The sequence below is a fragment of the Saccharomonospora sp. CUA-673 genome, from assembly GCF_001942305.1.
Classification (GTDB): Bacteria; Actinomycetota; Actinomycetes; order Mycobacteriales; family Pseudonocardiaceae; genus Prauserella.
Genome location: NZ_MKKE01000055.1, coordinates 1 through 115,343 on the forward strand (window position 1 = coordinate 1; position 115,343 = coordinate 115,343).

The window sequence follows — 115,343 nt, forward strand, 5'->3', positions numbered from 1 at the left end:
CGCTCGGCGGCCAACCCCCGACCACCTTCCGCGAGCAGTGGATCACCAACCAACCCGCACTCTCATAACCACTGGACCACCAAACGGGGCCCAGTCAGGCGGTCTTGACCTGCGGCGACCGGTTACTCGCCGAGCGCATAGCCAGCCTGCTCAGCCAGGCCACGAACGGAGGATCCGGGGATTGGATGACTGCTGAGGTCGAGCGCGTAGCCGCCGAGCTACCGGACGCGCCCGCAGCCTCACTCCGCCAAGCACTACAGCACATCAACGACGATGCGTGGCCAATTGACGATCCCCAACCCCTACCGACCCACGACGATGTGCATAACGCCTACGGCTACGAACTCACCGATGACCAACCGGTCACTCCACAGCTACGTGACTCCGTGACGAGAACTCCGTCCGACGCACGTCTCGAAGACCTCTCCGGTCCAGTTTTTCGAGTCATCAACATGTGGGAACTCCACGTACACGACCCGGACAGACTGCTCAAGGCAGCCGAACGATCCGGTTGGCCCCCGCTCGGCGAAGACCAAGACGGCGAACCAGCAGATGAACTAGACGAGCTCCTCGACGCTGCCATGGCGCTCGTTGGACTGGATGCAGACGTTCCCGGGACAGACATCGTGACCGAAGCAGGACACGGTGAACACCTGGAGGCAGCACGAGGAGATCAAGTTGCCGACTGGTCTGAGGAACCGGTCACGGTGTCCTTCGGTGCAGGCTGGCGCCTGCGAATCTCAGACGACGCTAGGTAATTACCAACCCACCCATGAAGGGAGGACCGCCCCCAGTGGAGGCGGTCCTCCCGCCAATCCACAGGCAACCGACACGAGCTCAACCCGCGCAGAGGAGCGCCGCGCCGACCACGTCACTCAGCTATTCCACGCCCAGCCCCACCGGACACGACACCCCGGTGCCACCCAACCCGCAGTAACCGTTCGGGTTTTTATTGTCCGAAAGGTACTGCTGGTGGCAAATATCCGCACATCAACTGCGCGACCTGGAGCCACATCGGCGTATCCCCGCGCACGCGGGGCGCACGGTCTGGGCCCGCGGTGGATCCGGGACTACGACGGAGTATCCCCGCATGCGCGGGGCGGACGGAGCCCTTCACGAACACCCGCGAGGCAGGTTGGGAGCATCCCCGCGTACGCGGGTCGGACAATCAGCTGGACTTGAGCTATGTCGGGTGGATCGGAGCATCCCCGCGTACGCGGGTCGGACGCGCGGAGTCGCCGCAGCGATAGCTCGCCCATGGGAGCATCCCCGCGTACGCGGGGCGGACACTTCCTGACCAGCACAAACAGTCCACGGCCAGCCAGCCTTCATTCAGTTTCAAAGCTGCAGCCCAACACCAAGGGCCCACCGGAAACCAGACCTACTTCTCCACGCCCAGCCCCACCGGGCACGACACCCCGGTGCCGCCCAACCCGCAGTAGCCGTTCGGGTTTTTACTGTCCGAAAGGTACTGCTGGTGGCGGATGCCAACCGGGCAGCTATCGCGGGTCGTCGACCCGGATCACCACGTCGGGCAACTAGACCCGGGCGGTCAGCCTCACCATCAATGTCGGAATCCTGCGAAGATCCTCGCTGTGCGGGGCCGACCGTGGCCTCCACCCTAGCGCCGACGGCCAATTGTCGGCGCCGTGTCACGCCGCTCGTTACGGTGTGACACATGACTCAAGTATGGCTGAAAACGACATCCGCGCTTGTCCGAGCAGACACCATCGTGGAAGCAGCCGTAACCGGCAATCAACTGGTGGTGCGCCTCGGCATCACCAGCGGCGGCGCCGACCCGATCGCTGGCTGGGCCGTCGGCCTACAGGAACGCACCGTGTGCGAAGTAAGTCCGAACGACAAGCGACCGTCGGCGCGCGATCTCGTCGAATACATCGCATGGATCCGAAGCCGCGGCGAAGCCGGCGTCGTCGTCATCAGCGAGCACGGGGACCTCGGACTCGACACGTTCAACGACCTGCCGATATAGACAACGATCGCCAGCCTATTGACTAGCCGAGAACCAGCGACGTCCAAACCTCGCGCCCAGACTCGGCCAAGCGTCGTCCGGCGAGCGAGTGTCGTGGCGTGCACCGTCTGCCGCGGAATCTGGTTTATGGCTGTCGTCGCGATTTCGGGCAGGCAGGATGAGGGCCATGGCAGGGGCTCGGGTCGAGGATGAGCGGCTTCGGATTCTGACGTTCTGGTGGATGCTGGAGTTGTTCAGCCCTCAGCAGGTTTCAAAGCTGACGCAGAAGGCAACGCGCCCGCCGGATCGTCAGGTGATCGCATGGCGGGCCGGCGATTCTCTGCCCTGGGATGTACTGGGTGCGCCTGCGCCGCTCAACGGCACCCGGAGGGTCTGGCGCCACACGGTCTATCTGGGCGTCTACAAGCTTGAGGCGATGTATGAGTCGTTGGATCGTGTGTTCGGCGAAGATCCCAACGCTACGACAAACGGTCCGACGGCGAGAGCGCCTGTGCCGGGCTGCTCATCGACCACGACGGTCGGCTGGTCGCCGGCTCCTCGGTGTTGTCGTCGGCGTTGTGGGCTGCCGGACGGGCCCGAGACCCCGGACCTGGGAATCCGCGCTGGATGGAAGGGTTCGAAGAGGCGCTGGAGGAGTTCGGTGAGGCCGTTGATGCCTTTGAAGGTGCCCGGCGCGACTCGGTTGGAAGCGAGCAGCCTCCTGCTCATGATCCTGGGTCACTGGCAGAGTTGCTGAATATCGCCCACGTCGCTGCCGGCGTGGCTGGATTCGACGATCTGGCGAGCGACCGCGTGGTGATCGATAGCGTGGCGGTTTCCGCACGCCGGACCGAGGACGGCACGGACACCGATTTCTTGAACAGCTTCTACCTCGACGATCTCGCAGCGGTGCGCTCCCACGTCGCGCGCGGCGACCTGGGAGCTGGACTTGCCGCATATCTGACCAGCGACACAACGCTCCCGGTGTCCGGTCGGATCGATATCGTCACCCATCCTGAGGCCGTCGAGGCGGGAACCGCGATCGAACGGCTCCCGAAGGGACGTTGGCCGGCCAACCCAAAGCATGCGCTGGCGCTGAGTCAGCAGTTCGCCGTCAACCGGGCTTTGAACGATCTCGGCCCCGACGCCGGCCTCATGGGCGTGAACGGCCCGCCGGGCACGGGCAAGACCACCATGTTGCGTGACATCCTCGCCGGCAACGTCGTCGAACGCGCTCGGAGACTCGCGGCACTCTCCGACCCGTCGGATGCATTCACCAAGGTCACACACCGCTGGTCCGACGGCGAGGGACACCCACGGATCGTTCGCCAGCTCCGCCCCGAACTGACTGGCTTTGAGATGGTCGTCGCGTCGGCGAACAACGCCGCAGTCGAGAACATCACCACCGAGATCCCCGACGAGAAGGCGATCGAAGCACCGTGGCGCGGGGAAGCCGACTACTTCGGCGACATCGCGACCAAGATCCTCCAAGACGTCGCAGCCGACGACGCCACCAACAGCAGCACGGAACCGCCGACAGCGTGGGGCCTGGTGGCTGCCCGGCTCGGTAAGAAGAAGAACCGAGCCGCCTTCCACTCCGCCTTCTGGTTCGACGAAAAGGACCCCAAGACCAACAAACCCGTTGAGGACAGCGTCCCGCGGATGCAAACCAGGCTGACCAGATGGCGCGACCACGACGCCCCCTACACGCCGTGGGCGCAAGCACGCGAAACCTTCAACACTGCCGAACAGCGAGTCGACACGCTCATCCGGCAACGCGCGCAGGCCCAGGACCAGCTCCGACAACTGCCGCAACTCGCTGACCGGGCGCGTGCTCTTGAAGCAGCGATCAACCACGAGCGCCGAAACCTCGCCCAGATCCAGCACGACTTGACCCGGCACCACCCCCTCGAGCAGCAAACTCAAGCCGAACGCGCCCACGCCACCGAGCGCTACGGCCGCCACCTGGCGACGAAGCCCGGCACGCTGGAGACACTGTTCTCGCTCGGGCGCGGCATGCAGGAGTGGCGCACACGCCACGACGCAGTCACCCAAGCGCTGGACATCGCGGAGCAACGCCATCGGGACGTGTTCGGTCACGGTCAGCGACTGCGGGAAGCACTTCAAGAGTCCCAGTCGCGCTTGTCATCCGCCCAGCAGGAGCTCACGAGCGTTCAAGATCGGCGGGCCCGATTCCAAGCACAGTGCGCACAGGACGAGGAGAGGTTCGGGAAGGCATACCCCGGGCCGGCGTGGACTGGCGATCAGCGCGAGCTGCACGCCCCCTGGCTCGACGAAGAGCTCGACACGGCCCGCGCAGACCTGTTCATCGCCGCACTCCAGCTGCACCAGGACTTCCTGGCCAACACCGCCAAGGACATGCTCAACGGACTGCGCGCCGCCGGCGAGGTCGTCGCCGGGAACTATCCGCGGGACCTCGAGCCGGAGAAGATCCGCGCGGCCTGGCAATTGTTCTTCCTGACTGTTCCGTTGATCTCCACGACATTCGCTTCAGCCAGCCGCATGTTCGGCGGCCTCGGTCCCGAGGCAATCGGTTGGCTCCTCATCGACGAAGCCGGACAGGCATCGCCCCAGCACGCCACCGGCGCCATCTGGCGAGCACGCCGCATCGTGGCCGTCGGTGACCCGCTCCAACTCGAACCCGTGGTCACACTCCCCGAGAAGGCACAGCGCAACATCGCCAGCCGCTACGACCTCAGCCCGACCTGGATTCCACCCCGGGCTTCCGTACAAACCCTGGCCGACCGCGTCACACAGTTCGGAACAAGCTTGGACCAGGGCGAAGACAACGTGTGGGTCAGCGCACCGCTGCGCGTCCACCGCCGCTGCGACGACCCCATGTTCACCCTGTGCAACCAAATCGCCTACAACAACCTCATGGTCAACGGCGTCTACCGCGACCTCGACAACCCCGACAAACCAAATCCGTTCAGCAGCCCCGCCGGGCCGATCGTCGCCGCAAGCCACTGGGCCGACGAACCAGCCGGCAGCCCCGGCAGTCATCTCCAACTGAACCAGGTCAAGCGGCTGGTGAAGGCCCTCGACTACTTGGAGGGCAACGGGATTCCACCGTCCGACGTCATCGCCATCTCACCGTTCCGAGCCGTCGCCGACCAACTCGAGAGGCTCATCCCGCAGTATCCGGGACTCCGGGCAGGGACCATCCACAAGTCGCAAGGACGAGAAGCCCCCGTCGTGATCCTCGTCCTCGGCGGCGACCCCAACAAGCCAGGCGCACCAGCCAACTGGGCAAATACACCGAACCTCGTCAACGTCGCAGCCAGCCGCGCGAAACGCCGCCTCTACGTCATCGGCGACCGCGCATTCTGGGCGCGACACAACTATTTCAGAGACCTCTCCAATGCGCTCCGTCAATAGTTGCCGCGCAGGACAAGGCCGACGAACGTCGGCTTTCCAAGTCCGGGGCGGAAACGCTTGTCGCCCTGGTCAACCGCCGGGACTCCGAGTACGAGGCGCTGAAACACGCCTGCGACGAGTTCTTTGCTGCCAACGGCGTCAACCCCGACAATCTCACCCCCAGCTGACCCGCTTGGCACCACCAGACTCCTCCGCACCATCCACGCGAAACGGCATGTCCCCAGCCGGACCGCCGCTGGACGATCTACACCGAGAGGCATTCGCCAATGACACATCAGAACAGCGACGACTACGACCTCGCTACCGACACTGTGCGGGTACAGCGCCACGACTTGGCCCGCCTTCTCCTGGAGTTCCGTACCTCGCAGGCCAAACAGGAATCTGGCCGCTGGCTCCACATGCACGACTACGATCGCTCATTTGAACGGCTGGCCGATGCTGTCGATGCTGGTGACCAGACGCGGCGGGGCAGTCGTTGGACTGGACCGGACTACCGCATGCGTTGCACCACTGACCCTGTCTACGTCTGGCCCGAAGGATCGCCGCACGAGGGCCCGGTCACTACCGTGCACGTTCCTGGGCATGGCTCGCACTACGTCCTGGACCCCACGCACGTCAAAGCACTGTGCGGGTTCGGGTGGGCGCCAGAAGAAGACACGCCGACCAATGACGAAGCGACCTGCACAGCGTGCCGCCGGGAACATCAACTGGCGCGCCACCTGCGATCGACAGAGCAGTAGCCGGACGGACCGCGGCTCGTCGCTACGCGATATCGCGCGCCGATGTCGTTGCAGATCCGTCAGGCCTCGTCTTCCCGGGGATTCAGGTACAGGGTGAGCAGGTACCCATCGTCACTGGCACCCAGCGGAGACTAGTGATGGTTGGTGGCTGATCGTTATCTTCGCACTCGGCCAGAAAGCGTCCTGCCGCTAGCAATGGGTCGGGCGGGGACGCCACGTGGTCAGCGCAAGCGTGACGGGAGGGAGCGGAGGACAAGGACGGCCGGGTTGCTGGTCCGATCGAGGTGCGGGCGGGTGCAACTCGCCGATCTTGTCGGCGTTGCACGGCACGATGGGCTTATGTGTGCCGACGAGCCCGACCCGCGAGCCGACAGTGGCGCGTCTACCGACACTGGCGACGAGAACCTGACGCCGACGCTGGTGAAGGGCCGACGCGGGCGGGTGCACCTGTGGCTTGAGGGCACGGCGACCGTGTGCGGCGCGGCCGTGGACCCGCAGGCCCAAGACACGTGGGTTGCGGACGACTGGGCCGAGCAGGTGCGTTGCTACAACTGCGCCTACCGCCACACCCCGCCCGGCTATCTACGCCCGCGCTCGGCCTCAGACTTTCCGTTGCGCCAGGCATGTCCGCAGCATCCCCACGCTCCGGCCGGGGGCTGCCACCTGTGCGACGTCGACGCCGCACCGGCCGCCGGGCGCCGGTCCGGCGAGTACTGGAGCGACCCGGAAATCGAGACCCTGCTCAAGCTGCTGGCCGCCGGACACACCGCCGACGACATCGCCGCCCGGGTGGGCCGAACCGCCACCGGCATTCGCAGCCGCTGCCGCATGCTCCTGCCCGGACCCGACGCCCGCGCGCGCACCGCCGATCTAGACCTGCACGCACTGCTCGTCAACGACCCGAACTACGACTGGCGCGGCGCGCTGCGCGAGACCTACGCCCGCCAGGGCCAGTTCTACTGGGACGCGCCAGCCGACGAGCAGCTGCGCACCGCCTGGCAATCCCGCCGGCCGATGCACGAGCTCGTCGCGCCCTCGGTGCCTCCGAACCCGAGATCGCCGCCCGATTGGTCGCGCTCGACCTTGCCGCCGACACCGCCGACGTGGTCGCCACGCTCGGGGCCCGCCCGGGCGGCACGCTGCACCAACGAGCACGGCTGGCTGCAGACCGCCGCGCGGCCGCTGTGTGGGTCCTGATCGCCGACGGGCTCCGCGGCACACCGCGCGCCCGCGACCTCGAACGCGCCACCACTTCAAAGGTCCACCGGCACGTGTCCGTGCACGCCACCCGCGCTGAGGCCGACACCACCCTCGCCCAGCTGCTGGCCGAACACGACCGGCGCGGTGGACACCGCCACGATGTGACCATCACCGTCGCCGAGCGCACCGTCGGCACGCTCGACGACGGCACCACCCACCACGAGCATTCCCCCAGCACACCCCTGCCGCGCCGCCGGGACACCGACATCGCGCCCTGACAACGCAGCACCAGCTCGCCGAAGACCGCCAACAACATCAGAACGCAGCGCCTGTCGACGTTCTCGGCGAGCATCGGGTCGTGACCACCTCCCGAAAGGGTTGGCAGTCGGTGGGTTCAACGCCCCGGACGACGCCGCCCGCACCACGACTTACCGAACAGGTTGGAGTCAACAACCGCGCTAGGCCGGCCGGTAACCGGCCTACTTCTCCACACCCAGCCCCACCGGACAGCTCACACCCGTGCCACCCAACCCACAGTAGCCGTTCGGGTTTTTATTGTCCGAAAGGTACTGCTGGTGGTGGTAGTCGTAGGCACATTCACCTGCCTCACAGCCGGTGCCAGATGGTAGGTCGTCGAAGCCCGACCCGCTGGCGACCAGGCAGGCTGTGGGAATGGACTCTGGCCCCGACCGCAGCCGGAACCGACCGACGCGCTGGCTGCGACAACGCCGAGATCACCGTGCGCTTCGGCCGCTGTGGAACTTCCTGCTACCCGTCATCGCAGCGCGCCACACCGTCACCGTGATGCGCGCCGAGGCAAACGATCGCTTCGAACGACGACTGATGGAGATCCGCGACGCACTCCGTGTCCTCGACGGATACCGACTGGAACCACCAGCCGCAGTGACCCACGCAGGCGATGACGCAGCCCGCGAAGCCGCGATCCTCGCGATCAGCCTGCAGCTCTGGTACGACCACACCCCCTCCGCTCCGCCCCGACACACGGTGGCACCTCAGCGCACCTCGACGACCTCGACTGACTCCGAGACCTGGCCGCCGAAGTCGCATTCCTGCCACCCGAGATGGGCCAACCACGCCAGTAATCAGCCGACTCCACTCCAACCAGCCACCATGCAGTGAGCACAGCATGGCCGTCAGGGGGCAACCACAATGACCGACAAGAGCGCCCAAACGAACCCGTCGCCGGACTCCGGCGACAGTCAGGACAAAGGCGCCCACCATCTCGGGTCATGCCTACTGTTCGGCGTGCTGGTCGTGGTCGGCCTCGTCGTGTCGTACGCACTCAGCTTCGCCTTCACCATGTCCAGCGACGCCTGTACAGGAGGAACCACCGGCTGGATCTGCGAAGCACCCGGCCAGCAACTCGCGTTCTGGCTGCCCTGGATCGCCCTGGTCCTCGCCATCGCCTGCGCACTCACCGGCTTCGCCTTCAGCAGCCGCTCCGACTACGCGCCCATGGCCGGCATCGGCGTCGGCATTCTCGTCTACATCATCGTCAACGCACTCGTATACGGAGCGATCAACGCCGTCATCAGCAGATAAACGAGCCTACTTCTCCACCCCGAGCCCCACCGGACACGACACCCCAGTACCACCCAAACCGCAGTAGCCGTTCGGGTTTTTATTGTCCGAAAGGTACTGCTGGTGGTAGTCCTCGGCGTAGTAGAACTCGCCGAGCGGGGCGAACTCGGTGGTGATCTCGCCGTGGCCGGCGGTGCGCAGCGCCTGCTGGAACGTCGCGCGCGAGGCCTCCGCCTCGGCCTGCTGGTCGGCACCGTCGTAATAGACGGCCGAGCGGTACTGGGTGCCGACATCGTTGCCCTGGCGCATGCCCTGCGTCGGGTCGTGACCCTCCCAGAACACCTTCAGCAGCTGTTCGTAGCCGACCTGCTCCGGGTCATAGACGACGAGCACCGCCTCGGTGTGTCCGGTCAGCGCCGTGCACACCTCCTCATAGGTCGGGTTGGGCGTGTGCCCGCCTGCGTAGCCGACGGCGGTCGAGTACACGCCGTCGGTCATCCAGAACAGCCGCTCGGCGCCCCAGAAGCACCCGAGCCCGAACACGGCCGTCCGCATTCCGTCCGGGAACGGCGGCTTGATGCGGCGGTCGGGGTGGACGGCGTGCAGTTCCGGCGTCACGAGTGGGTCGGGGCGGCCCGGCAGGGCCTCCTCGGCGGACACGAGGCGCGTCTTGTCTCGACCGAAAAACGACATACATCGATGGTATGTCCTTCGAACTGGTGAGACCGTGCCGTGACGGCCCAGTACTGTTCATCCATATACGTGACACGCGCTGTCACTCAGGTCCGAGATTCGCAGGAGTCCGCACATGTCATGGCAGGAAGAGTTGAGACGTCTCGACGCCCAGCTCGCGGCCGGCGTCATCACGCCGGATCAGCACAGCCGACAGCGTGACGACCTGCTGGCCGAGGCCTCCAGCGGTGCGTCCGCGAGCGGCGAGGCCAGCAGCTCGAGCGACTCCGAGAACGCCGCCGACGCGTCCGCCCCGACCCGTTCCGAGGGCGAGTCGGACGGTGGGACGAAAAACGACCCCGACTCCGGACCCAGGTGGTCGGCCGCGAATCCGGCCGCCGCCGCACAGCCCCCGACCACCCCGCCGAGCAGCTCGACGGCGCCCCGGCGGACACATCGACGGCCGAGTCGACACCGCCTGCTTCGACGAAACCGGCCCCGACCTCGCTGAACTATGCGCCGTCGACGCGCCCAAACAGCCCGCGCCACTTTTCGTCCCGCAGACGCCGCGTCCGCGGGCGTCCGGGTGCGGCGCACAATCCGACCTTCGCGCCCGCTCCACAACAGCAGCAGGGTTTCGGTGCGCAGACCGCCGACCAGCCCTACGGGGGATATCCCGACTTCACCCCGCCACCGAATCGTGGCCGCACCGGCACATGGCTGGCGGTCTCGCTGGCCGTGCTGCTCGCGTTGGGTGCCGTCATCGGCGGTGCGTGGTGGCTCGGCCAGGACAACGGCGACGCAGCCGCCCAGCCGCCGGCGTCGGAACCGGCGGCGGGTGGCACGGACAGCGACGCGGACGACTCGGGCGGGGCCGGTGGCTCCGACGACTCCGCCCTCGAGGACCGCCTGCCCGAACTTCCCGGCACCCCGAGCCCCGACAACTCGACGATGTCGATCAGCCGCGGGCTCGACCTGGGCTTCATCACCTCGACCGACGCCGACTCGATGCGCAGGTTCGGCGTCTCCGACCTCATCTACCGGGCCTCGGCCGAGGGCAACGACGGCTACAGCATGGTCGTCGCCCGCACCACCAGCGACCAGAAAGCCGACCAACTGGCCGAGTCGTTGAACGGATCGCTGGCCGACGAGGGATTCTCCGACAGCCGGTTCGGCGCAGGCGACCGGTTCACCGCCTACACCGGCGAGCAGGAGGCGGGCCGGGTCAGCATCGTCTGGTACTCGTCCGGCAACGCCGCGGTCGGTATCGGCGTGTCACAGCCGTCCGACGGCGACACGTCCGAACTGACCCAACGCCTGGAAACGACCCTCGACTCGCTCGACGACGTACTGCCCGCCAGCTGAGTGACACACCAGGTGACTGGCGGGAATCGGCGAGGTCACAAAACGACCCACACCACCTCACAGCCTGCACACCGTGCAGAATGAGCACGTTCGAACACATCGCAGGAGCGGCCGCCGGCACTCGGCGGCGCGGATCGAGCAGGGGGTCGCAGCGTGTCCTGGCAGGAAGAGTTGCGCAAGCTGGACGAAGAGCTTGCGGCGGGCAGACTCTCCGCAGACGACTACCGCGTCCGTCGTGACCAGGTCCTGTCGTCGGCCGTCACCCACGGCGAGGACGCCGCGGGCGCCCAGCCGCCGGCCCCGCCCGGACAGCCGGCGCAGGATCCGCAGGCCCAGCAGCCGCCCCAGGGCCAGCCCCAACAGGGCCAACAGCAGCCGCCGCAGCAGGGGCAGCAACAGGGGCAGTCTCAGCAGCCGCAGCCCCCTGCCCCGCAGCAGCCGAACCAGGACAGCAACTCCACGCAGGTCATCGCCCCGGTGACCCCGCCTCCCGGTGGTGCCGCCCAGCCGCCGCAGGCCGGTGGTCCGCACAACGACCCCGAGCGCACGCAGGCCGTGCAGCCGGCCGACGCGGAGGCCACTCAGGCGGTACAGCCGGTCCAGCCCGTCCAGCCGCCGTACCAGCAGCCGCACGCCTCGCCGGCAGCCGGTTTCCAGCAGCCGCACGCCTCCCCCGCGGCCGGTTTCCAGCAACCGCAGCAACCGCACCAGCCGTGGAACGCCCCCGAGGCCGACCAGAGCCCGCCCTGGGGCGGCGAGTTCCCGCCCGTCTCGCCCGGCAACTCGGCCGAGTGGGGACAGAGCGACGACGACCCGTTCGAGAGCGAATCGAAGGGCGGCAAGGGCAAGATCGTCGCGATCGTCGCGGCGGTCGTGCTCCTGGCCGGAATCGCGACCGGCGCGTTCTTCCTGTTCGGCGGCTCCGACGAGGAACCGCAGGCCGACGACCGCGGCAACAACCAGCAGCAGGGCGGTTCCGGCGATCAGGGCGGCAACGGCGGTAACGGCCAGGCCGAGGAACCCGCCGACGACATGCCGCTCGAGGGCCAGGAAGGCACCCCGGAGAACAGCTCCGAGCTCGACTCGTGGGACCGGATCGCCGACATCAACCTGCTCAACGACGACGAACTGCAGGCCTACCAGGCGCCGCTCCCGGTGAGGCCAAGTACGGGGTGTTCAGCCACGGCGACGGCAACAACACGCTCGTCCTGATGATCAAGGTGGCCGACAGCGGCGCCGCCTCCAGCGCCGTCGGCGAACTGCGCGACATCCAGCTGAAGAACGGCCAGGAGTCGACTTCCGTCAACGGCGTGCCGAGCTCGGTGCAGGTGACGGAGGTCGACAAGAAGCAGGGCCAGGCCGCGACGATGCGCGCCCACTACCTGTCCGGCGACGTACTGGTGCGGGTCGAGGGCGTGTCGAGCGAGGGCGAACTGGACGACATCCGCGACGAGTTCGCGGCCGCCCTGACCACGCAGCTCGAGAACCTGCCCGCCGATGAGTGAACCGACGCAGGCCAGTGGTGACCTGACCGTGGTCACCGCGTGCACGATCGTCGCCCGCAACTACCTGCCCGCGGCGCGCGTGCTCGCTGCTTCGTACCTCGAGCACCACCCGGGGCATCAGTTCGTCGTCGGTGTCATCGACAGCGACCACGGCGCCGCGGACGACGTGGCCGGCGACGACACCATGGTCGACGGCCTGCGCATCGTCGGCCCGTCCGCGTTCGGTATCGACACCGAGACCTACCTGCGCATGGCGACGGCCTACTCGGTCACCGAACTGGCCACGGCCGTCAAGCCGTACCTGCTGCGCAGCCTGCGCGCCGAATCGCCCGTGGTCATCTATTTGGACCCGGACATCCAGGTGTTCGCCCCGATGCCCGAGGTCGCCGAACTGGCCCTCGAGCACAGCATCGTGCTCACCCCGCACTTCACGGCGCCGCTGCCGCGTGACGGCAAGGAACCGGACGACGCGGTGATCATGGGCACCGGCATCTTCAACCTCGGGTTCGTCGGCGTCGGCCCCGGCTCCGAGGAGTTCCTCGAGTTCTGGGCCGGCCGGCTGCGGCAGGACGCGATCGTCGCGCCCGAACAGCAGCTGTTCACCGACCAGCGGTGGGTCGACCAGGTACCCGCGTTGTTCCGGCACGTCGTGCTGACCGACCCGGGGTTCAACGTCGCCTACTGGAACCTGCACGAACGGCCCGTCGACCATGACGACGCGGGCACCATCACCGCGGGTGGACGTCCAGTGCGGTTCTTCCACTTCTCCGGCTACCGACCCGAGAAGCCGTGGCTGCTGACGTTCCACTGCGCCCGCAAACCGCGGGTGCTGCTGTCGGACAACCCCGAGCTGCGCGAACTGTGCGACGCCTACGGCGCGGCGTTGAAGGCCTCCGGCTACGCCGAGACGCTCGACGCCATCCCGTACGGTTTCGCGACCTTCGGCGACGGCACGCGGCTGCCCGCCGGGTGCCGACGGCTGTTCCGCGACGGCTGGATCGCCGCCGAAACCCCGGACGCCTCGGGACGCACCGAACCGATGCCGCCGCACGCCTACGAGGAGGATGGCGGCGCGGCGCTGCGCGCGTGGCTCTCCGCACCGGCCGACCACTCCCAGACCGCGGCCGGCCTGAACCGGCTCGCGATGTCGGTGTGGCGGGCGCGAACCGACCTGCAGTTGACGTTCCCGCACCCGACCGGTTCCGACGCCGACGGGTTCCGCGAATGGTGCCGCACCTCCGGTGTGTCGGAAAACGTACTTCCCGAGTGGGCGCTGCCCGACCAGCGGCCCGAGCCGGCCGAACCGTCCGAGGACTTCGGCGTCAACCTGCTCGGCTACCTCACCGCCGAACTCGGCCTCGGCGAGATGGGCCGCGTCATCCACGACGCGATGATCGACGCCGGCGTCGAGGTGGCGTCCGTGGTCGAGGAGAAGGCCGTCTCCAACCGCACCGGCATCGAACGACCCGAGACGACGGGCGACCCGCGGTTCCCGGTGAGCCTCATCGCCGTCAACGCCGACCAGACCCGGCTGGCCGTGTCCACACATCCGGACGTCATGCACGACCGGTACCGCATCGGACTGTGGGCGTGGGAGCTCGAGGACTTCCCCGATTGGCAGCACGAGGCGTTCGACATGGTCGACGAGGTGTGGACCGTCAGCGACTTCTGCCGTGCCGCGTTCGCCTCCCATTCGCCCGTACCCGTGAAGACCATCCCGGTGCCGGTCCGCGACCCCGGGTACACCGCGCGGACCCGCAAGGTCGGCGACCCGACCCGATTCCTGTTCGCGTTCGACTTCAACAGCGTCGGCCAGCGCAAGAACCCGTGGGGCGCGGTCGAGGCGTTCCGCCTGGCGTTCGACGGGCGGACCGACGCGCGGCTCGTGCTCAAGACCATCAACGGTGACCTGCACCCGCAGGCGGCCGAGCGGCTGCGCACGATGGTCGCCGACGACGCCCGCATCGAACTGATCGAGGGTTACCTCAGCGCCGCCGACCTGGCCGAGCTGTACGCCACGGCCGACTGCTACGTGTCGCTGCACCGCAGCGAGGGCTTCGGCCTCACGGTCGCCGAGGCGATGGCGCGCGGCATGCCGGTGATCAGCACCGCCTACTCGAGCACCACCGAGTTCCTCGACGGCGACACCGGCTGGCCGGTGCCCTACCGGATGGTGCCCGTCGGCGAGGGCTGCGAGCCGTACCACCCGGACGCGTTGTGGGCCGAGCCCGACGTCGAGGCCGCCGCCGACGCGATGCGGCAGATCGCCGACGTCCCCGCGGAGGCCGCGCGCCGGGGCCGCGCCGCACGGGAGCACATCCTGCGGACCCGGTCCATGGAGGGCGCGTCGACGTGGCTGCGTACCCAGCTGGAACGCGCACACAACACGTGGCTCCAACGCCGTAGGGCGGCCGAGGAGCCCGGCCCTCAGCCCGAACACCCGCTCACGCCCATGCGCAGCGCGCGCGAGGCGCTGCGGTGGCAGCCCGAAACCGGCGCCGCCTCGCGTACGCCGATCGCGCCCGCGCTGCGTAAGGCAGTGCTGCGGCTGCTCGACCACTACGACGTACACCAGCGCAAGGTGCTCAGCACGCTGCACGAGGGCTCGGAAACGACCATGCAGCGGCTGCTGGAACGGATCGAGTCGCTCGAGCGGTCCGTCGAGGCGAACGCACGGGCGGCGGCGCAGGCCGAACAGGTCGCCCGCCGGCAGGACACGCGCGCGGAGGCGTTGCGCAAGTCCGTCGACGAGTTGCGCCGCGCCGACCACATCAGCGCCGAGGAGTTCCGCAGCAACAAGGCCGACGTCCGCAAGGTCGCCGACCGCGTGGCCAGGCTCTCGACCGACGTCGAACGCGGCCAGGAAACGGTCCACAACCTCATCCAGGCCCGTGACCAGCGGCTCGACAACGACGAGCACGCCATCCAGCGGCTCGGCCGTGACCTCGAGGCCGTCCTGGAAGCGGCTCGGCTGATGCACGCGCCGATCCCCGACGGTGGCGACGTCGTCGTGTGCGACGCCGGGATCCTGCTGCTGCCGTTCGACGACGTGATGCTGCCGTGGATCCGCCACCACCGTTCGTGGGAACGGGACGAGGCGGAGCTCATGACCCAACTGGCGGCCCGCAGGCCGGGTGCGTTCCTCGACATCGGTGCGCACGTCGGTTACCACACGCTGAGCCTGCTGCGCGCCTCGTCGGCGGTCACCAACGTCGTGGCCGTCGAGGCCGACCCGACGAACGCCGAGTACCTGCGCCGCAACATCGGCGTGAACCTGCCGAAGGACCGGTCCGGGCTGGTCAGCGTCCTCGAAGTGGCCGCATGGGACACCGACGGCAACCTGGTGCTCGCGCATCCGGACGAGCGCAACAGCGGTGACCACCGCGTGCGCGAACCCGACGGCACGGCCGGGCTGATGGTGCAGGCCACGCGGCTGGACGGAAATACGGACGTGCTGAGCCAGCCCGTCAGCCTGATCAAGACCGACCTGCAGGGGCGCGATCACCGGGCCCTCGCCGGGTTGCAGGAGACGCTCGAGCGGGACCGGCCGAACGTGCTGTGCGAGTTCTCCCCCGAGGCGATCGAGGAGTTCGGCGACGACCCGTACGCCGTGCTGACCGCCTACCGCAAGTGGGGTTACCAGCCGATCGAGCTGGCACTCGACGGAACCCTCGCCGAGGACGAGCCCGACGACTCCCTGGTCCACCACGCACGCCACGACCAGCGGGGCTTCACGACGCTCTGGCTCCGCCCGCAGTAGCAGCCCGGCGGCCGGTAACTGGCCGGTGGCGGGGTGGCCGGTCGGTCGCGGTCGTTTTTCGACCGCTACGGGTTGAGCTCCGCGTACGCCATGAGGTGACCGCCCCACCAGGCACCCGCCACGGCCGCGATCGCCACGGCGATCGCCGACACCCAGCGCGGCGCGCGGGCCAACAGGAGCGCGATCGGCACGGCGAGCGTGATCGCGGGCAGCAGGAACCGGGCACGGCTGTTCCAGAACGCACCCGTGCTCAGGGCCGACGCGACCATCAGGGTGGTGTACACCTGCGCGGGCAGCGGGATCGAGCGGATGAACCAGGACGCCACGAGCAGTCCGACGCTGGCCACGACCACGACGGCGAGGATCACCGACCACATCGGCTCCTGCCCGGTGAACGCCTTGACCAGCATCTCCCAGGTGAGCGCGCCGCCGTCGAAACCCATCTGCCAGGCGTCGTTCTGGATCCACACCCAGGCATCGAGTCGGCCGGCCCGCCAGCTGACGTACAGCAGGAACGACAGCAGCCCGAGCGGGGCGAGCGCCGCGGCCGCCCACGGACGCCATCCGTCACGCCGGCGGACGACGGCGATCAGGGCCGCAATTCCGACCGCGGCGATCAACGCGATGGCCGTACTCCGCGACAGGCCCGCGACCAGGGCCAATCCGCCCGCGGCGAGCCATTGGCGCCGTTCGAGGGCCACGAGGGTCCAGACCGCGAGGGCGATCAGCAATGCTTCGGAGTAGCCCATCCGCAGCACGACGCCGCCCGGCGCGACCGCCCACAGCACGGCCAGGAGGTTGCCCACGCGAGGACCCCAGAGACGGGTGCCGAAGGTGTGCAACCCCCATGCCGCGACCCCGCCCGCGATGAGCGACACGAGCAGCAATGCGGCGTGGGCCGGAATTCCGACCAGGACGAAGATCGATGCCAGTCCCGGCAGCAACGGGAAGAACGCGAGGCTGATCGGGGTCGGGTCACCGTTGGCGTCGACCTGGACGTCCTGGCGATAGCCGTACTCGGCGATCTCGGCGTACCAGTTGACGTCGTAGGCGCCCAGTACGTCGGGCAGCGACATCCCGGCCCGGTCGGCGACCAGGGCGATGACGAGGAACGAGACAACCTGGATGGCGTAGAACGCGACGAGCGCCGGCAGCACCGGCTGCAGGCTGCGCCACACCCGTTGGCGGAGCGGTTCGTACGACGCCGGACGGTCGCCGGCGGTCGTTTGGGTCATGCGCAACGCCACAGGTCATCAGGTCGGACAGGGATTCCGCACTAATGCTAACTGCCGATACGCTGCCATTTGCCCGGTTCTCCGATGGAGTGAACCAACACACGCACGGTCTGCGACGGCCGCCTGACGAGGGCCGGCGCGATTTCGCAGGCCGTGGCCGTGCTCGAGCACCTGGAGGGGGTGGGGACGCTGGCCGGTTCGTGGCGTTCCCAGCCGCTCGAAGGTGCGGACAAGACGCGCATCTCGTTCGTCGACATGGGCCGGGCGATCGCCGCGTTGCTCGTCGTCTACTCGCACGTCGCGCACCCGTGGGTCGAGGACAAGAACGAGAACGCGCCCGTCATCGGCTTCGTCGAGGCCTTCACCAGCGAGCCGATGCTCATGGCGACGCAGGGCATCGGGCAGATCGCCGTGCCGTTCTTCTTCCTGGTCAGCGGGTTCATCGTGACGCCGATCGCGATCCGGCAGGGCTACCGGAAGTTCGCGGTCAACCGGTTCATCCGCGTCTACGCGCCGTTGCTGTTCGTGCTGCTGTTGACGTCGGCCGCGCTGTGGGCGGGGTTGGAGCCGCAGTCGACCGGCCAGTCGCAGGAGGTCACGCTGTGGACGATGTTCACCAACTGGACGTTGGTGAACTACATCCTGTATCCGCAGGTCGTCCTCATGCCGGTGGCCTGGACCATGATCATCGAGGTCCTCTTCTACCTGATGCTGCTGGCGTTGCTGCCGGTGTTGCGGCGCGCGGTGTGGCTGGCGATCTGCATCGAGTTGACGTTCGTGTTCGTCGTCCTGTCGAGCCGCAGCGAGCTCAACGAGTCGTGGTCGCTGTTCGCGGTCAACGTGTCGTACCTGCCGATCCTGCTCATCGGCCAGATCGCGTGGGCGACGACGGCGAAGAAGATCCCGCTGTGGGCGGGTTCGATTTTCGGCGTGCTCGCGTGGATGCTCTACGTCTACGGCGACATCCTCGACGTCGGTCGGATCGACGACTCGTACAACCTCGCGATGTCGATCGCCGTGATGTTCTTCTTCATGGCTACTTCGCCGAGCCGAAGCTGCGCCAGTTCCGTTTCTGGACGGCGTTGTCCGAACGGTCGTACTCCATCTACCTGCTTCACGGGCTGGGCATTTTCGTGACTCTCGGGTTGCTGCGGCCGACGGTGCCGTTTGCGATCGCCCTGCCGATATCGCTGCTGGTCACGGCCGCACTGGTCGAGATCAGCTACCGCTGCGTGGAACGGCCGAGCCATGAGTGGGCGCGGAGTATGTCCAGGCGGGTCGGAACCCCGCAGCAGCCGCCGTCCGAAAAACGCCCCCCGGCCGATCCGCCGGCCGAGTCGGTCACCCCCGACGATCCACCCGATCCGCCCGACGGCACCGGAGCAGCCGAGCCGCCTGAGGTCGGGCCCGAATCGGAGGCCGAGAAGACGACCCGCATCACTCCGATCGACGTCGAACGCGCGCGGCCACCCCAACAGCCGCGCCCTCCGCACCCGCAGCAGCCACCGCCGCCGGCGACCTCACCGCAGCGCGCCCGACACGGTCGCAGCCCATGCCGCCGCCGCGACACCGCGCCGAACCGCGGCCGGAACAGCGACCCGAACGTGAGCGACGCCCGGAACGCGAACGGCCGTCGGACCCCGAACGCGACCGACCGTCGGACCCCGAGCGCGACCGCCGTCCGGACCGACGTCCGCAGCCGGACCGGCGCGCCGCCCCCGACGACCGACCGGAGCGCAATGGCCGGCCGGAGCCCAACGGCCGCCCTGCCCCGGAACCGGTCGCCCGGCCACAGCGCGACCCGCGCCGGGACGTCGACCCGCGCCGCCGCCGCGCGCCCGGCCGCACGCCACCCCCGGCTCAACCGCCCCAGCCGCCACCCACATCGCAGCCGCCGCGGGACGAGCCCGGTCGCGGACCACGCCACGCCCGCTGACCCGGCGACGACCTCGACCCCGACGCGATCACTCGACGCTGGCGCATGGCGCATGGCGCAACGGCAGGACGATCTCTGGAGATCGCGGTCCGGTCGGTGAGCGGGACACGGCCGGCCTTACCGGCAGGAGCGTGACCAGCGACGAAGCCGGAAGGCGCCGGCGTGGTCGCGGTCGCAACCAGATCGGCACCCGACACCTCCCCTCATGGAGCCGGAGACTGCCGGTCTACCTCACCCGTTGCGCGTCTGCGGACGACGCGGTCGAGCCATGCCAGCGCCACGATCATGATGACGATCATGGCGGGGCCGAGGGTGTACGCGAGGATGTTCGTCAGTTGGTCGGCCGGGTGCAGGATCATGGCGACGACGATGAACGCGGTGTGCCCGACGAGCGCGCCACCGATCAGCCAGATCCGATGCGTGTCAGACCAGTCGGGCAGTCCGTGCCAGTGGCGGATGGCCAGCAACGCGCCGATCGCGATGGACGCAGCGACGACCATGGCCAGCCAGACCCATTCGTGCGCACCGACGGCCGGTCGCTGATCCTGCGTATTCAAGGGCATCAGCAGGCCGATGAACGCCAGCGTCGCCGCGAACGCGCCGAGTCCGGCGACCGCTGGACTCGGCACTCGCCCGACCTGCAGGCCTGATGCCACCGGCCGCGTCGTGGCGGAACGTCGACGCGGGAGGAGACGCAGCCCGATGAAGCTCAGCACGGCGATGAGCGCGATCACGGTGACGACGAACGGCCACGGGGCGACGTGTCCGGGATCCTCGGTCTCCGCAATGAGAACCCGAACGAGCGCGACGCCGACCACCGCGGTGACGGCGGTGATGATCACCCCGCTCGTCTTGAGGTACGGCCGTGATCGCAGGTCGGAGAAGATCAGGTCGGTGATCGCAATGGGGATCAGCACGCTGAACACGACGTGGTAGCCGATCTGAACCTCCCAGTACGTCGTGTTGACGCCGAACAGGCGCGGACCCCAATGGATCGCGTTGTACATCACCTCGCTGGTGAGGGCCTGCAGACCGAAGCCGTCCTCGACCAGCTCGTAGACCACGCCCATGACGATCAGACTCGGCCAGCCGCCGCCAGTACGGACGACGAGCTCGCGGATGAGCAGGACGCCGGCCCCGTACATCGGGAACAGCATCGGGAAAATGACCCACATCGCCGGCACCGCCACCGCCAGAAAGGTCATCTCTGCGCTGATCAGGGTCAGGAGCATGAGCGTCCACGCGGCACGACGGTTGCGCCGGCGGGACGGCTGCACGTGTTTCGTCGGATGCACCATGGCACTACCCCTTGCTGTAACTTACTCAGCCGAGTAAGTTACCCAGCCAAGTAAGATCGTAGAGGGAGCGACCAGTGACAGCAACCGAGCCGCACGAACCGGACCGAGCGGCCACTGCCACCGGAAGCACGTCGCGGGGGGAGTCCCGGCAGAAGCAGATCATCGAGGCGACCATCGAGACCATCTCGGAACTCGGCTTCGCCCGGACGACTTACACGCGCATCGCCGAGCGCGGCGGACTGAGCAGCACGCGACTGATCTCCTACCACTTCGCCGACAAGGCCGACCTGATGCAGGCGGTGATCTCAGACGTCTACGCCTCCATCAACGAGTTCCTGCTCGAACGCATGGCGATCGACCCGGCCACCCGCCCGATCCAGCCACCGACGGATCGACCACTCCCCCAGCCGGAGTCCGCGGCGGCGGAGCTGAGCGCCTACATCACGGCCGTCGTCGACTACGTCGGCACCCACCAGGCGCGGCTCAGTGCCCTACGGTCGATCTTCGCTGCCGTTCACGACGACCCCGACAATCCCGAGGCCGCCCAGGCCGACCCTCGCGGCGGAGTCATGAGCTACCTGATCGGGGTGCTCGAGCGCGGCCAAGCCACCGGCGAGTTCCGCCGGTTCGACCCGCTGGTGGTCGCCGGCATGATCCAGCGCCCTCTCGAGGCGCTCCCGCTGCTGCTGCGCAGCCGGCCCGACCTCGACATGGCCCACTACGCCGCCGAACTAGCCACCGCCATCGATTGCGCCACCCGTCAGGACGGACGGCAATGAAGCGACCGGCGCCCTCCGTGCGGAACACGATCGCGACGACCCTGCGTGTAGGCGCCGTCCGAAAATCGGCCGTTCAGCGGCCGACGGCGTAGCCCTGCATACCGCGGGCGTTGGCGGCGGCGCGCAGGATGCCCCCGCGGGGATCGCGCGAGACGGCCGACATCCGGCCGAGTGCCCACGGCCCGGCGTCCACGACGTCATGACCACGTTCGGACAGCGCCGCGCGCGCCCGTTCGCCGATGCGTGACTCGACGACGAGTTCGTTCGGTGTCCACGACCGCGGGTAGAACGAACTCGGGAACGCGGTCGTGTGCCACGCCGGCGCGTCGATGGCCTCCTGAAGGTTCATGCCGGCACCGACGTGGGCAAGCCAGAAGCACAGCTGCCACTGGTCCTGCTGGTCGCCGCCCGGTGTGCCGAACGCCAACGTCGGCTCGCCGCCTCGCAACGCCATCGACGGCGACAGCGTGATGCGCGGTCGTTTTCCGGGCGCGAGCGAGTTCGGCAGTCCGTCCTCGAGCCAGAACATCTGGGCCCTCGAGTCGAGGCAGAACCCGAGTTCCGGAATGGTCGGCGAGGACTGCAGCCACCCGCCGGACGGCGTCGCCGAGACGATGTTGCCCTCGGCGTCCACGACGTCGATGTGCACGGTGTCCCCGCGCGTCGCACCCTGCCGGTCCACGGTCGGTTCGCCGATCGCACCGGAGCCGGCCGCCGTCCCGCGGGTGCGTTCGATCATCGCCGGCAGTCGGGGATCGACCCCGCCGGGCCGCAAACGGTCGCTCGCCTGGTCGCCGATCAACGTGCGACGTTCCGCCGCGTACTCCCGGGACAGCAACCAGTCGAGCGGAACGTCGCCGGTGTCGCCGTACCAACCTCACGGTCGGCGAACGCCAACTTGGCCGCCTCCGTCGCGAGGTGAATCGTGCGCGCGGTCGGAATGCCGTCCACGTAGGACAGCTCGAGCTCCTCCAGGATGCGCAACTGTTGCGCCAGGACCGGCCCTTGTGTCCAGCCGCCGCATTTCACCAGGCTCCAGTCGCCGAAGTCGGTGACGACGGCGTCCTCGTAGGACGCTTCCCACGAGGCGAGGTCGTCGCCGGTCAGCAACCCCGCGTGGTCTCGGCCGGAGTCGTCGCGGAACGCCTGCCTGCCGAACCTGTCGATCGCGTCGGCGACGAAGCCGTGCGACCACGCGCGCCGAGCCGCGTCGATCTGTTCCTCGCGTCCGGTCACTGTTTCGGCCTCGGCTAGGAGTCGCTGCCAGGTGCGCGCGAGAACCCGGTTGGCATGCAGGGAACCGGCCGTCGGCGCGTATCCGCCGGGTAGCCACAGCTGCGCCGACGACGGCCAGTGGGTAGCGAAGAGTTCGGCGACGGCGTCGATGGTGCCGGCGATCCGGTCGAGCACCGGAATGCCGTTCCACGCGTACGAAATTGCGTACCCCAGCACGTCGCGCAACGACTTGGTTCCGTAGTCGCGCAGCAGCAACAGCCACGCGTCCCACGCGCCCGGCACGGTCGCCGACAGCAGACCGCTGCCCGGGACCAACGTCAGTCCGAGGTCGTCGAAGTGTCCGATCGTCGCCGACGCGGGGGCCACGCCCTGCCCGGCGAGCACGCGGGGAGACTCCCCGGCCGGGGCGAAGATCGCCGGCACCTGGCCGGCCGGGCCGTTCAGGTGCGGTTCGGCGACCTGTAGGACGAACCCGGCAGCGACCGCGGCGTCGAAGGCATTGCCCCCGCCCTCGAGTACCGCCATACCCGCAGCGGAACCCAACCAGTGGGTCGAGGCGACCATGCCGTGGGTGCCGGCCAGTTCCGGTCTGGTGGTGAATGCGGACGACTTCGCTACAGACACTCCACGACCCTACGGCCGGTTATGTTGTTATCTCAACTAACGATCGGCGTGGCCCGCTGCACAGCACGCGGCCGCCCGATTCCCTGCCAGCTCAGGCCGGCGTCGAGGACCGTGTCCGGGTCGAGCAGGTTGCGCGTGTCGAGCACGGTGTCGCCGTGCATCGACTCGGCCATGTAGTGCCAGTCCAGGCGGCGGAACTCCGGCCACTCGGTGAGCACGACGACGGCATCCGCACCCTTGGCCGCCCGGTAGGCGCTGTCGACGACCAGGATGCCGGGCTGCTCCTCGGCGACGGCCGGGTCGTAGGCCGTCACCTCGGCGCCGTGCGCGCACAGCACCGACGCGACACCCAACGCGGGTGAGTCACGCAGGTCGTTCGTCCCCGCCTTGAAAGCCAGGCCCAGCACGCCGATGCGGGCGTCGGTGAGGTTTCCGCCCACCGCCCTGGCGATCTTCGCGATGATCCGGTCCCGCTGGGCCAGGTTCTCGGCGATCGCGGCGTTCAGCAGCTCGAAACCGAACCCGGTCGACTCCGACATCTGCAGCAACGCGCTCGTGTCCTTCGGCAGGCACGACCCGCCCCAGCCGGGCCCCGGCTTGAGGAAGGAACGTCCGATCCGGCGGTCGTAACCCATGCCCTCGGTGACCGACTCGATGTCGGCCCCGAACCGTTCGCACAGCTCGGCAACCGAGTTGACGTACGAGAGCTTCATGGCCAGGAAGCAGTTCGCGGCGTACTTGACGAGCTCGGCACTGGCAGCGTCGGTCACCACCGACGGCGCGCCCAGCGACTCGTACAGGTCGGCGATCCGCTGCGCGCGCCCGGGGTGTCCGAGCCGACCACGATCCGGTCCGGGCCGAGGAAGTCGTCGACGGCCGTGCCTTCCCGCAGGAATTCCGGGTTCGAAACCACGGCGATGTCGGGCCGACCCAGCAACGCGGAGATCCGTCGGGTCGTGCCGACGGGCACGGTCGATTTGGTGACCACCACACAGTCGGAGGGCAAGTGGTCCGCGACCTCGGCCACGACCTCCTCGACGGCCCGCAGGTCGGCCGCCCCGCCGGCACCCATGGGTGTCGGCACGCACAGGAAGACGGCCTCAGCGTCACGAACGGCGTCCGCGGCGCCCACGACGAATGACAGGTTGCCGCCGGTGAGTCCCCGTGCGACCAGCTCCGCCAGTCCCGGCTCGAGGATGTCGACTCTTCCCGCTGACAACCGTGCGACCTTGACCTTGTCCACGTCCACACAGGTCACCGTGTGACCCATGCTCGCCAAACAGGCTCCGGTGGTGAGGCCGACGTATCCGGTTCCGACCACGACGATCCGCGCAGCGTTCATGAAGGCACGGTCACAGCCGACGGTGACCTGCGAGCGAACGTCAGGGGAACCATCAGGCGGACATTCGTCGACGAATCGACCGCGTGACCACGTACGCTCGCCCTGCTCGAAGACGTGCAAGAAGGGACGACCATGCAGATCAACGACACCGCGGCCATCGTGACGGGCGGAGCCTCCGGACTGGGCGGTGCCACCGCAAAGGCACTCGCGGCCAAGGGTGCCCGCGTGTTCGCTTTCGACCTCGCGGCCTCCATCGACCAGGCCGACACGGTCGACGGCGTGACCTACGTCGAAGCCGATGTCACCGACGGGGCGGCGCTGCGGCCGGCGGTCGAGCAGGCCTCTTCCAGTGATGTGCCGCTGCGCACCGTCGTCAACTGTGCCGGTATCGGCCCGTCGTCGCGCATCCTGTCCAAGAAGGGCACGCACGACCTCGACCTGTTCCACAAGGTCGTGAACATCAATCTCGTCGGCACCTTCAACGTCATGACCCTCGCGGCCGAGGCCATCGCCCAGACCGAGCCGCTCGAGAACGACCAGCGGGGCGTCGTGATCAACACCGCGTCGGTGGCCGCGATCGAAGGTCAGATCGGGCAGATCGCGTACGCGGCATCGAAGGGCGGGGTCGTCGGCATGACCGTTCCGGCGGCTCGTGACCTTGCGTCCCATGGCATTCGGGTTATGACGATCGCGCCCGGCATCATCGACACTCCGATGCTCGCCACCGTGAGCGACGAGTTCCGCGCGAGCCTGGCAGCCGGCGTGCCGTTCCCCAAGCGGCTGGGCCGGCCCGACGAGTACGCACAGCTCGCCGTCGACATCGTCGAGCACGACTACCTCAACGGCGATGTCATCCGCATGGACGGAGCGCTCCGCATGGCACCGCGCTGACGCACGACTGTCACATCTCGCCCCCGAAGTTCACCCGCCAACTTCGGGGGCGTCACTCTTTCGGGGACTAAAGTCTGATCAAATACAGAATCTTTTTCACTACTGCATCACCATTGCAGAACTGAATTTCCAAGCGTGACAAACGTCCTCGAACAGAGGTTTGACGACTTGGATAACCTTCGCTACGTTGGCGTGACCGACCGACGAGGGGGATTCATGACGATCGACGACGTTGTCCGAGCCAAGCGGGCGATCAGTCACGCACAAGCGACCTATGTCCACGCCCTGGCCAAATTCGCCGCAGAGCGCCCGAAAACCGCCGACATCAGCGCGGAACTGGCGGTGGTCCTGGCCGAGTCGGAACACACGGTACGCAAGGAACTCGACTGGGCCGAGCAGCTGACCACACGATTACCGGCCACGATGAACGCACTCACCGAGGGCGTCGTCGACCTACGCAAGGCAGCAAAAGTCGCCAATCAAACCGCAGTTCTCCGCAACGAACTGGCCGCGGCGGTCGACCGCGAGATCGCCGACAAACTTCCGCACCGCGACGCCGAGGGAATCAGACGCGTCGCCTACCGCTCCGTCCAACGCGTGGACCCGGACGGCGCCGAGACCCGTGCAGAGCAGCGGCGCAGCGACCGCAAGGTCACGCTCAAACACCAGGAAGACGCGATGGCGTTGTTATCGGCCTACCTTCCTGCCGAACAGGCCTCCGCGGCTTACGCCCGGATCGACCGCGCAGCACAACGTCTGCGCACCGAGGACGACCCGCGCACCCTCGACCAGTTGCGCGCCGACGTGGTGGCGGACTGGTTGGTGAACGACAGCGCCGACACCGCGGCCGCTGCGTCACCGAAGGCCGACATCTACCTCCACATCGACTTCGAGACACTGGCCAAGCTCGCCGACCGACCGGCTCGACTGTCCGGCCACGGGCCGATACCGGCCGCGATCGCCCGGCAGATCGCCCACAACCCGAAGTCGACGTGGCGCCGCGTCATCATGGACCGAGCCAACGGCACGCCGATCACCGTGAGCAGATCGCGCTACCGACCACCGACCGCCGTTGCCGACTACGTGCGCGTCCGCGATTACGAATGCCGCTTCCCCGGCTGCCACCGGCCGACCGAGTTCTCGGACCTCGACCACGTGCAGCCGTACAGCTGTGGGGGCAAGACGTGCACGGCGAACATGATCGGATTGTGCCGCCGACACCACCTGGTCAAGCACACCGAGGGCTGGACGTTCACCCTCAACCCGGACGGAACGCTGCTGATCAGCACCCCCAGCGGCACGACCTACACCGGAAAACCTCCGCACGGCGACGACATCGGCAACCAGCAGAAGCTCCGCGCGAACAAACGCCGGCGCAAGCGCAAGAAGTCGGCGCGCAACCGGCACGGCGGAGGCGACGACGACCAGACGGGCGGCGTGCCCGCTACAGATCCTCGGTGAACGGCACGTCGGTCATCGCCCTGTCGCTGATCCATTCGCGCAGCGCCTTCGTGGCGAGGACATCGTCCTCGTTGTAGGTCAACAGGCGGGTGCGCTGGGCCAAGACCGGTTCACCGCCGTGCATCCCGACCGCATCCCGATACCACCGCATCGACGCCTCACCGCCGGCTTCGGCGTCCCGCCACGCGAAACCGGCCACCGGCGCGACCACCTTGAGGCCCTTGCCATGCGAACACAGGAACTGGTCCGACACGCTGCGGAACAGATCGACCCACTCGTCCGAAGTCACGAACTCGCGCACCTCGTTCATCGACGGCACGCCAGGGAAACCCGCGAACCGCTCCGCCGACGCGAACAGCCACCTGTTCTCAGCGAGAGCGTTGTAGCAGTACGCACGGAACGACAAACCCCGTTCGGCCGTGCGGGTGCGGACGTCCGACAACCACGTCCAGAACTCCGCGAACGACCGAGCCTCGTCGTCCGTCGGCAACGGTTCCCACGTGGCGAAGGCGTGATAGCCGTGCTCCACGCCGATATCGACGCCGCTCATGAGACAGCCCCACAGGTAGGCCCCGGAGTCGCCGAAACTCTCCATGTCGATGTCGACCTCGACGTCACCGCGCGACACATCCACGTCCCGCACCCGGCGGACCATGGTGAGGTCCGCGAGCCACGCCCGCGCCAACGACACCGCGTCCTGGAACGTCACGCCCGTCCATTGGATCGGTGGATCGTCATGGATATCGAGTGCGGCGAGCTTGTCCACGGTCGCGATCCCCGCGCGGCGCAGCTCCATCGCGTCCTCGCCGCGCACCACGAGGCTCACGTCACGAACCCGGGTCAGCTCGGCTTCGCACGTCGGCCACCACGGGCAGCCCTTGCACTCCAGGACGCGCGAGGGTTCGGCAAGCGGCTCGTCGCCCGCCGCGGCCGCACGTGCGACGGCGAGGCGGTCGGCGAACCGGCTGTCGTACTCCTCCAGTGCGGTCCGGCCCCCGGGCCAGGTCCCGGCCTCGAGGTCATGCCACAGCACGCAGTCGACGTCGAGGCCGATCACGCCGCCGACCGCGCGGCCCGGCTCCGCGAAGCCGGCGGCCTGCAACAGGCGATAGGTGTGCGCGAGTCGCATCTGGTCGCGCGGATGCGACCGCACCTTCCTGGTCGCGTCGACGGCGGCGTTCGTGGGGTCGAGGTCGGTCACATCGGTCGTGCGGGCGCCCTCGCCGGGGTCGGTGATCCGGTGGCGAACCACCAGGACCGGCACGTAGCCGTGGGCGGTGCGCACGAGCAGTTGCATCCCGCCGCGACGACCCGACTGGCGATCACGCGGCAACAACCCGCCCCAGATGTAGCGGGCGCCGTGTTCGAGCGCGTCCAACGTCGTGCGAGCCCGCTCGGCCGGCGGCAGGTCGGGGGGCACGATCACCCAGGAACTGGACGGCGACACAACGTCGGCCTCGGCGGAAGCCGGGGAAAGCGCGGAAGCCGCAACGGTGTCGGCGGGGCCCGTAGTGGCGGCGCGGAGGCGTTCGCGGACGTCGACTCGGTGTGCCTCGCGTCGGCGATGCGCTGCTCAGAGGACGGATCGGGCAGCGCCAGAGGGGTGCCCACCATCGTGGGGTCGTTGTCGAGATGCACCCGTCGGCGACACCGCGTCACCACATTCGCGTCGAGTAACACCTCGTCAGCCATGGTGTCACTTTAAGAGAAGGGACCGACACTCCCGGAGGCGACGTGCTCCCGAGCAGCAAAGACCAGTAAGTTCTGGGTCGGCCGCGATCACGGATCCAAGGCGACCCAGCACGACCCGACGGAGGCGAGGAACGGCGATGGCCCGCAAATCTCGTAAGAAAGGCCACGACGACACGGCGGCCGAGTCCTCGACGGCGAAAGGTGCCGAGGAGCACGAGTCGGGCCTGACACCGAAGCGCGCCAAGAACGCCGTGCGGGTCGCGAAGGTCGTCATTCCGGCCGTGGGGCCCGCGCTCATCCCGCTGGCCGTCAGCGCAGCCAGCGCCGTCCGCGATGCGTACGACCGGTATCAGGCACGGAAGATCGGTGTCCCGGTCGACCAGCTCGGCGAGTACAGCGGACACGGCGGCGCCCTGCTCGCCCGGATCGCGGGTGCGGCGGAGGGCCTGGCCGAGCTGCGCCGCACCCCGCAGGTGACCAAGGACGACGTCTCGTTCGCCGACCACGCGCAGGGCACGCTCGAGCAGCTCACGGCGTCCATTCGCGCGGCCGAGCACATGCCCTCGACGCGGCGCAAGGCCGCGCACAAGGCCGTCTCGTCGGAGCTGGACAACCTCGAATCGGAGCTGCTCCGCCGCCTCGGCGTCGGCTGAGTAGCCGGACGGCTGAGCGTGGGCCGGCTGAGCGTTCCGGTGGGTCGAGCACCGCTCCGGCACCCACCGACACCGCCCCGCGGCCGCCCGCTCACGTGGCAGCCTCGGGGCCGTGCAGGCCACAGGCCGGGCTGCCGCGTGAGCGGATGGGCCGGACGTGGGACGTGTGGTCAGTACGGGCGGTCGCCGGCGATGGCGACGCGCTCGGCCACCCGCGGATGTGGCGAGTAGTCGTTCACGGCGTAGTGCTGGGTCGCGCGGTTGTCCCAGAACGCGACGGTGTTCGTGGTCCAGCGGAACCGCACCTGGTATTCGGGCACGTGCGCCTGCATGAACAGGTAGTGCAACAGCTGGTCGCTCTCGTCGCGGTCCATCCCGACGATGTGCGTGGTGAAGGCCTGGTTGACGAACAGCGTCTTGCGGCCGGTCTCGGGATGGGTGCGCACGACGGGGTGCTCGACGGGCGGGAACGTCTCCTGCCACCGCGCGAGGTACTCGTGGTCGGAGAACCGGTCGAACCCGGGCACGTAGTCGTGCACGGCGGTCAGCCCGTCGATCCGTTCCTTCACGTCGTCGGGCAGGTTGTCGTAGGCCGCGGCCATGTCGGCCCACATGGTGTCGCCGCCGACCGGCGGCACCTCGACCAGGCGCAGCACCGAACCCAACGCCGGGTTGGGTCGGAACGTGACGTCGACGTGCCAGATGTTCTCGAACGCGGGCATCGCCTCGGTGCGTTCGAACCGCGTCACCTCGTCGGAATCGCCGGTCGGGATGAACGGGTTCGTCTCGAGCGTGCCCCAATGACGGGCGAAGTCCCGCTGCTGCGCGGGCGTGATGTCCTGGTCGCGGAAGAACACGACCTTCCACTCGAGCAGGGCACGGTTCAGCTCGTCCCGCAGTTCCGGCGTCAGCGGCCGGGACAGGTCGACGCCCTCGATCTCGGCGCCGATGATCCGCCCGAGCGGACGCACGGTGAACAGTTCGTACGGCGCCGACTCGTCAACCCCGCCGGGCAGCCGGTGCAGCGTGCGCGGGCCCTCGACGATTCCGCCCGCAGGCGCACACGACTCGCGCAGCGCTGCACGGGAACCGGCCGAACCGGCACCGGCGCGCCGGCGAAGCCCGGCTCGGCACCGGCACCAGCCGACTCGGCACCAGCCGAACCGGCCGACTCGGATGTGGACAGGGTTGATCCAGGGGACATGTCGATGGTCATCGAGAAGTTTCCTCCGCGTGTGGGATCGGGTGTCGTGGCACGAAGGCCTGGTCAGCGACCCGCGCGTGGCGGCGAGCCGAGGCGGCCGCGCCGCAGCAGCAGGACAGCGACACCGAAGCGATCCCACAAAGGAGCCATGTCTCGATTATCTCCGCTCGAGCCCGTCGGACAACCCCGCCCACCCAACGAGACGAGGGAACCGGGAACAGCGATCAGGTGACGAAGCCCTGCTCCCGCATCCAGTCGTAGGCGACCTGCGACGCATCGCGGCCGTCGACGTCGACCCGCTTGTTCAGCTCGATGATCTCCTCGTTGTCGAGGGCCTCCGCGACGGGCGCGAGCACCTGCTCGATCTCGGGGTGCTGCTCGTAGAAGTCCTTGCGCAGCGTCACCGACGCGTTGTACTCGGGGAAGAAGCTTCGGTCGTCCTCGAGCACGCGCAGGTTCAGGCCGGAGATCCGGCCGTCGGTGGTGAACACCTCGCCGAAGGTGCACGTGCCGCCGGCGATGGCCGCGTAGACGGCGCCGGTGCCGAACGTCTTCGACTCGGTCACGGGGAAGCCGTACTCCTTCGTGACCCCGGGCATGCCGTCGGGCCGGCTGGCGAACTCGGTCTCGACGCAGAACACCGCTTCCTCGGGGTTCTCCTTGAGGTAGTTCGTCATGTCGGTGGTGGTGCGCAGGTCGTGCTGCTCGGCGAACTCCTCGGTGGTCGCGAACGCGTACGTGTTGTTGACCTGCGAGTACGGCAGCCAGACGACGTCGTTGCGTTCGAGGTCGGCCTCGCGCACGGCCTCGAACTGCTCCTGCTCGCCGGCCACCGGGCTGTCGTTCCCGAGGTAGGACAGCCACCCGGTACCCGTGTACTCCCACTGCAGCGCGAGCTGGCCGTCCTCCAACGCGTAGCGCGCGCTGTTCGACCCGGCGATGTTGGTCATGTCGACCGTGTCGGCACCGGCGGCCTCGAGCGCGATCTGCGCGATGTAGCCGAGCACGATCTGCTCGGTGAAGTCCTTCGACCCGACGGTGACCTCGACCCCCTCGAGTTCGGGGACGGGTTGGATCGACCCGGGCTGGACGTCGTAGGGCAGCGCCGCGTTGACGCTGAGCCCGCACGCCGACGTCGTCGCCAGCAGGACGGTGGCGCCCAGTACCGACCGCACCTTCGTCCCGAATCGCCCCGTGCTGCGCATGCCGGCGCCCTTCATGACGACAGTCCCTTCGGTCCCAGGTATTCCTCGGCGACGGCGCCGAGCCAGTCGACGAGCAGCGCGAGGCCGACGGCCAGCACCGCGCCCACGACGAGCACCGAGGGACGGTTCAGTTTGTAGCCGGTGTCGACGAGTTCGCCGAGTCCGCCGCCGTTGACGAAGAACGCCAACGTCGCGGTACCGACGGCCAGCACGAGCGACGTGCGTAGGCCGGCGAGGATCAGCGGCAGCGCCAGCGGCATCTCGATGCGCAGCAGCACGGCGCGCGGCGACATGCCGATGCCCTTGGCGGCGTCGACGAGCGACGGGTCGACGGCCTGGATGCCGACGATCGTGTTCCGCAGCACCGGCAGCAGTGAGTAGAACGCGATGGGCAGCGCCGCGGCCCACAGGCCTTCCCACCCGGTCCACAGGAAGAACAGCACGAGCACACCGAGCGAGGGCGCGGCCTGGCCGATGTTGGCGATGCCGATGAACACCGGCGCCACCGGCTTGGCCCAGCGGCGGGTGAGGATCGCGCCGAGCGGTACGGCGATGCCGACGACGATGGCCGTCACGACGAGCGTGATCTGCAGGTGTTCCCACGTCTTGGTCAGCAGCACACCGGCCTGGATGGACTCGGACTCGATCTCGTCGTTGGTCCTGGTGAACGCCCAGATCAGTACGGCGCCGACCACGACGAGCACGGTCAGCGGCTGCGCGAGCAGCCGGATCCGGTCGGCCCTGCGGGAACCGGACTCGGTGGAGAACCCGGTGACGTCGACGCTGCTCATGACACGTCCGCCCCGGCGTCGTGTTCCTCGCGGAGCTGGGCGAGCACGTCGGTGACCGTCGTGATGTCGATCATGCCGACGTATTCGCCGCGGGTTCCGGTGACGACGGCGTGGCCACCCTCGGCGAGGATCGCCTCGAGCGCGTCCTGCAGCGTCGACTGGGTGCTCACCGTGTCGCCGACCGGCCTGCCGAGGACGGCCAGCGACGACGCGGTGCCCAGGCTGCGCACGTGGACCCAGCGCTGCGGCCGGCGTCGCCCGTCGACGAGCAGCGCGTACGTCTTGCCCTTGTCGGTCATGCGCTTGCGCAGGTCGGCGGGCGATTCGTCGACCTCGGTGGTGAGGGCGATGTCCTGGTAGGCGACGTCGCGCACGCGCAGCAGCGTGAGCTGTTTGAGCGATGCGCCCGCGCCGACGAAGCCGGCGACCATGTCGTTGGCGGGGTTGGCGAGGATCGCCTCGGGGGTGTCGTACTGCTGGATGGACGACTGGTCGCCGAGGACGGCGATCCGGTCGCCCAGCTTCACGGCCTCGTCGAAGTCGTGCGTGACGAACACGATCGTCTTGCCGAGGTCGGCCTGCAGGCGCAGCAGTTCGTCCTGCAGGTTGCCGCGGGTGATCGGGTCGACCGCGCCGAACGGTTCGTCCATCAACAGCACGGGCGGGTCGGCCGCGAGGGCCCTGGCGACGCCGACGCGCTGCTGCTGACCGCCGGAGAGCTGCCGGGGGTAGCGGTCGCGGAACTGCACCGGGTCGAGCCCGACGAGGTCCATCAGCTCCTCGACGCGGTCGGTGATGCGCTTCTTGTTCCAGCCGAGCATGCCCGGCACGACGCCGATGTTCTGCGCGACGGTGAAGTGCGGGAACAGGCCTGCCTGCTGGATGGCGTAGCCGATCTTGCGGCGCAGCTGGACGTCGTCGAGTTTCAGCGCGTCCTCACCACCGATCGTGATGCGCCCCGACGTCGGCTCGATCAGGCGGTTGATCATCCGCATCGTGGTCGTCTTGCCGCAGCCGGACGGGCCCACGAAGATGACGATCTTCCCGGCGGGGATCGTCATCGTGAAGTCCTTCACCGCCGGTTCGGCCGACCCCGAGTAGCGCTTGGTGACGCCCTCCAACTGGATCTCGACGCCCGAGACCCCGGAGTCGGCGGCGTCGCCGGGCCCCGAGGCACCGGGAGCGGCGTCGGTGGGCTCGGTCTTGTCGTTGGTGTCAGCCACGGATACCTCTCGAAACGGTGAAGCGGGCGATCAGGAAGTAGATGCCCTCGAGCAGCAGGGCGAGGATGACGACGCCGAGGGTGCCCGCGAGCGCCTCGTTGGTGGCGTTGGCGCTGCCCGCCCTGGTCAGGCCTGCGAACACCTCCCCGCCGAGGCCGGGCCCCTTCGCGTAGGCGGCGATGACGGCGATACCCATCAGCATCTGGGTCGCCACGCGCATGCCCGCGAGGATCGCCGGCCACGCGAGGCGCAGTTCGACCCTGGTGAGCACGGCGGCACGGTTCATCCCGATGCCTTTCGCGGCATCCGTCACGGCCGGGTCGACGCCCGCGAGGCCGACGATCGTGTTGCGCGTGATCGGCAGCAGCGCGTACAGCACGAGCGCGATGATCGCCGGCGTCGGCCCGAGGCCGAACACCGGAATCAGCAGTCCGAGCAGCGCGAACGACGGGATGGTCAGGATGGTGCTGGCCAGGGCGGTGGCGACGGCGGAGCCGATCGGGCTGCGGTACACCGCGATCCCGATCAGCACGCCCGCCACCGCCGCCAGCAGGGTCGCCTGCACGACCGCGCTCACGTGCAGCCACGACTGCAGGGCCAGTCGATCCCAGCGGTCGACGACGTATTCGAGCAGGTTCACCGGCGCCGCGCCCTCAGCCCTCGCCTGCGTGCGTGCCGCTCCTCACTCCGCTCGTCGTGGATCTCCTCGAGAGATCGACGCATCTCGTCCTCCTTCAGAATGAGCGGGTCACTGCGCAGATCCATCCACACCGCGACGCACAAACCGACCATGACGAAGACGAATGGTACTGCGATCAGAATCGTCAAATTCTGCAATCCCGACAAAGCGTCCTCACCACCGACGATGAGCATCACGGCGGCGACCGCGCCCATGAGGACGCCCCAGAAGATCACGATTCCCTTCTTGGGTTCGACCGACCCCCGCTGGGACAGCGTCCCCATCACCACGGACGCCGCGTCGGCCCCCGAGACGAAGAAGATCGACACGAGGATCATCACGATGATCGCGGCGGGCAGGAACCACGGCAGGTTCTCGAGCATGGTGAATGTCGCGGCCTCGCTCGAACCCGTTCCCGCGATGTCGATCCCGTCGTTGGCCTGCATATCCATGGCCGCGCCGCCGAAGATCGCGAACCAGATGAGGCTCACCACACTGGGCACCGCGATGACGCCGACGATGAACTGACGGATCGTCCGGCCGCGCGAAATGCGCGCGATGAACATGCCGACGAAGGGCGTCCACGAGATCCACCACGCCCAGTAGAAGATCGTCCAGCTCGACAGCCAGTCCTGCATCGCCTGGCCGCCGGTGGCTCCGGTGCGGCCCGCCATCTCGGGCAATTCGCGGACGTAGTCGCCGATCGCGCCGGGCACGAGGTTGAGGATCATCACGGTCGGGCCGACCACCAGGATGAACACCGCCAACACGGCGGCCAGCACCATGTTGATGTTGGACAACCACTGGATGCCCTTCGCGACGCCGGACACCGCCGAGGCGATGAAGCACACCGTCAGGAACGCGATGAGCCCGACGAGCAGCCCCGCCCCGGGGGTGTCGATCCAGCCGACGGCGCTGAGCCCGCCGCCGACCTGCAGTGCGCCGAGGCCGAGCGAGGCGGCCGAGCCGAACAGCGTCGCGAAGACCGCCATCACGTCGATGGCCTTGCCGAGCGGGCCCTCGGTGTGCCGCCGGCCGAGCAGCGGCCAGAACACGGAGCTGATCAGCTGGCTGCGCCCGCGGCGGAACGCGCTGTAGGCGATGGCGAGGCCGACGACGGCGTAGATCGCCCACGGGTGCACGGTCCAGTGGAACAGCGTCGTGGCCATGGCCATGTGAATCGCCTGGTCGGAATTGGGTGGAATTCCCGTTTCCGGCGGCGGTTCGGCCAGGAACGACACCGGTTCGAACACGCCGAAGAACATCAGACCGATGCCCATTCCGGCACTGAACATCATCGCAACCCACGACGAGGTGCGAAATTCCGGCTTCTCGGCGTCCTGCCCGAGTTTGATCTGACCGTAGCGACTGATGGCCAGTCCGATCGCGAACACGACGAATCCGCTGGCCGTGAGGACGAAGATCCACCCGCCGAACGGGATGACCGCGTCGAACAGGAGCGTCTCCGACACCTCGAGCAGGTGCGCGGGGCGCAGCACGCCCCACAGGATGATCGCCACCGCGAGCAGCGCGGCCACACCGAACACCGGCTTGTCGGTGACGGCTTCCCGGTCGCGGCGGATGTTTCGGGCACGTCGGTCCGGACACCGACCCCGCTTCCGCCGGCCGGGAAGCCGTCACTGTTGCCACCGGTGACCTCGGAGTCACCGCCCGCACCGGTGACCTCGTTCTCGACCTTCTCGGCCTTCTCAGAATCGGAATTTGTGGACATAACCACGCGCCACGAACTCGGCGCGTCTCCTTTCCCTGTCGCCTTTTCGGCGCATACGCCCGTTCGGGGTAACACCATAGGGCTTCGGCGAAAAATCGCGGTTTGATTTCGGACACGCTGGAGGGCGGCCCGACCACCCGGGCAACCGTTCCCCATGGCGTCTCGAACATCAACTGTTTCCGGCTTTCGCGCCGAAATTTTCGACCACGGTTCCGGCATCCGGGACCAAACTGGACAGAATGTGGCGTCTCATAAACTGGTCGCGTGCGCACGCCAAGGTCCTCCGCCCGGGTGAGGCAGCAGTCTGCTCACCGCCGGGTGGGCGGCCGCGCTCTGCCGCTCTGTCGTGGCGTGCTGTTGGCGGGCCTGTCGGCCGCGTTGTCGGTGACGGCGCACGGCCTGGCCGGGGGCGGACTGCCGCATCCGTTGACGACCCTGCTGCTGGCCACGCTGGTCGGCTGGGTCGCGACGGCGACCGCGCACCGCACCCACGGCACCCTCGGCATCCTGGCCGTGCTGGGCACCGGCCAACTCGCGACCCACACGCTGTTGACCCTGATCTCCGGCCACGGCCTCGAGGGAGGGGAGGGTCCGGCGATGCTGGCCGGGCACGTCCTGGCGACCGCGGCGACGGCCGGGCTGCTCGCCCACGCCGAGACGATGCTCGCGGCAGCGGCGTCGGCGGCCCGGTGGCTGCTGCGGCCGGTGACGTCGCCGGTGCAGGCCCCGCCTGCCACGCCCGCCCCGACTCGGCTCCCGCGCGCACTGCCGGACGACGCCCCCCGCGTCGTCGTCGACATCCTGCTGCGCCGCGTGCACGGCAGACGCGGTCCGCCCGTCCTCTCCTGATCCCCGCACACCACCGAGCCGCTCGCCGTTCGACGAGCGGCCGTCCCCTGCTCGCGCGGGTGCGTCCGCGCGAGCCCACCCACCTCAGGAGAATCACGACATGTCGACCTATCCCTCCCGCCGCCGGGCGTACCTCGTGCGCGGCGCCGCTGTGACGGCTGCCCTCGGCCTCACCCTGTCCGCGGGCGCGGGCCTGGCATCCGCGCACGTCACGGCCAACGTCTACGGCGACCAGCCGGAACAGGGCGGTTTCGGCGCGGTCAGCCTCCGCGTCCCGAACGAGGAACAGCAGGCCGGGACCACCGAGATCGAGGTGACCGTGCCGGCCGAGTACGAGATCAGCACCGTGCGGGCCAAGCCGGTGCCCGGCTGGGACGCCGAGGTCCGCAAGAACGACCAGGGCATCGTCGAGACGGTCACCTGGACCGCGTCCGACGGCAACGAGATCCCCGCCGGCCTCGACTCCTACCAGGAGTTCGACCTGGTGCTCGGCGGGCTGCCCGAGACCGACTCGATCCTGCTGCCCACGAAGCAGACCTACTCCGACGGCACCGTGTCCAACTGGAGCGAGGAGCAGCACGGCGCCGAGGAACCCGACCACCCGGCGCCGGTCGTCGAACTGGCCCCCGCGTCGGGCGGCGGCCACGGGCACAGTCACGGCGGCGGCGAGTCCGACGCCGCCGGCGGTGACCACCACGAGGCCGCGGCCGACGCGACCGACGACACCGCACGATGGCTGGGCGGCGCCGGACTCCTCGTCGGCGCGCTCGGCGTCGGCGTCGGCGCGGGTGCGACCCTGCGTGCCCGCAAGATCGGAAAGGCGGACTCGTGACCGAACGCTCCACCACGCGGAACAGCACCGCCCGGAACAGCACCACGCGCAGCAACCGGCCGCGGCGGGCGGGGCGGTGGTCGGCGGTGGTCGGCATCGCGCTCACGGCGCTGCTGGTCACGGCGGGTCCCGCCGCGGCGCACAACGTGCTCATCAGCTCGAACCCGGGCGCGGGCGACGCGCTCGACCAGCCGCCCGAGCAGATCACGCTGACCTTCGACCAGCACGTGCAGGAAGGTGCCGACGGCGCCAACCAGATCGCGGTGACCGGCCCCGACGGCGGCCAGTGGCAGCGCGGGGACGTCGAGATCGACGGGGCCGAGGTCACTACCGACCTGCACCCGCTCGGCCCTGAGGGCGAATACGTCATCGGCTACCGGATCCTGTCGGCCGACGGGCACTCGGTGAGCGACGAGATCCGGTTCACGCTCAACCAGCCCGGCCCCGGCGGGGACGAGGCCCCGGCTCAGCCGGGCGGCGAGCAGTCCGATGAACAGGCCGAATCCGACGGCGGCGGCGTGCCGGTGTGGGTGTGGATCGTCGCCGCGGTCGTGCTCCTCGGCTTCGGCATGGCCGCAGCACTGCGCGCCGGCGGCTCGAGCGGCTCCGGCAGCTCGAGCGGCTCCGGCAAGGGGCCCGACACGAGCAGCGGCTCCGACGGGGGCCGCGACTCGTGAACCGTGCCGAGACCGCCTCGCGCCCCAACGCCACCGTCCTGATCGGCCTGCTCACCGCCGCGGTGGCGGGCTCGCTGATCGGGTTCGCGTTGACCGCCACCGAACCCGTCGAAGGGGTCGCGGTGGCGAGCGAGGCGGTCTCGGCCGGTATCCCGGTCGCGCGCGCGGTCATGAACGTGGCCGCCGTCGCGACCATCGGCCTGGCGCTGCTGCCGGTCCTGCTCGGCAGGGAACGGCCGAACCTCACGACGCCGCTCCTCGCGGCGACGCGGCCTGCCGCGATCGGCGCGGCCGGTGTGTGGGCGGCCGCGGCCACCACGACGCTGCTGCTGCAGTCGGCCGAGTACCACCCGACGAACCCCGACGTCGCGGCCTACGTCGCCGACGTCTCCGCGGGCAAGGCGTTGGTGCTGGTCGCGGCGTTGGCCCTGACGCTGGCCGTGCTGGGCGGGGTCACGCTGTGGCGGCCGTCGGCCGTTCCGCCCGAGGTGCGGGTGGGGCTCGGGCTGTTCGCCCTGTTGCCGTTGCCGGTGACCGGCCACGCCACGGGGTGGTCGATGCACGAGTACGCGACGATCTCCATCGAGCTGCACGTGCTGGCCGCCGTCACCTGGACCGGCGGGCTCGGCGCCATCGCCGCGGTGCTGGCCGGAAATCGGACGCTGCTGGCCACGGCGCTGCCGCGGTTCTCGACGCTCGCGACCGTCTGCCTGGTCGCGGTGACGGTGACGGGCGCGTTCAACGCGTTCGTCGAACTCGACGCCCAGCCGGGTTCGACGCTCGTCGCCTCCCTGTTCGGCACGCCGTACGGACTGCTGGTGCTGCTGAAGGTGGGCTGCCTCGCCGCGGCGGCCGCGCTCGGCGGGTACCTGCGGATGCGGCTGCTGCCCCAGGTGCTGCGGCATCGGCGAACGGCACTGGCCAGGTGGGCGACCCTCGAACTCACCGTGCTGGGCCTGGCGTTCGGCTTCGCGGTCGTGCTCACCCGCACCGCACCCGGCTGACCAGCACCCGCGCGGCACCGGCCGGTGCCGCGCCGAAGTCGTAACACCTCACCCGCCCGGGGCGATTAGTCCGACCGAACACCACCGTCAAACGCCGCCTCCAACCCCAAACGCCGAACGGTCAGTTTCCGTCGCCGAACGAAGCCGATTGTCACGCTCAGTGATAGCGAATCCACTGCTGGTGCGTGTCCGCGGAGCGTAGATCCGCGATGCGCCGGCCCAGTTCGGCGCGCACCGCCTCGTCCCGGCCCGCGATCGGCAGCACGCTCGTGGCCAGTTTGAGCTCCCGCACGGCGCGCAGCACGTCGAAGCCCTCCCACGCCGTGACGTCGAACCCGTAGCCCTCGGCCAGCTCGCCGTGCCACGACGGCGGATCGCCGAACCGCAGGCAACCGACCGCGACGGGCGTCAGGTCCCACTCCGGCGGGCCCACGCACGCCGAGTCGAAGTCGCACAGCACGGGGCCGTCCGGGCCGACGATGACGTTGCCCGCGTGCGCGTCGCCGTGTGCGAGCGTCGAGGCCAGGGGAAAGTCGAGCTCGGCGACGAGTGCGTCCAGCTCGTCGCAGCGATCCAGCAGGAACGCGCGGTCGGCGGGCGCCAGTTCGGGCCCTGCCGCGTCCAGGCGCACGCGGACGTCGTCCAGCGGCTCCCACGGCGTCAGCTCGCCCAGTCCGTCCACACCGGTCCCGTCCGAAGCCCCGTCCGAAGCCCCGTCGAGGCCGGTGGCGTGCATGCTGCGCAGCAAGGCGGCCAGCTCGGCGGCACCGGCCCGGCGCCCCGTGTCCGGCACGCGGTGCCACACGGTCGCCAGGTAGTCGCCGACACGCACCGGCTGCTCGACGTCGGACACCAGGCGCACCGCGGGCACACCGTGCCGTTCGAGATGCCGTGCGACCTGCACGACCTTGTCCACGCGGTGCCGCAGCGCGGGCGTGCCGACGATGCGCACGACCACCTCGCGATCGCCGAGCGCGTACACGGCGTTGTTGGTGAATCGCAGCAGCGTGGCGCCCCGCGGGTCGGAATCCAGCCGCGTACACACGGCGTCGAGCAGGTCGTCGAACGGCTCGCCGGCTAGGCGAAGAATGTGTTCATCCGTTCCACGAAGTCGCGGGCATCGGGGTTGTTCGACCTGCGCGCCGCCTCCTGCTTGAGAGGCTGCATGCGCTGCTCGACGCGGACCGACTTGAGGCCCTCCGCCGATTCGAGTGCCTTGCCGCCGACGCGGACGCCCTGGTCGATGTCGCCGTCGATCATGTGGTTCGTGGCGAGCATGCCCAGGTTGAACACCTTGCTGCGGGCCATCTCGTCGTTGTAGGCGTCGATGGCCCTGGTCAGCGCCGGGATGGCGTACTTGGTGTGGCTCGGGTCGGCCGACTGCGCGAGCTCGGTGTGCACCGTGCCGACCATCGCGTGGACGTCGATCTCGGTGAAGAACTTGACCCACGACTCGGCGTTGGCCAGGTCGGCGCGCGCGAACTCGTCGCGCGTCCTGCCCAGCAGCTTCACGGCCTGCTCGCCGTTGCCCATCATCGCGTAGGCCCACGCCTCGTTGGCGCACAGCACGGCCACGGCCAGTTCCGAACCGGACTCCTGCGCCGCGATCTGCCCGAGCTGGAACAGCTTGAGCGCGTCGTTCGGCGCCTCCTGGGACAGGTAGACGCGGCCCATCCGGTACAGGATGTTCGCGACGAGCGGGTGGTTGTCCCCCTGTTTCGCCAGGTTGAGGGCGTTGGCGGAGTGGCCGCGGGCGGAGTCGATCAACCCGGTGTCGAACGACGTCCAGCCGGCGAGGCTGTGCAGGTCGGCCAGCGCGACGAACAGTCGCGATCTGACGACCTCGGTGCTGCTGGACTGCAGCATCTGCTGCCCCCAGGACAGCTGTGCCACCACGGCGTCGCGGCAGAAACCGCCGCCGTACTGGTAGTCGAGCGCGCGGAGTGCTCTCGTCGCGGCCTCGACCTGCCGGACGTCGGTGACGCCGATGCGTCCGGGTGCGGGGGTCCTTGCGGGGCTCGCAGCCCAGGCCTCCGCCGACGATCCGAAGACCGCGGCACCCATCGTGACCTGGGCGGCGTGCGCGAGGAACTTCCGCCGTTTCACGGACTCGTCCTCCTCAGCCTGCTGCTCGCCGGAAGCTCCGGCGACCTGAATCTCGGTGGCCTCGTCGTAGGCGAGACCCATGTATCCACGTGGGATGCCCAAACCGGTGGAGATCCTCGCCAGCACGTCGTAGGCCATGACCTGGCGACCTTTGAGGATTTCCGAGACCTCGGACTGCGACTGGCCGGTCATCGCCGCGATCTGGCGTTGCGACACACCGTGCTTGCGCAGTTGGCGATAGACCTCGCTGACGTTGCGTTCGGCGAGTGCGTCGCGCATCTCCTTGCCCTCCCAGACCTGCGGGTCCAGGCGGTTCGGTGCGCCCTGGGCGGCGACGGACTTCGCATCCGCCGTCAGGTCCAGGCCGCTACCGGAGATCCGGGCGATCGCCGTTCCGTCAGTGATGTCCATGCGCCCCTCCACCGTCCTTCCGGGCGTCATCAGCAGCGTAGGCACTTTCCATTGAACCGCGCGAAAGCCGATTTGTGACCCCTGATCGGTTCTGCCGAACTCCGTCGACCGCTTAACGGCCAGCCATGGCCGGTCGCCGCTACCCGGCCCACCGAGGCTTCTTTCGGCGTTTGATCCATCGCAATCTGGTTCCGGAAGCGGACGTGACCGCCCGAACACGGTCAGCGACCGCACCGGCGAGCAAGACCCCGACGCAACACCCCCGAGCACGATCCGAACACCCCGAAACACCCGAGCACCCGGACTGGAGACGACGTGGAGATGACACACCAGGCACCACACGGTGCGTCAGCCTCGTCGGTCGCGTCGCTCTCCGCTCGGTCGGCCGGTACCGCCGTCGAGGACTCCCCCGAATCCCCCGACCTCGGCGGCGCGCACGGCATGAACAGCTCGGTTCCGCTGTCCCGACAGCACCTCTCCCCGGTCCCCTCAGCCGAACAGCGCGCGCCGCGTGACCGTCACGAGAACGGTCACGTCGTGTGGCGGGTGCAGTGCGGTGACCTCATCGACCGCGAACGCTGCCTGACGGTGTACGTGGACGACGACGAAGTTGTGCTGGTCGGCCCGCCCGGTGAAACGGCGCGGCTGACCGGCACCCAGCTCGGCCAACTCAGGGCCGCGCTCGGCGAAGCCGCCAAACTGGCGGAAAGGTGACGGTGACTTCCCAGTGGATCAGATCCTCGGCCAAGTGCTCCGCAATGCGGTGTGGGAGCGGCTGGACATGCTCTCCGACCTAGCGAACCGCGCCGACGAGCCCTCGCTGGTCTCGGTGGCCCGGTCGGAGCTTCCCCGACTGACCGACGGATGGAGGGAGATGCTGCGGTCCCACGAGCCGGACGACCGCGGCGACTGCCCCACGTGTTCGACGCGCTGGCACAAGGTGAAAGCCCCGTGCACCGTGTGGCAGGTCGCGCACGAACACCTCGTCGCAGGTGGGCTCGCCACCGGCCAGCCCACGAAGCGCAAGTACCGCAGGCGCACGACGTCCCCCGCGCACGCGTCGACGGAGACCCGGGTCCCCGAACAGTCCGGGCCCGCCGAACGAACGGGCAGGCACGCGCTGGTCTCCCAGCCCGCCGCCCAGCACGCCATGACGGGATCCCCCGCCCGGTAGGTGTGCACCCCGACGACGGGTTTCGCACCCGTCCCGGCCGGCGGCCGGCTCGTCCGTACCCCCGAGCGTGACGAGTCGGCTGCCGGTCCCCAAGTAGATTAATCGCACATCCCGCCGTTCGTACGTTGGCGAACTCGGCAACATGCAGCTAGGTTGGCCGACAGCGGCGAACGACAACTTCAGAATAATCCCGCGGCCCGGCCACTTCGTGCGCCTTGCGCACCGGCCGGATCCCCCGCTGCGGAGACAGCCCGCAGTAGATCCCCGCCTACGCAAGGGCCCCGATCCCCGCGGGCCGGTGTCGAAGATTCCCCTCCCCCGACCGACACGCCCGCGGTCCCAAAACTCCCCCACTCGGCCTGTCGGCCGGCACATCGGTGGGCGCGATCGCGCCAGGTGATCACTCGACCGTGAAGCGCACACGGTCGGCGTTAGAGTTCCCCACGCACAGCGAGGGAGCCACACGTGTCCGAGAACCATTCCGATCTTCCACTCCGCCGCAAACCGGTGCAGGAGCGCAGCGCCAAACGGGTCGAGCGGATGCTCGACGCCGGCGCCGAGCTGTTGGCCGAGGTCGGCTACGACGGACTCACGACGACGCTCGTCGCCAAACGCGCGGGTGTCGCCGTCGGTTCGCTGTACCAGTTCTTCCCCGACAAGCGCGCGATCGTCCAGGCGTTGACGCGCCGCAACCTCGACCGGTTCGTCGCCGCCGTCGGCGAACGGCTGCGCGGGGTCGACCACCAGAGCTGGTGGGAGGTCGTCGACGCGCTGCTCGACATCTACCTCCACATGCACCGCGAGGTGCCCGGGTTCTCGCAGGTGCACTTCGGCGACGCCGTCGACGTCCAGCTGCTCGACGAGCAGCGCACCAACAACGACGTGCTCACCGACGCGTTCGCCGACCTCGTCGCCGGCCATGTCGACCTGCCGCGCGAACAGCTCGGCCTGCCGATCTCGATCGCCGTCGAGGCCGCCGACTCGCTGCTGAAGTTCGCGTTCCGCACCGACCCGAACGGCGACGAACAGGTCGTCGCCGAGACCAAGTCCCTCATCAAGACCTACCTGGCCAGCCGCTTCGGCGACTGAACCCCATCAGCCGAAGGAGTGGGATTCGCCGCGGTAGGTGGGGGTCGAGGATTCGATGCGGGAGCCGCGGACGAGGTGGTAGGTGGGGAACCGTTCGGCGAGTTCGCCGGCCTTGGCGTGCCGGAACCACACGCGGTCGCCGATGCGCAGGTCCCGGGCGGCCTTGCCCGTGACCGGGGTCTGCACCTCGCCGGCACCCTCGACGCCGATCAACGTCAACCCGGCCGGGGCGAGCGGCGTGGGCAGCCGCGACGGGTGCGCGGGGCCCGAGCCGATGTAGCCGCCCGCGAACAGCGTCGCGATGTCGCGGGTCGGCCTGCGCACCACCGGCAACGCGAACAGGGCGGCGGGTGCGGGCGTGAACCGGGTGTAGCCGTCGAACAGCCCCGGTCCCAGCAGTCCGGAGCCGGCGGCGATCTCGGTGACCGACGGGTCGGCGCGGGTCGATTCGACGCTGCCGGTGCCGCCGCCGTTGACGAACTCCAGCCGTCCCTCGGCCTCGACGACCGCCCGCACGGCGTCGACGGCCTCACCGCGACGCTGGGTCAGTTCGTCGGCCGAGCGGCGCTGCATCCAGCGCACGAGCCGCGCCTGCGGGCCGTGTCCGGCGTCGGGCACGCCCGCGATCTGCCCCTCGTAGGCCATCATGCCGACCGGTCGGAATCCCGGACGGCGCGCGATCCGTTCGGCCAGCGCGCGGGCCGAGCTCGGCCGGAACACCGGCGAGCGGCGTGCGCCGACGTGCAGGCCCGGCGCGGGCCGCCACGACACGTCGAGTTCGAGGGCGATGCGGATCTCGGGGTGCGCGGGGCCGAGGGCGGCGTCGACGACGTCGAGGTGGTCGGTCGAGTCGACCATGATCGTGACGGCCGCGCGCGCCGCGTCGTCGGCGGCCAACGCGCGCAACGCTGCGTGGTCGGCGGTCGGGTAGGCGACGACGAGATCGTCGGAAACCCCACATCGGTGCAACCACAGCGCCTCGGCCAGCGAGTAGCACAGGACGCCGTGGAATCCGGGCGCGGCGAGCACGCGTTCGAGCAGGTCTCTGCAGCGTACGGATTTGCTGGCGACGCGGATCGGCGTCCCGGCGCTACGCCGTGTCAGCTGCTCGACGTTGGAGTCGAAGGCATCCAGATCGACAACCGCCAATGGAGGGTCGAGATCCTTGGTCGCTGCGTCGTACGCTGCGGCGTTCACGGTGGTCACGCCGATTACCGTACGTCAGAATGGGCTCAAACACGAAACCCATTCATATATTACTGACGAACTCTCACGCAGGCAGGTGATCACGTGACGACGTGGACGAACTGGTCCGGCACCGCCACGGCGAGCCCGCAACGGACACACCGGCCACGCAGCCTCGCCGGGATCGCCGCCGCGGTGCGCCAGGCCGCCGACGCGGGCATGCGCATCCGGCCACTCGGCAGCGGCCATTCGTTCACGGGCATCGCCGCCACCGACGCCGTCGCCCTCGACCTCGCCGAATGGGCGGGCGTGGTCGACGCCGACCGGGAGACCGGCCTGGCCACGGTGCGGTCGGGGACGACGCTGCACCGGCTGAACACCGAGCTCGCCCGGGTCGGCCTGGCGATGACCAACCTCGGCGACATCGACGCCCAGACGGTCGCCGGCGCCATCTCGACGGGCACGCACGCACGGCGCCCGCTTCGGCGGGCTCGCGACGCAGGTCCGCGCGCTCGAGCTGGTCCTCGCCGACGGATCGGTCGTCTCGTGTTCCGAGCACGAACGCCCCGAGCTGTTCGCCGCCGCACGGGTCGGGCTCGGCGCACTGGGCGTGATCACGACGGTCACGCTGCAGTGCGAGCCGTCGTTCGTCCTCGCCGCCCAGGAGGGTCCGGAGCCGCTCGACGCCGTCCTCGAGGCGTTCGACGACTACGCCGACGCCAACGACCACGTCGAGTTCTACTGGTTCCCGTACGGGCGCAACGCGCTGGTCAAGCGGAACAACCGGGTCGCCGGTCCGCCCGAGCCGTTGTCGCGGGCGCGCGAGTTCGTCGACTACACGCTCACCGAGAACGTCGCGTTCGGCGCGCTGTGCCGGTTGGGCCGGGCGGTGCCGCGGTTGGTGCCGACGTTGGGCCGGGTGTCGTCGTCCGCGTTGTCGACGCGCTCGTACCGCGACACGTCCTACCGGGTGTTCGCGACACAACGGTCGGTGCGGTTCGTCGAGTCGGAGTGGGCGGTGCCGCGGGAGGCGTTGGGCGACGTGCTGCGGGAGTTGCGGGCGTTGGTGCCGACGTTGCAGGTGCCGATCGCCTTCCCCGCCGAGGTGCGTGTGGCCGCGGCCGACGACGTGTGGTTGTCGACGGCCTACGGCCGCGACACCGCGTACGTGGCGATCCACCAGTACGTCGCATGCCGTATCGGGAGTACTTCCTGGCGTTCGCGTCGATCGCGGGAGCGGTCGGCGGCCGGCCGCACTGGGGCAAGCTGCACGATCTGGACGCCGCGATGCTGCGCGAACGGTATCCGCGGTTCGACGACTTCCTGCGCGTCGCGGCCGATGTGGACCCGTCGGGGGTGTTCCGCAACGGCTACCTCGACCGCGTACTGGGGCCGGTCAAAGCCGGCTGACGGCCTCGGCGATCGGCGTGTTGCCCGACGTCAGCTCGACGGTGCGACCGAAGGCGAGGTCGTCGCTGAGCAGTGCCTGCGTCACGGCGGCGACGTCGTCGCGGGGCACATCGCCGCGCGGGACGTCGTCGGCGAGGTGGACCAGGCCGGTCGCCGGGTCGTCGGTGAGTCCGCCCGGACGCAGGATGGTCCAGTCCAGGTCGCGGGAGCGCAGGTCCTCCTCGGCCGCGGCCTTGGCGTGGAGGTAGGCGGCGAACACGTCGCCCACCACGGCCGCGTCGATGGGACCGCTCGCGCCCATCGCGCTGATCTGCACGAACCTGCGCACGCCGGCACGTTCGGCGGCGTCGGCGAACAGCACCGCCGCGGCACGGTCCACGGTGTCCTTGCGCGGGGCCCCGCTGCCCGGTCCGGCGCCGGCGGCGAACACGGCGGCATCGGCGCCGGCGACCGCGGCGGTCGCTCGTCGACCGTCGCGTTCTCGAGGTCGAGCACGACGGGTTCGGCGCTCACGGCGCGCAGGTCGTCGGCCTGCGCCGGGTTGCGGATGATGCCGACACCCGTGTCCCCGGCCGCGGCGAGGCGCTTCTCGAGCAGCAGGGCGATCTTTCCGTGTCCACCGGCAATCACAACGCGCATGCCTGAATCGTAAGCAGCGGCGCGCAGCGCCACAGTATGGGCGGCGGTGGGCGACGGGTGGGCCCTAAGGAGCGGCGCGCAGCGCCACAGTATGGGCGGCGGTGGCCGTAGGCAGCGTCGCCCGGATCAGGCGGTCGCGCCGGACTCCTCCGCCGGGTCGGATTCGGCGGAGTCGGACTCGGTGTCGTCCAGCTCGTTCTCGGCGGCGATGAGCCGCTCGTAGACGACCTCGTTGATCCAACGCCACACGGCGTCCTGGCCGAGCAGGATGCGGTCGCGGTGGCTCTCGACGTCGAGCGTGACGTGACCGGTGGCCTCGGTGTCCTCGTCGGTGGCGGCCGAGTCGTCGGCGGACACGACGGCGACGCCGTAGGTGCGGGCACGGGGCAGGCAGTTGTCGACGTAGTCGTGGGTGAGGGTCATCGACTGCGGCAGCACCATCGCGGCCTCGCCGTAGCGGGAGAACGGGACGGTCGCGGCGAGGCCGGTGCGCCAGTGCCGGGCGACGGCGAGCACGCCGACGATGTCCGCGGCGGGCTGAGGGGCCGTGTCGGCCATCTCGGGCCACGTCCACGTCGACACCTGCGCGCGGTCGGTGACCGGGTCCTGGCCGAGGGCGATCCGCTCGGCGTGCGCGGCGGGACGCAGCTTCGCCACGACGTAGACGCGCCGGCCGAACATCGTCAGCTGCGGCAGCACGAGGCCGCGCCAGCCGAGGGTCGCGGCGGCGTCGGCCGCCAACTCGTCGACGTTCGCGGGCAGCTCGACGGGCGGGACCACCCGACTCGGCACCGAACGTGTTCCGTTCGCGCCGCTGGTGATCGTGGTCTGTCCGGGTGTCGCCGCCACGGATCTGCCTCCCCGTTCTCGTCTACCGGCCGTGCTCTCGGCCTGCTGTCGAATCGGCTGCCTCGCCCCGTGTCCGGGAGAAACGGCCACCGGCCCCTGCACCGGGCTGCGCCGTCGGGGCGCTGCGAATCCAGATTGCAACCGAAATCTGGCCACGTCTGCGGCCTGGCGGGGTAGCTGCGATCGACGGCGCCCAGCGGTCGGTGATCGGTCGGTGGGCGGTGCCGGAAGTTCGGCCCGGCAGTGCTGCCGTATGGGTGACATGCGACCGAACGGGGTATACGAGGCGAAATCCGACGTGGCGGTGACGTTCACCGCAGCACGAGCCCACGACGGGCGGTTACAGTCGCCGTCGGCCGTGGCTCGGCCGCCGCTTGTCCGCGGCTGTGTGCCGGACGGGCAGTTCCCGACGGGCGCTGCGTGGGTCCAGGGCAGCACATTCGACAAGCGGTGGCAACCGGTTCGGACAAGGTTCCGCCTTCCGACCCGATCCGGTGGCCGTCCCGAACTCACCACGACACCCACCCGAGCACCGACCGCCCGCGCGGCGGCATGCTCCCCAGCGACGAGGAGGTCCGCGCGTGACACCGCGCCGTTCCGTTCTGTACATGCCCGGCGCGAACGAACGCGCGCTCGAGAAGGCGAAGACGCTGCCTGCCGACGCGTTGATCTTCGACCTCGAGGATGCCGTGTCGCCCGATGCGAAGGAGTCCGCGCGCGAGCGCGTGTGCGCGGCGGCCGCGTCGGGTGACTACGGACGTCACGAGATCGCGATCCGGGTCAACGGTCTGGACACCGAGTGGCACGACGCCGACCTGCGGGCCGCGGCCCAGGCCGGACCGGCGGCGGTCGTCGTGCCGAAGGTGAGCTCGGCGCGGGAGGTCATGGCGATCGAGCGGGCGTTGGAACTCAACGGCGCCGGCGAGCAGACGAAGATCTGGGCGATGCTCGAGACGCCGACCGCGATGCTGCGGGCCGAGGAGATCGCGGCGGCGAGCGAACGGTTGACGGTGCTGGTCATGGGCACGAACGACCTGGCGAAGGAGCTGCACGCCGAAACGGCCGCCGGGCGCGCACCGCTCGTCGCCGGGCTGTCGCTGGCGCTGCTGGCGGCGCGCGCGGCGGGCAAGCAGATCCTCGACGGCGTCTACAACAACGTCCAGGACATCGCGGGTTTCGAGGCCGAGGCGACCCAGTCGCGGCAGTTCGGTTTCGACGGCAAGACGTTGATCCACCCGGCGCAGATCGAGCCCTGCAACCGGGTGTTCGCCCCGTCCGACGAGGCCATCGCGTGGGCCCGCAAGGTCGTGTCGGCGTTCGAGGCCGCACAGCGGGCCGGCGACGCCGTGGTCACGGTCGACGGGCGCATGGTCGAGAGCCTGCACGTCGCCGAGGCCGAACGGGTGTTGGCCCTCGCCGGCGCGATCGACGAGACCGGCGCGAAGACCGCGAGCACTGCGAACACTGCGGACACCGCGGACACCGCCGGGCAGGCCGAGGAGACCGCGGCTGCCGACGACGAAAGCACGGCCGAGAACGAGGCAGCCGCCGCGGAGAAGTAGCCGCGCCCCAGCGTCCACGAATCGCCAACACAGCGACGCGAACTGCTGACACGCCCGCGCAGGATGCTGACACGGCGACGTGGGGTGCTGACACGGCGGAATCCGGTGGGTGGTTTCGGTGTTGTCGGGGGTGTGGGGTTACCGCCGTTGTCCGTGCTCGACCGGGCGTCCGTGCGCCGTGGTCAGGAGCCGTCGGCGGCGTTGCGCGACACGGTGACGTTCGCCCGCGAGATCGAGCAGTTGGGGTTCCGGCGGTTCTGGGTCGCCGAGCATCACGGCGTTCCGGGCGTCGCGGGCGCGGCGCCGACGGTGCTGGCCGCGGCGATCGGCGCGGCGACGTCGACGATCCGCATCGGCACCGGCGGCGTGATGCTGCCGAACCATCGACCGCTCGTCGTGGCCGAGCAGTTCGGCACGCTGGCCTCGTTGTATCCGGGGCGGGTCGACATGGGGCTCGGCCGGTCGGTCGGCTTCACCGGCGCGGTGCGCAGGGCGTTGGCCGCGGATCGGACGGACGCCGAGCGGTTCGGTGACGACGTCCGCGAACTGCTCGGCTACCTCGACGGCACGCAGCGGGTGCCCGCGGTTCCGGCGCAGGGACTGGACATCCCGGCGTTCGTGCTGGCCACGGGCGCGGGCGCGGACGTCGCCGCGGAGCTCGGGCTGGCGTTGGTGATCGCGCCGCTGGGCGGGGCCGACGCGCTCGCCGATCGGGTGCGCGCCTACCGCGCGCGATTCCGGCCGTCGACGCGGTGGCCGGATCCGCATGTCGTCGTGTCGACCGCGGTGGCCGTGGCCGGCACGCGCGCGGGTGCGCGCGAGCTGTTGCTGCCGGAGGCGTGGTCGTTGGTGCGCTCGCGGATCGACGGGGCGTTCCCGCCGCTCGCCGCGCCCGGCGACATCCCCGAGCCCGACGACCGGGAACGCCGCTACCTCGACGACGCGCTCCGCGGGCAGATCCACGGCACGGCCGACGAGGTCGCCGATGCGCTCGCGGCCCTGAGCGAACAGGTCGGCGCCGACGAGCTGCTCGTCACGATGAGCACCCACGACCGTGCCGCGATGCTCGACTCCTACACCCGCCTCGCCGACCTGGCCGCATAGGACCGGCGCGGAGCTGCTCAGAGTTGTTCGTACAGGGCGGCGGCGCGGAGGACGCCGACGTCGTCGAAGCGGCGGCCGGCGATCTGCAGCCCGATCGGCAGCCCGTCCGGGGTGCGTCCACAGTCGACGGACACGGCGGGCTGGCCGGACATGTTGTAGGGCAGCGTGAACGCGATGTGCTCGAACGGCCGGGTCGGATCACCGGTGGCGGACGGGGAGTCGAACGCCTGCGGCGACACCGGGCAGGTGGGCGACAGGACGATGTCGAACCGTTCGGTGGCGCGCAGGGCGGCGACGGCGATCCGGTCCATCTGCGTGAACCCGTCGTAGACGTCCACACCGGACAGCCCCTCGGCCGAGCGGCCCCACGCGGCGATGTACGGCAGCACCGTCGCCTCGGTGGCGGCGTCCAACGCGGACAGTTCGGCGAGCATGCGGGTGCGCCAGAACCGGTCGAGCCCGTCGAGCATGTCGCGGCTCAGCCACGGCGACACGGGCTCGACGGTGGCGCCCGCGGCGGCGAACCGCCGCGCGGCCGCCTCCACGGCCTCGGCCACGGCCGGTTCCACGGGCAGCCCGACCCCGGCGTCGAGCTGCAGGCCGATGCGCAGCGCCGACGGATCGGCGGGCGGGCACGTCCAGTCCGCATCGGCGGGCGGCAGGGACAGGTGGTCGCGTGCGTCGGGCCGGGACAGCACGCGCATCAGCAGCGCCGCGTCGGCGACCGTCCGCGTCATCGGGCCCGCGGTGCGTCCGGGGAACGGCGGATCCACCGGCACGCGGCCGAAGCTCGGCTTGAGTCCCACGATGCCGCACCAGCCCGCCGGCAGGCGGATCGAGCCTCCGATGTCGGTACCCACGTGGAGCGGTCCGTACCCGGCGGCCGCGGCGGCGCCCGCACCCGCGCTCGAACCGCCGGGCGTGCGCGTGAGGTCCCACGGATTCCGCGTCGCGGGGTGGAAACTCGACAGCCCCGAGGTGAGCATGCCGTAGTCGGGCATGGTCGTCTTCGCCAGCAGCACCCCGCCGGATTCGCGCACGCGCGCGGCGGCGGGTGCGTCGTCGGCCGCGGGGACGAGCTCGGTCGCGGCCGTGCCCAGCGGCGTCGGGGTGCCGCGGGTGGCGATGTTCTCCTTGAGCGTCAACGGGATCCCGTCGATCGGCCCGGCCGGCTCACCGGCACCCCAGCGCTGTTCGGACGCCTTCGCCGCCTCGCGCGCGGCGTCCGGGTCGTAGGCGTACAGCGCCTGCAACTGCGGTTCCCGCGCGTCGATCCGCGCGAGGACCGCGTCGGTGACCTCCACCGGCGACAGCGTCCGCGCGCGGTAGGCCGCCACCAGTTCGGTCGCCGACAACGCAGGAATATCCGGCAGGGTCACTGCTCACTCCTTTTCGGACAGTACGGCGTCGAGGGTGGGCGCCGCGGCGATGAGGCTGCGCGTGTACTCCGCGCGTGGGGTGTCGTAGACGTCGGCGACCGGGCCCTGTTCGACGATCTCGCCGCGGCGCATCACGGCGACCTCGTCGCACACCCGGCGCACGACGCCGAGGTCGTGCGAGACGAACACCATCGTCAACGAGAACTGCTCGGCGAGGCGGTCGAGCAGGTCGAGAATCTGCTTGCGCACCAACACGTCCAGCGCGCTGACGGCCTCGTCGGCGATGAGCACCTCGGGCCGCGGGGCGAGCGCGCGGGCGATGGAGATGCGCTGCCGCTGGCCGCCGGAGAACTGGTGCGGGTACTTGCGGGCCGCGTCGGCGGGCAGGCCGACGGCGTCGAGGAGCTCGTCGACGCGGTCGTAGCGGTCGCGGGCACGGCCGAGCGGTTCGCTGATGATGTCGCGCACGCGCATGCGCGGGTCGAGCGAGCCCATCGGGTCCTGGAACACGATCTGCAGGCGTCTGCGCAGGAACCCGAGGTCGCGTTCGCGGAGGTTGTCGATGCGGGCGCCGTCGAACTCGATCGTCCCGGCCGTCGGTCGGTCGAGCGCGGCGAGCAGGCGGACGACGGTGGACTTGCCCGACCCCGACTCGCCGACGACACCGAACCGGCTGCCGCGGCGCACGTCGAACGACACCCCGCGCAGCGCATGCACCCCACCGCGGTAGGTGCGTTCGAGCTCGCGCGCGGAGACGATCACGTCGGCGTTCTCGGCGTTCTCGGGGGCGTCGCTCATAGCGCGGCCTCCAGGAGCTGTCGCGTGTACTCGTGTTCCGGGTTCGACAGCACGTCGCGCACGGGGCCTTCCTCGACGATGCGCCCGTCGCGGCACACGAGCACGCGGTCGCACACGGACGCGACGACGGCGAGGTCGTGGGTGATGAACAGCAGCGTGGTGCCACGTTCGCGGACGCCCTCGGCGATGAGTTCGAGCACCTGCGCCTGCACGGTCACGTCGAGAGCGGTGGTGGGTTCGTCACAGATCAGCAGTGCCGGGTCGTTGGCGAGGGCGGCGGCGAGCAGCACGCGTTGGCGTTGCCCACCGGAAAGTTCGTGCGGGTAGGCGCGCGCGGTGCGTTCGGGCAGGCCGACGCGGTCGAGCAGTTCGCGGGCCCGCCGGTTGGCGGCGCGGCGGCCGGTGCCGTGGATGGTGAGCGCCTCGGCCACCTGCCTGCCGACGCGCATCGCCGGGTTGAGCGCGGTCATCGGTTCCTGGAAGACCATGCCGAGGTCCTTGCCGCGCAGGCCCGACAGGGTGCGTTCGGAGGCGCCGAGGAGCTCCTGGTCGCCGAAGCGCACCGAACCCGATGCGGTCAGGTCCTCGGGCAGCAGGCCCATGATCGCCGACGCGGTGAGCGACTTGCCCGACCCGGACGCGCCGATGAGCCCGACCCGTTCCCCCGGCGCGAGCGTGAACCCGACGTCGTCGACCAGCACCCGCTCACCCTGGGCAACCGTCAACCCCTCAACGCTCACCAGCACCCCCGAGGAGGTGCTCCCAAGGGCCCCATAGTTGCGTTCAACGCGACTATGCCCTTGGGAGTAGTCACCGTGGGTCATCGGCGTACCTCCAGGCGCGGGTCGAAACGGTCGCGGAGGCCGTCGCCGAGGAGGTTGAAGCCGAGGACGGCGACGGCGATGGCGATGCCGGGCACGAGGGCCAGCCGGGCGTCGACGGCGAGCAGTTCCTGCGACTCCTGCAGCATCCGGCCCCACGACGGGGTCGGCGGGGCGGTGCCGAAGCCGAGGAACGACAGTGCCGCCTCGGCGAGCACGGCGATCGCGAACGACACCGACGCCTGCACGACGACCATGCCGGAGATGTTCGGCAGCACGTGCCGCCACGCGATCCACGTCCGCGACCGGCCACCGGCCCGCGCCGCCAGGGTGTACTCGCGGGAGAGCACCTGCAACGTGCCGGCCCTGGCGACCCGAGCGAACGAGGGCACGGTGGACACGCCGATCGCGATCATCGCCGTCAACGTGCTGGCCCCGTAGACGGCGCCGAGCATGATCGCCAGCAGCAGCGCGGGGAACGCGAGGACGAGGTCGCTGGTGCGCATGACGAGTTCGCCGAGCCAGCGCGGACCCATGGCCGACAACACGCCGAGCGGCACGCCCACCGCGGCGGCGAGGCCGACCGCGACGATGCCGACGTACAGCGTGGTGCGCGCGCGACCATCAGCTGGCTGGCGACGTCGCGGCCGAACTTGTCGGTACCGAGCAGGTGGTCGGCGGTCGGGCCGAGCAGGCGCACGCTCGCGTCCACGGCGAGCGGGTCATGGGGCGTCCAGGCGAACGAGACGAGCGCGATCGCGACGACGATGCCGACGAGGACCGCCCCGGAGACGAGGTTCCCGCGCATCACGACCTCCTCAGCCGAGGGTCGAGGACCGTGTAGGCGACGTCCACGAGGAAGTTGACCAGCAGCACGCCGACGACGAGGACGAGCACGATCGCCTGCACGGTCAGCAGGTCGCGCGCGGCGACGGCGTCGAGGAGCATGCTGCCGAGCCCTGGCAGGACGAACACCCGCTCGATCACGACGGCGCCGACGAGCAGCGTCGCCAGTTGCAGGCCGAGGACGGTGACGACGGGGACGGCGGCGTTGCGCAGTCCGTGCCGCACGAGCGCGGCCCGCGGGCGCAGCCCCTTGGCGCGGGCGGTGCGCAGGAAGTCCTCGCGTTGCACGTCGAGCACGGCCGACCGCACGTACCGGGTGAGCACCGCGCCCTGCACGAGTCCGAGCGACACGGCGGGCAGGATCAGCCCGCGCAGCCAGTCGCCGACGTCGTAGGCCGGTGGGGTCCAGCCGCCGGAGGGCAGCCAGCCGAGCCGGACGGCGAAGATCTGTACAAGAATGATGCCGGCCAGGAACGCCGGCACCGCGACGCCCAGCTGCGCGCCGGCCGACACGACCGCGCCGCTCGGCCTGCGGTGCCGCACGGCGGCGAGCACGCCCATCGGCACGGAGATCAGCAGTGCGATGAGCATGCCGGCGCCGACCAGCCACAACGTGACGCCGAGCCGGTCGATCAGCTGCGGGCCGATCGGTTCGCGCGTGACGTACGACGTGCCGAAGTCGCCGGTGAGCAGACCGCCGACCCAGTCGAGGTACTGCGTGACGAGCGGCCGGTCGAGGCCGAACTGCTGCCGGGTCTGCTCGACGAGTTCCGGGGTCGCGTTGACGCCGAGCGCCACCTGCGCCGGATCGCCCGGCAGCACGGCCATGAACGCGAACACCACGATCGACGCGGCGATCACGCCGGCGACGAAGATCCCCGCCCTGCGCGCGAGCGGCCACACCGCGCTCATGGCTGCCCCCTGCGCAGCTGCGTCAGGTCGAACGACTCGCTCACCTGGTTGCGGGTCAGCCCCTGCACCTCGTTCTTGGCGACGACGATGTTCGGGTACAGGAACAGCCAGTTCGCCGCGGCGTCGTCGGACAGGGTGCGGGCGACCTCGCGCATCGCGGCGACGTGCCGCTGCGGGGAGGCGGTGTCGGCCTCGGCGAGCAGGTCCTGCACGCGCCGGCTGTCGTAGCCCCAGTAGAACTCCGGATCGCCGAACGTGACGATGTCCTGCGGTTCGACGTGCTGGACGATCGACAGGTCGTAATCGCCGTCGGTGAACACCTGCTGCAACCACACGGCCGGGAAGTCGAGCGGTTCGATGTCGACCTGCACGCCCACCTTCGCCAGGTCCGAGGCGACGACCTGCGCCGAGGACACCGCGTACGGCAGGTTGGCGATGCGCAGGGTCAGCCGCAACGACTCGTGGCCGGCCTCGGCGAGCAGGTGCCGCGCCCGCTCGGGGTCGTGCGGGTACTCACCGGACAGGTCCTCGAACCACGGATCGGTGGGCGCGACCATGCTGCCGATCAGGTCGCCGCGCCCGCCCCAGGCGGCGTTGAGCAGGGCCTCGCGGTCGATCGCATACGTCAGCGCCTGCCGCACGCGCACGTCGTCGAGCGGGGCGCGGCGGTTGTTGTAGGCGAGCACGACCTCACCGTTGGTCGTGCCCTGCAGCACGCGGAACCGGTTGTCGGCCTCGAACTGCGGCAGCGAGTCCGGCGCCGTGACCCCGGAGATGACGTCGATGCCACCGGACAGCAGCGCGTTGTTCAGCGCCGTCGCGTCGGCGTAGTACTTGAGCACCACCGTGCTGTATTCCGGCGCCGGCCGCGTGTACTCGGGATTGCGGGTCAGCACGACGGAGTCGCCGCGGCGTCGGCTGTCGACGTCGTAGGGCCCGGTGCCGACGGGATCGTTCGCGAGGTTCTCGACGCCGCTCGGGTCGAACATCGCGCCGATGCGGGTGGTCATGGCGCGCAGCCACGAGTTGCTCGGCTCGCTCAGCACGACGCGCGCATGGTGGTCGTCGACCACCTCGACCCGGTCGACCACGTCCATCGCCGACTTCAACGAGATGGTCCAGTCCTGTTGGACCTGCTCGATGGAGAACTTGACGTCGGATGCGGTGAACGGTTCGCCGTTGCTGAACCGCGCGTCGGGGCGCAGCCGGAAGTCGTAGACGGTGCGGTCGTCGCTGACGGTCCACGACTCGGCCAGCAGGCCCTGGATGTCGCCGTTCTCGTCGACCTTCACCAGCGTCTCGTAGACGTTGTAGAGCAGCGCCTGCGGGATCGCGACGCCGTCGGTGGTGGTGAAGTCGAAGTTCTGCGGTTCGGCGGTGAAGCCGACGGCCAACGTCGACGGATCGTCGCTGACCATCGCCGTCGACCCGGCGGTGCACGCCGAGAGGGCGAACGCCGCCGCGGAGGCGAGCGCCACCGCACCTCGGTGTCGAAACCGTGCCATGGCGCGCCTCCCGTGGTGCCGGGGCCTCTCGACGTGATCAAGAGTTCGATGAGGTTTACACCACGGGAGACGCCGGTCAAGACCTCACGAGGTTTGGGCGGTTTCGCCGGCGAGCGCGGATTCGAGGTCGCGCCACAGGTCGGCGGGGTCCTCGAGGCCGACGCTCAGGCGCAGCAGTCCGGCCGGGACGTGCGCGTCGCCGGGCAGGTGCGCGCGCCGTTCGATCGTGGTCTCGACGCCGCCGAGGCTCGTGGCGTTGTGGACGAGTTCGAGGGCGGCGCAGACGCGTTCGGCGGCGTCGCCGTCGGCGAGGTCGAAGGCCACCATCGCGCCCGAGCCCGGATAGCGCACGTGGGTCACGGCCGGGTGCCCGGACAGTTTGTCGACGAGGAACGCGGCGGTGGAGCTCGCCTCGGCGAGGCGCACGCCGAGGGTGCGCAGGCCGCGGAGCGCGAGCCACGACTCGAGCGTGCCGGGGGTGGCGCCGGTGCGGGTGCGCGCGTCGACGAGCGCCTGCGCCAGGTCACCGCGGTGCGGCGCGGTAACGGTGACGCCCAGGAGCAGGTCGCTGTGCCCGCCGATGAACTTGGTGACGCTGTGCACGACGACGTCGGCGCCGTGGGCGAGGGGCTGCTGGCCGAGCGGGGTGGCGAAGGTGTTGTCGACGACGGTCAGCGGCCGGCGGTCTGTTGTTTTGGCGGCAGTGTCGGCGGCGCTGAGGATGGCGTCGAGGTCCATGACGTCGAGCGTCGGGTTGGTGGGGGTTTCGAGCCAGAGGAGGTCGGCGTCGGCCGCGGCGGCGATCCAGGCGTCGGTGTCGGTGGGTTCGATGCGCCGGACGGTGATCTTGCCCTGGTTGTGGGCGTGGTCGAGGGCGCCGCGGGTGCCTGCGTAGCTGTAGACGGGTACGGCGACGGTGGCGCCGGCGGGCAGGAGGTCGAGCACGGCGGTGACGGTGGCCATGCCGGAGGCGAAGGCGGTGGCGATGCCGCCTTCGAGACTGCCGACGGCGGTTTCGAAGGCGGCCCAGGTGGGGGTGCCGACCTCGCGGGAGTAGTCGAGTCCCATGGCGCTGGCGGGGACGAGCGGGGTGTTGGCGGGTTGCCCGTCGGCTGCGGCGGGACGTCCGGCGAGGATGGCGCGGGTGCGCGCGGACCACATGTCGTTCACCGCTCCAACGGTAATGACCCCGCTCACCACCCGAACACGATGGAGTGAACCCACGCCCGCGCCCACCCACAACCCACAGTCACAACCCCACGCCGCTGAACGCAGACATCGAGGCACGAAACGCAGATCTCGGGCCCGGAGCAACAACCCCACGGCACTGACCGAAGATCTCGCGGAGAGCGAACGCACGCGACCAAGGCGACAGGGAGGGGGTCCGGGGGCGTGCCCCCGGCAGGGGTGTGGGACTCATCAGCCCAGGTCGACCCGAGCGATGGGGGTCCGGGGAACGCCCCGGGTGGGGGCCTGGGGGCTCCGCCCCCAGAAAACATGACGATGACCGATCAAACAGCGAAGGCGCCCCAGCGACAAGCATGGGGCGCCTTCGGTCGAGTGCGCGAGGTGGGAGTTGAACCCACACGTCCTTTCGGACACACGGACCTGAACCGTGCGCGTCTGCCATTCCGCCACTCGCGCGAGTGCCTCTCTGAAGCAGCTCGACTAGCGTAGCAGGGGGCGTCAGACCGTTTCACCGGCCCCGGTGTAACGGCCGGCGAACCCAGATACGATCGGTCGAGGGGAGGTCCTACAAGGGGAGGAGGTGTCCGGAATGGGCCGCGTTCAGCGTTTTGACCGGCGCCTGGAGAACCTTGTGGGCAACACCTTCGCACGGATGTTCGGCGGCAACGTCGTCACTCAGGAAGTGGCGCACAGTCTGGAGCGCGAGGCTGAGGACAATGTTCGTGAGCTCGCGGGTGGGCGGAAGCTTGCCCCGAACCACTACATCGTGTCCTTGGGTGCTCGAGATCACGACCGGATGGCGGGCGATGAACAGCGGGTCACCAGTTTGCTGGCGGATGCAGTCTCACAGCATCTGTCCGAACACGGTTGGGACACCTATGGTGACGTCGTAGTTTCGCTAGAGCGCAACGACGCGCTGCATACTGGACAGTTCAAGACCCGCTCGACCGTTGATCCCGACGTCACAGCAACATCTGGCGGGGGTCACGCACGGCCGGCACGAACCAGCGACGCAGGAGACCGAGCAATGAGCCAGCCCGGCGGCTACGGCCAGTACGACCAAGGCGACCCGTACGGCCAGCAGGGCCAGTACGGATACGGACAGGGACAGCCCGGCTATGACCAGGGTTATGGCCAGCCGGGCTACGACCAGGGCTATGGTCAGCCCGGGTACGACCAGTACGGCCAGGGTGGCTACGACCAGTACGGCCAGCCGGCTCCCGGCGGGTACGACCAGGGCTACGCGCCCCCGCCCAGCCCGCCCGGCGGCTACCCGGCCCAGCAGGCCCCGGCTCCGCAGTCGGACCCGTACGGCCAGCCCGCACAGGACCCGTACGGCGGCGGTGGCTACCCGCCGCCCGCGCCCGGCGGACCGGCCGGCGCTCCCCCGCGTGCGCTGTCGGCGGTGTTGCAGCTCGACGACGGGTCGAACCGCAACTACTCGCTCAAGCAGGGCAGCAACGTCGTGGGCCGCGGCCAGGAGGCCGATTTCCGCCTGCCGGACACGGGCGTGTCCCGGCGGCACCTGGAGATCACCTGGGACGGCCAGAGCGCGACGCTCGCCGACATCGGCTCCACGAACGGCTCGACGGTCAACGGGACACCGGTCCAGACCTGGCAGCTGGCGGACGGCGACGTGATCCGGGTCGGACACTCGTCGCTGGTGTTCCGTACCCAGGGCTGAACGGATCCGGGTTCGATCGACACTCCTCGCGGTGGACTCCCGTGAGGAGAAAGAACCCGGTTTTCCCCCAATCCCGCATGGGCCGCGGATGCGGGTCCCGCATAATAGCGGCCATGTGGGGACCCGCGGCGTGTTCGCCGTGGGGCGAGCGCGTGATGGCGGGAGCTGACAGGGCAGGTGCCGGAGTTAGTCGTACAACTCACCAGAGTGGGGTTCCTCGTCCTGCTCTGGTTGTTCGTGTTCACCGCGCTGCGCGTGGTGCGCTCGGACCTCTACGCGGCGTCCGGTCTGCGGGTCAACCTGCCCGGCATGCGACGTGGCAAGGAGAAGCAGCCGCCGCGTGGCGGGCGCAACGCGAAGATGCCGCGTCAACTGGTCGTCACGCAGGGGGCCCTGTCGGGCACCCGCATCGCACTCGACGGCAAGCCGATCCTGATCGGCCGCGCCGACGACTCCACGCTGGTGTTGGACGACGACTACGCGTCGACGCGCCACGCCCGCATCTCCCTGCGCGGAGACGAGTGGTACGTGGAAGACCTGGGCTCGACTAACGGCACCTACCTCGACCGGGCTAAGGTCACTGCACCCCTCCGAGTCCCGCTCGGCGTCCCCATCCGGATCGGCAAGACGGTGATCGAGCTTCGCCCATGACTCTCGTCCTTCGCTACGCGGCACGCAGTGACCGCGGCCTGGTGCGGTCCAACAACCAGGACTCGGTGTACGCCGGCCCCCGCCTGTTGGCGCTGGCCGACGGTATGGGCGGCCACGCCGCCGGTGAGGTGGCCAGCAAGGTGGTCATCGCGTCGTTGGCTCCGCTCGACGACGACGAACCCGGCGACGATCTGGTCAGCCAGCTCCGGGACGCCACCATCCAGGGCAATCAGGCCATCGCCGAGTTGGTGGCCAGTGATCCCGAGCTGGACGGCATGGGCACGACGCTGACGGCGGCGTTGTTCTCCGGGTCGAAGCTCGGCATGGTTCACGTCGGCGACTCGCGCGGATATCTGCTGCGGGGCGGCCAGTTCTCGCAGATCACGCGCGACGACAGCTTCGTCAACGAGCTGATCGAGCAGGGGCGTATCACCGAGGAGGAGGCGGCGACGCATCCTCAGCGTTCGCTGCTGCTCAAGGCGTTGACGGGCAACGACGTCGAACCGAGCCTGACGGTCCGCGAGGCGCGGGCCGGCGACCGGTACCTGTTCTGCTCGGACGGCCTGTCGGGCATGGTCAGCAACGAGACACTGGCCGAGGCGATGTTGATCCCGGATCCGCAGGAGTGCGCGGACCGGATGATCGAGCTGGCCCTGAAGGGCGGCGGCACCGACAACGTCACCGTGATCATCGCGGACGTGGTGGACGTCGACTACGGCGAGGACGCCCCGATCGTGGGCGGCGCCGCCGGTGACGGCACCGACGAGGCCCCGCAGGGCGACTCCCCCGCCGCGCGGGCGCGAGCGCTGACGGCGCCTCCGCAGCAGGCGAACCCGGCCCAGATCGCGCCGGCCGAACCACCGGCGGACCCGCGGGCCAAGCGACGCAAACGTATTCGCCTGCTGGTGGGCATCGGGTTGGCGCTCGTGCTGCTGGCGGCGGCGGCGATCGCGACCCGGTATTTCGTGATGGGCCAGTACTACGTGGGGGTCGGCGCGAACGACGAGGTGGTCATCTATCAGGGCATCCCGGGCAGTGTGCTCGGGATGCAGCTGAACGAGGAGGCCGAGGGGTCGTGTCCGCCCGCGTCGACGCTGTGTGAGCCGCTGCGCCTGCAGGACCTGCAGCAGGACGCGCGTGCGGCCGTGTCGAACTCGGTCAAGCGCGACGACCTCGAGGCGTCCCGGGAGTACATCGACACGCTGCGCCGCAACAATATGCTGGAGATCTGCGAGGACGAGCAGCAGCCGCAGGGCGGCGGCGTCATCGGCGGCATCGGCGAGAACCCCCGGCAGGGCGACCAGGACCAGGGCGACGAGACCGATCAGCGGCGTCCGGGCTCCGGGGACTCCGACGAGCGGCAGCAGCCCACAACGCAAGCGGGACAGGACCAGCAGCCGGGGGTGGACTGCCGTCCGGCGCCCGGCTCGGGCGGTAACTGATGGCCGCGGCCGCAGGCAACCAGGGCGCGGTCGGTCAGCAGTACACCACCAACCCACCCCGTGAACTGCCCAAACGTCGGGGCACCGAACTGGGACTTCTCGCGTTCGCCGCGGTCATCGTCACGACGGCGTTCGTGTTGGTGCAGATCAATCAGGAACAGGCGTTGTCCTGGTCGATCCTGTCCTACGGCGGGGCGTATCTGGCGATCTTCGCCGCGGCGCACCTGGCGGTGCGCTGGTGGGCGCCCTACGCGGATCCGCTGATCCTGCCGTGCGTGGCGTTGTTGAACGGCCTCGGCCTGGTGATCATCTACCGGATCGACCTGGCGCAGGCCGAGCGTGCGGCGTCGCTGGGCCAGGACTTCGGCGGCAGCGCTCCGCGGCAGGTCATGTACACGGTGGCGGCGCTCGTGCTGTTCCTCGCGGTGCTGCGGCTGATCAAGGACCACCGCACGCTGACGAGCTACGCCTACACCGCCGGTCTGGTCGGCCTGTTCCTGCTGGCGATCCCCGCGGTGCTGCCCACCTCGATGTCGGAGGTGAACGGTGCGAAGGTGTGGATCCGGACGCCGTTCTTCTCGATCCAGCCGGGCGAGTTCGCCAAGATCCTGCTGATGATCTTCTTCGCGTCGTTCCTGGTCGCGAAGCGGGATCTGTTCATGACCGCGGGCAAGCGCATCCTCGGGGTGGAGCTGCCGCGGGCCAGGGACCTCGGGCCGATCATCATCGCCGCCGTCGCGTGCCTGGGCATCCTGGTGTTCCAGCGCGACCTGGGCACGGCGCTGCTGTTCTTCGGCATCACGCTGATGATGTTGTACGTCGCGACCGAGCGGTTCATCTGGGTCGCGGTGGGCCTGAGCATGTTCTTCGCGGGCGCGGTCGTGGCGTATCAGCTGTTCACGCACTTCCAGCAGCGCGTGGTCAACTGGATGGACCCGCTGTCGACCTACGACGACCCGGGCGGCGGGTATCAGATCGCGCAGGGCCTGTTCGGGCTCGGCACGGGCGGCATGTTCGGCACCGGCCTCGGCTCGGGCAGACCGGAGATGGTGCCCGAGGCGCACACCGACTTCATCACCGCCGCGCTCGGCGAGGAGATCGGGTTCGTCGGCCTGGCGTGCGTGCTGTTGCTGTACCTGATCCTGTCGATGCGCGGGATGCGCAGCGCCCTGGCGGTGCGCGACACGTTCGGCAAGCTGCTCGGCGGCGGGCTCGCGTTCGCGATCACGCTGCAGGTGTTCGTGATCGTCGGCGGGATCACCAACCTGATCCCGATGACGGGCATCACCACGCCGTTCCTGTCTGCGGGCGGTTCGTCGCTGCTGGCGAACTACATCCTGGTGGCGCTGCTGCTGCGGATCTCCGACACGGCCCGGCGTCCGCAGCAGTCGAAGTCGCGTGGACCGGCCGCCCCGCAGAAGCCGCTGGCGCCGATCGCCGAGGCCCACACGGTCATGGTGCAGCGCCCCTCCGGCGTCGCCGTGGAGGGCGCTCCGGCGCCCGCGCCGCAGCAGGCGCCGCCGGCACCCTCGCCCGCACCCGCGCAGCAGCCGCCTCAGCCGCCGTCCGCACAGCCGCCGGCGAAGCCGTCCGCGCCGCCGCAGCAGGCGCAGACACCGCAGAAGCAACCACAATCGCCCCCGCCTCCGTCCGACAGCGAGAAGCAGGCCGGCGAGAAGCAGGGCGGCGACGAACCGGCGTGGCCGACCGACGAGGACGCACCGCAGACACGACCGAAGGGGGATGACACGCCGTGAACACACCCCTCCGGAAGGTCGGCATGGCCATGCTCATGATGATCGTGCTGCTGCTGGCCAACACGACGTACGTGCAGGTCGTCCGCGGTGACGACTACGCCTCCGACTCGCGCAACTCGCGGATCCTGTACGAGGAGTACTCCCGGGAGCGCGGCCAGATCGTGGCAGACGAGGCGGGTCAGGTGCTGGCCGGCGTCGAGCCGTCGGACAACAACTTCAACTTCAAGCGGACCTACCACAACGGTCCGATGTACGCACCGGTCACGGGCTACTACTCGATCATGTACGGCGCGGGCGGCATGGAGAACGCCGAGGACACGTTCCTCAACGGCTCCGATCCGCGGCTGTTCGTGCGCCGGCTGTCGGACATGGTCACCGGCCGGGATCCGCGGGGCGGCAACGTCCGGCTGACGATCCAGCCGTCGGTGCAGGAGGCGGCCTACAACGCCATGACCGAACGCGGCTACACCGGTTCGGTCGTGGCGCTCGACCCGAAGACCGGGGACGTGCTGGCCATGGTGTCGACGCGTCGTACGACCCGAACCGGCTCGCCTCGCACGACGGCGAGGCCCAGCAGCAGGCGTGGCAGGAGTTCTCCGAGGCCGGCGGCAACCCGATGCTGAACAGGGCGGTACGCGAGACGTACCCGCCGGGGTCGACGTTCAAGATCGTCACCACGGCCGCGGCGCTCGAGGACGGCATGGAGCCGGACGCGAACGTCACGCGCGATTCCAACGTCACGTTGCCGGGCACGCAGACGACGCTGGAGAACTACGGCGGGGCGACGTGCCAGGGCGGCACGCTGCAGGACGCGTTCCGGTACTCGTGCAACACGGCGTTCGCCGAGATCGCGGGCGGCCTGGGCGACGAGAAGCTGCGCGCGACCGCCGAGAACTTCGGCATCGGCTACGACAGCGACCTCGAGATCCCGCTCGGGGTCGTGCCCTCCAGCGTGGGCGACCTCGGCAGCCAGGCCGCGCTCTACCAGAGCGGCATCGGCCAGCTCGACGTGCGACTCACGCCGCTGCAGGACGCCCTGCTGGCCTCGACGGTCGCCAACGACGGCACGGCGATGAAGCCGAACCTGGTCAAGGCCCGGTTGGCCCCGGACCTGTCGACCATCGAGGAGACCTCCCCCGAGGAACTGACCGGAGACGAGGCGATGTCCTCGGAGAGCGCCGACGCGCTGACCGAGATGATGATCGCCTCGGAGGACAACACGCAGGGCGGCAGCAAGGACCCCGACCTGCGGATCGCGTCGAAGACGGGCACCGCCGAGCACGGCGCCGACCCGAAGAACACCCCGCCGCACGCCTGGTACACGGCGTTCGCGCCGCACGACGACCCGCAGATCGCCGTCGCGGTGATCGTCGAGTCGGGCGGCAACCACGGACTGGCCGCGACGGGTGGCACGGTGGCCGCCGAGATCGCCAGATCGACCATCTCCGCCAAGCTCGGGGGTGGCTAGATGCTGGCGTCCGGACAACTCATCGCGGAGCGCTACCGCCTCACCTCCCAGATCGCCGTCGGCGGCATGGGCGAGGTGTGGGAGGCCAGTGACACGCGGCTGGATCGCACCGTCGCGGTGAAGATCCTCAAGGCCGAGCTGTCCGGCAACGCCGAGTTCCTGCACCGCTTCCGCGCGGAGGCGAAGACGACGGCCTCGCTCAACCACCAGAACATCGCCGCGGTGCACGACTACGGCGAGACCGAGGCCGGCGAATCGGCCATCGCGTTCCTGGTGATGGAGCTCGTCGAGGGCGAACCGCTCGCCGGGATCCTGCACCGGGAGGGGCGGATCAACGCCGAACGCACCCTGGACATCCTCGAGCAGGCCGCAGCGGCACTGCAGGCCGCGCACGAACGCGGTCTGGTGCACCGCGACGTCAAGCCCGGCAACATCATGGTCACCCCGACGGGCACGGTGAAGCTGACCGACTTCGGCATCGCCAAGGCCGCCGATTCGGCGCCCGTGACCCGCAACGGCATGGTCATGGGCACCGCGCACTACATCGCGCCCGAACAGGCCCTCGGCCAGGACGCGGCGCCCGGCAGCGACGTCTACTCCCTGGCGGTGTGCGGCTACGAGTGCCTGGCGGGCCGGCGTCCGTTCCTGTCCGAGAACGCCGTGACGGTGGCGATGATGCACATCCGCGACGTGCCGCCGCCGCTGCCGCAGGACGTGCCGCCGCATGCGCGGGCGGTGATCGAGGCGACGCTCGTGAAGGACCCGCGGCAGCGGTACGCCGGCGGCGGGGAGTTCGCCGCGGCGATCGCGGCGGTGCGCGCGGGCCGGGCGCTTCCCGTTCCGTCGGGAATGACCGATTACGCCTCCCGCGCTGCGACGCCGCCCACGGGAACGGCCGTTCCTCCCGGTCAGCCCGCTACGGTGGGTCCGGGATCGCATCCGTCGATGCAGCCGGTGGCGCCCGTCTCAGCGCAGCAACCCGGCGTCATGGCCGGCGGCGGGCCCGCGTCTCACGGCATGACGCCACCTGGCATGACGAACCAGGGCGCGCATCCCCGGCAACGGCCCGCCGGGATGTGGATACTGCTCACGCTGGCGGCCGCCCTGGTCGTCGCCGTGGTGGCCGCCCTGCTCATCGTGCTGCTCGGCCGCGGCTCGGCGACACCGCCGGGTCAGGTCGACGACCGACCGGCGCCGAACGGTAACTGGTCCCACGCGGACTACGACATCCGAGACGACCGGAACAACCTGCACGACGAGCACGGGAACGAACGGAACGCAGAAGGCATGACGGGCACACCGTGGACGAAGTGGGACGGCACCGAGCAATGAGCGCACCGAGAATGCTCTCCAACCGCTACGAGCTTGGCGACACGCTCGGGTACGGCGGCATGTCCGAGGTCCACCATGCCCACGACGTGCGACTGGGCCGTGAGGTCGCCGTCAAGATCCTGCGCGCCGACCTGGCGCGCGATCCGCAGTTCCAGGAGCGGTTCCGGCGGGAGGCGCAGAACGCGGCCGCGCTGAACCATCCGGCGATCGTCGCCGTCTACGACACCGGTGAGGCCGACACCGAGTACGGCCCGCTGCCCTACATCGTCATGGAGTACGTCGAGGGCAGGACGCTGCGCGACATCGTCAAGACCGAGGGTCCGATGCCGGAGCGGCGGGCCATGGAGGTCATGGCCGATGTGTCGGCCGCCCTGGACTTCTCGCACCGGCACGGCATCGTGCACCGCGACGTCAAGCCGGCGAACGTGATGATCACCCGCGGCGGCGCGGTGAAGGTGATGGACTTCGGCATCGCGCGCGCGGTGCACGACGGCCAGGCCGCGATGACGCAGACCGCCGCCGTGATCGGCACCGCCCAGTACCTCTCGCCGGAGCAGGCGCGCGGTGAGAAGGTCGACGCGCGCAGCGACGTCTACGCCGCGGGCTGTGTGCTGTACGAACTCGTCACCGGCGATCCGCCGTTCACGGGCGACTCGCCGGTCGCGGTGGCCTACCAGCACGTGCGGGAGGATCCGAAGCCGCCGTCGGCGTCGAACCCGGAGGTCTCCCCCGAGCTCGACGCCGTCGTGCTGAAGGCGCTGGCCAAGGGGGCCGACAACCGGTACCAGTCGGCCGCGGAGATGCGTTCGGACCTGGTGCGCACGCTCACCGGGCAGCGCCCGTCGGCGCCGATGGTGATGTCGGACGAGGAACGCACCCAGGTGATGGGCGCCTCCGCCGGCGACGGGGACGAGGACGTCACCCCGTACGACGAGTACGAGGACGAGGACCGCAAGCGGCGCAGGAAGCCGTGGCTGATCGCGCTGCTGGTGTTGCTCGGCCTGGGCCTCATCGCGCTCGTGGCGTGGCTGATGGGCGCGTTCAGCAGCGAGGACGACGGCCTCCAGCCGATGCCGTCGAACCTCGTCGGCATGCAGGTGCAGGAGGCGAAACGGACCCTCAACGAGGCCGGTTTCAACAACATCAACGAGGAACGGATCACCTGCCGCGCGGGCGCCGATCCCTCCGACGACAGCACGTGCACCCCCGACCAGATCGGCAAGGTCACCTGGACCGACCCGCAGGGTGCCGAGCAGGTCAACCCGGCGGAGCAGGTGACGTTGCGCGTGGGCGCCGAACCGGAGCAGGTGCAGGTTCCCGACCTGCGCGGCATGTCGCAGTCGGAGGCCGAGGAGGCGCTCCGGGAGACCGACCTGCAGCTCGACCAGGACGTCCAGGAGACCGAGGTCAGCGACGAATCGGCCGTCGGCACGGTCGTCGCGCAGGACCCCGGCAGCGACCAGCAGGTCGAACGGGGCACGTCCGTGTCGATCACGGTCGGCATCGAACCGGCCACGATCGCCGTCGAGAACATGCAGGGCAAGCAGTTCCAGGAGGCCAAGCAACGGCTCGAGGAGCTCGGCTTCACGGTGGCGCGGGAGAACGTCGACAGCGACCAGCAGCGCGGCATCGTGGTGAACCAGACGCCGAACGCGGGCGAGTTCGAACGGGGCCACACGATCCAGCTGCAGGTCTCCAACGGCGCCAACCAGGAGATCCAGATGCCGGACCTCACCGGCATGACGGAGGGTGAGGCGAAGCAGGCGCTGCGCCAGGCCGGCTGGGAAGGCGGCGAGCCGAACGTCCAGTACGAGGAGGCCGACGAGCAGTACGCGGGCAGGGTGACCAACACCAACCCGTCGGCGGGCCAGACGATCCCCAAGAACCGTCCGGTCACGATCTACGTCGGCTCGGAGGAACAGGGCTCGCCCCCGACATCACCCACCGACACCTCGGAGGAGGACGACGACGGCATCCCCGGCTTCCCCTGACCCGTCGTAGCCCCCGAAACGGCCGCGCCGCCCACCCCGGGCCGCGCGGCCGTTCTCATACTCCGGCCGCTCAGGCGGCGGCGCGTTGCAGGGCTCGGGTGGACTCTTCGAGACGGTCGACGGTGGCTTCGTCGACGGGGTGGCCCGCTCCGGCCATCCAGTTGGCGAGCATGCGGTGGCCGCCCTGGGTGAGCACGGACTCGGGGTGGAACTGCACGCCTTCGAGGGGCAGTTCGCGGTGCCGCATGCCCATCACGATGCCGCTCTCGGTGCGCCCGGTGACCTCGAACGTCTCGTCGGAGATCGTCTCGGGCAGCACGGTCAGCGAGTGGTAGCGGGTCGCGGTGAACGGGTCGGGCAGGCCGGCGAGCACGCCGACGCCGCCGTGGTGCACCTGGCTGGTCTTGCCGTGCAGCAGTTCGGGCGCGCGGTCGACGGTGGCGCCCCACGCGACGCCGAGGGCCTGGTGGCCGAGGCACACGCCGAGCATCGGCACGCCGTCGTCGGCGCACCGGCGGATCACGTCGATGCTCTGCCCCGCGCGTTCGGGCGTGCCGGGGCCGGGCGAGACGAGCACGCCGTCGAAGTCACCGATGCGGCCTGTGTCGACGACGTCGTTGCGCCACACCTCGGGCTCGGCGCCGAGCTGCGCCAGGTACTGCACGAGGTTGTAGACGAAGCTGTCGTAGTTGTCGACGACCAGTACACGCATACCGCCAGCGTACCGGGCGGGCGCAGTGCCCCGGCTCACTCTTGGACGTAGACCTCGTTGAACGGCAGCATCGGCTCCAGCCACGGGAACACGATCATCATCAGCAGCGCGACCACGCCGGCGACGAGGATCAACGCCGCGAGGATGCGCACCGGCACCGGCCCGGGCAGGTGCCGCCAGATCCACCCGTACATGTTGCTGTTCACGCCTCCCCGATCGCGGCGAGCAGGTCCTCGTAACCGGTGCCCTCGCTCTTGCGGTACTGGTTGGTCAGCACCGAGTGGATGATCATGCGTTCGGCGTCGGAGAACTGCGGGTGGCAGGTCGTGAGCGTCAGCAGCGAGGCCTGGGACGCGGGCGGCAGCTCGCTGTCGGCCTTGTACGGCACGGGGGCGACGGCGTCGCCGCGGTCGGGCAGCACGATGCGCCTGCCGAACGTCTCGTCGTACTCGCCCTGTTCGTCCTGCAGCGGGGCGACGTTGTCGCAGCGCTCCTGGGCGCCCTGGTTCTCGGCCCACCCGTCCACCTCGTCCTGCATGGGCAGCACGCGGTAGACGTAGAAGTTGTCGGCGGTCTCCAGCACCACGGCGTCGCACGAGTTGAGCAGGTCGAGGTCGTTGAACGGGGCGCCCTTGCCGACGCGGTGGCCGGCGACGCCGACGTTGCCGGGTTCGCCGGGCATCGCGGTGTCCTTGTAGTGGCCGGGGCCGACCTCGAGCGCGGCCGGGCCGACGCCCTCCTGCACCGTGAAGCTCCAGTCGGCGCCGAACGACGGGATGTACATGCGGGCGAACGACTGGCCGTCGGCCGGGTCGGAGTGCAGCTGACGTTCGCCGCGGTCCCCGGACGTCCACTCCTCCTCGAGCGCGGCACTGGCCTCGCGCTGGAGGTTGCCGGACTTCCAGTTGGTGACGTACAGCGAGTAGACGACGAACAGCAGCAGCACGAGGCCGAGGGTGATGAGCACCTCGCCGAACCCGCGGATGATCGCGCGCACCTTGTCGCCCTTCTCGGTACTTCCCCGGACCGTGTCTCGCAGTGGACCTTCTCGGTACTGCTTCGGACATGTGGGCGTTTACGTTAACGTGTTGAGGTGGCGGTGTCCCAAGTCCGCCATGCGTTTCGCCCCCAGAGCGTCTCGCCCTGAGGAGCTCGTGCTCCCGAACGCGTCACGACCGCAACGCACAAGGACATCAATGCCCAAGTCGAAGGTCCGCAAGAAGACGGCGTACACCCCGCCTGCCGACCGGAAAACCCCGGTCAAGGCCACGGCAGCCGGTCCGTCGCCGCTTCCCTACAAGATCGTCATGTTCGGGTTGATGCTGCTGGGCCTGCTGTGCTCGTCGTCAACTACCTCGCGGGCGAGCGCATCGGCTTCATGTTGGAGCTGGGCAACTGGAACTTCGCGATCGGCTTCGCGCTGATGATCAGCGGCCTGCTCATGACGATGAAGTGGCGTTGATCCGGCCGGCCTGTTGATCCGGTTAGCCGATTGACCTGCACAGGGTGGTCGCGGTAGCGAACTACATCGGTGTCACTAATCCCCACTGTGGATGGCTCTGTGGACAACTCCACTCTCCGTTGGTCGACCCACCCGGGCCTCGTGGCGATCGGGTGGGTCCTCGCCGCGGGTGCGACGGCGGCCGCGGTCGCGTCGTCGGGTTCGGCCGACCGAGCCGGGATGCTGCTGTTTGGGGTGGGGGCCGTGGCGCTGGCGGCGGCGTCGGCCTACGGCACGTTCGTCCGGCCCCGGCTGGCGGCCGACCGCGAGGGCCTGCACCTGCGCACGCTCGGCGGAACCCGGCAGCTGCCGTGGGACGCGCGCGGGTCGAGTTGACGACGATCCGGCGGATGGGCCGCGACCAGCCCGTCCTCGAGATCGAACCGCGGCAGGCGTTCGACGACGTCGACCCGGGCATGCTCACCGTGCTCGGGTGGCTGGAACTGGGCGCCGACCCCCGCGACGTGCACGACGAGCTCGAGGCCCTCCGCCGTTAGACGGTCGTTCCGGGGCAGAGGTAGGGCAGTTCGGTGCAGATGGCCGAGGCGATGGTCGCGTCCCGGTAGAGGATCAGGCCGACGAGCAGGGCGACCAGCAGCGCGACGGTCGTCAGCTGGAACTGCGTGCGCTGCTTCTCCGGTGCGTACAGCATCGCGATCATGACGAGAGCGCCGGCGACGAGCCCGCCGAGGTGACCGAGCAGGGAGATGCCGGGCAGGGTCACCGTGAGCACGAGGTTGATCGCGATGATGCCGATCGCGCCGCCGGGGTTGAGCCTGAGCTTGAGCACGGCGACGAGCAGCGCGCCCATGAGGCCGTAGACGGCCCCCGAGGCGCCCGCGGTGCCGGTGTTGACCGAGCCGAGCAGGTAGACGGCCGTCGACCCGCCGAGCAGCGACACGAGGTACAGCGCGAGGAACCGCACCCTGCCGAGGAGCAGTTCGAGGTCGCGGCCGAGGATCCACAGGGCCAGCATGTTCATGGCCAGGTGGAGCAGTCCGTAGTGCAGGAACCCGGACATGAGCAGCCGGGTCCACTCGCCGTCGATGTGGATCGCCAGCGGCCACAGCTGTCCGTCCTGGAACAGCGTGGACTCGTTGTTCTGCATCGGGTCGCCGACCTGGGCGGCCGTGACGACGTAGAGCAGGACGTTGAGCGCGATGAGCACCGGCATGACGACGGGTCTCGTCGACACGCGCGCCCCGGCGACCGTGCGGCCGCCGGGGCGGAGCGGCTGCGCCTGACGCTGCTGCGCCCGCGCCGCCTCGACGCAGTCGATGCACTGCTGGCCGACCGAGGCGTCGCGCAGACAGTCGGGGCAGGCGGGCCTGCCGCAGCGCACACAGCTCAGCCCGGTCGGCGTGTGCGGGTGCCACCAGCACCCGGGACGGGCGTCCTCGTCCGGCCGGGGCGGCTCACCGTAGGGCGGGTACGGAGGTTGGGTCACAACACGCTCCACGTCACGACCGTCAACCTACCTACCGTGTACTGCGTGGGTGCAGCAGAGATCAGGAGCGCTCGATCTCGACCGACTCGATGACGATGTCCTCGAGCGGCTTGTCGGCGGGACCGGTCGCGACGCGGCCGATCTCGTCGACGACGGCGCGGGAGGCGTCGTCGGCGGCCTCGCCGAAGATCGTGTGCTTGAAGTTCAGGTGCGGCGTCGGCGCCACCGTGATGAAGAACTGCGAACCGTTGGTGCCCGGTCCGGCGTTCGCCATGGCCAGCAGGTACGGCCGGTTGAACTGCAGTTCCGGGTGGAACTCGTCGTCGAACTTGTAACCGGGGCCGCCGCGGCCGGTGCCGGTCGGGTCGCCGCCCTGGAGCATGAAGCCGTCGATGACGCGGTGGAAGATGGCGCCGTCGTAGAACGGACCGGTCTTCTCGCCCTTGGCGTTCGGCTGGGTGTATTCCTTGGTGCCCTCGGCGAGACCGACGAAGTTCGCGACCGTCTTCGGGGCGTGATCAGGGAAGAGGTTGATGGCGATGTCGCCACGGTTCGTATGCAGAGTGGCCTTGATCTTGGAACCGACCACGCTCTCATTGCTCTCAGTCACACGAATCATCGTGCCATCCCGGGCATAATCCAGCGTTAAGGGGCAGGATGGACTGTACGGTGACAGTCAGAGAACCGACGAATGACGAGGTGGAGGCGATGACTCGAACCGCGGAGGCGGGTGAGTCCGTGAAGGACCAGCTGACCGATGGGGCCGAGGAGCTCGTGAAGAACTCGAAGCGGGCCCAGAAGAAGCTGGCCGCTCAGGCCAAGAAGGCCGGCAAAGAGGTCTCCAAGAGCGCCAAGAAGGCCAAGCAGGTCGCCGACGATCGTCGCGGCGAACTGGCCGAGCCGACCCGCAAGGCCAAGAAGGCGGCCATCAAGCGGCCAAGGCCGCCGGTGAGTCCAAGCGCCGGGCGAAGAAGGACTTCAAGCTGGCCAAGAAGGACTTCAAGGCCGCGATGAAGGACGCCAAGGGCGCTGCGACCGGCGAGAACGGTGAGAAGAAGAAGCGCAGGAAGCTTCCGATCTTCCTGGCCATCGCCGTGATCGCGGGCGTGGCGTACGCGCTGCGGCCGAAGCCGGAGGCCCCGGTGGCGCCGGCTCCGCCGAGGAGCACCGACAAGCCGGAGACCCCCGGCACGTCGAGCTCGGCGGGTACGTCCGGTTCGACGGGCGCTGCCGGTTCGACCGGCTCGGCGGGTTCGGCGAGCTCGAACGGCCAGTCGGCCGCGAAGCCGCAGCCGAACCAGACGCCGAAGCAGTCCTGACCGGCGTCGGCCGGACCTGTCCGGTCGTCGCTCAGGCCGGGTCCGCGGCAGGGCCCGAACAACCGAAAAGCTGCGAAAGGGCTACCTTCCTCGACGTGTGAACACGCTGGGAAGGTAGCCCTTTCGAGTGAGAATCGAAGATCAGGCGGAGTGCTTCTGGATGAGCGCACCCAGGCGCGGCAGCGCCTCGACGACGTTCTCCTTGCCCTTCGGGCGCAGCTTCTCGTAGACCTTCTTGATGGAGTCGCGCGAGGACTTCTCGGCGCGCGAGTCGGTGACCGACAGCAGCGCGTCGGCGGCCTCGTCGCCACGGGACGGCAGGTAGGCGCCGAAGTCGCCGCCGCCGTTGGCCTTGAAGTCGGCGAAGATCGGCTCGAGCGCCGCGACGAAGTCGTCGAGGAGGCTGTCGACGGCGGAGCCGATGATGCCCGGCTTGATCTTCTTGACGGCGCCGTAGCCGGTCTTGATGACCGTGCCGGACACGCCGCTCTTGTCGCCGACCTCTGCGTCGATGAGCTCGGTCAGGTCGGTGACGACGTCCGGACGCTTGGTGGAGTCGAGCAGAGCTTCCTTGAGGGTGTCAGCCACGAGATCTTCCTTCGTCACTTCGAAATTCGGAGGGGGACCCCACGCGGAACCGAACGGTCGACCGTCACCTGTTCAGGGGAGCCGGCGTCTGTTGATCAACACTGAGTGGTCCGCGTGTGTGGCGCAACCCTAGTACACCGGTCATTTGGTACCTACGTCGTGGCCTCGTATGCGTCGCCGACCGGTCACGGAGAGCGAGAACCCGGTGCTCTCAGAGGCCGAGGGTGGCGATGACGTCGGTGGCGACGGTCCTGGCCTTCACGCTCTGTTGCTGGTTGGTGGTGACGATGACGGCGTCGCCCTCCTTGGACACGGCGTACACGGCGCCGGTCTCGTCGGCCTCGTAGCCGCCGCTCCAGCCGGGTGGCTGTTCGGTGGGGTTGGACGTGTCGATGGGGGCGGCGCGGTCGACGAGTCCGGTGGCGACGTCGGGTTCGCCGACGTAGACCTGCACGCTCAGCTGCTCCTCGCCGTCGGGCCGGTAGAAGAAGCACGTGGGGTGGGGTTCGTCGGCCGAGAGACGCACCTGGCCGACGCCCTGCCCGTTGGCGCGCTCGGCCTCGGCGGTGGGCAGGTAGGGGCATTCGCCGGTGGTGGCGGGCTGCGGTTCGGGCGGCAGCTCGGGCGCGGGTTTGGTGCGGGTGACGGTCCGGGTGGTCGGCTCGCCCTGTTCGGCATCGGCCGCACTGCCGTTGTCCCCGTTGCCGTCGTTGCCGCCGGGTTCGGGGATGGTGCAGCCGGTGACGGTGAGCGCGGCGGCGGCCGTTGCCGCGATCAGTGCGCGACGGGCGCCGGCGGATCCGAACAGTCGTCCCATGCCTGCGAGTCAATCAGATGGGGCCGTGCGGCGACGGCTGGCACGCTGGTGGCATGGACATCGTCACCGAGTCAACGGCAGGCAACGGCAACCAGTGGGACCGCGTGGTCGAGCTGGTCCGCGAGGTACTGGTCGGCGAGCTGCTGGGGTGTTATGCGCACGGTTCGGCGGTGCGGGGAGTCTGCGACCGGCCAGTGACATCGACGTCCTCGTCGTGGCGGAGCGATCGTTGACCGGGGAGCAACGCAGGGCGTTGACCGACGGCTGCCTGCGCCTGTCCGGCATGAGCGGCGACGTGCGGCCGGTGGAGTTGACCGTCGTGGTCCGCGAGGACGTCGTGCCGTGGCGGTTTCCGCCGACCGGGGATTTCCTGTACGGCGAGTGGCTGCGCTCCGAGTTCGAGGCGGGCACGGTGCCGGAACGCGGGCCGATGCCGGATCTGGCGGTGGTGATCGCGACGGCGCTGCAGAGCGACCGGACGTTGGCGGGTGCGCCGCCGGCCACGGTGCTGGAGCCGGTGCCGACGTCCGACGTGGTGCGCGCGAGCGTGGAGAGCCTGGACGAGCTGCTGTCCGAAGTGGGCACGGATACGCGGAACGTGGTCCTGACCGCTGCGCGCGTGTGGTCGACGGCGGTGACGGGCACGATCATGACGAAGGACGAGGCGGCGGCCTGGGCCGCCCGCCGACTGCCCGACGAGTACGCCCCGGTGGTCGAGCACGCCCGCGACCTCTACCTGGGCACCACGTACGCGGACGAGACGTGGCCGGAACCGATCCGAGCCCGGGCCCACGACTGCGTCGAGCGCATGGCCACCGAAGCCCGCGCCGCCCACGAGCGAAGGGACGATGAGTCGGATTGAGCGCAGTCGCGCGTCAGCGCGTCCTTGGGGGCGGTGGTCGGGCGACGGGTGGGCGCACCCGACGGCCCCATGGCTGCGTTCAACGCGACTATGGGGCCCTCGGGAGCACCCGGGACGCGCTCCCCGGTCAGCGGTGGACGGTGAGGTGCACGCCGTCGGCGAGGCGGTAGGGGGCGGGGGCGACGAGGTCGCCGACGACGCGGCGGAGTCGGGAGACCTCGGCGCGCGCGGTCACCACGTGCCCGTCGTCGCCGAACAGGCCGCGGCCCAGCGCGGCGGCGTCGAGTCCGTCGGGGCCCGCGTCGGCGATCAGCGCGAGCACCTGGCCCTGTCGCCTGGTCAGCGCCGCCGACCACGATCCGTCGCCGTCGTGCACGCGCACCACGGGCGCCCCGCCGGCCGCTCCGGTGAGGTCGAGTTCGGCGCGCATCGGTCCCCGTTCGCGGGGGCGCAGCAGCCAGCCCTCGCCGAGTCGTTCGGGGGTGCACAGTCCGACGCCGGCGACCGCCATCGGCCGTCCCTCGCGCGGCACGGGCACCCGCGCACCCGCGGCGATGCCGGAGCGCATGGCGACCCAGCCGTCGTCGTCGACCACCAGCAGCGGTTCGGCCGTGCCGCCGAGCACCGGTTCGGCGCTGCGCCGCAGCCGTTCCAGTCGTTGTTCGTGCAGTCGCCACAGGCTCGTCTCGGCGAGCCGCACCGACGTCTCGACGAGCGCGCCGACCGCGGGATGCCACGTCAACGCCGGACCGCTGATGTCGACGATCCCGGCCAGCTCACCCGTCACCGGCGAGTGCACCGGTTGCGCGCAGCAGTACCAGCCGTGCTGCGCCGATTCGAAGTGCTCGCCCGCCAACAGCTGCACCGGTGCGGCCTCGACGAGCGCCGTGCCCACGGCGTTCGTCCCGACGGTGGCCTCGCCCCAGTGCGCGCCCTCGGCGAAGCCGACGGCGTCGGCGTGGGTCCGCACCCGCGTCGAGCCGTCGCGCCACAGCACCACGCCGTCGCGTCGGTGACGACGACCAGGAACGGTGACGTCTCGGCGGCGTGGCGCAACATCAGCCGCAGGTCGTCGATCACCGGTTCCAGCCCGCTGAGTCGGCGGCGCAGTTGGACCTCGTCGAACGACACGGCCGCCCGGTTGGCGCGCGACGCGTCCAGTCCGAGGTCCAGCACCCGCGACCACGACCGTTGCACCACCCCGCGCGGGCGCACGGGCGGGCGGGTGCCCGACAGCACCGCCTCGTGCATCCGGCGCAGCATGCGGGCGCGTTCGGACACGTCGAGCGGGAGCGCGGCTTCACCGGTCACGACCAGCACCTCCTTCGGCGTGCGCGTGCAACGCGGCGCAACGCTGGCGGCGCCGACAACTCTGCGCAGACCGTGTATCCCACATCACACGATGCCGTGCCTGGCCGCAAGGGAGGGACCTCCAATGACGCAGACCCTCGGTACCCCGCAGACCGATTCGCTGCCGAGTCCGCAGCAGAAGGCGGAGAACTGGCTGGCCGCGTTCGCCGACGCGCTCGCCGGCCGCGACATCCCCCGCGCGGCGAGCATGTTCGCCGCCACCAGCTATTGGCGCGACCTCATCGCGTTCACGTGGAACATCGCCACCACCGAGAATCCCGACGGCGTGCAGCACCGACTGGAGGCCACGCTCGGCGACACCGATCCGACGAACTTCGCCCTCGACGACACCCCGGAGCAGGCCGACGGGGTGATCACGGCGTGGTTCACGTTCGAGACCGCCGTGGGCCGTGGGCACGGTCTCGTGCGGCTCGTCGAGGAGGACGACGAGCCGAAGGCGTGGACGTTCCTGACCACGATGTACGAGCTCAAGGGCCACGAGGAGCCGCGCGGGACGCACCGGCCGAAGGGAACCGAGCACGGCATCCACCCGGGACGCGCGACGTGGGCCGAGGAGCGTGCGCGGGAGGAGGCCGAGCTCGGCACGACGGCCCAGCCGTACGTGCTGGTCATCGGCGGCGGGCAGGGCGGGATCGCGCTCGGTGCGCGGTTGCGCCAGCTCGACGTGCCGTCGCTGGTGATCGACAACCATCCGCGGCCCGGTGACCAGTGGCGCGGCCGGTACAAGTCGCTGTGCCTGCACGACCCGGTCTGGTACGACCACCTGCCGTATCTGAAGTTCCCCGACAACTGGCCGGTGTTCGCGCCGAAGGACAAGATCGCCGACTGGCTCGAGGCGTACGTGAAGATCATGGAGGTCCCGTACTGGGGCTCGACCACGGCGACGTCGGCGAGCTACGACGCCGCGGCCGGGCAGTGGACCGTCGAGATCGACCGCGACGGCGAGCGGATGACGCTGTACCCGACGCACGTCGTGCTGGCCACGGGCATGTCGGGCAAGCCGAACGTGCCGCAGCTGCCGGGGCAGGACGTGTTCCGCGGCGAGCAGCACCACTCGTCGCAGCACCCCGGACCGGACGCCTACGCGGGCAAACGGTGCGTGGTGATCGGCAGCAACAACTCGTCGTTCGACATCTGCGGTGCGCTGTGGGAGCACGGCGCGGACGTGACGATGGTCCAGCGTTCGTCGACGCACATCGTCAAGAGCGACAGCCTCATGGAGATCGGCATGGGCGACCTGTACTCGGAGCGCGCCCTCGCCTCGGGCGTGACCACCGAGAAGGCCGACATGATCTTCGCGTCGCTGCCGTACCGGATCCTGCACGAGTTCCAGATCCCGCTGTACGAACGGATGAAGGAGCAGGACGCCGAGTTCTACGAACGGCTCGAACGCGCCGGGTTCCGGCTCGACTTCGGTGCCGACGAGTCGGGGCTGTTCCTGAAGTACCTGCGGCGCGGTTCGGGGTACTACATCGACGTCGGCGCGGCCGACCTCGTCGCCGACGGGCGGATCGCGCTCGCGCACGGCCAGGTCGACCACCTCACCGAGGACGCGTGGTGCTCGAGGACGGCACGGAACTGCCCGCGGACCTCGTCGTGTACGCGACGGGCTACGGGTCGATGAACGGCTGGGCGGCCGACCTGATGGGTCAGGACATCGCGGACAAGGTCGGCAAGGTGTGGGGCCTGGGCTCGGACACACCCAAGGACCCCGGCCCGTGGGAGGGCGAGCAGCGCAACATGTGGAAGCCCACGAAGCAGGAGGCGCTGTGGTTCCACGGCGGCAACCTGCACCAGTCGCGGCACTACTCGCTGTACCTGGCGCTGCAGCTCAAGGCCCGGCACGTCGGCATCCCGACGCCCGTGCACGAACCCGCCGAGGTCCACCACACGCACTGAGCCCGTCGTCGACCCCCGTCCGTGGTGGCGCTGTTGCCGGCGCCACCACGGACGGACCTGTCGATGTCCTCACCGGGCGGATGGTCGAGCCGGTGTCGCTCAGGCGCCGATTCGGTCGAGATAGTCCTCGAGCGCGTCGCGGCCGAGCTGGGACACCGTCTTGCCCTCGCGCCGGGCCTCCTCGGCCGCCCGTTCGGCGAGACTCTCCGGGACCCGGAACGCAATCTGCGGTGAACGCTTGCCACCGCCGGTCAGCGAGGGCCGTCCACCGCGCGCCCGCCGGACGGCGTCCTCCGCCACCTCCTCGGCCCTGGCCTCGGTGATCCGTTCACCGCGCGAGTCGAGCACGACCTCCTCGTCGAGGTCGATGTCCCCTGCGTCGAAATACCTGTCCTTGCTCATAACGATCGCCTCCGAAACTGCGTCGGCATGACGTGAATGACCAGCAGGAAGTCGGGCAGGATCACTGCCACGATCTCGAGCTCGACGCCACGGTCGTCGACCCCGATCCATACAAGTTGGTCGTCGTACCCATCCTTTCCCGCAACGAATTCCGGTTCGCCGCAGCTGCTCATCGCGGCCAGCGCGTGCGCTTTCCCGATCTTGTGCTTCCTTGCACGCCGGGTGAACTTCACCGGTCTCGACATCATCGAATTTTGTCAGACAAAACCAGTTGTGTCCAACAGAACTGGTCGACGGGCGTGTGTTGCCGGCGCCACCACGGACGGACCTGTCGATGTCCTCGCCGGGCGGATGGTCGATGATGGAAGGTGCGAACCCGGCAAATGAGGGAGTGAACGTGGTGGCAGCCGAGCAGGACGAGACGGTCGACACCGCCGCGGGCGGCACCAACCCCGCCGAGCCTCCCGCCGAACCGCAGCTCTCGGCCGACGAGCGGGCCCTGCGCAAGCTCAAGATGTGCCGCTGGCTGGTGCTCCTCAGCACCATGCTGGCGTTGCCGCTCGCGATGGTCGCCGCCGTGCCCACGACCGACCGGACGCTGTGGACGCTGCTGGTCGTCACGACCGTGCAGTTCCCGTTCCTGATCGCCGCGTCGCTCGTGGTGGCCGAACCGAAGCGGTGGGCCTACTACATCCTGCTCGTCGGGACGCCCGTCAGCCTCGTCGTGTTGGTGCTCGCCATCAGCCAGGGCGCGTGGATGATGGTGCCCGCCAACGTCCTCATCGCCGCGGCGTTCATCCCGTTGAGCGAGTCCACCGTCCGCGGCTACGTGCACAAGAACGACCGCACCCTCGCCGACATCCGCGCCGGCCGCTGACCGAAGCTCCCGAGGGCCCCATAGTCGCGTTCAACGCAGCCATGGGGCCGTCGGGTGCGTTCAACGCAGCCATGGGGCCGTCGGGTGCGTTGAGCGCAGCCATGGGGCCGTTGGTCGCATCGACCCGCGAACTCCGGGTTTTCTCCGGCTCATTCCGGATACCGCCGAGGGTCGGTTCGCCGCAGCCTGAGGTGCATGGCGACGACACACCCCACAGAACCCGACACGGCTGAGCCCGCCACGGAGCCCGAGCCGTGGAAGCGCCGTCCGGAGACGCGCCGTCCCCGGCAGTCCCAACGTCCGCGGCAGACGTTGGTGTGGCTGCATGTGTTGACGTCGGTCGGCTGGATGGCGCAGGCGCTCGCTCTGTTGACGTTGCTGGCCGTGGGGTTCGCCTCGGCCGACCAGGACGTGCGCATCGCCGCGACGTCGATGGCGCACGTGCTCGACACCTCCCTGCTCGCACCGTTGGCCAACGCGAGCGCCTTCACCGGCTTCCTGTTGTCGGCCACGACGGCGTGGGGTTTCTTCCGGCACTGGTGGGTGGTGGCGAAGTTCGTCCTCACGATCGCCGCGCTGAACGTGGGCATCTTCGTGCTGTCGGCGAACCTGAACGACGCGGCGGCCGACGCCGAGGCAGGGGCGGTCGTGGCGAACCCGGCGCTGTTGGTGGGCAGTGCCCTGATGGCGGCGTCGATCGCGTTCCAGGCGTGGCTGTCGGTGGCGAAGCCGTGGAAACGCACGCCCTGGTCGGCCGACCGCAAACCGCCGACGGCGAGCAACGTCGTGTTCGGTGCGGCGATCGCGGCGCCGCTGGTCGACATCGCGCTCAGCGTGGCCGTCGGATTCCCCGCCCCCGCGGCGGAGATCGTCGTGCTGATCGTCGTCCTGACCACCCGCACCCGCCGCCTCGCCACCGCCCGCCGCACCTGAACGGACCTGCGGGAGCGGCTTCGTCGGGGCCTGCCACGATAGGGGTGCCAGCCGCCGCCTGTCTCGGCTGGACATCAGACTTTCCGGCCCTGTCGAAGGAGAATGTTGTGACGGCATCGCCGCAGCGCACGGGCAAGGCCCCGGCGTGGACCAGCTACGGCGTCGACGCGGTACGCGGCGCCCTGATCGGCACCGCGGAGACCGTTCCCGGCGTCAGCGGCGGCACGGTCGCACTCGTCACCCGCGTCTACGACACGGCGATCACCTCGGCGGGCCACCTCATCACCGGCACGGCCCGCGCCGTCACCGACATCCCGCGCGGCAAGGGCGCGTCGCGCGCGGTAGCCGAGTACCGGTCGGTGGCGTGGCGGACGGTCATCCCGCTGCTGGCCGGCATGGCCGTCGCACTGCTGGTGATGGCGCGGTTCATGGAGGGCTGGGTCGAGGACTACCCGATCCAGACGCGTGCGCTGTTCTTCGGCATGGTGCTGGCCTCGCTGTGGGTGCCGTTCTCGATGGCGACGAAGGCTCCGCGCGGCAGCACCGGCCGGGCCGCGCCGTGGTCGTGGAGCGAAGTGCTGATCGCGCTGGCCACCGGTGTCGTCGTGTATTTCCTGGTGAGCCTGCCCCCCGGCAACCTCGAGGCGAGCGCCCCGGTGATCGTCGTGGCGGCGGCCATCGCGATCTGCGCGCTCGTGCTGCCCGGCCTGTCGGGTTCGTTCCTGCTGCTGACGATCGGCCTGTACCAGCCGACGCTGGCCGCGGTGAACGACCGCGACCTGGCCTACATCGGCCTGTTCGCACTCGGCGCGCTCATCGGCCTGAGCTCCATCGTCAAGTTGCTGCAGTGGTTGCTGGAGCACCGTCAGCGCATCACGCTGGTCGTGCTCACGGGTCTGATGGTCGGCAGCCTCCGCGCGCTGTGGCCGTGGCAGACCGAGGACCGTGACCTGCTCGCTCCCGGCGAGAGCCTCGGCATGGCCCTCACCCTGGGCCTCGTCGGGTTCGGCGTCGTCGCCGCGGTGCTCGTCATCGAGGCCCGTATGACGCGCAAGCAGGAGCCCGCACCCGCCTCGTGACCGGGCATACCGTCCTGGCGGTCGGTGTCCCCGACCTCGACGACTGGGTGCGGACGCGCACGGCGCAGTACGACGCGTCGTTCGTGTCCGCCGACCCGGCGTTCCGGCACGCCCACATCACGCTGCTGGCGCCGTGGATCGCGAACCCGGCGCCGTCCGCTCTCGACGCCGTCGGGCGCATCGCGGCCGAACACCCGCCGTTCGACACGTGCCTGCAGCGGATCGACGTGTTCCCCGACGGGCTGATCCACCTGCGCCCCGAACCCGACGAGCCGTTCCGCGCGCTGACCGCGGCGCTCACGGCGGCGTTCCCCGCGTATCCGCCGTACGGCGGGCAGTTCGGCGCCGTCGACCCGCACCTCACGCTCGACCGGGTCGACCACGCCCGCGGTGTCACGGCGGCGACCGTGGCCGGCGAGCTGCGCGACCTGCTGCCGGTACGGCTGCGCGTCGACCGGATCGACCTGCAGTGGTGGGCCAACCACGACTGCCACGTGCAGGCGTCCTGGAAGCTCGGCTGAACCCGCTGAAACTCCACAGTCGTTGCCGACACCGTCGACAGGCGCCTCCGCCAGCGACGACACGGCCGCCGGCCCACGGATGAGACGTTCTCCACTAGCGTGGATCCTGTGCGAGGAACACCGGTGCACCGCTGGACGCTGTGGCGCGCGGTCGCCACGGGCGGCCCCGGCCGCATCGTGCCCGACGGCGTGCTCGATCTGATGTGGCACGAGCGGCGTTTCGTCGTGGCAGGTCCCGATCGGACAGCACAGACCGTGGATGCCGGCTGCGGGGACGAGACGTGGGGATTGCGGCTCCCGCCCGGCGTCGCGCCCGCCGTGTTCGGCCTGCCCGCGCGAGAGCTCACCGACCTACGCGTCGACCTCGTCGACCTCGTCGACCTTGTCGACCTTGCTGACCCGGCGCCGCCGAGCGACGACCCCGCCGGACCGGCTATGCGGCTGAGGCGGGTGGCCGAAGCGTTGTGGAGGCGCGCCGATCCGGACCTCGCGCAGCTGCGGTTGGCGCAGTCGCTCGACCGGGCCGCGCGTGCCGGAACACCGGTGCGCGACATCGCCGCGGCTCACGGGTTGTCCGAACGCACCCTGCGGCGAACCAGCGACCGGATGTTCGGGTACGGGCCGAAGACCCTCGCGTCCATCCACCGATTCCAGCGGGCTCGGCACCTGATGCGCGGCGGCACGCCTGCCGCAGAGACCGCCGCGGCCGCCGGATATGTCGACCAGGCGCATCTGGCTCGCGAGGTGCGCAGACTCGCCGGGTGCACGCCGCGCGAGCTCTCAGGCTGACCGTTCCGTACAAGCGGCGACCGCCCACCGCGTGCAACGCTGTGGTCATGGGTATCGGGCAGGCGCGGGAGTTCGTCACCGCGCACGGACGGCAGTTGGACCGGTGGCGGTTCGACGCGCTCACCGGCGACGGCGCCGCGCGGCGCGGGGTGCTGGCCGCGCTCGAGGCGTACCGGAATCCCGACGGCGGCTACGGCTGGGGCATCGAACCCGACCTGCGCGCCCCGGAGAGTCAGCCCGCGGGCGCGTTGCACGCGTTCGAGGCGATGGCCGACGCCGGTGCCACGACACCCCGTTCGCTGGAGCTGTTCGACTGGTTGACGTCGGTGACGCTGCCCGACGGCGGACTGCCGTTCGCATTGCCCGTCGCCGACGACACGGCGTGCGCGCCGTTCTGGGCACGCGCCGATCCGACGGAGTCGTCGTTGCAGATCACGGCCGCGGTGGCGGCGCAGGCGTACCGGTTGGCGCGCGCCGACCCGGCGGTGGGCGCGCATCCGTGGCTGGCCCAGGCGACCGAGTACTGCTTCGAACAGATCCGCGCGATCGACGCGGCACCGTTCGCGTACGTGCTGTCGTTCGCGCTGCAACTGGTGGACGCCGCGTACGACACGTGGCCCGAGGCGCGCGAACTGCTCGACCGGTTGGCGCAGTTCGTGCCCGCCGACGGTGCGGTTCCGGTGGCCGGCGGCGCGGCGGGCGAGACGTTGCACCTGCTCTCGTTCGCGCCCGACCCGGGACGTCCGGTGCGTGAACTCGTCACGGCCGCCGCCGTCGAGGCCGACCTCGACCGACTCGAACGCACGCGGCGCCGCGACGGCGGATGGGACGTCGACTTCGACAGCTACTCCCCCGCCGCGGCCCTCGAGTGGCGCGGCTACACCACGGTCGCCAACACGGCCCTCCTCCTCCGCAACACCCGCTGGTAAAAGCACCCGAGGGCCCTTTGGTCGCGCCCACCCGTCGCCCGCCACCACCCAAACGGTCGCGCTGACGCGCGGCAGTGCTCGATTCCACGCAGCCATGGGGCCGTTGGGTGCTAGGTGGTCACCATGCCTACGGCGAGGTCGGCGTAGAACTCGCCGAGTTGCTCGGGGGTGTCGGCGCCGTCGGCGCGGTACCAGCGGACGAGGTCGACGCCGAGGGACAGCATCGCCCGCACGACCCGGTGCACGTCGACGTCCACGAACGACCGCTCCGCGACGCCGCGCACGACCGCGTCCTGGAACGTCGCCGTCGACTGCCTGCGCAGTTCGCGGATCTCGGCGTAGTGCGCGGGCGACAGCGCCGACAGTTCGTACTGGCAGACCCGCGCGACCACGTGGTGCCGCGCGTGCCAGGCCACGAACCGCCGCACCAGCGTGCGCAGATGCGCCGTGGCACCACCCTCGCCACCGCCCTCGGGTTCGACGTCGGCGAGCGCGTCGAGGGAGCTGCGGTGTCCGGCGCGGATGATCTCGAACAGCACGTGTTCCTTCGACCGGAAGTGCACGTACAACGCGCCGGGTGACAGTCCGACGGCGAGGTGATGTCGCGCGTGGTCGTGGCGTGGAAGCCGCTGGCGGCGAAGCAGCGCACGCCGGAGGTCAGCAGGTTCCGGGCGACCTCTCCGCGGTCGGCGTCCCACAGTTCGGCCGAGACGTCCCGCACCGGCAGGTCCACGCCGGTCTCCGACAACCCGGTGGGCTCCATGTGCAACCCCTTTCCCGCAGGTGGTGGCGTGTCCGGCAGTACCCGCGAACTGTGCCTTGCGTCATAGTCGCCGCTTATCGTACTGTCTCACCAGGCTAAATGTGCGCTCAGTCAGCGTCGACCATTCGCGTTTCAGCCGGAAGGAGACACCAATGGAGGTGTCGTGCGCATTCCCCACCGCCCTGGAAACACCTGACCACGTCAAGCTCGCCGAGCAGCTCGGCTTCAGCCGGGCGTGGGTCTACGACACGCCGCAGCAGAGCCCCGACGTGTGGATGACGCTCGCGATGGCCGCCGAGCGCACGGAGCGCATCGGACTCGGCCCCGGCGTGCTCGTGCCCAGCCTCAGACATCCGATGGTCAACGCCTCGGCGACGGCGACCCTGTGCGCGCTGGCGCCGGGACGGGTGGCGGTCGCGTTCGGCACGGGCTTCAGCGGGCGTCGCGCGATGGGCTACGGCGCCGTGCCGTGGTCGTTCATGGACGCCTACATCCGTGCCTACAAGGGACTGCTGGCCGGCGAGACCGTCGAGTGGGAGGGCGTGTCGATGCGCATGCTGCACCCCGACGGCCACGCCCCCGCCCGTCCCGTCGAGGTGCCCGTGCTCGTGGGCGCGCTCGGCCCGAAGGGCGGCAAGGTCGCGAAGGAGCTGGGCGACGGCCTGTACGCCACGCTGTCGGTGCCGGACTACATCGGCGACTTCCCGTGGTCGGCGTACCTGCTGTGGGGCACGGTGCTCGACGACGGCGAGCCCACCGATTCCGAGCACGCGCACGCGGCGGGCGGCCCGGGCTGGGCGTTGTCGCTGCACGGCGCCTACGAGTTCGGCGGGCCGGACGCCGTGCGCGCCCTGCCCGGCGGCGACGAGTGGATGGCCGTGGTCGACAAGTCGCCCGACGACCTCGCCCACCTGTCCGTCCACAACGGACATTGTGTGGAACTGAACGACGCCGACGAGGCCGCCTGGCAGGCAGGCGGACACGCCACGCTGCGCGACGTCACGTTGTCCGGCACGGCCGACGAGGTCCGGCGCGGTCTCGACGACCTCGCCGCCCGTGGCGTCACCGAGGTCGTGTTCCAGCCGTGCGGACCGGACGTGAAGACCGAACTCGAACGTTTCCTCGCCGCCGCCACCGCCTGACGCGCGCCCGAGACCACCCGTCACACCGACCCTCAGGGAGGGACCCATGAGCCGCACCGTCGACGCCATCGTCACCGACATGTCGTACACCGAGTGCCCGCGCTGGCACGAGGGCCGCATCTGGTTCTCCGACTTCTACACCTACGCCGTGTACTCGGCGGCCGAGGACGGTAGCGACCTGCGCGTCGAGGCGGACGTGCCGCAGCAGCCGTCGGGCATCGGCTGGTTGCCGGACGGGCGATTGCTGATCGTGTCGATGCGCGACCGCAAGGTGCTGCGCCGCGAGGCCGACGGCACGCTCGTGACGCACGCCGACCTGTCCGACCTCGTGGGCGGGCACGTCAACGACATGGTCGTGGACGAGCGGGGCAGGGCGTTCATCGGCGAGTTCGGCTTCGACCTGATGGGCGGGTCACCGCTGGAGACTGGCGTGCTGGTGCGCGTCGACCCGGACGGCACGGCGACGACGGTGGCCGACGACCTGTGGTTCCCGAACGGCGCCGTGATCACCGCGGACGAGACGTTGCTGGTGTGCGAGACGTTCGCCAACCGCGTGACGGCGTTCGACATCGCGGCCGACGGATCGTTGACGAACCGGCGCGTGTGGGCGTCGTTCGGCGACCAGCCGACCGAGGTGGAACTGGAGTCGATGCTGCCGCAGATCAAGGTCGCCTCCGACGGCTGCTGCCTCGACGCCGACGGCGCGCTGTGGATCGCCGACGCCGTCAACGGACGTCTGCTGCGCGTCCGCGAAGGCGGCGAGATCGCCGAGGAACTCCCGGCCGACAGCGGGGTGTTCGCATGCATGCTCGGCGGCCGCGACGGACGCACCCTGTTCATCTCCGCCGCCCCCGACTTCCACGAGGACGCCCGCAAACAGGCCCGCGAAGCCAGCCTCCGCACCACCCGAGTCGAAACCCCCCACGCCGGCCTCCCCTGAGCCGTCGATGCACCCGAGGGCCCTTTGGTCGCGTTGAGCGCAGCCATGGGGCCGTCGGGCGCATTCAACGCGACTAATGTTCCCTTCGCGGTGGCCGCACCGCCGCGAGCAACCGTGCCGCACCTGCCCGCGCCGGCCGCGCCGGCCGCACCGGGAGGTTCTCAGGCCGGGAGGGTGTCGGTGTCGAGCCAGGTGGTGAAGAAGGTGTCGAGGGGGCGGCCGGCGTGGTGGGCGGCGAGGGCGGTGAAGTCGGCGGTGGTGACGGTGCCGTGGCGGTGGGTCGACGTCCAGTCGCGCAGCAGGGCGAAGAACGTCTCGTCGCCGAGCTGGCCGCGGAGTGCGTGCAGGGTCAGCGCGCCGCCCTTGTAGACGCGTTGGGAGAACATGTCGCGCACGCCGGGGTCGCCGATGCGCGGGCCGACGCCCTGTTGCGCGGGTTCGGCGCGCCACCGGCGGGCCAGCTCGTCGGCCGTCTCCCCGCCCGCGGCCTCCGACCACAGCCATTCGGCGTACGTCGCGAAACCCTCGTTGAGCCAGATGTGTTTCCAGTCGGCGACCGTGAGGCTGTTGCCGAACCACTGGTGCGCGAACTCGTGCACGACGAGCCGTTCGTGGGTGCGCAGTCCGTCGACGTGCCCGGCGCCGAACACGGCCATGCCCTGCGCCTCGATGGGGTCGTCGAGCTCGTCGTCGGTGACGACCACGGCGTACTCGTCGAACGGGTACGGCCCGAACCAGTCCTCGAGGGTCCGCCGGATCTGCGGCTGGCGACCGAAGTCGAACAGCGCGTTGTCCCGTAGGCGCGGCGGGACGAAGATCCGCGCGACGTCGTCGAGCGCCACCTCCACGTACTGTCCGATTTGGACGCTCATCAGGTACGTGGCGGACGGTTCGTCGCGTTCGAACACCCACGTGGTGGCGCCGGCGGAGCGGCGCGTGTCGACGAGTCGCCCCGTGGCGACGACGGTGTACGGCGCGGGCACCTTCATCGACAGCCGGTAGGCGGCCTTGTCGGACGGGTGGTCGTTGCACGGGAACCACGACGGCGCGCCGACCGGCTGGCTGGCCACGAGCGCGCCGTCGGTGAGTTCGTCCCAGCCGACGTCGCCCCATTCGGGCGAGTTCAGCGGCGCCGGGTTGCCCGCGTAGCGGATGTCGACGACGAACTCGGCGCCCTCGGCGATCGACCGTGCGGGTTTGACGCGCAGCTTGTGCCCGCGGTGGGTGTAGCGCGCGTTGACGCCCTGTACCTGGACGCGGTTGAGCTTGTACGGCTCGAAGTCGAGCACCAGCCCCGACAGCGGCTGCGTCGCCACGGCGGTGATGCGCGCCGTGCCGGACAGCCGGTTGGCGGCGGGCCGGTATTCGAGGTCGAGGTCGTAGCGCAGGACGCGGTAGCCGCCGTTCCCGTGCGCGGGCAGGTACGCATCGCCCGAGACGTCGGCGCCGGGCGAGGGTGATGCGTTCACTCGTCACCCCACGAGGCGATCGGGTTGCCCTGCCAGCGCGAGTCGGCGGGCACCTCGTCGCCGCGCGTGACGAGGGAACCGGGGCCGACGGTCGTGCGGGCGCCGATGCCGCCGCCGGGCAGCACGATGCCGTGCGGGCCGAGCGTCGCGCCTGCGCCGAATTCGACGGTGCCGGCGCTCATGATGCGATCATGGAACAGGTGGGTCTGGACGACACACCCCCGATTGACGGTCGCTCCGTCGCCGATGGAGATCAGGTCGGACTCGGGCAGCCAGTACGTCTCGACCCAGGCGCCCTTGCCGATGCGCGCGCCCATGGTGCGCAGCCACGCGGGCAGCAGTGGCGTGCCGCCGACGCCGCCGACGAACCACGGCACGGCGAGAGTCTCGACGAACGTGTCGGCCAGTTCGGCGCGCCACACGAACGAGCTCCACAGTGGACGTTCCTGGGCGCGGAACCGGCCGACGAGCGACCACTTCGCGGCCGTGGCCAGTGCCGCGGCGACGACGCCCGCGCCGAACAGCACGACACCGGACAGCAACGCCGCAGCCCACGGGCCGGCCACCGACCACACGGCCAACAGCGCGGCGACGGCCGACACCGACAGGGCGAACGAGAACATCACGGGCACCACGCGGCACAGCTCGACGAGCCCGCGGGCGATCTTCAGCCGGGCGGGCGGGTCGAACGTGCGGCTGGTGTCGCCGGTCTCGACGGCCCTGCGCAGCGGCATCGGCGGCATGCCCAGCCAGGACGAGCCCTTCTTCGCCTTCTTCGGCGTCGACGACAGCACGCCCACGAGGCCGCGTTTGGGCACCGACCGGCCGGGCGCGGTGATGCCCGAGTTGCCGAGGAACGCCTGCTTGCCGACGCGGGCGGGGGCGACGTGCAGCCAGCCGTTGCCGAGTTCGTAGGCGGCGACCATGGTGTCGTCGGCGAGGAACGCGCCGTCGGCGACCTTCGTCATGCTCGGCACGGCGAGCACCGTCGACGCCTCGACGCCGCGGCCGATCTTCGCGCCGAGCATCCGCAGCCACACGGGCGTGAACAGGCTGGCGTACAGCGGGAACAGGTCGGAGCGGGCGGCGTCCATGAGCCGTTCGGTGGCCCACACCTGCCAGGCGAGCCTGCTGTGCACGGGGTGGAAGCCCTCGCGCAGGCCGATGCCGAGCGCGCGCACACCGACGACCACGAGCGTGGCGTAGGTGAGCAGGTAGGCGATCGTCGCGACGGGCGTGACGGCCAGGGCCGCGCCCCACGCCGCGGCGAGACCGGCGGTGCCGGACACGGCGGAGCCGACGATGAGCACCGCGGGGAGTGTGGCCAACGCGGGCAGCAGGCCGAGCACGAACGATGTGACGCCGTAGGCGAACGCCCAGCGCCGGGACCGGTCGGCCTTCTTCGTCGGCCAGTTCAGACCGCCCTTGGGGTCGGCGACCGCGGGCGAACCGGCCCAGCGCCGGCCGGCTGGCACGGCGCCGCGCACGGTGGCACCGGCGGCGACCTCGGCGCCCTTGCCGATGCGCGCACCGGGGAACAGGGTGCTGCGGGTGCCCACGCGCGCGCCCGCGCCGATGCGGATCTTTCCGATGTGGACGATGTTGCCCTCGACCCAGTGGCCGGACAGATCGGCCTCCGGTTCGACGGCCGCGCCCCTGCCGAGTTTGAGCATGCCGGTGACCGGCGGCGGGGTGTGCAGGTCGACGTCGGCGCCGACCTTCGCGCCGAGCAGCCGGGCATAGCGGGTCATCCAGGTGGCGCCGCGACCTCGGTGGCGCCGGTGACGTCGGCGAGCCGTTCGGCCGCCCAGAGTCGCATGTGGACCTTGCCGCCGCGCGGGTAACGGCCGGGCCGCAGTCCGCGCAACAGGATGCGGGCGCGGCCGCGGCCACGCCGATGCGGCCGGCGGGGCTGAACAGCGTCAGCCAGGCGAGGCCGAGCAGCCACAGCGGGGCCGTCGGTGCCCAGGCGACGCCGGCGACGACGGACAGCGCGGTGGACAACGTCGCGGCGATGGTCGTCCAGCGCAGGCCGACGACGGTCAGCAGCGGAATCGTCAGCAGCGACTGGAGCACGCCCGTCGACCGCGGCACGGGCGTGACCTCACCGCGGCGGGTGCGGGTGCCCTCGAGGCCGTCGAGTTTCTCGGCCAGGTCGGCGAGCTTCGGGTGGGTGTAGACGTCGGTGACCGACACGTCGGGGTGCCGGGTGCGGATGCGCGCGACGAGCTGCGCCGCGGTGAGCTGCCGCCGCCGAGACGAAAGAAGTCGGCCTTCGCGTCGGCGACGGTGACGCCGAGGATCGACGTCCAGCCGTCGGCGAGCCACTGTTCGGTCTCGGTGAGTCCGTCCTCGTCGGCGCCGTCGGTGGCGCCTGCGGGCAGCGGCCACGGCAGCGCGGCGCGGTCGACCTTGCCGGAGGTGCGCACGGGCAGGTCGTCGACGACGGCCAGCAGCGGCACGAGCGCGGCGGGCAACTGTTCGCGCAGTCGCTCGACGGCGGCGTCGCGGTCGAACGGTTCGTCGCCCGCCTCGCTGGGCAGCACGTAGCCGACGAGCATCTGGTTGCCCGCGTCGGTCCTGCGGACGGCGGCCGCGGCGCCGGCGACGCCGGGCAGCGCCTGCAGCGCGGCGTCGACCTCGCCGAGTTCGATGCGCCGTCCGCCGAGTTTGACCTGCTCGTCGGCGCGGCCGAGGAACACGAGCCCTTCGGGGTCGGCGCGCACGAGGTCGCCGCTGCGGTAGGCGCGCTCCCAGCCGAGCGAGGGCAGCGGGGCGAACTTCTCGGCGTCCTTGTCGGGGTCGAGGTAGCGGGCCAGGCCGACGCCGCCGATGACGAGTTCGCCGGACGAGCCCATGGGCACGGGCCGGCCGTCGTCGTCGACGACGGCGAGTTCCCAGCCGTGCAGCGGCAGGCCGATACGCACCTGTTCCTCGCCGGTGAGCTGGGCGCCGCACGCGACGACGGTGGCCTCGGTGGGGCCGTAGGTGTTCCACGCCTCGCGGCCCTCGACGGCGACGCGGGCGGCGAGTTCGGGCGGGCAGGCCTCGCCGCCGAAGATCAGCAGGCGGATGTCCTCGAGTGCCTCGGCGGGCCACAGCGCGGCGAGCGTGGGCACGGTCGACACGGCGGTGATGCGGCGTTCGAGCAGCCACGGGCCGAGGTCGACGCCGGTGCGCACGAGCGCGCGCGGGGCGGGCACGAGGCAGGCGCCGTGCCGCCACGCGAGCCACATCTCCTCGCACGAGGCGTCGAACGCGACGGACAGGCCGGCGAGCACGCGGTCGCCGGGCGCGAGCGGTTCGTCGGTGAGGAACAGCTGCGCCTCGGCGTCGACGAACGCGGCGGCGTTGCCGTGGGTGACGGCCACGCCCTTGGGCTTGCCGGTGGAACCGGACGTGAAGATGATCCACGCGTCGTCGTCGACGCCCGGTGCGCCCGGGGTGCCCGTGGAGTCGGCGAGGCGTTCGATGGCGCCGCCGTCGCCGAGGACGACGCACACGCCGGCCTCGCCGAACACGAGCTGGGCGCGTTCGTCGGGGTCGTCGGCGTCGACGGGTACGTAGGCGGCGCCGGCGGCCAGCGTGCCGAGGATCGCGATGTACAGTTCCGCGGTCCCGGAGGCGATGCGGATGCCGACGCGGTCGCCGACGCCGACACCTTCGGCGGCGAGCTTGGCGCGCACGGCGTCGACCTCGGCCAGCAGACCGCGGTAGGTCAGGACGGTCGATCCGTCGTCGAGAGCGGCCGCGTCCCGGTGCCGGGCGGCGGTCGCGTGGAGGATGTCGAGCAGCGTGCGGGGACGTGGCGCGGGCCCCGTCCGGTAGACGGCGAGATCGCTCGGGGCAGGGTCGTCGGCGGGTATGGCGGGTTTGTCGATCGCGATCGTCACGGCCCCTCGCAGGCGCTTGTCGGGCCAGCTCCGGTTGAGACGGCCGAGAACAGCCGTTCAGCCTACTCGACATGAACGAGAGGTAGCTCTCAGGTGTCGAGAGCGTCACACAACCGGGTAATACGGTAACGCCTGGTCAGCCCGGGTCCGTGGGTGTCGAATCGGGGTCCACGCGCAGCTCGTGGAGCACGACGACGCCTCCGTAGGTGGGCTGTTCGAGGCGCTGGTCGTCGCTCGCGGCGTACTCGTCGATCACGGCCTGTAACCGCCCGTGGAGCGCGGCGGCATCGCCCGGGGACAGGTGCAGCGCGAACCGGAGGAAGGTGTGCACCGAGCCCGGGCCGGCCGCGCGGACGGGGCTGATCGGGGTGCGCACGGGGGACGTCGACGCCTGACCGGCTTGTGGTTCCGGTACTTACCTCGGGGTGAGTACCGCAGAACATTGTGCGTACTTCCCGCTCCGGCGGTGCGCTGTCAGGTTGGATGCCATGACGAACGCAACGGGTGTGACGGTGTTGGGGACGGGCGCGATGGGCGGTGCGCTCGCGGGTGCGTTGCTGGACGCGGGACATCCGGTGACGGTGTGGAACCGGACGCCGGCGCGCACGGCCGCGCTCGTGGAGCGTGGCGCGGCGGCCGCGGACACGGTGGCGGAGGCGGTGTCGGCGCATCCGCTGGTGGTGGCATGCCTGCTGCGGCACGACTCGGTGCGCGACACGCTCGGCCCGGTAACCGGCGAGCTGCGGGGACGCACGCTGGTGAACGTCACGACGACGACGCCGAACGAGGCGCGCGAACTGGCGCGGTGGGCGGCCGAGTGGGACGTGACGTATCTGGACGGCGCGATCCTGGCGGTGCCGGAGATGATCGGGTCGCCGGCGGCGCAGGTGTTCTACAGCGGTGCGCGGGAGGCGTTCGAGCGGTACCGCGACGTGTGGGACGTGTGGGGTGCGAGCGTGTTCGACGGCGACGATCCGGGCATGGCGTCGCTGGTGGATCTGGCGCTGTTGTCGGGGATGTATCAGATGTTCGCGGGGTTCTTCCACGGCGCGGCGATGGCCGGTTCGGCGGGGATGAGCGCGGGCGAGTTCGCCTCGCGCGCGGCGCCGTTCCTGTCGGCCATGGCGGGTGGCGTCGTCGACTACGCGGCGGTGATCGACGGCGGGGACTACACAGTGGACGGTCAGCAGAGTCTGGATTTCTCCGACCTGTCCCCGATCCTGCGCGCCAGCGAGGAACAGGGCGTCGACCCGGCGCCCCTGGCCCCGTTGCAGGCGTTGATCGCGAAGCAGATCGCCGCCGGCCACGGGGCCGAGGGGCTGTCCCGGGTCTACGAAGCCCTACGCACCTGACCCCGGATCAACCGAGGGTTGCGGGTCGGCAGGCGGTGTCCCGTCCGGCCAGACGCAGGGCGACGATGCGCCGAGCGCCAGGCTGCCGTCGGTGCTCTGCTTGACAGACATGCGGAACGCGTCGTCGTTGTGCTCCACGGACACGAACCGGTCGTTGTCGGCACGTTTGTCGGTCAGCACGTGGTAGCCGTGGGACGTCCAGTGCGCCAACAAAGTCTCCACGAACTCGTCGTTCCGGTCGGCGGGCAGGTCGTCGAGCCAGTACTTCCGCGACACCTGGTAGCGACCACGCGGACCGTTGTCGGTCGGGTCGGTGCACTCGGCCTCGCCGTTGCGCAGCACCGTCAACGTCGGCGCCACCGGCAACGCCGCAACGGCATCGTCGACATGCTGCTGCGCACGTTCGTGCGCCTGCTCGATCGTCAGCGTATCCATCGGCTCCCCATCCCCTGTTCCACGGACGTCACGGCGTCGAGGGTGACTGTCCCACGACGATCTTCGCGAGGTTGTTCAACGACTCCGAGTTCTCGTCCCAGTACTGCGAATGGGCCGTGTCGGATTTGCCGAGGAACCCTCCCGAGTCGCCCTCGCCGGCATCGAACTCGATCACGCCGTCCATGCTGCGCGGCTGGATACCGTGAATGAACGGCGGCGTCCCCTTGATGATGTCGTTCTCGGTCGTACCCGCGTACACGTCCGTGCCCTCGGGCAGGTTGAACTCGTCCAGGCTGCGCACCCCCATACCGGGACTGCCGATGGCCACGACGTTGTCGACGTTCAGCGTGCCCTCCTGCGCCGCGTGCCCGACCGCGGTGGACCCGTAGCTGTGCCCGATCAGCGTGTTGTGCGAACCGCCGTCCTCGTGGGTGGCACGCAAACCGTCCTGGAACGACAGCAGGTCGCCGGCGGCGTCCTCGGCGCGGCCGCTGCCGACCGCCTCGTCGAGGGTCGGGGGCGCGTCGTAGCCCTGCCACGTGATGTGGACCGTGTCGGAGCCCCGCTCGGTCGTCTCCACGGCACCGAGGATCGCGTCGGCCTTGCCGAACTCGCCGCCGACGTTGCCGATGTGCGAACCGGTTCCCGGCACCGAGGTGATGACGTTGTCGGCGGTGTCCGGGTTGCCACCGGTCGCGACGACCGACGTTCCACTGTCCTCTGTGGAGTAATCGATGAGGTACGTCTCCAGGCTGTCGTCCTCCAACCGTTCGTTGATGGAGTCGAGCCCGCGGATCGCCTGGGTGACCTGTTCCAGTTCCCGGTCCTGTCCCTCGTGGCGTTCGTCGCCCATCGCGTCGAGTTCTTCCCGCCGTGCCACCAGGTCGGCGTACTCGTCGACGATGGTGCTGCGGTTGGCGCGATCGCGCGCGGCGACGGGAACGCCGTCCATTCCGCCGATGAGTTCGGGATGGTTGTAGATCGCCGATTCCTGTTCGGTGGGGCTGAGGCTGTCCCACCAGTCCTTGACGTCCTGCGGCGAGGCGTCGTGCGGGATGTCGGACTTGCCGAGCACGTGCCCGTCGCCGGTGACCTCGAGCTGCAGCCCGGCGGCGTCGGGTGCGGCCTCCTCGAGTGCGTCGCGCGCGGTGCGGTCGGCCTCCGACACCTGCTGCAGGGTCGACGTGACGACCTGGGTCATCTCCTCGGCGCGTTCGGCGTTGGCCCGCTGTTCCTCGTCGCTCCGCGCGTCCTGCGGTCCGTCCGAGACGGCGCGGACGGTGCCGTCGGATTCGACGGTCAGATACTGGGTCGATTCGGCGGCCTCGACGATCCGGTTGACCGTCTCCTGTGCCTCGCTGATCGCGTCGGACAAGGTGCGCAGCACGCCGGGGATCCGCTCGATGTGCTCGACGGCCGTGGCGAACCCGCCGCGCACGTCGCCGATGTGGTCGCGTGCGGTGTCGGCGGCGTCGCCGGTCCAGTCCTCGATGCGGCCCGTGGCAGCCTTCAGATCCGTGCCGGTGGACGACAGCTCACCAGCGAGGCGTTCCCACTTCTTCGCCAGCTCGTCGAACGACTCGGGGTCGACGCCGCGGAGCTGTTCGAACGAGATCGTGCCCGGGTCGGGATAGTTCGAGCTCACGCGTCACCGTCCGGCGCCAGACCGGGCAGGGTGTCCAGCACCGATTGCTCCATGCCCTCGTAGTCGGCGGCACCCTGGTGCAGGAACCCGCCGAACACGGCGGTCCGCTTGCACAGGTCGGTGATGTGGTGCTCCCACCGAAGCCCGACGCTCGCGGACGTGGCCGCCGCGGCGAAACCGTCGATACTGTCGTGATGCTCGTCGGCTGCGCGCCGGAACTCGACTGCCGCTTCCCGCGCGGCATCAGCCACCTCGACGAACTCGTCGCCCGCGCCGACCAGCGTCGCCGAGTCGACGTCGTATCCACTCACGTCGATGTCCTTCCCCCAGAAATGATCCGGACAAAAGGTACCCCGACGGGGTGGGCCGTGGGAGGGGTTCGGCGAGATCGCCGATCTTGCAGTTCCAGGTGGATGCCCGCCCACTCGACGTCGGAAGGCCTTGCGGCTCAGCGGTTGCTGACGGCGCGTTCAACGGCGGCGATGTAGTCGTCCATCGCGGCCACCGGGGTTCCGCCGGGCATCAACAGGTCGCGCTGGCCGCGCGTGAGTTCGAGCTGGACGCCCTTGCCGCGGTCGTTGCGGTTGGCGATGTTGTCGGGGTTCTCGCCCTTGAGGTTGTCGGGAATGTCGCTGGGCGCCTCGAAACCCTCGTCTCGAAGTTCCTCGCGGACCGCGTCGCGCAGCTCGGTGTCCAGACCACCGACGTACGTCTTGGCATCGTCGCCGGCCGCGCCGTGCCAGGAGATCGTGTAGTCGGAGTTCTCGACGACCTCGACGGTCCTCGGCTCGTCGAAGTTGGTCGAGGTGATGTGCAGAACGCTGTTGCCGGACGGCTTGATCCCCTCGAACGTGGCGAAGGCGTGGCCACCGACCTCGGCCGCGTGGTCGGCAAGCTCGGTGGTGGGCCGTTCGATGCCGCCGCCGTGGATGGCGATGTGGGCGACGTCGGTGTCCCCGGAGCGCGTGGACCGCTGGTAGTCGACGCCCTCGGTCTCGTTGGCGGCGAGTTCGGCGTAGCTGGAGTAGGTGTCGTCGGCCGCGGCCGCCGGCGCGAGAGTGGGAACGGCCAGCAGGGTCACGGCTGCCACGGTCGCGGTCCTGATCTTCATCGGTATCCCTCCAGGTCGGCGCACGTCGCCGGGACGCATCGTAAGCGGGATACCCGGCCCCGGACCTCCGTCGAAAGTCGCTTCCGTGTGCCGGTCGGCGTGGTCGGGCGTCGCAGGCCATCTATGGGAGTGGGTCAGCACCGCTCGCCTACTCGGCGTCGGCGGGCGGTTCGCCGTCCGGCCAGACACACGGGGACGAGGCGCCGATCGAGAGGTCGCCCTCGGTGCTTTCGGTGACCGACATGCGGAAGGCGTCATCGTTGTGCTCGACGGACACGAAACGGTTGTCCTCCTCGCGGTTGTCCGTCAGCACCCGGTAGTCGCTTGACTGCCAGTGCTCGAACAGCACGTCCACGAACTCCGCATTGCGATCGGCCGGGAGATCATCGAGCCAGTACGACTTACCCACCTGGTATCGACCACGCGGGCCGTGGTCGGTCGGGTCGGTGCACTCCGACTCGCTGTCGCCGAACCTCGTCAACGTCAACCGTGGCTGCACCGGCAACGCCGCCACCGCGTTGTCGACGTGCTCCTGCGAGCGTTCCCGCGCCTGTTCGATCGTCAACGTCCGCGGCGGATCACCCACCGGACCGGCACCACACGCCGACAGCACCAACACGCCCGTCACCAACAAGGCCGCCCGGCTCCCCCAACGCACCATCCGCCGACTCTCCCACAACGAGCCGTCGCTGCCTCGAAGGAGAGCGCATAGCCGGGCGAAACGCACTCGTACGAGCCCGCACGGCCGTGTGTCGAAGCTCCAGCGGGTGACCGACCCACCGAGTCGACCGGCTAATGTCAGCGGTCGGTCGTACTGTAGGCAGGAGACGGAATGCGGGAGGTACGCATGGCGCGAAGCGACCAACTGCGCCGGCTTCTCGCGAGCTACGCCGAGGCCGACGATCGCGAGTTCCGGCGGACAGCGGCAGAGATGATCGCCGACGAACGCCGCAAGAACCACCGCAACCTTGCCGATGACCTCGAACGCGCGTTGAACCGCAACCGCCGCGCGGGCGGTGAGGACGCACTGTCCTTGCGCCCTATCCCCAAGAGCCGTGACGAGCGCCCACTGCTCACCCTCACCAAGCCACGCCGTGATCTGGCCGAACTGGTCCTGTCCGAGGAGACCAGCCAGGTCATCGAAGACGTGATCCGGGAGAACCTGTCCAGGACCGCGTTGACCAACCACGCGTTGCGCCCGCGGCAACGGCTGCTGTTCGTCGGCCCGCCCGGAACGGGCAAGAGCGCGACAGCGCATGCCCTGGCTGCCGAGCTGAGCCTGCCCGTCGCGACGGTCACGCTGGCCTCGATCACGTCGTCTCTGCTCGGCGATACCGCCCGCAACCTCGAGGCCGTGCTTGCCTACGCCGAGCAAGTCCCGTGTGTGCTGCTGTTCGACGAGTTCGACGTCGTCGCCCAGGACCGCGGCACCGAACGTGATCACGGCGAGCTCCGTCGTGTCGCGGCCACGCTCCTTCAACTGATGGAGGAGCTGCACGGCGAATCCATCGTCGTGGCGACCTCGAATCACCCGCGCCTCGTCGATTCGGCCATGTGGCGCAGGTTCGACGAGATCGTCGGCTTCGGTTCCCTGGGCCAGGACCAGCTTGCCGCATTGCTGGACCTGCGGATGCGCGCCATGCGGCCGACGTTCGACCGCGACACCTGGGCCCGGCGGTTGGCGTCACTGAGCCCGGCAGAGGTCGAGCTGGTCTGCCTCGACGCTCAGCGACGTGCAGTTCTGGCCGGCAGCAACGACGTCGATGAAGACGCCATGGAAGGCGCACTGGGCCGCATGCTCGAACGCCGCCGGCTACTCCAGGACGAGACCACTCAGCCGTAAGCACGTCCAACTGCGCCCATCGTGGCAGCCACGTCGTCAACTGGTCACTGTTCGGGTATACGTAACTACATGACGCAGCTGTCGCTGGGAGCCGGGGACGCCCATGTCCATCTGCGGCTGACGCGCGCCCTCGACCCCAAGCCGCGTCGGAAGCTCGTACGCGGTGGCGGGCCGGAGGTGCGGTCCGATCACAGATCACACGCGCGGGACATTCGAGCGCAGCTCGCCAAGACTCGCGAACGGCACAAGACCCGCGAACGCATCCTCGGCATTGATCCGGAGCTCATCCTCGTCGTCGAGTTGAACGCCAAGGCCGCCGCGGCGGTGGACGCGTTCGACGGCGCCGGCCTCCAGCTACTCGACGTGACGGGCGCGCGGGTGATGACACTGTTCGCCGATGACGCCGAACTCACCGAGTTCCGGCAACGACTCGACCAATACGAGAACGAGGTCACGGACAAGACCGGCAATCCCCGGTTTCTCAACCTTTTCGGATACATCGAGACGGTTCGCCGACTCGAACCGTCCGACGTCATCGACCCTGAGTTGGAAGATCTCGACAACAGCGTCGTGCGCGTCGACATCGAATGCTGGACACCCGACAACCGTGCTGAAGCCATGCGACGCCATGACGAGACGCTGGGAGCCGTCGCCGCCGCCGGCGGAACCGTCCTCGACAACAGGAAGGATGTCGACGCCGGCCTGTCCGTGATTCGTGCCGACGTTCCCGGTGACCGCATCCTCGACCTGGCTCGAACCGACCGGGTCAGCTGGATCAAGAGGATTCCCCGGCCACTGCTGAGGGCGGTCGACGTCACCAGGTGGTCCCGCGACGCGCTGCCACCTGTCGTCCCGCCACCCGCCGACGCGCCGATCGTCGCTGTCATCGATTCCGGCGTCCAACCCGGCCACCCACTCGTCGAGCCTGCGTTCCACCGGGCGGAGAGCGTGGACGGCACCGACGGATCCGATGTCACGGGCCACGGAACCATGGTCGCCAGCATCGCGCTGCACGGATCGCTGGAGCGTCCACTGCACAGCCATGAACCGCTTACCGCGCGCGGCAGGCTGGTGAGCATTCGCGTTCTCAACGAGCACAATGAGTTCTCCAACGAACGACTGTGGGAGAACCAGCTGCTGGATGCGGTGGACAAGGCCATCGACCTCGGTGCGCGGGTCATCAACCTGTCACTCGGCGACCCGAAGCATCCCTATGTGCCCCCACGTCCCGTCGGTATCGCCGCGGCGCTGGATCGGATGGTCGCCGAGCACGACGTGATCGTGGTCGTCAGCGCCGGCAACGTCCATCCAGAGGAGCACGACGGAAACGGGTACGCGGCCGAGCAGTTGCACCTCGAGGAACGGAATCTGGCACCGCCGGCCATGGCCGCGCTGGCACTGACCGTCGGTGCGCTCGTTCCCGAGCACGATCAGGGCGCGGTGCCGGCACGGGAGTCTGTCGATGTGAACCATCTCGGCACTCCGGGAGATCCGAGTCCGGCCAGCCGCACCGGCCCAGGCATCGAGGACGCAGTCAAACCCGAACTGAGCGCGTCCGGCGGCACCTACGTCTACGACCGTGCGTTTCGGAACGTCAGGCAGGACGCTGCCCGCGGCACCGTTGTCGCTGCCAGCGGTGCCCGGCCGGAGCGCCTGCTACGCGCCGACATCGGCACCAGTTTCGCGGCCCCACTCGTCTCCCACGCCGCGCTCCGGGTACTGGCCAAGTACCCGGGGCTGTCGGCGAACGCCGTCCGTGCACTCCTCCTGTCCACCAGCACACCCGTGGACAGGGTGATCGACAGTGCGACCGACGCCCATGCCCAGCGAATGCAGCGATTCATGAGCGGATACGGCAAGGTGTCGGCTGAGCGCGCCGAAACGTCCACGGAGCATCGCGTTCTCCTGATCGCCGAGGAGGAGCTCCGGATCGACCAGGTGCATTTCTACGACGTCGACGTCCCCTCGTCGTTCTTCACACCCGGTGCGAAGACGGTGGCGATCGGCCTGTCCTTCGACCCCGACACCAGGGGAACCCGACTCCAGTACCTCGAAAGCAGGATGGCAGTACACGTCTACCGCGGCCGTTCCTCCGACGACGTGCAGGCGAAGTTCGCGGCCAACGCCGGTGAACCACCCGAAGAACTGGAGAATGCGAAGGTCAACCTGCAGCCCTCGGCTCAGGACCGTCTCGCGGGCCCCAATCAGGCCGCGAGTGCGTTGTGGAAGCGAGACCGGTGGGACGCACAGAAACACAGCAATCTGGTCGTCGTTGTTCAGAACACCGGGCGATGGGCACCCGAGGGGAAGTCGCAGCGCTACGCACTCGCCGTGCAACTCGAGGTCGAGGAGTCGATGCCGGGCATCTACGCCGATCTCCATACTCGGTTCGACACTGTTCTCGAGAGCGAGGCCGTGGTGGAGACTGAGGTTCGGCTCGGGCACTGACCCGGCCGAAACGTTGATCCTCAGCGCAGGTGCCAGCGGATTCCGTCGTCGGCGGGGGTGTAGCCGAGGGTGGCGGCGTGGCGGGCGATGTCGGTGAAGTGGCGGCCGACCTGGCCGGGTTCGTGGGCGTCGCTGCCGAAGGTGACGCTCGGGCCGCCGGCGTCGCGCCACCGGTCCAGCAGCATCAGGTCGAGGGGTCGTTTGGTGTTGATCTCCAGGCTGCGGCCCGATTCCGCCAGCGCCCGCAGCACGGGGAGGAACGCGTCGGCGAACCGGTGCGGGTCGAACGGTTCGGCGTCGGCGGGCCAGGAGCGCACCGGGTAGTCGATGTGGGCGAGGACGTCGAACTCGGCGGTACCGGTCACCATCGCGAGCACCTCACGCAGGTAGCGGCGCAGGACGGTGCCGGCGTCCTCGACGGCGAACAGGCTCTCGATCATCTGCGGGTGGCCGTCGACGTCGACGGCGTGCACGGCGCCGAGCAGGAGGTCGAACCGCCCGCGCTCGCGCAGGTCGGCCACGGCCCGCGGATGCCGGTGCGGCTCGCTGACCTCGACACCCACGCGCACGTCGAGTCCCGGATACCGCTGCCGCACCGCCGCGACGGCGGCCGCGTGCGCCTCGACGTCCAACTCCGGCGGACGCACCACCCCGTCGTCGCCGAGCCGCGCGGTGAACGTCGGCGGCAGACGATCATGCAGGTGGTCGGGCATGAACCACGCGGTCAGATCGGCGTGCTCGGTGAACACGATGCCGGGAAGCCCCGTCTCGACAGCCCTGGCGCAGGCGCCGTCGAGCGAACCCTCCGGCGCATCCCACGACCATTCGGAATGCACATGGCAGTCGACGGGAAGCTCCCCGGCCATCGCTCACCTCACATCCACTCGGCCACGTCAGCCCAGGAAGATCACCGCCACGAGGGTCGACACGAACAGGCCCGCCATCACCGGTAGGAACAGCTTTCGCGCCAGGTCGAGCACCGGCACGCGGGCGAAACCGGCCACGGCGATCAGCGACGACCACGCGACCAGCGTGCCACCGCCGGCCCAGATGTTGCCCATCTGACCGATCGCGGCGAGCGTCTCCGGGTTCATGCCCGAGCCGGCGCCGAAGCTGCCTGCGAGCGCACCGGTCAACGGCAGACCCGAGAAGCCCGAACCGTCCATGCCCGCGACCAGTCCCACGAGCAGGATGGCGAAGGCCGCGATCAACGGACTGTCCGGCACATGCTGCTGCACCGTCGCGACCATGTCGAACAGCAGGCCCTCGCCGACGTCGTCCTTGCCGAGGATCTCGGCCGCGAACTCCCCGTTGCCGAGGAAGAAGAACCCGGCGATGGGGATCACGATGCCCATCGCCTTGAACGCGAACACGAGCCCGTTCACCACGTGCGTCGCCGACGACTCCAGGAATCCACGGCCCTCGCCGACCAGCGCGGCCAGGATCACGACGAACGCCGCGACGCCGCCGACCAGACCCGCCGCCTCGCCGGCCTCCAGGTCCGGCACCGACGGCGACACCTTGGCGACGATCAGGTACACGATCAGCGACAGGTACAGCGCGGGCACGAGCATGGCGAAGAACGTCGACGCCTTCGGGTTCGACGACGCCGCATCGTCGGGGTCGGGCTCGTCGCCGGAGCCGCCTGCCCGTTCGGCGACCACCGTCGTCGTACCGCCACCGTCGTCCCCGGCCCCGGTGGAACCCGCGGAACCGGCCCGCACCTGCGCGCCAGCCCGTTCGCCGCTGCCGGTCGAGCCCGCCTCCCTGGACCCGACGGCACCGCCCGCCTCGACACCGACGACCTGACCCTTGCCCTCCCAATCGGCCAGCAGCTGCGGCGACGGGGTGCGCATCTTGCGCATCTCGATCGCGTAGGTCAGCAGGAGCGCGACACCACCGGTGACCAGTGCCAGCACGAGCGCCTTGTCTGTGACCTCGTTCGCCGACAGGCCGCCCGCCTCCGCCGACAGTCCCGGTGCCACCCGCATCACGTAGTCCGACGAGAGCGCCATGCCCTGACCGGCGGTGGCCACCACGGCGCCGACCGCGATGGGCCGCATGCCCGCCCGGATCGCCACCGGGAAGAGGACCGCGCCCAGCAGCGGCACGACGGGAGTGGGCCAGAAGAACAACGACATGAAGAACATGACGAGCGCGAGCACCCAGAACGCCATGTGCCCGTTGCGCATGACCCTACGGAACGGAGCGACCATCTTACGGTCCGCACCGATGACTTGGAGCGAATGGAGCATCGCGGTGACCAGCGCGATGATCAGGAAAATGTTGAACAGGTTGGCGGCGGCCACGAGGCTCGCGTTGAAAATTGACGTGATTCCGGTGATCAGACTCCCGGAGAACACGAAGGCCGTCAGGAAAGTGGCGACGAGGGCCGGAACGATGATGTTCTTGCGGGCGATCATCGTGATCAGGATGACGATGACACCGGCAAGGTAGAACCAGTGAGCGGCAGTCAGGGGCATCGGGCTTCCCTTCGGGAGGCATTCGCGCGTTAACCGAAGAGCGTCCGCGCATGCACCACATATCGTCTACCAGCCATGTGCACAACACCCAACAGCAACGTTGTGCACATTGCCCTAGAGCGAGGCGAGTTCACACGCGCAATCTGAGAAAAGGTGCATTTAGTGGAAATGTGACGACGCGGTAACCCACGCCGGCACCTTTTCGTGTTCAGTCGACGGGCGGAGGTGCGTTCCTTCCATGTCGAAGGCGGCCGTGCACAACACCGGCAGTCCCCGGATCCGATCGGGAAACGATTCCGAGCCCGGCGTTCGTGTCCTCCTCACGCTGCTGTCCGTGACGCTTTTCGGCACGGTCTGCAACACCGTGGTCAACGTTCCCCTGCGGGACATCAGCACCGACCTGGGCGTTCCGCTGCCCACCGGGGTGCTGGCCGTGACGGCGTTCGTGCTCGTCCTGGCCGCGGCCATGCCGGTGATGGGGTGGATCGGCGACCGGTTCGGGCACACCCGCGTGCTGATCACCGCGCAGCTGCTGTTGCTGGCCGGCATGATCGGCGCGGCGCTCGCGCCGACGATGACGGTGCTGGCGCTGAGCAGGGGCGTCCAGGGACTCGGCTGCGCCGCGGCACCGCCGTGCGTGATGGCCATGCTCTCGGCGGTCTACGGCCCGGCACGCCGCACCCGCACGATGGGCGCCTGGGCCGCCGCCAACGGCATCGGCCAGGCACTCGGCCCTCCGCTGGGCGGTCTGCTGTCGCAACCGCTCGGCTGGCGGGGCGTGTTCTGGATCCTGGTGCCGGTGAGCGCGTTGCTCGTCGTGGCGCTGATCGCGTTAGTGCCGCGGGCGATGCCGCACCCCACGCGCCTGCACTGGCCGGGTGCGCTGTCGTTCACCGTCGGCGTCGCGTTGTTGATGTCGGCGGCCGCGCTCGGCCCGGACGGTGACGTCCCGCTGTGGGCGGTGGGCGTGCTCGCCGCGACGGGCGTCGCGAGCCTCGTGCTGTTCGCACTCGTGTCCCGCGCCCGGGTCGTGGCCAGGAGGAACATCGCCGCGTTCGTGCCGCCTGCCCTGTTCGTGACACCACGGTTCTTCCGCAGCGGCGTCGCCGCGTGCGCGCAGATGTTCTGCCTCGGCGCGACGCTCGTCGCCGTGCCGCTCCACGTCACCGGCGCGCTCGAACGGTCGACGGCGGTCGCGGGCCTGTTGGCGTTCGCGCTGCCCGCGGCGATGGCCGCGCTCGCACCCGTCGTCGCAGGCTCAGCGAGCGGATCGGACCCCGGGTCGTGCTGCGCACCGGCCTGGTGACGCTCGTGGGCGCCCCGTGCGCGCTGGGCGCGATCATGACCGGCGCGGCGCCGCTGCTGTGGCTCACGGTGCTGCTCGTCGTGATCGGCACCGGGATCGCGCTGGTCCAGACACCCGCGGCAGCGGGCGCTGCCCGCACGACACAGACCGGTGCCGGCGCGGCGCTCGGCGTGTTCAACACCCTCCGCTTCGGAGGCGCCACCCTGGGCACCGCGTGGGCTGGATCGCTGTACCCGCGCGGGGAATCGCTCGTGCTGTTCGTGGGCTGCGGGACGCTCGCGCTCCTCGCGCTGCTGATCAGCTTCGCCGGCCGCGACCCCGAACCCGTGTGACCCCGACCGGCCTCAGGTAGGCCGCAGTTCCCGGTCCACCGTCGCCGTGGTGTTCGCGAGCAGTTCCAACTTGCACGCCAGCCACAACGCGAACTGGTGCTCGGCCTCGCGCAGGTTGAGTCGCAGCGCCCGCGACGCCCGCTCCAGCTTGTAGAGCATCGTGTTGCGGTGGATGTGCAGCGCCCGCGCGGCCGCGTTCACATTGCCGCCGCACTCGATGTAGGTGACGACGGCCCGTTCCAGATCGGACCCGCCCGTGCTCTCCTCGCGCAACGGGGCCAGCAGTTCGTCGGCGAAACCCTTGCCCACCGGGCTGCCGGCCAGTTCGGACAGCGCCGCGAAGACGCGCAACTCGTGGAAACCGCACACGCTGTCCAGACCGAGCTGCTGCCGGAGCCCGAGCGCGATCCGCGCCTCCCGGTAGCTGTCGGTGATCCGGACGGCGCCGCTGACCGGCCTGCCGTAGGCCACCTGCACCGGCACCCCCAGTTTGCGGACCAGGTCCTGTTCCAGGGTTCGCGCGTAGTCGGCGACGAACCGGTTGGCTGCGTCGGGGGTGGTCCGTTTGGGCCGGTCGAACCGGTACACCACCGCCAGGACGTCGCCCACCGCGGCGGCGAGGGTCTGCGTTCCGGGTGGTGAGGTGCGCGCGACGTCGCGGACGGCGTTCGGGACCGCGTTGCCGGGTTCGCCGCCGCTCGCCGCGCGGAAACCGCCGGCGACGATCACCGCGTAGTCCGAACCGGTCGGGAACCGGTAGTGCTCGGCCCGCGCCGCGAGATCGGCCTCCGTCGCGAACCTGCCGTGCAACAGCGCATGGACGAAGTCGCCGCGGGCACGTTCCTCCGCCTCGGAGATGCTGCGCATCCGCAGCATCTCGGTGCCGACGATGGTGATCGCCTGCTCCACGACCACCCGATGCTGCGCCACGTCGTGCGGATGCGGCCGGGCCGCCGGCTCGACGAGAACCACCCAGCCGTCGTGCCGACCGCCCAGCACGATCGCCCCGACCACGCAGGTGAACGGATTGCCGGCGATCTCGACGGCACCGACGATCGGCCCGCGCCCGCCGTCCAGCGCCCGGTCGAGCAGATCCGGCGGATCGTCCCGCAGCAGTTCCCGCATGGTCCGGGCGGTCAGCACCTCCCCGGACGGGGTCGAGGACTCACCGACCGAACCCGCCTGCGCGAACTCGAGCACCTGGTAGTCGCTGTCCAGCACTGCCACGGCGCACTGAGACAGCCGCGACATCTGGTGACACAACGCCGAGATGCCGGCTCCGCGGTACGACAACTCCGCCAGCGCCTGATGCACCCGGACCCCGTACCGCATGACGTGCGCCTCGTGCGCCAGGACGAGCTCGGCCACGAGCCGGCCGACCTGCCGGAAGTCCGTGTGCGCACCGACCGTGATGATCGGCATCGCCTCGGCGTCGGCGCGGTCGGCTTGGGCGGTCCCGGGTTCGCCGCCGGCGACGACGAGCGCCACCGGGCGACGGGCGCGCAGCTCGGCCAGTTGATCGGCCTCGACGTCGGACTCACGCGCATACACGAGCACCCCGTCGAGGTCCTCCTCCCCGGACAGGGCCTGCTGCCAGGGCAGACACCACGTGACGACCCGGTCGCGCGCGCCGTCCCCGGTGATCGTCGCGTCGCGGAACAACCGCTCCTGCAGCACGCGGGCCAGCGTCGGCTCGTGGGACAGGGCTGGGTCGTCGGACGAAGTCGGTTCATGGGACGGCGTCGATGTCTCGGGTGCAGCCAGCTCCACGTTTTCCCCTTTCGGGCCCACCGCTCGCTCACACCGCGTTGGGCAGGGTGCATAGGGAGACGGCGGTCGGATTCGGCATTTTGACCATTGTTGGCGACCGGGCGCAAGGGCCAGATTGGAGTTCGAATCCCACCCCGACTCCCAGCAGGAGGAGACCACGTGCACACGGTCAATCGGATCACTCTCGACGACGCCCTGCCCATCCTCGCGGCCGCGAGGGCCAAGGCCGAGGAGATCGGCGTGAAGCAGACCATCTGCGTCTGCGACGACGGCGGGAACGTGATCGCGCTCCACCGGCTGCCCGGTGCCCGCCTGACCGGCGTGGAGATCGCGATCGCGAAGGCGTTCACCGCGGCCGGCCACGAGCGGGCCACACACCTGTTCAACGAGCCGCCGAACGGCCCTGCCCTGCCGGGTAACGAGGCCTTCGGGATCAGCCACATGCTGCCGGGCAAGTTCGCCATCTTCGTCGGCGGATTCCCGATCCTGCACGAGGGTCAGATCGTCGGCGGCGTCGGTGTCAGCGGCGGCAACGGCGACCAGGACAAGGCGGTGGGGGCCGCGGCACTGGCCGCGTTCGAGGAGCACGTGGCACCGGTTCCCACCTCCTGAAGGCCTCCTGGAGCACACGATGACGAGAGCGGCGGCCCGGCAGTACGCACTGCCGGGCCGCCGCTTCACCAATGGATCGTCACGATGGACGCGGTGAGGTCGACCTCGACCGGAGCGCCGGAGGGCAGGCTCGCCACTCCGATCGCCGTCCGCGCGACGGTTCCCCGCGCGCCCAGCCACGCCCGCAGCGGTTCCGAGGCACCGTCCGCGACGGCCGTGTGCTCGGTGAAGTCCGGTCCGCAGGCCACGTACACGGTCATCCGCAGGCACCGCGCGATCCGGTCCAGGCCACCGGCCGCGTCGGCCACCGCCAGCAGGGCATTCGACGCGGCGAGTGCCGCCGCCTTGCGCGCGGCGGCGACGTCGACCTCGATGCCGACCCTGCCCTGCAGGCGCAGTTTGCCGCCGATCCTGGGGGTCATCCCGGCGCTGAAGGCCAGACCACCGTGCACGACGGCCGGTACGTAGTCACCCTGCGGTGGGGCGACATGTCGGGTCTCGGTCCGTTCAGTCACCGAGCACCACCCCGTCCTGTCTCGGATCGGCACCACCGGACAACACACCCGCGGCGTGGTCGGCGGCCAGCACCAGGGCCGAGCCGCCTGCGTCCCACGGGCCGATCGCGCGCACGGTGTGGCCGCGGCCGCGCAGCTCGGTGAGCACGTCGTCGCCGAGGCGATCCTCGCAGCGCAGCTCCGGTTCGTCGCCGATCGTGTCCGCGTCGCTGCCCGGGTGGACCGTGAACCGCGGTGCGGACACGGCCTGCTGGGCGTCGGCTCCGTGGTCGACGAGGTGCGAGAGCAGCTGGGTGTTCCACTGCACCTGCCCGTCCCCGCCGGGGGTGTTGCCGACGTAGCGGAGCCGGTCCTGCTCGTCGGTGGCGATCCACGCGTTGAGCGTGTGCAGCGGCCTGCGCCGGGGACGCACCTCGTTGGGGTGGCCGTCGATCAGATACGCACCGCGGCCGAGCCGGTTGTTCAGCACGACCCCGGTGCCCGGGATCGTCACGCCGGAACCGAACGTGAACGCCAGCGAGTGGATGAAGCTGACGGCCCGGCCCTCGGCGTCGACGGCCACGGTGGCGGTCGTGTCCCCGTCGGGGCGCACGTCACCGGGCGCCGCACGCTCGCCCGCGGCGATCTCGGCGCGCGCGGCGCGGACGGTGTCGGGCTCGAGCAGTCGCCGCCATTCGTCGTTGTCGCTGGCGCAGCCGGCGAACCGGTCGGCGAACGCGCGGCGCGCCGCGGCCGCGAACAGGTCCACCGAGTCCGCACCCAGCACCGGGTGTTCGCCGAGCCTGCCGTCGCTGAGCGCGGCCTGCTGCAGCATCATCCACCCGGCCGAGGGCGGCGGAGTCTGATGCACCGTCACCCCGCCGTAGCGCGTCGAGATCGCCCCGCCCACCAGCGGCTCGCCGCACAGCTGCCATTCGTCACCGGAGAACGGGACGTCGGCGGCACGCAGTGCCGCAACGGCCTTCTCGGCCAGTTCGCCCTTGTAGAAGGTGCCGGGGTCGGCAGCCAGAATGCGCATGGTCTGTGCGAGTTCGGCCTGCACCAGCCTGGTTCCGACCTCCGGCACCCTCCGCTCGGGCAGGAACACCGCACCGGTGCCCGAATCGGCTGCGAGCAGTTCGGTGTGCGCTGCGATGTCCGCCCGGGTCTTGGCCGTGCACGGGACGCCGCGTTCGGCGGCGGCGATCGCCGGGGCCCACAACTCGTCCAGCGGAAGTGTCGCCGACCGTGCGTGCAGCGCGGCCAACGCCGCCGGAGCTCCGGGCACGGCCACCGACAACCCGCCGCGCAGCGGCACCGCCGTGCACCCGCGGTCCCGGTAGAACGACGGCTCACCGCCGTCGGGGCCGAACCCGCTTCCGCCGACCGTCCACACGCTCCCGTCGGGTTCGCGGACGACGGCGAACGCGTCGCCGCCGATGCCGCACTGTCCCGGCAGGGTCAGCCAGCACTGCGCTGCCATCGCCAACGTCGCGTCGACCGCGTTCCCACCCGAGGCGAGCACGTGATTGCCCGCCGCGGTGACGGCCGGATGACTCGCTGCCGCCAGATGCCGCGAGCCGAGCACGGCCCTACGGTCCGGCGTGTCCCATGTCCGTTGCCACATGTCGTTATCCGACGGCGTTCCGGCGGCGCGGGCCACCCTCGGCGATGTCCTCCGGGGTGACGCCGACGAAGATCTCGCCGTCCTCCTCCTTCACCGGGTAGGTGCGAATGGGCTTCGTCGCCGGCGGGCACACCGGCTCCCCGCTCTCCAGGTCGAACACGCTGCCGTGGCACGAACAGCCGATGCCCTCGTCGACGAGCTTGCCCGAGGAAAGCAGACAGTCCAGATGCGTGCAGTAGTTGGACGTCGCGTACGCCGTGCCGCGCAGCCGCGCTACGGCGATCTCCAGTTCGCCCGCGTAGAAACGGCGAACGTAGCCCTCGGGAATCTGGCCGGAACGGGCGACCTTGACGAATTCCATGCGTGCTCCTCCGTGGTTCTGTCAGGGACTGACGTAGACGGTCTTCTCGGCGGTGTAGAACTGCGACATCTGCTCGCCGGCCTGCTCCTTGGACGTCTGCGTGCTCGACGCCTTGAGCCCGCCGAACGGGGCGTTGCCGGCCATGCCCGTGGTCGGCTGGTTGATCTTCACCAGACCCGACGTCACCTGTTCGGCGAAGGCCAGCGCGCGGCCGAGGTCGCCGGTGACGATGCCGGTGGACAGTCCGTACGGCGTCGCGTCCGCCACCTCGACGGCCTCGGCGAACGAGGCGACCTCGAGGAACGCCACGAGCGGTCCGAACACCTCCTCCTGCGCCAGCCGCGAGTCCGGCGCGACGCCGGAGAAGACCGCGGGTTCGAGGAAGTAGCCGTGTTCGACATCCGCCGGTGGTTGTCCTCCCGTGTGCAGCCGGGCGCCCTCGTCGAGGCCGAGCTGCACGTACCGGCGCGTCTTGTCGTACTGCTCCTGCGTGGCCAGCGGGCCGAGCTGAACCCCGTCGGTCATCCCGTCGCCGATGGTCAACGCCTCCGTCCGCGCCACGACCCGCTCGAGCAGCGCGTCGTGGACATCGGTGTGCGCGATGACCCGGCTCGTTCCCGTGCAGGCCTGGCCGGTGAGGCCGAACGCTCCCCGCACGATCAGGTCCGCGGCACGGTCGAGGTCGGCGTCCTCGAGCACGACGACGGCGTTCTTGCCGCCCAACTCCAGCTGCGTACGCCGGTCGGGACCGACCGCGCTGTGGATGCGCTCGCCGACCGCGGTCGATCCGGTGAACGTCACCGCCGATACCCGGGGGTCGCCGACCAACGCCGCACCGACCTCCCCGCCACCGTGCACCAACGCCAGCGCCCCCTTCGGCACACCGGCCTCGAGCAACGCCTCCACCATGCGCATCGCCAGAACCGGCGTGACCTCGCTCGGCTTGTAGACGACACCGTTGCCCGCGGCCAACGCCGGCCCCAACTTCCGCGAGGGGATGTTGAGCGGGAAGTTCCACGGCGTGATCGCGGCGACCACGCCCACCGGTTGCCGCGCCGTGTACACGAGCCCGGACGCAGCCGGGTACGTCCGGCCCGTCATCCGCAGCGCCTCACTCGCGTAGAAGCGCAGGTTCGCCGGCGTGCGGCGCACCTCGCCCAGCGCCTCACCGAATGTCTTGCCCTCCTCGGCGACGAGCTCCGCCGCGAGCTTCTCCGGGTCCCGTTCCAGGACCGCGGCCGCCGCGTTCAACACCTCGGCACGCTTCTCGGGTCCCGCAGCCGCCCACTCGTGCCGGCCCGCCTCGACCGCACCGACCGCCGCCGCGACGTCGGCCGCCGCGGAATCCGGCGCCGTGGCAACGACGGACCGCGTGTCCGCCGGGTTGCGCCGTTCGAACCGGCGTCCACTCTCGGCGCCGGTCCACACCCCACCGATGAAGTTCTCCGTCATGCCACTTCCTCCATCGCCAGTTCGAACAGATCCACGTCCTCGTCCTTCAGGACATCGGGGCTCACGGGCACCCCACGGGAGATGAGTTCCTTGGCCGCGAGCACGTCGCCGCCGCGCTCGGCGGCGAACACCGCGCGCACCGCACCGCCGGACAGGAAGAAGGCACAGAAGTCCACATCGGACAACGAACCGCGTACGACGATCTCGTCCCAGCTCGTCGCGTGCCCCGCGTACTGCAGGTTCACGTCGTACTGATCCGACCAGAACCAGTGCGGGTCGACGAACGGCTGACTACGGCCGAGCATCGCGTTGGCCGCCGCCGTGGACAGCCGGTTCGCGCTGTCGAAGTGCTCGGTGCGGACGTGCCCACCCACGAGCGGGTGGAAGTGCGATGCGACGTCACCCGCGGCGAACACGTTCGGCAGCGACGTGCGGCCGTGCTCGTCGACGACGATCCCGTCGGCCACCGTGATGCCCGCGTCGACGGCGAGGCCGGTGGCCGGTTCGATGCCGATGCCCACGACGACGGCGTCCGCGTCGATCCGCCTGCCGCCCGACGTCGTCACGGTCACGCCGGCGCTGCCCTCGGTGACGGCGCCCACGGTCTCCCCCAGCACCAGGTCGACGCCGTTCTCCCGGTGCAACGAACCGCACACGGCGCCCATCTCCGCACCGAGGACCCTCCGAAGTGGAGTGTCCAGCGCCTCGACGATCACCACGTCGACGCCCCGCGCCCGGGCCGTCGCCGCGACCTCCGAGCCGATGAAGCCGGCGCCCACGACGACGAGTCGCGCACCGGGGACCAGGACGTCGCGCAGCCGGTCGGCGTCGGCGCGCGTGCGCAGGGTGTGGATGCGGGATCCGCCGACCCCGGGCAGGGTGCGGGGCCGGCCGCCGGTCGCGATCAGCACCGCGTCGGCACGCACCTCGTCGTCGGCCAGCCGGACGCTGCCGGACGCAGGGTCGAGTCCGAGGACAGGCGCGCCGAGTCGCAGCTGCACGTCCTTGTCGGCGCACCACTCCTCGGTGAGCAGGAAGAGTCCGTCGGTGTCACCCGTCTCGAGGTACTCCTTGGACAGCGGCGGACGCTGGTACGGCAGGTCCGGTTCCGCACCGATGATCTGGATGCCGCCGTCGAATCCGCGACGGCGCAACGTGCGGGCGGCGACGGCGGCGCATTGCCCCGCGCCGATCACCACGATGTCGGACGGCGTCGTGCCGGGAATCCCGGCTTCCTCGGTCGGCATGCGCCTCACCTCGATTCGGCTTGCAGCGGCGCGGCGGACGTCGCCGGCTGCGTGGGGTTCACGTAGATCCGCCCGTCCTCGACCCGGACGGCGTAGGTGGGCTGGCACATGTCCTGGCCCTCGGCCTCACCGGTCTCCGGGTCGAAACGCCACTGGTGGCCGGGGCAGATCACCCGGCCGTGCAGGACGGTTCCCTTGGTCAACGACCGTTGCTTGTGGACACACGAGTCCTGGAGCGCGTACACGCGGCCTTCCAGGTGGAACAGGGCGATCGCCTCGCCCGCAGCCTCCACACGCATCTTCTTGCGCCGCGCGAGCTCGGTCATGTCGGCCAGGTCGACCCACTCGTCCATAGACCTCGTCCCTTCCCGATGACGGGGTGGACGAGCCGCCGTGCGGACCCGTCCACCCCACCGGCTCATGCCCCGACGAGATCGGGGGCGACGTAGGTGTCGTAGAGCGCCTTCGTGTACGAGAAGCGCATCTCGGCGCCCCACCGCACGAACTTCAGGCACCGCTGCTGCAACGCGGGTGTGTCGGCGTGGTCGAGCACGATCTGGAAGCCGCGCTCGCCGTGCACCTCGTCGGACGTGATGTGCAGTTCGAAGAACTCGATCTCGTCCTCGGTGAAGCCGTAGGTCTCCCGCAGCGGGACGATCTGCTTCTTGTAGATGCTGGGAACCTGCGATTCGAGGCCCACCACGAGCGCCGCGGTCGACACGGTGAAGTGCTCCCGCATGGCCGTGGCGTAGCACCAGGCCTGCAAACCCCTGGTCACGGCGTTCATGTTGTTCGGGTCCTCGACCCGCTCGCGCGTGGTGCCGCACGCCTCCGCGAACCGGATCAGCAGATCCGTGTGGCGGATGTCGGCGACCTCCTCCTCGTACATGTTCTGGAGCAGGAAGTCCTTGGCGCCGGTGAACTCCTCGGGCGTGTTGCCGTAGATGTAGCCGAGGTAGTCGGCGAACGGACCGACGTAGTGGAAGTGGTTCTCAGCCCAGCGGGAGAAGTGCTCCCGCTTGAGCTCGCCGTCCGCCCACGCCTTGCTGAAGGACGCATTGCTCGCCTCGCGCCCCTTGATGGCTTGCTCGAGTTGGGCTCGGAAGTCCTCTTTGGATAGAAGCTCGGTCACCGTCATCACCTTCCGGCTGTTGGTCTGATGCCGTGACCCGAAGCTACGGAGACCCACGGAGCTCACTCCACGGACAGAGTGCACAGTCGTTCCGCGGAATTCGTGTGCAGTCTGCAGGGGGCGTGCGGCGGGCACAGCTGCCTACGGTCCAGGGGTGGTGTGGTGGCATGCGATTCTCATCGGTGTGGCCGGCGTATGGGCCGGGATGATCAATGCGGTGGTCGGATCGGGCACGTTGGTGACATTCCCCGTGCTCGTGGCGCTCGGATATCCGCCGGTGACGGCGACGACGTCGAACGCGATCGGGTTGGCGCCGGGTGCGGTGTCCGGTGCGATCGGCTACCGGCACGAGCTGCGCGGGCAGGCACGGACGTTGTTGTCGCTGCTGCCCGCGTCGATCGTCGGCGCTGTGGTGGGCACGATCCTGCTGTTGTCGTTGCCCGCGGATGCGTTCGAAACGATCGTCCCGGTGCTGATCGTCCTGGCCCTGGTGCTGGTGGTGATCCAGCCGAAGGTGTCGGCGTGGGTGGCGCGCCGCCAGGCCGACGCCGGCGCGGGCGCGCGGCGGAGCGCGGGCGGCACCGTCCTGCTGGTGACGTTGGTCTTCCTGACCGGTATCTACGGCGGATACTTCACCGCGGC

Annotated in this window: 101 protein-coding genes, 1 tRNA gene and 12 pseudogenes (1 of these 114 running past the window's edge); 57 read left to right on the forward strand and 57 right to left on the reverse strand. The window is 69.9% G+C overall.

Annotated elements, in window-relative coordinates; translation table 11 throughout:
- The first annotated feature begins 185 nt into the window (after positions 1–185).
- Positions 186–758, forward strand: coding sequence for a hypothetical protein (locus BJF85_RS27585; RefSeq protein WP_139320753.1), 573 nt, complete (start codon positions 186–188; stop codon positions 756–758).
- A 121-nt stretch (positions 759–879) separates the two neighbouring features.
- Here the strand turns inward: BJF85_RS27585 and BJF85_RS30595 are convergent.
- Positions 880–987 (reverse strand): annotated as a pseudogene (locus tag BJF85_RS30595) (peptide-methionine (S)-S-oxide reductase); the annotation flags it as partial.
- Between the two features lie 394 nt (positions 988–1,381).
- Positions 1,382–1,480 (reverse strand): annotated as a pseudogene (locus tag BJF85_RS30600) (peptide-methionine (S)-S-oxide reductase); the annotation flags it as partial.
- A 252-nt stretch (positions 1,481–1,732) separates the two neighbouring features.
- Between BJF85_RS30600 and BJF85_RS20620 the strand changes: the two are divergent.
- The 5 genes from BJF85_RS20620 to BJF85_RS28150 all read left to right on the forward strand — a co-directional run bounded on the left by BJF85_RS20620 (position 1,733) and on the right by BJF85_RS28150 (position 7,586).
- Positions 1,733–1,990: a hypothetical protein gene (locus tag BJF85_RS20620; RefSeq protein WP_158057051.1), complete on the forward strand. Its 258-nt coding sequence runs from the start codon at positions 1,733–1,735 to the stop codon at positions 1,988–1,990.
- A gap of 606 nt (positions 1,991–2,596) precedes the next feature.
- A complete protein-coding gene (locus BJF85_RS20625) occupies positions 2,597–5,368 on the forward strand; it encodes a DEAD/DEAH box helicase (RefSeq protein WP_222844614.1) in 2,772 nt (923 codons plus the stop codon).
- Positions 5,369–5,634: 266 nt separating this feature from the next.
- Entirely contained in the window at positions 5,635–6,108 is a 474-nt protein-coding gene (locus BJF85_RS29140; RefSeq protein WP_222844615.1) for a hypothetical protein, read from the forward strand.
- Positions 6,109–6,447: 339 nt separating this feature from the next.
- Positions 6,448–7,305 carry a hypothetical protein gene (locus BJF85_RS28145; RefSeq protein ID WP_075849719.1) on the forward strand — a complete coding sequence of 286 codons (858 nt, stop codon included), beginning with the start codon at positions 6,448–6,450 and terminating at the stop codon, positions 7,303–7,305.
- A complete protein-coding gene (locus BJF85_RS28150; RefSeq protein ID WP_075849720.1) occupies positions 7,293–7,586 on the forward strand; it encodes a hypothetical protein in 294 nt (97 codons plus the stop codon). The genes BJF85_RS28145 and BJF85_RS28150 overlap by 13 nt, the downstream gene beginning before the upstream one ends.
- A 201-nt stretch (positions 7,587–7,787) precedes the next feature.
- Here BJF85_RS28150 and BJF85_RS31655 read toward each other — a convergent pair.
- Positions 7,788–7,889, reverse strand: a pseudogene (locus BJF85_RS31655) (peptide-methionine (S)-S-oxide reductase); the annotation flags it as partial.
- Positions 7,890–7,980: 91 nt separating this feature from the next.
- Between BJF85_RS31655 and BJF85_RS31660 the strand changes: the two are divergent.
- Both BJF85_RS31660 and BJF85_RS20650 read left to right on the forward strand, forming a co-directional pair.
- Positions 7,981–8,448 (forward strand): DUF6545 domain-containing protein, encoded by a 468-nt coding sequence (locus tag BJF85_RS31660; protein WP_369822249.1) that lies wholly within the window; start codon positions 7,981–7,983, stop codon positions 8,446–8,448.
- A 30-nt stretch (positions 8,449–8,478) separates the two neighbouring features.
- Entirely contained in the window at positions 8,479–8,871 is a 393-nt protein-coding gene (locus BJF85_RS20650; RefSeq protein ID WP_075849721.1) for a hypothetical protein, read from the forward strand.
- A gap of 6 nt (positions 8,872–8,877) precedes the next feature.
- Here the strand turns inward: BJF85_RS20650 and msrA are convergent, their stop codons facing one another.
- Positions 8,878–9,543 (reverse strand): peptide-methionine (S)-S-oxide reductase MsrA, encoded by a 666-nt coding sequence (gene msrA / locus BJF85_RS20655; protein ID WP_075849722.1) that lies wholly within the window; start codon positions 9,541–9,543, stop codon positions 8,878–8,880.
- Positions 9,544–9,897: 354 nt separating this feature from the next.
- On the opposite strand from msrA, the gene BJF85_RS27610 reads away from it, so the two are divergent.
- The 4 genes from BJF85_RS27610 to BJF85_RS20675 all read left to right on the forward strand — a co-directional run bounded on the left by BJF85_RS27610 (position 9,898) and on the right by BJF85_RS20675 (position 16,152).
- Entirely contained in the window at positions 9,898–10,887 is a 990-nt protein-coding gene (locus tag BJF85_RS27610; RefSeq protein ID WP_139320756.1) for a hypothetical protein, read from the forward strand.
- Between the two features lie 153 nt (positions 10,888–11,040).
- Entirely contained in the window at positions 11,041–12,099 is a 1,059-nt protein-coding gene (locus BJF85_RS20670; protein WP_255375816.1) for a hypothetical protein, read from the forward strand.
- On the forward strand, positions 12,060–12,392 hold the full coding sequence (locus BJF85_RS30605) for a hypothetical protein (RefSeq protein WP_255375817.1): 333 nt from the start codon (positions 12,060–12,062) through the stop codon (positions 12,390–12,392). The genes BJF85_RS20670 and BJF85_RS30605 overlap by 40 nt, the downstream gene beginning before the upstream one ends.
- Positions 12,385–16,152 carry an FkbM family methyltransferase gene (locus BJF85_RS20675; RefSeq protein WP_075849725.1) on the forward strand — a complete coding sequence of 1,256 codons (3,768 nt, stop codon included), beginning with the start codon at positions 12,385–12,387 and terminating at the stop codon, positions 16,150–16,152. The genes BJF85_RS30605 and BJF85_RS20675 overlap by 8 nt, the downstream gene beginning before the upstream one ends.
- A gap of 65 nt (positions 16,153–16,217) precedes the next feature.
- On the opposite strand, the gene BJF85_RS20680 is transcribed toward BJF85_RS20675, so the two are convergent.
- Entirely contained in the window at positions 16,218–17,387 is a 1,170-nt protein-coding gene (locus tag BJF85_RS20680; RefSeq protein ID WP_139320757.1) for a glycosyltransferase family 39 protein, read from the reverse strand.
- Positions 17,388–17,546: 159 nt separating this feature from the next.
- On the opposite strand from BJF85_RS20680, the gene BJF85_RS29145 reads away from it, so the two are divergent.
- Positions 17,547–18,524 (forward strand): acyltransferase, encoded by a 978-nt coding sequence (locus BJF85_RS29145; protein ID WP_255375818.1) that lies wholly within the window; start codon positions 17,547–17,549, stop codon positions 18,522–18,524.
- A 1,002-nt stretch (positions 18,525–19,526) separates the two neighbouring features.
- Here the strand turns inward: BJF85_RS29145 and BJF85_RS20695 are convergent.
- The gene (locus BJF85_RS20695) at positions 19,527–20,621 is read right to left on the reverse strand and encodes a hypothetical protein (protein WP_075849728.1); all 1,095 of its coding nucleotides are present in this window, start codon (positions 20,619–20,621) and stop codon (positions 19,527–19,529) included.
- A gap of 74 nt (positions 20,622–20,695) precedes the next feature.
- Between BJF85_RS20695 and BJF85_RS20700 the strand changes: the two genes are divergently transcribed.
- Positions 20,696–21,400 (forward strand): TetR/AcrR family transcriptional regulator, encoded by a 705-nt coding sequence (locus BJF85_RS20700; RefSeq protein WP_075849730.1) that lies wholly within the window; start codon positions 20,696–20,698, stop codon positions 21,398–21,400.
- A 73-nt stretch (positions 21,401–21,473) separates the two neighbouring features.
- Here BJF85_RS20700 and BJF85_RS20705 read toward each other — a convergent pair.
- Together BJF85_RS20705 and BJF85_RS20710 are read right to left on the reverse strand one after the other, a co-directional pair.
- Positions 21,474–23,200 (reverse strand): annotated as a pseudogene (locus tag BJF85_RS20705) (gamma-glutamyltransferase family protein).
- 92 nt (positions 23,201–23,292) lie between these two features.
- Positions 23,293–24,602: pseudogene (locus BJF85_RS20710) on the reverse strand (UDP-glucose/GDP-mannose dehydrogenase family protein).
- Between the two features lie 132 nt (positions 24,603–24,734).
- On the opposite strand from BJF85_RS20710, the gene BJF85_RS20715 reads away from it, so the two are divergent.
- Both BJF85_RS20715 and BJF85_RS20720 read left to right on the forward strand, forming a co-directional pair.
- Entirely contained in the window at positions 24,735–25,493 is a 759-nt protein-coding gene (locus tag BJF85_RS20715; protein WP_075849731.1) for an SDR family NAD(P)-dependent oxidoreductase, read from the forward strand.
- 216 nt (positions 25,494–25,709) lie between these two features.
- Positions 25,710–26,954 (forward strand): HNH endonuclease signature motif containing protein, encoded by a 1,245-nt coding sequence (locus BJF85_RS20720; RefSeq protein ID WP_075849732.1) that lies wholly within the window; start codon positions 25,710–25,712, stop codon positions 26,952–26,954.
- On the opposite strand, the gene BJF85_RS20725 is transcribed toward BJF85_RS20720, so the two are convergent.
- Positions 26,938–28,401, reverse strand: a complete 1,464-nt coding sequence (locus BJF85_RS20725; protein WP_255375819.1) for a TM0106 family RecB-like putative nuclease — start codon at positions 28,399–28,401, stop codon at positions 26,938–26,940. The genes BJF85_RS20720 and BJF85_RS20725 overlap by 17 nt on opposite strands.
- Before the next feature lie 64 nt (positions 28,402–28,465).
- Between BJF85_RS20725 and BJF85_RS30610 the strand changes: the two genes are divergently transcribed.
- The gene (locus BJF85_RS30610; RefSeq protein ID WP_255375832.1) at positions 28,466–29,299 is read left to right on the forward strand and encodes a DUF6474 family protein; all 834 of its coding nucleotides are present in this window, start codon (positions 28,466–28,468) and stop codon (positions 29,297–29,299) included.
- Positions 29,300–29,469: 170 nt separating this feature from the next.
- Here BJF85_RS30610 and BJF85_RS20735 read toward each other — a convergent pair whose 3' ends face one another.
- The 6 genes from BJF85_RS20735 to BJF85_RS20760 all read right to left on the reverse strand — a co-directional run bounded on the left by BJF85_RS20735 (position 29,470) and on the right by BJF85_RS20760 (position 35,948).
- Complete coding sequence (locus tag BJF85_RS20735) at positions 29,470–30,375, reverse strand: TauD/TfdA family dioxygenase (RefSeq protein WP_075849852.1); 906 nt, start codon at positions 30,373–30,375, stop codon at positions 29,470–29,472.
- A 352-nt stretch (positions 30,376–30,727) separates the two neighbouring features.
- Complete coding sequence (locus BJF85_RS20740) at positions 30,728–31,723, reverse strand: glycine betaine ABC transporter substrate-binding protein (protein ID WP_255375820.1); 996 nt, start codon at positions 31,721–31,723, stop codon at positions 30,728–30,730.
- Positions 31,720–32,499 carry an ABC transporter permease gene (locus BJF85_RS20745; protein WP_075849734.1) on the reverse strand — a complete coding sequence of 260 codons (780 nt, stop codon included), beginning with the start codon at positions 32,497–32,499 and terminating at the stop codon, positions 31,720–31,722. Before BJF85_RS20745 ends, BJF85_RS20740 begins: the two co-directional genes overlap by 4 nt.
- The gene (locus tag BJF85_RS20750; RefSeq protein ID WP_075849853.1) at positions 32,496–33,626 is read right to left on the reverse strand and encodes an ABC transporter ATP-binding protein; all 1,131 of its coding nucleotides are present in this window, start codon (positions 33,624–33,626) and stop codon (positions 32,496–32,498) included. The genes BJF85_RS20745 and BJF85_RS20750 overlap by 4 nt, the downstream gene beginning before the upstream one ends.
- Before the next feature lie 88 nt (positions 33,627–33,714).
- On the reverse strand, positions 33,715–34,362 hold the full coding sequence (locus tag BJF85_RS20755) for an ABC transporter permease (RefSeq protein ID WP_075849735.1): 648 nt from the start codon (positions 34,360–34,362) through the stop codon (positions 33,715–33,717).
- Positions 34,359–35,948, reverse strand: a complete 1,590-nt coding sequence (locus BJF85_RS20760) for a BCCT family transporter (protein WP_255375821.1) — start codon at positions 35,946–35,948, stop codon at positions 34,359–34,361. Before BJF85_RS20760 ends, BJF85_RS20755 begins: the two co-directional genes overlap by 4 nt.
- A gap of 503 nt (positions 35,949–36,451) precedes the next feature.
- Between BJF85_RS20760 and BJF85_RS20765 the strand changes: the two genes are divergently transcribed.
- The 4 genes from BJF85_RS20765 to BJF85_RS20780 all read left to right on the forward strand — a co-directional run bounded on the left by BJF85_RS20765 (position 36,452) and on the right by BJF85_RS20780 (position 39,495).
- The gene (locus tag BJF85_RS20765; protein WP_255375822.1) at positions 36,452–36,982 is read left to right on the forward strand and encodes a hypothetical protein; all 531 of its coding nucleotides are present in this window, start codon (positions 36,452–36,454) and stop codon (positions 36,980–36,982) included.
- 100 nt (positions 36,983–37,082) lie between these two features.
- A complete protein-coding gene (locus tag BJF85_RS20770) occupies positions 37,083–37,814 on the forward strand; it encodes a YcnI family protein (protein ID WP_075849736.1) in 732 nt (243 codons plus the stop codon).
- The gene (locus BJF85_RS20775) at positions 37,811–38,491 is read left to right on the forward strand and encodes a copper resistance CopC family protein (protein ID WP_075849737.1); all 681 of its coding nucleotides are present in this window, start codon (positions 37,811–37,813) and stop codon (positions 38,489–38,491) included. The genes BJF85_RS20770 and BJF85_RS20775 overlap by 4 nt, the downstream gene beginning before the upstream one ends.
- Positions 38,488–39,495: a copper resistance D family protein gene (locus BJF85_RS20780; protein WP_075849738.1), complete on the forward strand. Its 1,008-nt coding sequence runs from the start codon at positions 38,488–38,490 to the stop codon at positions 39,493–39,495. Before BJF85_RS20775 ends, BJF85_RS20780 begins: the two co-directional genes overlap by 4 nt.
- A gap of 157 nt (positions 39,496–39,652) precedes the next feature.
- On the opposite strand, the gene BJF85_RS20785 is transcribed toward BJF85_RS20780, so the two are convergent.
- Positions 39,653–40,540, reverse strand: coding sequence for an aminoglycoside phosphotransferase family protein (locus BJF85_RS20785; protein ID WP_255375823.1), 888 nt, complete (start codon positions 40,538–40,540; stop codon positions 39,653–39,655).
- Positions 40,541–40,572: 32 nt separating this feature from the next.
- Entirely contained in the window at positions 40,573–41,880 is a 1,308-nt protein-coding gene (locus BJF85_RS20790) for a helix-turn-helix transcriptional regulator (protein ID WP_187346945.1), read from the reverse strand.
- A gap of 453 nt (positions 41,881–42,333) precedes the next feature.
- Here BJF85_RS20790 and BJF85_RS26795 point away from each other — a divergent pair, with 453 nt between their 5' ends.
- The 3 genes from BJF85_RS26795 (at position 42,334) to BJF85_RS20805 (ending at position 44,275) form a co-directional block, all read left to right on the forward strand.
- On the forward strand, positions 42,334–42,726 hold the full coding sequence (locus BJF85_RS26795) for a hypothetical protein (protein WP_083666613.1): 393 nt from the start codon (positions 42,334–42,336) through the stop codon (positions 42,724–42,726).
- A gap of 13 nt (positions 42,727–42,739) precedes the next feature.
- Positions 42,740–43,186, forward strand: coding sequence for a hypothetical protein (locus BJF85_RS20800; protein ID WP_075849739.1), 447 nt, complete (start codon positions 42,740–42,742; stop codon positions 43,184–43,186).
- Positions 43,187–43,651: 465 nt separating this feature from the next.
- The gene (locus tag BJF85_RS20805; RefSeq protein WP_075849740.1) at positions 43,652–44,275 is read left to right on the forward strand and encodes a TetR/AcrR family transcriptional regulator; all 624 of its coding nucleotides are present in this window, start codon (positions 43,652–43,654) and stop codon (positions 44,273–44,275) included.
- Between the two features lie 6 nt (positions 44,276–44,281).
- Here the strand turns inward: BJF85_RS20805 and BJF85_RS20810 are convergent, their stop codons facing one another.
- Complete coding sequence (locus BJF85_RS20810; RefSeq protein WP_139320761.1) at positions 44,282–45,481, reverse strand: amino acid deaminase/aldolase; 1,200 nt, start codon at positions 45,479–45,481, stop codon at positions 44,282–44,284.
- Between the two features lie 84 nt (positions 45,482–45,565).
- Between BJF85_RS20810 and BJF85_RS20815 the strand changes: the two are divergent.
- Positions 45,566–46,870: pseudogene (locus BJF85_RS20815) on the forward strand (D-arabinono-1,4-lactone oxidase).
- Here the strand turns inward: BJF85_RS20815 and BJF85_RS20820 are convergent.
- Positions 46,857–47,509: pseudogene (locus BJF85_RS20820) on the reverse strand (NAD(P)H-binding protein). The pseudogenes BJF85_RS20815 and BJF85_RS20820 overlap by 14 nt on opposite strands.
- A 126-nt stretch (positions 47,510–47,635) precedes the next feature.
- Positions 47,636–48,358, reverse strand: coding sequence for a hypothetical protein (locus BJF85_RS20825; RefSeq protein WP_075849741.1), 723 nt, complete (start codon positions 48,356–48,358; stop codon positions 47,636–47,638).
- A 581-nt stretch (positions 48,359–48,939) separates the two neighbouring features.
- Here BJF85_RS20825 and BJF85_RS20830 point away from each other — a divergent pair.
- Together BJF85_RS20830 and BJF85_RS20835 are read left to right on the forward strand one after the other, a co-directional pair.
- Positions 48,940–49,920, forward strand: coding sequence for a CoA ester lyase (locus tag BJF85_RS20830; protein WP_083666592.1), 981 nt, complete (start codon positions 48,940–48,942; stop codon positions 49,918–49,920).
- Between the two features lie 147 nt (positions 49,921–50,067).
- The gene (locus BJF85_RS20835; RefSeq protein ID WP_255375824.1) at positions 50,068–51,024 is read left to right on the forward strand and encodes an MsnO8 family LLM class oxidoreductase; all 957 of its coding nucleotides are present in this window, start codon (positions 50,068–50,070) and stop codon (positions 51,022–51,024) included.
- Between the two features lie 17 nt (positions 51,025–51,041).
- Here BJF85_RS20835 and BJF85_RS20840 read toward each other — a convergent pair whose 3' ends face one another.
- The 8 genes and pseudogenes from BJF85_RS20840 to BJF85_RS20875 all read right to left on the reverse strand — a co-directional run bounded on the left by BJF85_RS20840 (position 51,042) and on the right by BJF85_RS20875 (position 58,929).
- Positions 51,042–52,397, reverse strand: a complete 1,356-nt coding sequence (locus BJF85_RS20840) for an amidase (RefSeq protein ID WP_075849860.1) — start codon at positions 52,395–52,397, stop codon at positions 51,042–51,044.
- A gap of 9 nt (positions 52,398–52,406) precedes the next feature.
- On the reverse strand, positions 52,407–53,201 hold the full coding sequence (locus BJF85_RS20845; RefSeq protein WP_075849743.1) for an ABC transporter ATP-binding protein: 795 nt from the start codon (positions 53,199–53,201) through the stop codon (positions 52,407–52,409).
- Positions 53,198–53,947: an ABC transporter ATP-binding protein gene (locus BJF85_RS20850; RefSeq protein ID WP_075849744.1), complete on the reverse strand. Its 750-nt coding sequence runs from the start codon at positions 53,945–53,947 to the stop codon at positions 53,198–53,200. The genes BJF85_RS20845 and BJF85_RS20850 overlap by 4 nt, the downstream gene beginning before the upstream one ends.
- Before the next feature lie 74 nt (positions 53,948–54,021).
- A pseudogene (locus tag BJF85_RS20855) lies at positions 54,022–54,830 on the reverse strand (ABC transporter permease).
- On the reverse strand, positions 54,830–55,780 hold the full coding sequence (locus tag BJF85_RS20860) for an ABC transporter permease (protein WP_075849745.1): 951 nt from the start codon (positions 55,778–55,780) through the stop codon (positions 54,830–54,832). Before BJF85_RS20860 ends, BJF85_RS20855 begins: the two are co-directional and overlap by 1 nt.
- Complete coding sequence (locus tag BJF85_RS20865) at positions 55,777–57,285, reverse strand: ABC transporter substrate-binding protein (protein ID WP_075849746.1); 1,509 nt, start codon at positions 57,283–57,285, stop codon at positions 55,777–55,779. Before BJF85_RS20865 ends, BJF85_RS20860 begins: the two co-directional genes overlap by 4 nt.
- An 84-nt stretch (positions 57,286–57,369) precedes the next feature.
- A complete protein-coding gene (locus tag BJF85_RS20870; RefSeq protein ID WP_075849861.1) occupies positions 57,370–58,446 on the reverse strand; it encodes a PLP-dependent aspartate aminotransferase family protein in 1,077 nt (358 codons plus the stop codon).
- A gap of 400 nt (positions 58,447–58,846) precedes the next feature.
- Positions 58,847–58,929: transfer RNA gene (locus BJF85_RS20875), tRNA-Leu, on the reverse strand.
- Positions 58,930–59,062: 133 nt separating this feature from the next.
- Between BJF85_RS20875 and BJF85_RS20880 the strand changes: the two genes are divergently transcribed.
- The 7 genes and pseudogenes from BJF85_RS20880 to pknB all read left to right on the forward strand — a co-directional run bounded on the left by BJF85_RS20880 (position 59,063) and on the right by pknB (position 68,798).
- On the forward strand, positions 59,063–60,157 hold the full coding sequence (locus tag BJF85_RS20880) for a DUF3662 and FHA domain-containing protein (protein ID WP_075849747.1): 1,095 nt from the start codon (positions 59,063–59,065) through the stop codon (positions 60,155–60,157).
- A 177-nt stretch (positions 60,158–60,334) separates the two neighbouring features.
- Entirely contained in the window at positions 60,335–60,808 is a 474-nt protein-coding gene (locus BJF85_RS20885) for an FHA domain-containing protein (RefSeq protein WP_075849748.1), read from the forward strand.
- Entirely contained in the window at positions 60,805–62,250 is a 1,446-nt protein-coding gene (locus tag BJF85_RS20890; protein ID WP_075849749.1) for a PP2C family serine/threonine-protein phosphatase, read from the forward strand. Before BJF85_RS20885 ends, BJF85_RS20890 begins: the two co-directional genes overlap by 4 nt.
- Positions 62,250–64,007, forward strand: a complete 1,758-nt coding sequence (locus tag BJF85_RS20895) for an FtsW/RodA/SpoVE family cell cycle protein (protein WP_083666595.1) — start codon at positions 62,250–62,252, stop codon at positions 64,005–64,007. Before BJF85_RS20890 ends, BJF85_RS20895 begins: the two co-directional genes overlap by 1 nt.
- Positions 64,004–65,475 (forward strand): annotated as a pseudogene (locus tag BJF85_RS20900) (peptidoglycan D,D-transpeptidase FtsI family protein). Before BJF85_RS20895 ends, BJF85_RS20900 begins: the two are co-directional and overlap by 4 nt.
- Positions 65,476–66,807 (forward strand): serine/threonine-protein kinase, encoded by a 1,332-nt coding sequence (locus tag BJF85_RS20905; RefSeq protein WP_075849750.1) that lies wholly within the window; start codon positions 65,476–65,478, stop codon positions 66,805–66,807. It abuts the pseudogene before it with no gap.
- Positions 66,804–68,798 carry a Stk1 family PASTA domain-containing Ser/Thr kinase gene (gene pknB, locus BJF85_RS20910; protein WP_075849751.1) on the forward strand — a complete coding sequence of 665 codons (1,995 nt, stop codon included), beginning with the start codon at positions 66,804–66,806 and terminating at the stop codon, positions 68,796–68,798. The genes BJF85_RS20905 and pknB overlap by 4 nt, the downstream gene beginning before the upstream one ends.
- Before the next feature lie 70 nt (positions 68,799–68,868).
- On the opposite strand, the gene BJF85_RS20915 is transcribed toward pknB, so the two are convergent.
- The 3 genes from BJF85_RS20915 to BJF85_RS20920 are packed head-to-tail and all read right to left on the reverse strand — an operon-like array spanning position 68,869 to position 70,549.
- On the reverse strand, positions 68,869–69,510 hold the full coding sequence (locus tag BJF85_RS20915) for an aminodeoxychorismate/anthranilate synthase component II (protein ID WP_075849752.1): 642 nt from the start codon (positions 69,508–69,510) through the stop codon (positions 68,869–68,871).
- A 35-nt stretch (positions 69,511–69,545) separates the two neighbouring features.
- Entirely contained in the window at positions 69,546–69,716 is a 171-nt protein-coding gene (locus tag BJF85_RS28155; RefSeq protein WP_158057053.1) for a hypothetical protein, read from the reverse strand.
- Complete coding sequence (locus BJF85_RS20920; RefSeq protein ID WP_075849753.1) at positions 69,713–70,549, reverse strand: class E sortase; 837 nt, start codon at positions 70,547–70,549, stop codon at positions 69,713–69,715. The genes BJF85_RS28155 and BJF85_RS20920 overlap by 4 nt, the downstream gene beginning before the upstream one ends.
- Positions 70,550–70,706: 157 nt before the next feature.
- Here BJF85_RS20920 and crgA point away from each other — a divergent pair.
- The 3 genes and pseudogenes from crgA (at position 70,707) to BJF85_RS31670 (ending at position 71,508) form a co-directional block, all read left to right on the forward strand.
- A pseudogene (gene crgA, locus BJF85_RS20925) lies at positions 70,707–70,972 on the forward strand (cell division protein CrgA).
- A gap of 99 nt (positions 70,973–71,071) precedes the next feature.
- On the forward strand, positions 71,072–71,347 hold the full coding sequence (locus BJF85_RS31665; protein ID WP_369822253.1) for a PH domain-containing protein: 276 nt from the start codon (positions 71,072–71,074) through the stop codon (positions 71,345–71,347).
- Positions 71,323–71,508 (forward strand): hypothetical protein, encoded by a 186-nt coding sequence (locus tag BJF85_RS31670; protein WP_369822254.1) that lies wholly within the window; start codon positions 71,323–71,325, stop codon positions 71,506–71,508. Before BJF85_RS31665 ends, BJF85_RS31670 begins: the two co-directional genes overlap by 25 nt.
- Here BJF85_RS31670 and BJF85_RS20935 read toward each other — a convergent pair.
- Positions 71,505–72,458, reverse strand: a complete 954-nt coding sequence (locus BJF85_RS20935; protein ID WP_075849754.1) for a rhomboid family intramembrane serine protease — start codon at positions 72,456–72,458, stop codon at positions 71,505–71,507. The two genes, BJF85_RS31670 and BJF85_RS20935, sit on opposite strands and share 4 nt — an antisense overlap.
- A 61-nt stretch (positions 72,459–72,519) precedes the next feature.
- Complete coding sequence (locus tag BJF85_RS20940; RefSeq protein ID WP_075849755.1) at positions 72,520–73,077, reverse strand: peptidylprolyl isomerase; 558 nt, start codon at positions 73,075–73,077, stop codon at positions 72,520–72,522.
- 89 nt (positions 73,078–73,166) lie between these two features.
- On the opposite strand from BJF85_RS20940, the gene BJF85_RS27615 reads away from it, so the two are divergent.
- Entirely contained in the window at positions 73,167–73,472 is a 306-nt protein-coding gene (locus BJF85_RS27615) for a hypothetical protein (protein ID WP_139320762.1), read from the forward strand.
- Complete coding sequence (locus BJF85_RS27620) at positions 73,469–73,777, forward strand: hypothetical protein (protein WP_139320763.1); 309 nt, start codon at positions 73,469–73,471, stop codon at positions 73,775–73,777. The genes BJF85_RS27615 and BJF85_RS27620 overlap by 4 nt, the downstream gene beginning before the upstream one ends.
- 141 nt (positions 73,778–73,918) lie before the next feature.
- Here the strand turns inward: BJF85_RS27620 and BJF85_RS20950 are convergent, their stop codons facing one another.
- The gene (locus BJF85_RS20950) at positions 73,919–74,365 is read right to left on the reverse strand and encodes a hypothetical protein (RefSeq protein WP_075849862.1); all 447 of its coding nucleotides are present in this window, start codon (positions 74,363–74,365) and stop codon (positions 73,919–73,921) included.
- 211 nt (positions 74,366–74,576) lie between these two features.
- Positions 74,577–75,182, reverse strand: a complete 606-nt coding sequence (locus BJF85_RS20955; protein WP_075849757.1) for a DUF2020 domain-containing protein — start codon at positions 75,180–75,182, stop codon at positions 74,577–74,579.
- Between the two features lie 53 nt (positions 75,183–75,235).
- On the opposite strand from BJF85_RS20955, the gene BJF85_RS29150 reads away from it, so the two are divergent.
- Positions 75,236–75,415 (forward strand): hypothetical protein, encoded by a 180-nt coding sequence (locus tag BJF85_RS29150; RefSeq protein WP_222844616.1) that lies wholly within the window; start codon positions 75,236–75,238, stop codon positions 75,413–75,415.
- Positions 75,397–76,044, forward strand: coding sequence for an aminoglycoside adenylyltransferase domain-containing protein (locus tag BJF85_RS20960; protein ID WP_222844617.1), 648 nt, complete (start codon positions 75,397–75,399; stop codon positions 76,042–76,044). Before BJF85_RS29150 ends, BJF85_RS20960 begins: the two co-directional genes overlap by 19 nt.
- Positions 76,045–76,171: 127 nt before the next feature.
- Here the strand turns inward: BJF85_RS20960 and BJF85_RS20965 are convergent, their stop codons facing one another.
- Positions 76,172–77,044 (reverse strand): GAF domain-containing protein, encoded by an 873-nt coding sequence (locus tag BJF85_RS20965; RefSeq protein ID WP_255375826.1) that lies wholly within the window; start codon positions 77,042–77,044, stop codon positions 76,172–76,174.
- Positions 77,045–77,479: 435 nt separating this feature from the next.
- Between BJF85_RS20965 and BJF85_RS20970 the strand changes: the two are divergent.
- A pseudogene (locus BJF85_RS20970) lies at positions 77,480–79,314 on the forward strand (flavin-containing monooxygenase).
- A 99-nt stretch (positions 79,315–79,413) separates the two neighbouring features.
- On the opposite strand, the gene BJF85_RS28160 reads toward BJF85_RS20970, so the two are convergent.
- On the reverse strand, positions 79,414–79,716 hold the full coding sequence (locus BJF85_RS28160; RefSeq protein WP_083666596.1) for a ribbon-helix-helix protein, CopG family: 303 nt from the start codon (positions 79,714–79,716) through the stop codon (positions 79,414–79,416).
- Complete coding sequence (locus BJF85_RS28165; RefSeq protein ID WP_075849758.1) at positions 79,713–79,949, reverse strand: hypothetical protein; 237 nt, start codon at positions 79,947–79,949, stop codon at positions 79,713–79,715. Before BJF85_RS28165 ends, BJF85_RS28160 begins: the two co-directional genes overlap by 4 nt.
- A 164-nt stretch (positions 79,950–80,113) precedes the next feature.
- Between BJF85_RS28165 and BJF85_RS28170 the strand changes: the two genes are divergently transcribed.
- The 6 genes from BJF85_RS28170 to BJF85_RS21010 all read left to right on the forward strand — a co-directional run bounded on the left by BJF85_RS28170 (position 80,114) and on the right by BJF85_RS21010 (position 84,844).
- On the forward strand, positions 80,114–80,593 hold the full coding sequence (locus BJF85_RS28170; RefSeq protein ID WP_222844618.1) for a hypothetical protein: 480 nt from the start codon (positions 80,114–80,116) through the stop codon (positions 80,591–80,593).
- A 195-nt stretch (positions 80,594–80,788) separates the two neighbouring features.
- Positions 80,789–81,526, forward strand: coding sequence for a hypothetical protein (locus BJF85_RS20990; RefSeq protein WP_255375827.1), 738 nt, complete (start codon positions 80,789–80,791; stop codon positions 81,524–81,526).
- 107 nt (positions 81,527–81,633) lie between these two features.
- Positions 81,634–82,605, forward strand: a complete 972-nt coding sequence (locus BJF85_RS20995) for a DUF368 domain-containing protein (protein WP_083666597.1) — start codon at positions 81,634–81,636, stop codon at positions 82,603–82,605.
- Complete coding sequence (locus BJF85_RS21000; protein ID WP_075849761.1) at positions 82,602–83,126, forward strand: 2'-5' RNA ligase family protein; 525 nt, start codon at positions 82,602–82,604, stop codon at positions 83,124–83,126. Before BJF85_RS20995 ends, BJF85_RS21000 begins: the two co-directional genes overlap by 4 nt.
- A gap of 108 nt (positions 83,127–83,234) precedes the next feature.
- Entirely contained in the window at positions 83,235–83,915 is a 681-nt protein-coding gene (locus BJF85_RS21005) for an AraC family transcriptional regulator (RefSeq protein ID WP_222844619.1), read from the forward strand.
- 41 nt (positions 83,916–83,956) lie between these two features.
- Positions 83,957–84,844 carry a hypothetical protein gene (locus tag BJF85_RS21010; RefSeq protein ID WP_075849865.1) on the forward strand — a complete coding sequence of 296 codons (888 nt, stop codon included), beginning with the start codon at positions 83,957–83,959 and terminating at the stop codon, positions 84,842–84,844.
- A 110-nt stretch (positions 84,845–84,954) separates the two neighbouring features.
- Here BJF85_RS21010 and BJF85_RS21015 read toward each other — a convergent pair whose 3' ends face one another.
- Entirely contained in the window at positions 84,955–85,383 is a 429-nt protein-coding gene (locus BJF85_RS21015) for a hypothetical protein (protein WP_139320766.1), read from the reverse strand.
- Positions 85,384–85,759: 376 nt separating this feature from the next.
- Here BJF85_RS21015 and BJF85_RS21020 point away from each other — a divergent pair, with 376 nt between their 5' ends.
- On the forward strand, positions 85,760–86,749 hold the full coding sequence (locus tag BJF85_RS21020) for an LLM class flavin-dependent oxidoreductase (RefSeq protein WP_075849763.1): 990 nt from the start codon (positions 85,760–85,762) through the stop codon (positions 86,747–86,749).
- 46 nt (positions 86,750–86,795) lie between these two features.
- A complete protein-coding gene (locus BJF85_RS21025; protein WP_075849764.1) occupies positions 86,796–87,689 on the forward strand; it encodes an SMP-30/gluconolactonase/LRE family protein in 894 nt (297 codons plus the stop codon).
- A 161-nt stretch (positions 87,690–87,850) separates the two neighbouring features.
- Here BJF85_RS21025 and BJF85_RS21030 read toward each other — a convergent pair whose 3' ends face one another.
- The 3 genes and pseudogenes from BJF85_RS21030 to BJF85_RS21040 all read right to left on the reverse strand — a co-directional run bounded on the left by BJF85_RS21030 (position 87,851) and on the right by BJF85_RS21040 (position 93,427).
- Entirely contained in the window at positions 87,851–89,158 is a 1,308-nt protein-coding gene (locus tag BJF85_RS21030; protein WP_075849765.1) for a M1 family metallopeptidase, read from the reverse strand.
- Positions 89,155–93,051, reverse strand: a pseudogene (locus tag BJF85_RS21035) (Pls/PosA family non-ribosomal peptide synthetase). The gene BJF85_RS21030 and the pseudogene BJF85_RS21035 overlap by 4 nt, the downstream one beginning before the upstream one ends.
- 136 nt (positions 93,052–93,187) lie before the next feature.
- Positions 93,188–93,427, reverse strand: coding sequence for a hypothetical protein (locus BJF85_RS21040; protein ID WP_075849766.1), 240 nt, complete (start codon positions 93,425–93,427; stop codon positions 93,188–93,190).
- Positions 93,428–93,539: 112 nt separating this feature from the next.
- On the opposite strand from BJF85_RS21040, the gene BJF85_RS21045 reads away from it, so the two are divergent.
- Positions 93,540–94,403, forward strand: a complete 864-nt coding sequence (locus BJF85_RS21045) for an NAD(P)-dependent oxidoreductase (RefSeq protein WP_075849767.1) — start codon at positions 93,540–93,542, stop codon at positions 94,401–94,403.
- On the opposite strand, the gene BJF85_RS21050 is transcribed toward BJF85_RS21045, so the two are convergent.
- From BJF85_RS21050 to BJF85_RS21070, 5 genes are all read right to left on the reverse strand, one after another.
- On the reverse strand, positions 94,392–94,838 hold the full coding sequence (locus BJF85_RS21050) for a hypothetical protein (RefSeq protein WP_075849768.1): 447 nt from the start codon (positions 94,836–94,838) through the stop codon (positions 94,392–94,394). The genes BJF85_RS21045 and BJF85_RS21050 overlap by 12 nt on opposite strands.
- A 28-nt stretch (positions 94,839–94,866) precedes the next feature.
- The gene (locus tag BJF85_RS21055; protein WP_255375828.1) at positions 94,867–96,483 is read right to left on the reverse strand and encodes an alpha/beta hydrolase; all 1,617 of its coding nucleotides are present in this window, start codon (positions 96,481–96,483) and stop codon (positions 94,867–94,869) included.
- Positions 96,480–96,794 carry a hypothetical protein gene (locus BJF85_RS21060; RefSeq protein ID WP_075849769.1) on the reverse strand — a complete coding sequence of 105 codons (315 nt, stop codon included), beginning with the start codon at positions 96,792–96,794 and terminating at the stop codon, positions 96,480–96,482. The genes BJF85_RS21055 and BJF85_RS21060 overlap by 4 nt, the downstream gene beginning before the upstream one ends.
- A gap of 137 nt (positions 96,795–96,931) precedes the next feature.
- On the reverse strand, positions 96,932–97,594 hold the full coding sequence (locus BJF85_RS21065; protein WP_075849770.1) for a poly-gamma-glutamate hydrolase family protein: 663 nt from the start codon (positions 97,592–97,594) through the stop codon (positions 96,932–96,934).
- Positions 97,595–97,742: 148 nt separating this feature from the next.
- Positions 97,743–98,255: a hypothetical protein gene (locus tag BJF85_RS21070; RefSeq protein WP_075849771.1), complete on the reverse strand. Its 513-nt coding sequence runs from the start codon at positions 98,253–98,255 to the stop codon at positions 97,743–97,745.
- Between the two features lie 171 nt (positions 98,256–98,426).
- Between BJF85_RS21070 and BJF85_RS21075 the strand changes: the two genes are divergently transcribed.
- A complete protein-coding gene (locus BJF85_RS21075) occupies positions 98,427–99,437 on the forward strand; it encodes an ATP-binding protein (RefSeq protein ID WP_222844620.1) in 1,011 nt (336 codons plus the stop codon).
- 69 nt (positions 99,438–99,506) lie between these two features.
- Positions 99,507–101,885 carry a S8 family peptidase gene (locus BJF85_RS21080; RefSeq protein WP_222844621.1) on the forward strand — a complete coding sequence of 793 codons (2,379 nt, stop codon included), beginning with the start codon at positions 99,507–99,509 and terminating at the stop codon, positions 101,883–101,885.
- A gap of 20 nt (positions 101,886–101,905) precedes the next feature.
- Here the strand turns inward: BJF85_RS21080 and BJF85_RS21085 are convergent, their stop codons facing one another.
- A complete protein-coding gene (locus BJF85_RS21085) occupies positions 101,906–102,751 on the reverse strand; it encodes a PHP domain-containing protein (RefSeq protein ID WP_075849772.1) in 846 nt (281 codons plus the stop codon).
- Between the two features lie 27 nt (positions 102,752–102,778).
- Positions 102,779–104,368 carry a hypothetical protein gene (locus BJF85_RS21090; RefSeq protein WP_075849773.1) on the reverse strand — a complete coding sequence of 530 codons (1,590 nt, stop codon included), beginning with the start codon at positions 104,366–104,368 and terminating at the stop codon, positions 102,779–102,781.
- Between the two features lie 334 nt (positions 104,369–104,702).
- Between BJF85_RS21090 and BJF85_RS21095 the strand changes: the two genes are divergently transcribed.
- Both BJF85_RS21095 and BJF85_RS26810 read left to right on the forward strand, forming a co-directional pair.
- Positions 104,703–105,674: an MFS transporter gene (locus tag BJF85_RS21095; RefSeq protein ID WP_158057057.1), complete on the forward strand. Its 972-nt coding sequence runs from the start codon at positions 104,703–104,705 to the stop codon at positions 105,672–105,674.
- Positions 105,653–106,006 carry a hypothetical protein gene (locus BJF85_RS26810; protein WP_083666602.1) on the forward strand — a complete coding sequence of 118 codons (354 nt, stop codon included), beginning with the start codon at positions 105,653–105,655 and terminating at the stop codon, positions 106,004–106,006. The genes BJF85_RS21095 and BJF85_RS26810 overlap by 22 nt, the downstream gene beginning before the upstream one ends.
- Positions 106,007–106,018: 12 nt before the next feature.
- Here BJF85_RS26810 and BJF85_RS21100 read toward each other — a convergent pair whose 3' ends face one another.
- The gene (locus BJF85_RS21100; RefSeq protein ID WP_075849774.1) at positions 106,019–107,776 is read right to left on the reverse strand and encodes a CdaR family transcriptional regulator; all 1,758 of its coding nucleotides are present in this window, start codon (positions 107,774–107,776) and stop codon (positions 106,019–106,021) included.
- Between the two features lie 159 nt (positions 107,777–107,935).
- Between BJF85_RS21100 and BJF85_RS21105 the strand changes: the two genes are divergently transcribed.
- On the forward strand, positions 107,936–108,388 hold the full coding sequence (locus BJF85_RS21105; protein WP_075849775.1) for a heme-binding protein: 453 nt from the start codon (positions 107,936–107,938) through the stop codon (positions 108,386–108,388).
- A 65-nt stretch (positions 108,389–108,453) separates the two neighbouring features.
- On the opposite strand, the gene BJF85_RS21110 is transcribed toward BJF85_RS21105, so the two are convergent.
- From BJF85_RS21110 to BJF85_RS21140, 7 genes are all read right to left on the reverse strand, one after another.
- On the reverse strand, positions 108,454–108,903 hold the full coding sequence (locus BJF85_RS21110) for a RidA family protein (RefSeq protein WP_075849776.1): 450 nt from the start codon (positions 108,901–108,903) through the stop codon (positions 108,454–108,456).
- Positions 108,896–110,509: a gamma-glutamyltransferase family protein gene (locus tag BJF85_RS21115; protein WP_075849869.1), complete on the reverse strand. Its 1,614-nt coding sequence runs from the start codon at positions 110,507–110,509 to the stop codon at positions 108,896–108,898. Before BJF85_RS21115 ends, BJF85_RS21110 begins: the two co-directional genes overlap by 8 nt.
- 4 nt (positions 110,510–110,513) lie before the next feature.
- Positions 110,514–110,870 carry a non-heme iron oxygenase ferredoxin subunit gene (locus BJF85_RS21120; protein WP_075849777.1) on the reverse strand — a complete coding sequence of 119 codons (357 nt, stop codon included), beginning with the start codon at positions 110,868–110,870 and terminating at the stop codon, positions 110,514–110,516.
- A 21-nt stretch (positions 110,871–110,891) separates the two neighbouring features.
- Positions 110,892–112,322, reverse strand: a complete 1,431-nt coding sequence (locus BJF85_RS21125) for an aldehyde dehydrogenase family protein (RefSeq protein WP_075849778.1) — start codon at positions 112,320–112,322, stop codon at positions 110,892–110,894.
- The gene (locus tag BJF85_RS21130; RefSeq protein WP_075849779.1) at positions 112,319–113,569 is read right to left on the reverse strand and encodes an NAD(P)/FAD-dependent oxidoreductase; all 1,251 of its coding nucleotides are present in this window, start codon (positions 113,567–113,569) and stop codon (positions 112,319–112,321) included. The genes BJF85_RS21125 and BJF85_RS21130 overlap by 4 nt, the downstream gene beginning before the upstream one ends.
- Positions 113,570–113,574: 5 nt before the next feature.
- Positions 113,575–113,922 (reverse strand): Rieske 2Fe-2S domain-containing protein, encoded by a 348-nt coding sequence (locus tag BJF85_RS21135; RefSeq protein ID WP_075849780.1) that lies wholly within the window; start codon positions 113,920–113,922, stop codon positions 113,575–113,577.
- A 65-nt stretch (positions 113,923–113,987) separates the two neighbouring features.
- Positions 113,988–114,701, reverse strand: coding sequence for a TenA family transcriptional regulator (locus BJF85_RS21140; protein WP_075849870.1), 714 nt, complete (start codon positions 114,699–114,701; stop codon positions 113,988–113,990).
- A gap of 154 nt (positions 114,702–114,855) precedes the next feature.
- Between BJF85_RS21140 and BJF85_RS21145 the strand changes: the two genes are divergently transcribed.
- Positions 114,856–115,343, forward strand: partial view of a sulfite exporter TauE/SafE family protein gene (locus BJF85_RS21145; RefSeq protein WP_075849781.1) — the 5' portion only. 292 nt of this gene lie beyond the right edge of the window; the window shows 488 of its 780 coding nt (coding positions 1–488); its start codon is at positions 114,856–114,858; its stop codon lies off the right edge, out of view.

What these genes read in the sequence shown, in the direction of transcription:
- BJF85_RS27585 (WP_139320753.1), top strand. Translation starts at nt 186, where the DNA reads ATGACTGCTGAGGTCGAGCGCGTAGCCGCCGAGCTACCGGACGCGCCC.
- BJF85_RS20625 (WP_222844614.1), top strand. Translation starts at nt 2,597, where the DNA reads ATGGAAGGGTTCGAAGAGGCGCTGGAGGAGTTCGGTGAGGCCGTTGAT.
- BJF85_RS29140 (WP_222844615.1), top strand. Translation starts at nt 5,635, where the DNA reads ATGACACATCAGAACAGCGACGACTACGACCTCGCTACCGACACTGTG.
- BJF85_RS28145 (WP_075849719.1), top strand. Translation starts at nt 6,448, where the DNA reads ATGTGTGCCGACGAGCCCGACCCGCGAGCCGACAGTGGCGCGTCTACC.
- BJF85_RS31660 (WP_369822249.1), top strand. Translation starts at nt 7,981, where the DNA reads ATGGACTCTGGCCCCGACCGCAGCCGGAACCGACCGACGCGCTGGCTG.
- BJF85_RS20650 (WP_075849721.1), top strand. Translation starts at nt 8,479, where the DNA reads ATGACCGACAAGAGCGCCCAAACGAACCCGTCGCCGGACTCCGGCGAC.
- msrA (WP_075849722.1), bottom strand. Translation starts at nt 9,543, where the DNA reads ATGTCGTTTTTCGGTCGAGACAAGACGCGCCTCGTGTCCGCCGAGGAG.
- BJF85_RS20675 (WP_075849725.1), top strand. Translation starts at nt 12,385, where the DNA reads ATGAGTGAACCGACGCAGGCCAGTGGTGACCTGACCGTGGTCACCGCG.
- BJF85_RS20680 (WP_139320757.1), bottom strand. Translation starts at nt 17,387, where the DNA reads ATGACCCAAACGACCGCCGGCGACCGTCCGGCGTCGTACGAACCGCTC.
- BJF85_RS20695 (WP_075849728.1), bottom strand. Translation starts at nt 20,621, where the DNA reads ATGGTGCATCCGACGAAACACGTGCAGCCGTCCCGCCGGCGCAACCGT.
- BJF85_RS20715 (WP_075849731.1), top strand. Translation starts at nt 24,735, where the DNA reads ATGCAGATCAACGACACCGCGGCCATCGTGACGGGCGGAGCCTCCGGA.
- BJF85_RS20720 (WP_075849732.1), top strand. Translation starts at nt 25,710, where the DNA reads ATGACGATCGACGACGTTGTCCGAGCCAAGCGGGCGATCAGTCACGCA.
- BJF85_RS20740 (WP_255375820.1), bottom strand. Translation starts at nt 31,723, where the DNA reads ATGAAGGGCGCCGGCATGCGCAGCACGGGGCGATTCGGGACGAAGGTG.
- BJF85_RS20745 (WP_075849734.1), bottom strand. Translation starts at nt 32,499, where the DNA reads ATGAGCAGCGTCGACGTCACCGGGTTCTCCACCGAGTCCGGTTCCCGC.
- BJF85_RS20770 (WP_075849736.1), top strand. Translation starts at nt 37,083, where the DNA reads ATGTCGACCTATCCCTCCCGCCGCCGGGCGTACCTCGTGCGCGGCGCC.
- BJF85_RS20790 (WP_187346945.1), bottom strand. Translation starts at nt 41,880, where the DNA reads ATGCGCGACGCACTCGCCGAACGCAACGTCAGCGAGGTCTATCGCCAA.
- BJF85_RS26795 (WP_083666613.1), top strand. Translation starts at nt 42,334, where the DNA reads ATGACACACCAGGCACCACACGGTGCGTCAGCCTCGTCGGTCGCGTCG.
- BJF85_RS20845 (WP_075849743.1), bottom strand. Translation starts at nt 53,201, where the DNA reads ATGAGCGACGCCCCCGAGAACGCCGAGAACGCCGACGTGATCGTCTCC.
- BJF85_RS20860 (WP_075849745.1), bottom strand. Translation starts at nt 55,780, where the DNA reads ATGAGCGCGGTGTGGCCGCTCGCGCGCAGGGCGGGGATCTTCGTCGCC.
- BJF85_RS20865 (WP_075849746.1), bottom strand. Translation starts at nt 57,285, where the DNA reads ATGGCACGGTTTCGACACCGAGGTGCGGTGGCGCTCGCCTCCGCGGCG.
- BJF85_RS20870 (WP_075849861.1), bottom strand. Translation starts at nt 58,446, where the DNA reads ATGTGGTCCGCGCGCACCCGCGCCATCCTCGCCGGACGTCCCGCCGCA.
- BJF85_RS20880 (WP_075849747.1), top strand. Translation starts at nt 59,063, where the DNA reads ATGGGCCGCGTTCAGCGTTTTGACCGGCGCCTGGAGAACCTTGTGGGC.
- BJF85_RS20890 (WP_075849749.1), top strand. Translation starts at nt 60,805, where the DNA reads ATGACTCTCGTCCTTCGCTACGCGGCACGCAGTGACCGCGGCCTGGTG.
- BJF85_RS20895 (WP_083666595.1), top strand. Translation starts at nt 62,250, where the DNA reads ATGGCCGCGGCCGCAGGCAACCAGGGCGCGGTCGGTCAGCAGTACACC.
- BJF85_RS20905 (WP_075849750.1), top strand. Translation starts at nt 65,476, where the DNA reads ATGCTGGCGTCCGGACAACTCATCGCGGAGCGCTACCGCCTCACCTCC.
- pknB (WP_075849751.1), top strand. Translation starts at nt 66,804, where the DNA reads ATGAGCGCACCGAGAATGCTCTCCAACCGCTACGAGCTTGGCGACACG.
- BJF85_RS20915 (WP_075849752.1), bottom strand. Translation starts at nt 69,510, where the DNA reads ATGCGTGTACTGGTCGTCGACAACTACGACAGCTTCGTCTACAACCTC.
- BJF85_RS20940 (WP_075849755.1), bottom strand. Translation starts at nt 73,077, where the DNA reads ATGATTCGTGTGACTGAGAGCAATGAGAGCGTGGTCGGTTCCAAGATC.
- BJF85_RS27615 (WP_139320762.1), top strand. Translation starts at nt 73,167, where the DNA reads ATGACTCGAACCGCGGAGGCGGGTGAGTCCGTGAAGGACCAGCTGACC.
- BJF85_RS27620 (WP_139320763.1), top strand. Translation starts at nt 73,469, where the DNA reads ATGAAGGACGCCAAGGGCGCTGCGACCGGCGAGAACGGTGAGAAGAAG.
- BJF85_RS20955 (WP_075849757.1), bottom strand. Translation starts at nt 75,182, where the DNA reads ATGGGACGACTGTTCGGATCCGCCGGCGCCCGTCGCGCACTGATCGCG.
- BJF85_RS29150 (WP_222844616.1), top strand. Translation starts at nt 75,236, where the DNA reads ATGGACATCGTCACCGAGTCAACGGCAGGCAACGGCAACCAGTGGGAC.
- BJF85_RS28160 (WP_083666596.1), bottom strand. Translation starts at nt 79,716, where the DNA reads ATGAGCAAGGACAGGTATTTCGACGCAGGGGACATCGACCTCGACGAG.
- BJF85_RS20990 (WP_255375827.1), top strand. Translation starts at nt 80,789, where the DNA reads ATGGCGACGACACACCCCACAGAACCCGACACGGCTGAGCCCGCCACG.
- BJF85_RS21020 (WP_075849763.1), top strand. Translation starts at nt 85,760, where the DNA reads ATGGAGGTGTCGTGCGCATTCCCCACCGCCCTGGAAACACCTGACCAC.
- BJF85_RS21025 (WP_075849764.1), top strand. Translation starts at nt 86,796, where the DNA reads ATGAGCCGCACCGTCGACGCCATCGTCACCGACATGTCGTACACCGAG.
- BJF85_RS21045 (WP_075849767.1), top strand. Translation starts at nt 93,540, where the DNA reads ATGACGAACGCAACGGGTGTGACGGTGTTGGGGACGGGCGCGATGGGC.
- BJF85_RS21050 (WP_075849768.1), bottom strand. Translation starts at nt 94,838, where the DNA reads ATGGATACGCTGACGATCGAGCAGGCGCACGAACGTGCGCAGCAGCAT.
- BJF85_RS21065 (WP_075849770.1), bottom strand. Translation starts at nt 97,594, where the DNA reads ATGAAGATCAGGACCGCGACCGTGGCAGCCGTGACCCTGCTGGCCGTT.
- BJF85_RS21070 (WP_075849771.1), bottom strand. Translation starts at nt 98,255, where the DNA reads ATGGTGCGTTGGGGGAGCCGGGCGGCCTTGTTGGTGACGGGCGTGTTG.
- BJF85_RS21075 (WP_222844620.1), top strand. Translation starts at nt 98,427, where the DNA reads ATGCGGGAGGTACGCATGGCGCGAAGCGACCAACTGCGCCGGCTTCTC.
- BJF85_RS21080 (WP_222844621.1), top strand. Translation starts at nt 99,507, where the DNA reads ATGACGCAGCTGTCGCTGGGAGCCGGGGACGCCCATGTCCATCTGCGG.
- BJF85_RS21085 (WP_075849772.1), bottom strand. Translation starts at nt 102,751, where the DNA reads ATGGCCGGGGAGCTTCCCGTCGACTGCCATGTGCATTCCGAATGGTCG.
- BJF85_RS21090 (WP_075849773.1), bottom strand. Translation starts at nt 104,368, where the DNA reads ATGCCCCTGACTGCCGCTCACTGGTTCTACCTTGCCGGTGTCATCGTC.
- BJF85_RS21115 (WP_075849869.1), bottom strand. Translation starts at nt 110,509, where the DNA reads ATGTGGCAACGGACATGGGACACGCCGGACCGTAGGGCCGTGCTCGGC.
- BJF85_RS21120 (WP_075849777.1), bottom strand. Translation starts at nt 110,870, where the DNA reads ATGGAATTCGTCAAGGTCGCCCGTTCCGGCCAGATTCCCGAGGGCTAC.
- BJF85_RS21125 (WP_075849778.1), bottom strand. Translation starts at nt 112,322, where the DNA reads ATGACGGAGAACTTCATCGGTGGGGTGTGGACCGGCGCCGAGAGTGGA.
- BJF85_RS21130 (WP_075849779.1), bottom strand. Translation starts at nt 113,569, where the DNA reads ATGCCGACCGAGGAAGCCGGGATTCCCGGCACGACGCCGTCCGACATC.
- BJF85_RS21135 (WP_075849780.1), bottom strand. Translation starts at nt 113,922, where the DNA reads ATGGACGAGTGGGTCGACCTGGCCGACATGACCGAGCTCGCGCGGCGC.